At 58.8% G+C, this 115343-nt stretch carries 81 protein-coding genes and 16 pseudogenes (2 of these 97 running past the window's edge); 50 read left to right on the forward strand and 47 right to left on the reverse strand.

Going from position 1 to position 115343, the window contains the following annotated elements; genetic code table 11:
• On the reverse strand, nt 1-1295 hold the 5' portion of the coding sequence (locus tag ACSOSP_RS40755; protein ID WP_455315613.1) for an MFS transporter. It extends 58 nt beyond the left edge of the window; only the first 1295 of its 1353 coding nucleotides appear in the window; the start codon lies at nt 1293-1295; its stop codon lies off the left edge, out of view.
• A gap of 278 nt (nt 1296-1573) precedes the next feature.
• On the reverse strand, nt 1574-2005 hold the full coding sequence (locus ACSOSP_RS40760; protein WP_455315614.1) for an Lrp/AsnC family transcriptional regulator: 432 nt from the start codon (nt 2003-2005) through the stop codon (nt 1574-1576).
• A 216-nt stretch (nt 2006-2221) separates the two neighbouring features.
• Between ACSOSP_RS40760 and ACSOSP_RS40765 the strand changes: the two genes are divergently transcribed.
• From ACSOSP_RS40765 to ACSOSP_RS40775, 3 genes are all read left to right on the forward strand, one after another.
• Nucleotides 2222-3298 carry an ornithine cyclodeaminase gene (locus tag ACSOSP_RS40765; protein ID WP_455315615.1) on the forward strand — a complete coding sequence of 359 codons (1077 nt, stop codon included), beginning with the start codon at nt 2222-2224 and terminating at the stop codon, nt 3296-3298.
• Nucleotides 3299-3359: 61 nt separating this feature from the next.
• The gene (ctlX, locus tag ACSOSP_RS40770; RefSeq protein ID WP_455315616.1) at nt 3360-4298 is read left to right on the forward strand and encodes a citrulline utilization hydrolase CtlX; all 939 of its coding nucleotides are present in this window, start codon (nt 3360-3362) and stop codon (nt 4296-4298) included.
• A gap of 74 nt (nt 4299-4372) precedes the next feature.
• The gene (locus tag ACSOSP_RS40775) at nt 4373-5527 is read left to right on the forward strand and encodes a branched-chain amino acid ABC transporter substrate-binding protein (protein WP_455315617.1); all 1155 of its coding nucleotides are present in this window, start codon (nt 4373-4375) and stop codon (nt 5525-5527) included.
• A gap of 52 nt (nt 5528-5579) precedes the next feature.
• On the opposite strand, the gene ACSOSP_RS40780 is transcribed toward ACSOSP_RS40775, so the two are convergent.
• Nucleotides 5580-6269, reverse strand: a complete 690-nt coding sequence (locus ACSOSP_RS40780) for an IclR family transcriptional regulator (protein WP_455315618.1) — start codon at nt 6267-6269, stop codon at nt 5580-5582.
• A 37-nt stretch (nt 6270-6306) separates the two neighbouring features.
• Here ACSOSP_RS40780 and ACSOSP_RS40785 point away from each other — a divergent pair, with 37 nt between their 5' ends.
• Entirely contained in the window at nt 6307-6723 is a 417-nt protein-coding gene (locus tag ACSOSP_RS40785; protein WP_455315619.1) for a hypothetical protein, read from the forward strand.
• A 364-nt stretch (nt 6724-7087) separates the two neighbouring features.
• On the opposite strand, the gene ACSOSP_RS40790 is transcribed toward ACSOSP_RS40785, so the two are convergent.
• From ACSOSP_RS40790 to ACSOSP_RS40820, 7 genes are all read right to left on the reverse strand, one after another.
• Nucleotides 7088-8047, reverse strand: coding sequence for an IS5 family transposase (locus ACSOSP_RS40790; protein WP_455315620.1), 960 nt, complete (start codon nt 8045-8047; stop codon nt 7088-7090).
• Between the two features lie 89 nt (nt 8048-8136).
• Nucleotides 8137-9111 carry a LysR family transcriptional regulator gene (locus ACSOSP_RS40795; RefSeq protein WP_455315621.1) on the reverse strand — a complete coding sequence of 325 codons (975 nt, stop codon included), beginning with the start codon at nt 9109-9111 and terminating at the stop codon, nt 8137-8139.
• Between the two features lie 345 nt (nt 9112-9456).
• On the reverse strand, nt 9457-9834 hold the full coding sequence (locus ACSOSP_RS40800) for a response regulator (protein ID WP_455315622.1): 378 nt from the start codon (nt 9832-9834) through the stop codon (nt 9457-9459).
• A gap of 184 nt (nt 9835-10018) precedes the next feature.
• Nucleotides 10019-10678 carry a response regulator transcription factor gene (locus ACSOSP_RS40805; protein WP_455315623.1) on the reverse strand — a complete coding sequence of 220 codons (660 nt, stop codon included), beginning with the start codon at nt 10676-10678 and terminating at the stop codon, nt 10019-10021.
• A gap of 202 nt (nt 10679-10880) precedes the next feature.
• The gene (locus tag ACSOSP_RS40810; protein WP_455315624.1) at nt 10881-11288 is read right to left on the reverse strand and encodes a DUF3331 domain-containing protein; all 408 of its coding nucleotides are present in this window, start codon (nt 11286-11288) and stop codon (nt 10881-10883) included.
• 322 nt (nt 11289-11610) lie between these two features.
• On the reverse strand, nt 11611-11739 hold the full coding sequence (locus ACSOSP_RS40815) for a hypothetical protein (RefSeq protein ID WP_455315625.1): 129 nt from the start codon (nt 11737-11739) through the stop codon (nt 11611-11613).
• A gap of 52 nt (nt 11740-11791) precedes the next feature.
• The gene (locus ACSOSP_RS40820) at nt 11792-12223 is read right to left on the reverse strand and encodes a hypothetical protein (protein WP_455315626.1); all 432 of its coding nucleotides are present in this window, start codon (nt 12221-12223) and stop codon (nt 11792-11794) included.
• 673 nt (nt 12224-12896) lie between these two features.
• Between ACSOSP_RS40820 and ACSOSP_RS40825 the strand changes: the two genes are divergently transcribed.
• From ACSOSP_RS40825 to ACSOSP_RS40850, 6 genes and pseudogenes are all read left to right on the forward strand, one after another.
• Nucleotides 12897-13145 carry a hypothetical protein gene (locus tag ACSOSP_RS40825; RefSeq protein ID WP_455315627.1) on the forward strand — a complete coding sequence of 83 codons (249 nt, stop codon included), beginning with the start codon at nt 12897-12899 and terminating at the stop codon, nt 13143-13145.
• A 544-nt stretch (nt 13146-13689) separates the two neighbouring features.
• On the forward strand, nt 13690-14949 hold the full coding sequence (locus ACSOSP_RS40830) for an MFS transporter (protein WP_455315644.1): 1260 nt from the start codon (nt 13690-13692) through the stop codon (nt 14947-14949).
• Nucleotides 14950-15026: 77 nt separating this feature from the next.
• A complete protein-coding gene (locus ACSOSP_RS40835) occupies nt 15027-18233 on the forward strand; it encodes an efflux RND transporter permease subunit (RefSeq protein ID WP_455315628.1) in 3207 nt (1068 codons plus the stop codon).
• Entirely contained in the window at nt 18223-19401 is a 1179-nt protein-coding gene (locus tag ACSOSP_RS40840; protein WP_455315629.1) for an efflux RND transporter periplasmic adaptor subunit, read from the forward strand. The genes ACSOSP_RS40835 and ACSOSP_RS40840 overlap by 11 nt, the downstream gene beginning before the upstream one ends.
• Nucleotides 19394-20824: an efflux transporter outer membrane subunit gene (locus ACSOSP_RS40845; protein ID WP_455315630.1), complete on the forward strand. Its 1431-nt coding sequence runs from the start codon at nt 19394-19396 to the stop codon at nt 20822-20824. The genes ACSOSP_RS40840 and ACSOSP_RS40845 overlap by 8 nt, the downstream gene beginning before the upstream one ends.
• A gap of 112 nt (nt 20825-20936) precedes the next feature.
• Nucleotides 20937-21334, forward strand: a pseudogene (locus tag ACSOSP_RS40850) (porin); the annotation flags it as partial.
• A 263-nt stretch (nt 21335-21597) separates the two neighbouring features.
• On the opposite strand, the gene ACSOSP_RS40855 reads toward ACSOSP_RS40850, so the two are convergent.
• The 3 genes from ACSOSP_RS40855 to ACSOSP_RS40865 all read right to left on the reverse strand — a co-directional run bounded on the left by ACSOSP_RS40855 (nt 21598) and on the right by ACSOSP_RS40865 (nt 24963).
• Complete coding sequence (locus ACSOSP_RS40855) at nt 21598-23085, reverse strand: CoA-acylating methylmalonate-semialdehyde dehydrogenase (RefSeq protein ID WP_455315631.1); 1488 nt, start codon at nt 23083-23085, stop codon at nt 21598-21600.
• Nucleotides 23086-23755: 670 nt separating this feature from the next.
• Complete coding sequence (locus ACSOSP_RS40860; RefSeq protein ID WP_455315632.1) at nt 23756-24517, reverse strand: hypothetical protein; 762 nt, start codon at nt 24515-24517, stop codon at nt 23756-23758.
• A gap of 203 nt (nt 24518-24720) precedes the next feature.
• On the reverse strand, nt 24721-24963 hold the full coding sequence (locus tag ACSOSP_RS40865) for a hypothetical protein (protein ID WP_455315633.1): 243 nt from the start codon (nt 24961-24963) through the stop codon (nt 24721-24723).
• Between the two features lie 1190 nt (nt 24964-26153).
• Here ACSOSP_RS40865 and ACSOSP_RS40870 point away from each other — a divergent pair.
• The 6 genes from ACSOSP_RS40870 (at nt 26154) to ACSOSP_RS40895 (ending at nt 32177) form a co-directional block, all read left to right on the forward strand.
• Complete coding sequence (locus ACSOSP_RS40870) at nt 26154-26666, forward strand: carbonic anhydrase (protein WP_455315634.1); 513 nt, start codon at nt 26154-26156, stop codon at nt 26664-26666.
• Nucleotides 26667-26707: 41 nt separating this feature from the next.
• On the forward strand, nt 26708-26872 hold the full coding sequence (locus ACSOSP_RS40875; RefSeq protein WP_455315635.1) for a hypothetical protein: 165 nt from the start codon (nt 26708-26710) through the stop codon (nt 26870-26872).
• Nucleotides 26873-27137: 265 nt separating this feature from the next.
• Nucleotides 27138-28154 (forward strand): IS110 family transposase, encoded by a 1017-nt coding sequence (locus ACSOSP_RS40880; protein WP_455315636.1) that lies wholly within the window; start codon nt 27138-27140, stop codon nt 28152-28154.
• 762 nt (nt 28155-28916) lie between these two features.
• Nucleotides 28917-29492 carry a hypothetical protein gene (locus tag ACSOSP_RS40885; RefSeq protein WP_455315637.1) on the forward strand — a complete coding sequence of 192 codons (576 nt, stop codon included), beginning with the start codon at nt 28917-28919 and terminating at the stop codon, nt 29490-29492.
• On the forward strand, nt 29489-31192 hold the full coding sequence (locus ACSOSP_RS40890; RefSeq protein ID WP_455315638.1) for an NAD-dependent malic enzyme: 1704 nt from the start codon (nt 29489-29491) through the stop codon (nt 31190-31192). Before ACSOSP_RS40885 ends, ACSOSP_RS40890 begins: the two co-directional genes overlap by 4 nt.
• A gap of 40 nt (nt 31193-31232) precedes the next feature.
• Entirely contained in the window at nt 31233-32177 is a 945-nt protein-coding gene (locus ACSOSP_RS40895; protein WP_455315639.1) for an AEC family transporter, read from the forward strand.
• 337 nt (nt 32178-32514) lie between these two features.
• On the opposite strand, the gene ACSOSP_RS40900 is transcribed toward ACSOSP_RS40895, so the two are convergent.
• Complete coding sequence (locus tag ACSOSP_RS40900) at nt 32515-33690, reverse strand: porin (protein WP_455315640.1); 1176 nt, start codon at nt 33688-33690, stop codon at nt 32515-32517.
• A gap of 189 nt (nt 33691-33879) precedes the next feature.
• Here ACSOSP_RS40900 and ACSOSP_RS40905 point away from each other — a divergent pair.
• From ACSOSP_RS40905 to cydB, 5 genes and pseudogenes are all read left to right on the forward strand, one after another.
• Nucleotides 33880-34614, forward strand: a pseudogene (locus ACSOSP_RS40905) (IS6 family transposase).
• Nucleotides 34615-35261: 647 nt separating this feature from the next.
• A pseudogene (locus ACSOSP_RS40910) lies at nt 35262-37078 on the forward strand (cytochrome c biogenesis protein DipZ).
• Nucleotides 37079-37211: 133 nt separating this feature from the next.
• Nucleotides 37212-38933 carry a ubiquinone-dependent pyruvate dehydrogenase gene (poxB, locus tag ACSOSP_RS40915; RefSeq protein WP_455315641.1) on the forward strand — a complete coding sequence of 574 codons (1722 nt, stop codon included), beginning with the start codon at nt 37212-37214 and terminating at the stop codon, nt 38931-38933.
• A gap of 87 nt (nt 38934-39020) precedes the next feature.
• Nucleotides 39021-40457, forward strand: a complete 1437-nt coding sequence (locus tag ACSOSP_RS40920; RefSeq protein WP_455315642.1) for a cytochrome ubiquinol oxidase subunit I — start codon at nt 39021-39023, stop codon at nt 40455-40457.
• Nucleotides 40454-41452 carry a cytochrome d ubiquinol oxidase subunit II gene (cydB, locus tag ACSOSP_RS40925; RefSeq protein ID WP_455315440.1) on the forward strand — a complete coding sequence of 333 codons (999 nt, stop codon included), beginning with the start codon at nt 40454-40456 and terminating at the stop codon, nt 41450-41452. The genes ACSOSP_RS40920 and cydB overlap by 4 nt, the downstream gene beginning before the upstream one ends.
• A 161-nt stretch (nt 41453-41613) precedes the next feature.
• Here cydB and ACSOSP_RS40930 read toward each other — a convergent pair whose 3' ends face one another.
• Nucleotides 41614-41805, reverse strand: a complete 192-nt coding sequence (locus ACSOSP_RS40930; RefSeq protein ID WP_455315441.1) for an EAL domain-containing protein — start codon at nt 41803-41805, stop codon at nt 41614-41616.
• 42 nt (nt 41806-41847) lie between these two features.
• On the opposite strand from ACSOSP_RS40930, the pseudogene ACSOSP_RS40935 reads away from it, so the two are divergent.
• Nucleotides 41848-42582: pseudogene (locus ACSOSP_RS40935) on the forward strand (IS6 family transposase).
• A 216-nt stretch (nt 42583-42798) separates the two neighbouring features.
• Here ACSOSP_RS40935 and ACSOSP_RS40940 read toward each other — a convergent pair.
• From ACSOSP_RS40940 to ACSOSP_RS40965, 6 genes are all read right to left on the reverse strand, one after another.
• Nucleotides 42799-43824 carry an LLM class flavin-dependent oxidoreductase gene (locus ACSOSP_RS40940; RefSeq protein ID WP_455315442.1) on the reverse strand — a complete coding sequence of 342 codons (1026 nt, stop codon included), beginning with the start codon at nt 43822-43824 and terminating at the stop codon, nt 42799-42801.
• An 82-nt stretch (nt 43825-43906) separates the two neighbouring features.
• The gene (locus ACSOSP_RS40945) at nt 43907-45253 is read right to left on the reverse strand and encodes an HlyD family efflux transporter periplasmic adaptor subunit (RefSeq protein ID WP_455315443.1); all 1347 of its coding nucleotides are present in this window, start codon (nt 45251-45253) and stop codon (nt 43907-43909) included.
• A 34-nt stretch (nt 45254-45287) separates the two neighbouring features.
• Nucleotides 45288-46775 carry an efflux transporter outer membrane subunit gene (locus tag ACSOSP_RS40950; protein ID WP_455315444.1) on the reverse strand — a complete coding sequence of 496 codons (1488 nt, stop codon included), beginning with the start codon at nt 46773-46775 and terminating at the stop codon, nt 45288-45290.
• 43 nt (nt 46776-46818) lie between these two features.
• Nucleotides 46819-48381 carry a DHA2 family efflux MFS transporter permease subunit gene (locus ACSOSP_RS40955; protein WP_455315445.1) on the reverse strand — a complete coding sequence of 521 codons (1563 nt, stop codon included), beginning with the start codon at nt 48379-48381 and terminating at the stop codon, nt 46819-46821.
• 212 nt (nt 48382-48593) lie between these two features.
• Nucleotides 48594-49190, reverse strand: coding sequence for an FMN-dependent NADH-azoreductase (locus ACSOSP_RS40960; RefSeq protein ID WP_455315446.1), 597 nt, complete (start codon nt 49188-49190; stop codon nt 48594-48596).
• Nucleotides 49191-49349: 159 nt separating this feature from the next.
• Nucleotides 49350-50249 carry a LysR family transcriptional regulator gene (locus ACSOSP_RS40965; RefSeq protein ID WP_455315447.1) on the reverse strand — a complete coding sequence of 300 codons (900 nt, stop codon included), beginning with the start codon at nt 50247-50249 and terminating at the stop codon, nt 49350-49352.
• Nucleotides 50250-50988: 739 nt separating this feature from the next.
• Between ACSOSP_RS40965 and ACSOSP_RS40970 the strand changes: the two genes are divergently transcribed.
• The gene (locus tag ACSOSP_RS40970) at nt 50989-56484 is read left to right on the forward strand and encodes a trifunctional serine/threonine-protein kinase/ATP-binding protein/sensor histidine kinase (RefSeq protein ID WP_455315448.1); all 5496 of its coding nucleotides are present in this window, start codon (nt 50989-50991) and stop codon (nt 56482-56484) included.
• A gap of 125 nt (nt 56485-56609) precedes the next feature.
• On the opposite strand, the gene ACSOSP_RS40975 is transcribed toward ACSOSP_RS40970, so the two are convergent.
• On the reverse strand, nt 56610-56825 hold the full coding sequence (locus ACSOSP_RS40975; RefSeq protein WP_455315449.1) for a hypothetical protein: 216 nt from the start codon (nt 56823-56825) through the stop codon (nt 56610-56612).
• Between the two features lie 273 nt (nt 56826-57098).
• Here ACSOSP_RS40975 and ACSOSP_RS40980 point away from each other — a divergent pair, with 273 nt between their 5' ends.
• The gene (locus tag ACSOSP_RS40980; RefSeq protein ID WP_455315450.1) at nt 57099-57944 is read left to right on the forward strand and encodes an urea carboxylase-associated family protein; all 846 of its coding nucleotides are present in this window, start codon (nt 57099-57101) and stop codon (nt 57942-57944) included.
• Nucleotides 57945-58197: 253 nt separating this feature from the next.
• Here the strand turns inward: ACSOSP_RS40980 and ACSOSP_RS40985 are convergent.
• A pseudogene (locus tag ACSOSP_RS40985) lies at nt 58198-58362 on the reverse strand (FAD-dependent oxidoreductase); the annotation flags it as partial.
• A 289-nt stretch (nt 58363-58651) separates the two neighbouring features.
• Here ACSOSP_RS40985 and ACSOSP_RS40990 point away from each other — a divergent pair.
• Together ACSOSP_RS40990 and ACSOSP_RS40995 are read left to right on the forward strand one after the other, a co-directional pair.
• Nucleotides 58652-59890: a branched-chain amino acid ABC transporter substrate-binding protein gene (locus ACSOSP_RS40990; protein WP_455315451.1), complete on the forward strand. Its 1239-nt coding sequence runs from the start codon at nt 58652-58654 to the stop codon at nt 59888-59890.
• 494 nt (nt 59891-60384) lie between these two features.
• Nucleotides 60385-60999 (forward strand): annotated as a pseudogene (locus ACSOSP_RS40995) (tyrosine-type recombinase/integrase).
• 196 nt (nt 61000-61195) lie between these two features.
• On the opposite strand, the pseudogene ACSOSP_RS41000 reads toward ACSOSP_RS40995, so the two are convergent.
• Nucleotides 61196-61708 (reverse strand): annotated as a pseudogene (locus ACSOSP_RS41000) (IS3 family transposase); the annotation flags it as partial.
• Between the two features lie 236 nt (nt 61709-61944).
• Here ACSOSP_RS41000 and ACSOSP_RS41005 point away from each other — a divergent pair.
• From ACSOSP_RS41005 to ACSOSP_RS41020, 4 genes and pseudogenes are all read left to right on the forward strand, one after another.
• Complete coding sequence (locus tag ACSOSP_RS41005; RefSeq protein WP_455315452.1) at nt 61945-62166, forward strand: hypothetical protein; 222 nt, start codon at nt 61945-61947, stop codon at nt 62164-62166.
• Nucleotides 62163-63680 (forward strand): sodium:solute symporter family protein, encoded by a 1518-nt coding sequence (locus tag ACSOSP_RS41010; protein WP_455315453.1) that lies wholly within the window; start codon nt 62163-62165, stop codon nt 63678-63680. The genes ACSOSP_RS41005 and ACSOSP_RS41010 overlap by 4 nt, the downstream gene beginning before the upstream one ends.
• Before the next feature lie 278 nt (nt 63681-63958).
• Nucleotides 63959-69481, forward strand: a complete 5523-nt coding sequence (locus ACSOSP_RS41015) for an AAA family ATPase (RefSeq protein WP_455315454.1) — start codon at nt 63959-63961, stop codon at nt 69479-69481.
• A 263-nt stretch (nt 69482-69744) separates the two neighbouring features.
• A pseudogene (locus ACSOSP_RS41020) lies at nt 69745-71184 on the forward strand (IS1182 family transposase).
• Between the two features lie 467 nt (nt 71185-71651).
• Here the strand turns inward: ACSOSP_RS41020 and ACSOSP_RS41025 are convergent.
• From ACSOSP_RS41025 to istA, 4 genes are all read right to left on the reverse strand, one after another.
• Nucleotides 71652-72401, reverse strand: coding sequence for a glucose 1-dehydrogenase (locus tag ACSOSP_RS41025; protein ID WP_455315455.1), 750 nt, complete (start codon nt 72399-72401; stop codon nt 71652-71654).
• Between the two features lie 373 nt (nt 72402-72774).
• Nucleotides 72775-72993 (reverse strand): hypothetical protein, encoded by a 219-nt coding sequence (locus tag ACSOSP_RS41030; protein ID WP_455315456.1) that lies wholly within the window; start codon nt 72991-72993, stop codon nt 72775-72777.
• Nucleotides 72990-73757: an IS21-like element helper ATPase IstB gene (gene istB, locus ACSOSP_RS41035; RefSeq protein WP_455315457.1), complete on the reverse strand. Its 768-nt coding sequence runs from the start codon at nt 73755-73757 to the stop codon at nt 72990-72992. The genes ACSOSP_RS41030 and istB overlap by 4 nt, the downstream gene beginning before the upstream one ends.
• A complete protein-coding gene (istA, locus tag ACSOSP_RS41040; RefSeq protein ID WP_455315458.1) occupies nt 73744-75246 on the reverse strand; it encodes an IS21 family transposase in 1503 nt (500 codons plus the stop codon). Before istA ends, istB begins: the two co-directional genes overlap by 14 nt.
• A gap of 212 nt (nt 75247-75458) precedes the next feature.
• Here istA and ACSOSP_RS41045 point away from each other — a divergent pair, with 212 nt between their 5' ends.
• On the forward strand, nt 75459-75677 hold the full coding sequence (locus ACSOSP_RS41045) for a hypothetical protein (RefSeq protein WP_455315459.1): 219 nt from the start codon (nt 75459-75461) through the stop codon (nt 75675-75677).
• 571 nt (nt 75678-76248) lie between these two features.
• A pseudogene (locus ACSOSP_RS41050) lies at nt 76249-76436 on the forward strand (VOC family protein); the annotation flags it as partial.
• Between the two features lie 251 nt (nt 76437-76687).
• Here the strand turns inward: ACSOSP_RS41050 and ACSOSP_RS41055 are convergent.
• The 5 genes and pseudogenes from ACSOSP_RS41055 to ACSOSP_RS41075 all read right to left on the reverse strand — a co-directional run.
• Nucleotides 76688-77393 (reverse strand): annotated as a pseudogene (locus ACSOSP_RS41055) (ISKra4-like element ISBte1 family transposase); the annotation flags it as partial.
• Nucleotides 77394-77430: 37 nt separating this feature from the next.
• Nucleotides 77431-78039: pseudogene (locus tag ACSOSP_RS41060) on the reverse strand (plasmid pRiA4b ORF-3 family protein).
• Nucleotides 78040-78110: 71 nt separating this feature from the next.
• Nucleotides 78111-78419, reverse strand: coding sequence for a DUF4148 domain-containing protein (locus ACSOSP_RS41065; RefSeq protein ID WP_455315460.1), 309 nt, complete (start codon nt 78417-78419; stop codon nt 78111-78113).
• A gap of 21 nt (nt 78420-78440) precedes the next feature.
• A complete protein-coding gene (locus ACSOSP_RS41070; protein ID WP_455315461.1) occupies nt 78441-78764 on the reverse strand; it encodes a hypothetical protein in 324 nt (107 codons plus the stop codon).
• 121 nt (nt 78765-78885) lie between these two features.
• Complete coding sequence (locus ACSOSP_RS41075; RefSeq protein ID WP_455315462.1) at nt 78886-80031, reverse strand: porin; 1146 nt, start codon at nt 80029-80031, stop codon at nt 78886-78888.
• Nucleotides 80032-80763: 732 nt separating this feature from the next.
• Here ACSOSP_RS41075 and ACSOSP_RS41080 point away from each other — a divergent pair.
• The 5 genes from ACSOSP_RS41080 to ACSOSP_RS41100 all read left to right on the forward strand — a co-directional run bounded on the left by ACSOSP_RS41080 (nt 80764) and on the right by ACSOSP_RS41100 (nt 84600).
• Nucleotides 80764-81075: a DUF4148 domain-containing protein gene (locus ACSOSP_RS41080; protein ID WP_455315463.1), complete on the forward strand. Its 312-nt coding sequence runs from the start codon at nt 80764-80766 to the stop codon at nt 81073-81075.
• A 248-nt stretch (nt 81076-81323) separates the two neighbouring features.
• On the forward strand, nt 81324-81536 hold the full coding sequence (locus ACSOSP_RS41085; protein WP_455315464.1) for a DUF4148 domain-containing protein: 213 nt from the start codon (nt 81324-81326) through the stop codon (nt 81534-81536).
• A 135-nt stretch (nt 81537-81671) separates the two neighbouring features.
• A complete protein-coding gene (locus ACSOSP_RS41090) occupies nt 81672-82352 on the forward strand; it encodes a response regulator transcription factor (RefSeq protein WP_455315465.1) in 681 nt (226 codons plus the stop codon).
• Between the two features lie 57 nt (nt 82353-82409).
• Nucleotides 82410-83789, forward strand: a complete 1380-nt coding sequence (locus ACSOSP_RS41095) for an ATP-binding protein (protein WP_455315645.1) — start codon at nt 82410-82412, stop codon at nt 83787-83789.
• Nucleotides 83790-83868: 79 nt separating this feature from the next.
• Nucleotides 83869-84600, forward strand: coding sequence for a response regulator transcription factor (locus ACSOSP_RS41100; RefSeq protein WP_455315466.1), 732 nt, complete (start codon nt 83869-83871; stop codon nt 84598-84600).
• Between the two features lie 332 nt (nt 84601-84932).
• On the opposite strand, the gene ACSOSP_RS41105 is transcribed toward ACSOSP_RS41100, so the two are convergent.
• Nucleotides 84933-85190 carry a DUF4148 domain-containing protein gene (locus ACSOSP_RS41105; protein WP_455315467.1) on the reverse strand — a complete coding sequence of 86 codons (258 nt, stop codon included), beginning with the start codon at nt 85188-85190 and terminating at the stop codon, nt 84933-84935.
• A gap of 373 nt (nt 85191-85563) precedes the next feature.
• Between ACSOSP_RS41105 and ACSOSP_RS41110 the strand changes: the two genes are divergently transcribed.
• Nucleotides 85564-86742, forward strand: a complete 1179-nt coding sequence (locus ACSOSP_RS41110; protein WP_455315468.1) for a porin — start codon at nt 85564-85566, stop codon at nt 86740-86742.
• 90 nt (nt 86743-86832) lie between these two features.
• Here the strand turns inward: ACSOSP_RS41110 and ACSOSP_RS41115 are convergent, their stop codons facing one another.
• The 5 genes from ACSOSP_RS41115 to ACSOSP_RS41135 form a co-directional block, all read right to left on the reverse strand.
• Nucleotides 86833-88248 carry an efflux transporter outer membrane subunit gene (locus ACSOSP_RS41115; RefSeq protein WP_455315469.1) on the reverse strand — a complete coding sequence of 472 codons (1416 nt, stop codon included), beginning with the start codon at nt 88246-88248 and terminating at the stop codon, nt 86833-86835.
• Nucleotides 88241-89440, reverse strand: coding sequence for an efflux RND transporter periplasmic adaptor subunit (locus ACSOSP_RS41120; protein ID WP_455315470.1), 1200 nt, complete (start codon nt 89438-89440; stop codon nt 88241-88243). Before ACSOSP_RS41120 ends, ACSOSP_RS41115 begins: the two co-directional genes overlap by 8 nt.
• Nucleotides 89430-92660 (reverse strand): efflux RND transporter permease subunit, encoded by a 3231-nt coding sequence (locus ACSOSP_RS41125; RefSeq protein WP_455315471.1) that lies wholly within the window; start codon nt 92658-92660, stop codon nt 89430-89432. The genes ACSOSP_RS41120 and ACSOSP_RS41125 overlap by 11 nt, the downstream gene beginning before the upstream one ends.
• A gap of 242 nt (nt 92661-92902) precedes the next feature.
• A complete protein-coding gene (locus ACSOSP_RS41130; RefSeq protein WP_455315472.1) occupies nt 92903-93577 on the reverse strand; it encodes a response regulator transcription factor in 675 nt (224 codons plus the stop codon).
• 39 nt (nt 93578-93616) lie between these two features.
• A complete protein-coding gene (locus tag ACSOSP_RS41135; protein ID WP_455315473.1) occupies nt 93617-94540 on the reverse strand; it encodes a LysR family transcriptional regulator in 924 nt (307 codons plus the stop codon).
• A gap of 459 nt (nt 94541-94999) precedes the next feature.
• On the opposite strand from ACSOSP_RS41135, the gene ACSOSP_RS41140 reads away from it, so the two are divergent.
• On the forward strand, nt 95000-96166 hold the full coding sequence (locus tag ACSOSP_RS41140) for a porin (RefSeq protein ID WP_455315474.1): 1167 nt from the start codon (nt 95000-95002) through the stop codon (nt 96164-96166).
• Nucleotides 96167-96332: 166 nt separating this feature from the next.
• On the opposite strand, the gene ACSOSP_RS41145 is transcribed toward ACSOSP_RS41140, so the two are convergent.
• The 3 genes from ACSOSP_RS41145 to ACSOSP_RS41155 all read right to left on the reverse strand — a co-directional run bounded on the left by ACSOSP_RS41145 (nt 96333) and on the right by ACSOSP_RS41155 (nt 98505).
• A complete protein-coding gene (locus tag ACSOSP_RS41145) occupies nt 96333-96596 on the reverse strand; it encodes a DUF3331 domain-containing protein (protein ID WP_455315475.1) in 264 nt (87 codons plus the stop codon).
• 17 nt (nt 96597-96613) lie between these two features.
• On the reverse strand, nt 96614-97018 hold the full coding sequence (locus ACSOSP_RS41150; protein ID WP_455315476.1) for a hypothetical protein: 405 nt from the start codon (nt 97016-97018) through the stop codon (nt 96614-96616).
• Between the two features lie 1214 nt (nt 97019-98232).
• Nucleotides 98233-98505, reverse strand: a complete 273-nt coding sequence (locus ACSOSP_RS41155) for a hypothetical protein (RefSeq protein ID WP_455315477.1) — start codon at nt 98503-98505, stop codon at nt 98233-98235.
• A gap of 125 nt (nt 98506-98630) precedes the next feature.
• Between ACSOSP_RS41155 and stbB the strand changes: the two genes are divergently transcribed.
• From stbB to ACSOSP_RS41170, 3 genes are read left to right on the forward strand one after another with little or no spacing between them, the layout of a single operon-like run.
• A complete protein-coding gene (gene stbB / locus ACSOSP_RS41160; RefSeq protein ID WP_455315478.1) occupies nt 98631-99341 on the forward strand; it encodes a StbB family protein in 711 nt (236 codons plus the stop codon).
• Between the two features lies 1 nt (nt 99342).
• A complete protein-coding gene (locus ACSOSP_RS41165; protein WP_455315479.1) occupies nt 99343-99783 on the forward strand; it encodes a hypothetical protein in 441 nt (146 codons plus the stop codon).
• A gap of 58 nt (nt 99784-99841) precedes the next feature.
• Nucleotides 99842-100168 carry a TrbM/KikA/MpfK family conjugal transfer protein gene (locus ACSOSP_RS41170; RefSeq protein WP_455315480.1) on the forward strand — a complete coding sequence of 109 codons (327 nt, stop codon included), beginning with the start codon at nt 99842-99844 and terminating at the stop codon, nt 100166-100168.
• Between the two features lie 951 nt (nt 100169-101119).
• On the opposite strand, the pseudogene ACSOSP_RS41175 reads toward ACSOSP_RS41170, so the two are convergent.
• A pseudogene (locus ACSOSP_RS41175) lies at nt 101120-102076 on the reverse strand (GlxA family transcriptional regulator).
• Nucleotides 102077-102173: 97 nt separating this feature from the next.
• Here ACSOSP_RS41175 and ACSOSP_RS41180 point away from each other — a divergent pair.
• Both ACSOSP_RS41180 and ACSOSP_RS41185 read left to right on the forward strand, forming a co-directional pair.
• Nucleotides 102174-102890, forward strand: a complete 717-nt coding sequence (locus ACSOSP_RS41180) for a GNAT family N-acetyltransferase (protein WP_455315481.1) — start codon at nt 102174-102176, stop codon at nt 102888-102890.
• Between the two features lie 225 nt (nt 102891-103115).
• Nucleotides 103116-103820 carry an IS6 family transposase gene (locus tag ACSOSP_RS41185; protein ID WP_455315482.1) on the forward strand — a complete coding sequence of 235 codons (705 nt, stop codon included), beginning with the start codon at nt 103116-103118 and terminating at the stop codon, nt 103818-103820.
• 62 nt (nt 103821-103882) lie between these two features.
• On the opposite strand, the pseudogene ACSOSP_RS41190 reads toward ACSOSP_RS41185, so the two are convergent.
• Nucleotides 103883-104062 (reverse strand): annotated as a pseudogene (locus ACSOSP_RS41190) (IS110 family transposase); the annotation flags it as partial.
• 438 nt (nt 104063-104500) lie between these two features.
• Nucleotides 104501-105694 (reverse strand): tyrosine-type recombinase/integrase, encoded by a 1194-nt coding sequence (locus ACSOSP_RS41195; RefSeq protein ID WP_455315483.1) that lies wholly within the window; start codon nt 105692-105694, stop codon nt 104501-104503.
• Nucleotides 105695-106149: 455 nt separating this feature from the next.
• Between ACSOSP_RS41195 and ACSOSP_RS41200 the strand changes: the two genes are divergently transcribed.
• Nucleotides 106150-107184: a DNA-binding protein gene (locus ACSOSP_RS41200; RefSeq protein ID WP_455315484.1), complete on the forward strand. Its 1035-nt coding sequence runs from the start codon at nt 106150-106152 to the stop codon at nt 107182-107184.
• A 326-nt stretch (nt 107185-107510) separates the two neighbouring features.
• Entirely contained in the window at nt 107511-109496 is a 1986-nt protein-coding gene (locus ACSOSP_RS41205; RefSeq protein WP_455315485.1) for an RNA-binding domain-containing protein, read from the forward strand.
• A 158-nt stretch (nt 109497-109654) separates the two neighbouring features.
• Here ACSOSP_RS41205 and ACSOSP_RS41210 read toward each other — a convergent pair.
• Nucleotides 109655-110370 (reverse strand): annotated as a pseudogene (locus ACSOSP_RS41210) (branched-chain amino acid ABC transporter substrate-binding protein); the annotation flags it as partial.
• Between the two features lie 733 nt (nt 110371-111103).
• Here ACSOSP_RS41210 and ACSOSP_RS41215 point away from each other — a divergent pair.
• Nucleotides 111104-111235: pseudogene (locus ACSOSP_RS41215) on the forward strand (IS1096 element passenger TnpR family protein); the annotation flags it as partial.
• A gap of 104 nt (nt 111236-111339) precedes the next feature.
• Here the strand turns inward: ACSOSP_RS41215 and ACSOSP_RS41220 are convergent.
• Nucleotides 111340-111710, reverse strand: a pseudogene (locus ACSOSP_RS41220) (IS110 family transposase); the annotation flags it as partial.
• A 540-nt stretch (nt 111711-112250) separates the two neighbouring features.
• On the opposite strand from ACSOSP_RS41220, the gene ACSOSP_RS41225 reads away from it, so the two are divergent.
• From ACSOSP_RS41225 to ACSOSP_RS41235, 3 genes are all read left to right on the forward strand, one after another.
• Nucleotides 112251-112397: a hypothetical protein gene (locus ACSOSP_RS41225; protein WP_455315650.1), complete on the forward strand. Its 147-nt coding sequence runs from the start codon at nt 112251-112253 to the stop codon at nt 112395-112397.
• An 87-nt stretch (nt 112398-112484) separates the two neighbouring features.
• The gene (locus ACSOSP_RS41230; RefSeq protein WP_455315486.1) at nt 112485-113858 is read left to right on the forward strand and encodes a M14 family metallopeptidase; all 1374 of its coding nucleotides are present in this window, start codon (nt 112485-112487) and stop codon (nt 113856-113858) included.
• A 712-nt stretch (nt 113859-114570) separates the two neighbouring features.
• Nucleotides 114571-115343, forward strand: partial view of a pepsin-like aspartic protease gene (locus ACSOSP_RS41235; RefSeq protein ID WP_455315487.1) — the 5' portion only. The gene runs 652 nt beyond the window's last position; only the first 773 of its 1425 coding nucleotides appear in the window; its start codon is at nt 114571-114573; its stop codon lies off the right edge, out of view.

The following is a 115343-nucleotide window of genomic DNA, read 5'->3' on the forward strand; positions in this document are numbered from 1 at the left end:
AGCGTTTCCGCCAGTAGCAGCAATGCGCCCGCGGATACCGCCGCCGAGCCGATCATGTACCACGCGACTGACGAACCTTTCCCCGTCGCCGAGAGCAATGCTGTCGTGATGATCGGCGTCGCGGCGCTCCCGAGCAGGCCGGACAGCATGTAGCTGATCGACAGTCCCGAATAGCGGACCTTCGTGCCGAACAGTTCGGCGAGGAAGGTCGCAATCGGACCATAGTTCGCGGCAAATGCGGTCATCATCAGCAGATAGCCGATCAGCGCAAACGGAAACGCGCGCATGTCGAGCAGCCAGAACAGCGGGAACGCGAACAGCGCTTCAGCAATGATTCCGCCGATGATCACGGGCTTGCGTCCAATCACATCCGAAAGACGGCCAAAGAGCGGCAGCAGGACGATGCAGGCCGCGCACGAGATCAACGCAATGGCGAGCATTGCGTTGCGGGAAAAGCCAAGCGTCTGCGTACCGTAAGTGAGTCCGAACGCTACGATCAGGTTGAACGACGTGCCGGTCGACATGGTTGCAACACCGCCCAGCAGCACCTGCTTCCAGTTCCGGGTAAGGACTTCGGCGAGCGGCAGCTTGACTTGCGCGGAAGCTGCCTTGACCTTGCTGAACGACGGCGTCTCCGATGTATTTATCCGGATATAAAGCCCGACTGCGACCAACAGTGCGCTCGCCAGGAAGGGAATACGCCATCCCCACGAGAGCAGCGCTTCATTTGACATCACCGCGTTGCAGGTCAGGAATGCGAGGTTGGCGATCAGCGTGCCGGCCGGGACACCGATCTGCACCCACGAACCGTAGAGGCCGCGCTTGTTCTCCGGGGCGTGTTCTACGGCCATCAATACAGCTCCGCCCCATTCGCCGCCGAGCGCGAGACCTTGCACGATGCGCAGGCCTAGTAGAAGGATTGGCGCCCAGATGCCTATCGACGAATAATTGGGCAGCAATCCGATTGCGAAGGTCGCGATGCCCATCGTGACGAGCGAGACGAGCAGCATCGACTTGCGTCCGAGTCGGTCGCCGAAATGACCAAACAGCGCGGCGCCGACGATCCGCGCAAGATACGCTGATGCAAATGTGCCGAACGCGAGCAACGTTCCGATCAACGGGACAAAGCCGGGAAAGAACACCTTGTTGAAGACCAGCGCGGAGGCCGTGGCGAAGACGAACAGGTCATACCACTCGACCGTCGTGCCAATGACACTGGCGGCCGCGATTTTCTTCATGCTGGGCGACGCGGAATCGAGAGGCGCGACTTGGGTTGCGGTGCGATGTTCAGGCATTGCGGTTCTCCATAAAGACGAACGGTTCAGGGTGGGGTCGTGCGCTTTAGGCACCGCCTGACGTCTTTATCGAAAGCCAAAAAGAATAAGTAAAACGCTCTTTCCTAATGTTCTGTATAAGTTACGCGAATGATTTGAGTCCGCTACTCCAATTTGCAGATCATTCTTCTATGACTCTCCCGAGTAACGGAACGACCTTACGATGCTGCATCATCCGATGCAAACGTCACGTGTCCGGCCGAGACGAGAAAATTCCGCAGCTTGAACTTCCCTCTAAATTACATCTTGTGCGTCGACAGCAGGATGCTCGTTTCTGTGTTCGAGATGCCGTCGAGCAGCCGGATCATCCCCAGGACTCGATCGAAATTTTCCAGCGAGTCGGCGCGCAGTTCCGCGACCAGATCCCAGCGCCCGTTCGTGCTGTGAATCGTCGCGACGTTGGGATGCCCTCGGAGCGTCTTTAGCACGTCGGCCGCCCGGTTGCCTTGAACAGCGATCGACATCAAGGCGCGGATTCGATGCGCCTCGGCGGCCGGCTTCAGGCGCACGGTATATCCGACGATCACTCCATTTGTTTCAAGCCGCGTGATGCGGTTCTGAACCGTCGCGCGCGCGACCCGCAACTGCTTCGCAAGCGTCACAACGGACAAGCGCGCGTTGTCGCGCAGCAATGCAATCAACTGCCGGTCGATGTCATCGAGGCTGATCATCTTGGTTCACCGGGGAGGGTTCATATCGAAATAAGTCTCGCAACACCGACGGAAGCCGCAACCATCGGATTGTACAGAGTGTACTTTAAAGCGAGCATTATGTTCTATAGAAAGGTCAATTTGACATGTTTGCTCTCTTTTTGTTGGCTGACCGCAGAGGAATAATTTCGTCATAGCTTCGACACCGGAGCCCAGGCCAACCAAGGAGATATGGCAATGACCCGCTTTCTGGACGTACCCGCAACCTACCGACTGGTCACCGAGATTGGCGTCCCGCGCTTTCTGAGTGAACTCGCCGAGACCGTTCGAGCAGACTATCTCCGATGGTCCGACTTCGATAAATCGCCGCGCCTCGCATGCCATTCGCAGGTGGGCGTGATCGAGCTGATGCCGGTGGCCGATTCCAAGCTGTTCGCTTTCAAATATGTGAACGGCCATCCCATCAACGCCGAGCGCGGGATTCACACCGTCATGGCGTTTGGCGCGCTTGCGGAGGTCGAGACCGGCTATCCGCTCTTCCTGTCGGAACTCACGCTAACTACGGCGCTACGCACCGCAGCAACGTCCGCCGTGGTCGCGAAGGCGCTTGCGCGCCCGGACTCGCGGAGCATGGCCTTGATCGGCAACGGTGCGCAAAGCGAGTTTCAGGCGCTCGCGTTCCATACGCTGCTCGGCATCAACGAGATTCGCGTGTTCGACGTCGACGCACGCGCAACAGACAAGCTGATCGGCAATCTCGCGGGTTTCCCGGAACTGCGAGTCGTGCGCGCAAAATCGACGACCGATGCGGTGCGAGGCGCGGACATCGTGACGACCGTTACGGCTGACAAGGCGTACGCAACGATCCTCACCCCCGAGATGATCGAGCCGGGCATGCACATCAATGCGGTGGGCGGCGATTGCCCGGGCAAGACAGAACTCCATGCCGAGGTGCTCCGTCTCGCGCGCGTGATCGTCGAGTACGAACCGCAGACGCGTATTGAAGGCGACATCCAGCAATTGCCGGGCGATTTTCCGGTAGTCGAACTCTGGCGCGTACTGCGCGGCGAAGTAGCCGGCCGCGAACGCGCCGATCAGGTGACGGTATTCGATTCCGTAGGTTTTGCGCTCGAAGATTATTCAGCATTACGGTATCTGTTTGCGCTCGCTCAGGCACGCAATGCCGGCATCGAGGTTGCGCTGATCCCGCCGGTGGTTGACCCAAAGAACCTGTTCGGCGAACTGGCAGGATCTCACCCTCAAGCCGAGGCGGTCGGCACGAGTGCTTACGGCTCGTTGGTGTTTGGCCGATAAGCATGACGAATCAACTGGTAGACCGAGCCATTGCCCCCGCCACTCCCGCGACTCGACTTTCATGAGCCTAACTTCGATCCAGGCGCCTGACGCTGTCGTCATGATCCGGCCGCATTGCTTCCACCCTAACCCGGAAACTGCGGCTGACAACGCCTTTCAGCGTCGCGACGCCGAACATGACCGTGAGGAGAGGGCAGGGATTGCCGCCGCCGCGCGCGACGAAGTCACTAACGCAGCGGCGGCGCTAGAGGCAGCGGGCGTACGCACTCACGTTTTTGACGATCACGGAGAGAGTAAGACACCGGATTCGGTGTTCCCGAACAACTGGTTCTCGACCCACGCCGGCGGTCACGTTGCGCTGTACCCCATGCACTGCGCGAACCGCCGGCGCGAGCGCCGCAAGGATGTCGTCGAGATGCTCAAGGCGAATTACCGCGTGCAGGACGTGATCGACTACTCGGGGCTGGAATACGACGGCGTGTTCCTGGAAGGCACTGGCGCCATGGTGCTCGATCACGTGGCGCGAGTGGCATACACGGCGCGTTCGCGCCGCGCCGATCCGGTCGCGCTGGAGCGCTTCTGTACTCATTTCAATTTTGAGCCGATGTGCTTCGACACGTCTGACGGCGCAGGCCACGCGGTCTATCACACCAACGTCATGATGAGTGTCGCGACCGAATTTGTTCTTATTGGTCTCGACCTGATTCGAGACGACGCCCGACGCGCCGAGATTCACAGACGGCTATTGGAAAGCGGGCGTACCGTGATAGCGCTCGATCACTCGCAGATCCGCAATTTCGCGGGCAACGCGCTTGAGCTCTCGGGCACGGATGGCCGTGTACTTGCGCTGTCCGAGCGAGCTGCCGCGAGTTTGACGCGAGAGCAACGTTCGCTGATCGAGCGATCCGCGCGGCTACTTCCGTTGCCGGTGCCTACCATCGAGATGGCTGGTGGTTCGGTGCGCTGCATGCTGTCAGGGATACATCTCGCACGACGTTAGTCGTGTACCTGAGGCACCCGGTCGGAAAGAAGACCGCTATCACCAACAATGATTCAAGGACTCGAGAGAGACCTATGTCACCTAACTTAAAAAGATGTTTTGTATTCCCCATCGTTGCAGCGTTCGGCGTAACTTCATCGTCCGGTCTGCTGGCTGCGCCGACGGACGTCGTCGTCAAGATTGGTCATGCCTCCCCATTGACGGGTAGTGCCTCCCACCTCGGGAAGGACGATGAAAACGGCGCGCGCCTGGCGATTGAAGAGATCAATGCCCGTGGTCTCGTTATCGGTGGAAAAAAGATCACACTGCAACTCGATTCCGAAGACGATGCAGGCGATCCACGCCAGGCAACCCAGGTTGCACAAAAGCTTGTGGACGACAAGGTTGTCGCTGTCATTGGACATTTGAACTCCGGCACGTCCATCCCCGCCTCACGAATTTACAGCGACGCGGGCATCGTGGAGATTTCACCGTCGGCGACCAATCCGACTTATACGCAGCAAGGTTTTAGAACGACCTATCGTCTGGTCGCAACCGACGCGCAACAAGGGCCGGCACTGGCCAACTATGCATCAAAGGTGCTGAAAGCACACTCCGTCGCGGTCATCGACGACTCCACTGCATACGGACAAGGACTCGCGAATGAATTTGAAAATAAGGCAAAGAGCGCGGGCATGACCGTGGTATCACACGATGCCGCGACAGACAAGTCGATCGACTTCCGGGCAATCCTGACCAAGCTTAAGGGTGAACGTCCCGATGTCATCATGTATGGCGGGATGGATTCGACAGGCGGACCGCTCGCCAAGCAGGCCGCGCAACTGGCGATGAATGTGAAAATACTGGCCGGCGACGGTGTCTGCACGCCGAAGGTGGCAGGGCTCGCGGGCGATGCAAGCAAGAACATCATTTGTTCGATCGCCGGCATTCCGCTCGAGAAGATGGAGCAAGGCAAAGCGTTTGAGAGCCGCTATTTCGCGCGCTTTAACAAGCAAATCGAGGTCTATGCGCCATTTACCTACGACGCGGTGTATATCATCGTCGACGCGATGAAGCGCGCGGGATCAATCGAGCCTGCGAGCATTCTTGCTGCGATGCCATCCACCGCGTACGCCGGCGTGATCGGCCTGACACAATTCGATGCGCACGGTGATCTTAAGCAAAGCACGATCTCGCTTTATGAGTACGTTGACGGGAAGCAGAAGCTGCTGGATGTGTTGAAGATGTAAGTCTCGACAGTCAGGTGAGCGGAATGCAGCTGGGCACGGATCCGGCTGCAAATCACTCCCTTGGACGCAGCTTGCCGAATTGTGCCGACAAGCTGAGCGTCGCATCGACCACAATTGTCTTTAACTGGTGCCGGCGTTGTGCGTTCATTCGGGAGAGAGGCAATGAGACACTTATCGCCGCGATGGCTACCCCCTGGTCGTTGAGGATCGGTGCGGCCACGCACGCTACGTTCGGATTTGATTCACATTCCTCCCAGGCAAAACGCTGGGAAGGGGCTTCTCTCAAACGCTGGCGCAGTTCCTCGGCGTCGGTGATTGATTGTTCGGTAAGGCGTTCGAGAGGACCCAGTGCCAGGCGACGCTCGAGCTCGTCGCCTGGCAGCATGGCGAGCAAGATTTTGCCGAGTGCGGTGCAGTGTGCAGGTAGTCGCACACCCACAGTGGAAGCAAGAGACAGCGACCGTGGAGAGTCGGCTTTGGCGATGTAATGAACTTCGCGGCCGTCCAGCACGCCGACTTGGGAAGTTTCGTCGCTTTCGGCCGTGACCCGTGCTACCGTTTCATGCGCCAGGGCCTCGAAATCGAGTTCTGCACCGTACGCATTGCCGAGTGAAAGCGGCGCGGGTCCAAGTGCGACCTCTCCGGTATCAAGCCGGCGGATGGCGTCGTGTATCGACAGAGTATGAATGAGTTCGTATGTCGCACTGCGGGGCAACCCGAAGAGCCGCGCCATCTCCGCCACGCGGATGGGTGTCCGCCTCTCAGCCAGCAGTGCAAGAATGCGTAGTCCGCGGTCGAGCGCGGGAACGACTCTCATCGGTTATCCGTATTTTTGTAGATTTTCGACCACCGTCGGCCGGAGCGAATCGGGAGAAATCTCACTCACCCACCTTGCGCGGAGAGTCGAGCCAGTAGCGACTACGAAGCGTCCGCTTATCGGTTTTTCCCGTGCTCGTTTTCGGGAATCAGGTCATACGTTCTACAACGAGCGGCTTCTTATAACCCGCGATCTGCTCCCGGCACGCATTAATGATGCCTTCGTCAGCGACACTCAATCCAGTTTCGGTGACTATCAACGCAGCAACTGCCTTGCCCTATTTTTCGTGCGGGACACCGATTACCGCGACGACAGCCACACCATGAACACCGGCGATGACGCGCTCCACCTCTGCAGGATAGATATTGAATCCGCCTGAGATCACCACGTCGCGGCGCCGGTCGACTATGCGAAGACGACCGGTATGATCCACGCTGACGAGGTCGCCCGTATGCAGCCATCCGTTGTCATCAAGCGCGTGTCGCGCTGGGCCGTCGGAGTTCCAGTATCCGAACGATACGTGCGGCCCTCTAACGCAGATTTCCCCCACCCCGTTTTATTTCGGTTTTTCGAGCCGTACCTCTTCGCCATGCACGGGACGCCCTGCCGTCGAGAGCCGATGTTGCCTTTCATCGCAGGTGCATGATCTTCTGCGCTGAGGCAAGTTACCGGAATCAGTGCTTCGCTCAGGCGTTGTTGCGTAAATCGGGCGTGAAGACACAACGTCTCCTGTGATCTTAAATTCAAGCAATGCGAACGGACTGAGGGCGTGCAAGTACCGCCATTCGGTTCACGACACCGACACGGATCGCCATCTCGGTCGCTTGCGAACCGATGCGGCGCGACCACAGACGATTACCCGTAAGTATCTTAAAGCGGTACATCGTGTTCTCGACGAGCGAACGACGGTGATAGCCGCTGCGCTTCTTCCATTCGCCTCGGCCGTCTCGCACGATGTCTCCAATTGCCTCGTTGCGCCAGCTTGCGCCGGCCGTGCACTCAGGCCAAGGCTTTGCCCCTTCGCGCGGCGGAATCGAGGGCGTCGCGCCGCGCGCTGCAATCGCTGCATCGCAGCGCTTCGTATCGTACGCACCGTCACCGCCGATCGTTTCGATAGGCTCGTCTGTGGGGATCTGGTCCAGCAGCCCGGGCAATACGCTCGCGTCATCGACATCCTGATGCGTCATCAGTGCCGCGCGCACCTGACCGGTCTTCGTGTCCAGTCCCAGATGGACCTTACGCCAGGTGCGCCGCTTCGAATAGCCGTGCTTGCGCACCTTCCATTCACCTTCGCCGTAGAGCTTGACGCCCGTGCTGTCCACGACCAGATGCAGCGGTTCACCACTGGGTGTGACGGGTAGCGCCACCTTCAGATCCTGCGCGCGCCGGCTCAGTGTCGTGTAGTTCGGCACAGGGAGCTCGGCGAACGCAGGCTCCCGCAGACTTTGCGCGAAGCCCTGGGCGGCTCGCAACGTCAAGTGGTACACCCGCTTGAGCGTGAGCAGTGCCTGAATATGTGCATCCGAGTAGACGTGCGGCCTGCCGCGCACCACGAGTTCCGCTTCGCTTACCATCGTCAATGCGCTCTCATTGATCCACATAGTCACGCTGCCTCGTGCGATCAGCCCCGCGTTGTACTCCGACCAATTCCTGACGCGATAGACCCCTTTGGGCTCGCAGCTGTTGCGTTTGTCCTTGCGCATCTTCCCGCCAAATATCGAGACTCTACGCAGTTCCACAAAGAGTTAACAGAGGTGCCGCCCCGACCGTTGCGCGTAAACGTCACGCCACGTCATGACAGCATGGCGAGGTCTTCGTCTAGGTTCTTTTGTTGCGAAACCCTGATCGGATCATGGGCACCGGGTCGGGCCGGCGCCCGGAAAAACTCGGCGCAGAAGTCGACGAACGTCCTGAACCTCACCGGGAGCAGTTCCCGGTGCGAATAGAAGAGACATATTTCAATGTTGCCGTCCGATGCCGTGCATTCAGGCAGGATGTGCACGAGATGTCCCATGTCGATATCTTCGCGAACCATGGTTTCAGGTAACGTGGCAATGCCGGTCCCGGTCAGCGCCGCCGCTCGCAGCAGCACTTCATTACCATCCATCGACGAAATGGGAGACACGCTCACTCTTCGGCCAGCCTCATGCAGATCGATAAAATCCGCGCTCTTCTTCCTCGATTCGGGGTCGACCAGCAGAAAGTGATGGACGAGCTGCGAGGCGTTTTCGGGCGTACCGTATAGCTCCAGATAAGCGGGTGAAGCGACGAGAATGCCTGGCGACCTGCACAGCGTCCGGCGAATCACGGCGGATTGCTCCACAAGATGAGGCGGAAGAATCGCTATATCGAACCGGCCGTCATACAGATTCGTGACGCCATCCTGAACGGAAACAACGAGACTCACATTGGGCGCAATGGCGCGATAGCGCCGCACCAGTCGGGAGAACGTTTCGCTCACCAGCATGGGGTGCACGACAAGCCGTAGTTTTCCGCCGTTGACTTCATGCTCCTGCGAAATGCGACGGTTTGCTTCATCGAGCTCTTCAAGCAAACGGCAGCAAATCAGATAGTACGGTTGCGCCGCTTCTGTCAAAGAGACGGACCTTGTTGTCCTGAGCAAGACCCTTGTCTGGATGCATCCTTCGAGCTTGGCGATCGCTTTCGATATTGACCCGGTTGTCACATGCAAGGATTCGGCGGCCTTGCTAAAACTTTGATACCGCGCAGCCGCAACGAATGCACGCAACATGTAAAGCTGATCCATCTCGCACCTCACAGGCAAATTCACGAAGAGAGTATCTAGTTGCTCAGAACTGCAAAAGATGAAGAAGTATCAACGGCCCGTCTGCGCGTGTAGCCGAAGTTGCATGTTCGCGATGGCTCGCACGCAGCCTGAGGCGGTGCCGGAATTAGCTTAGAGTCGTTTTAATCTTCGGCCGAGGATTGAAGCGTAAGCGCGAACGCCGCGCGATTCCATCGTCCGATGTGATGTAATGCGTTGTGCAGTCGCATGTTGGTCTAATACGTTCGGATGCTCGAAGCCAAGCTGCGGCGTGACGGCCCCTTCGCCGGCCTCGCTTGGGGCTTGCGCGACGGACCTTCGGTCAGGTTACTTCCGTAGTATTTCGCCAATCCGCGCGAGCAGTCGCGCGTCATCGAGTGGCTTTGAGAAGAAACCAGCGGCTCCGCCGGCTTTGGCTTGCTCGAGAAGCTGATGCGTTGCGTAGGCGGTAATGAAAATGACAGGAATTGGTTGCTTCCATAGCTTGATCGACTCAAGCAGCGCAAAACCGTCCATGCCTGGCATCTGGATATCCGCGACAACAAGCTTCAGTTCCGAGCGGCGCGTATCACCTACAAGTTGGTTGGCGGACGCATACGCAATGACCTTCCAGTTTGCCGAACGAAGCAAACTGGATGCCGCCATCCGGACGGATTCGTCGTCTTCCACCACCCCAATAACGGGAGAAGAGCGCTTTGATCTCATCTCGAGTCCGCAAGTTAACTAAAGGATTCAGAAAGATTGGGTCCTCTAGGAAAATTACTGTCCTACGGACGAGGCGACAATAAGACCTTCGGATGATTTTAGTGACAGTTGGTATTAGCAGTATTAGCCGGGATCGATCCCGGTGCCGAAGATGGCGGCCACAGCGCGGCGAACGCGGAAACTTCTACCTAGCGCCTTGGTGGACTGGCAGCACCTGCTGCAACTTCCTGACAACATCGGGCACTGAGCGTGCATCCAGCTTGTGCATTGCCTGCGCACGATGGATCTTGACCGTCACCTCGCTAAGACACAGGCGGTCGGCGATCTGCTTGTTCAACAGTCCATCGGCAACCAGCCTGATGACTTCCCGCTCGCGCGCTGTCAGCAAGTCGTATGTTTGACGGATGCCTGCAACGATCTTTTCCTGGCGCTTCAATTCGCTGTCCCTTTTCAGGGCTGCGGCGATCGTATCGATCAGATCTTGGTCCTTGAACGGCTTTGTCATGAAATCGAAAGCACCCGCCTTCATTGCCTTGACGCACATCTCGATGTCACCGTACCCGGTCAGAAATATGACCGGAAATCGAATACTTTCTTTAAACGGATCCTGCTGCAGGGTCAGGCCGCTCGCGCCTCGCAGCCGAATGTCAAGAATGAGACAACTCGGCACGTCCGGCATCTCCGCGGCTAGAAAATCGTCGGCCGATTCGAACGCCCGCACGTGAATTCCGACAGACATGAGCAGAGAGGTTAGCGCGCCTCGAATAGATTCATCGTCGTCGACCACATAAACGAGCGAGCCCGGCAATGGTTCACTTCCCACCCCAACGCTGTCGTGTTTCATCGCGCCATCTTCGAAGAGTTCGTCACGGTAAGCCAACGCCAATACTCTTCATATAGTAAGCAATGCTGGCGCTTATCGCTACCTATTGGGCAAGGTCTTTCCGACTATCATTGCGCCTCAAGGTACACTTTCATCTAGTGGCGTGACCGGTGATAAACCAACGACGCCGTTTCTGCCGACGAATCGAGCGGCCACCGATGCATCAGACCGGCTTCGCCGCGTCTATTGCTGACGCAAGAATCATGGCCCTGGCGTTCATCGGTGCATCCCTCGAGTGACGCGGATGAAAAATTCGATCGCCCCGTTTTATCTGCGCCCCGCTCATTGCGCAAACACCGGAAACCTTTGCGTTCGCGACCATCCATATCTGGGCGCCGTAGGAACAGCTCGTCGAATCTCGCCAGGCAATCGTGACAGTCAAGGAGCTTGTCCGCTCAAGGAGACTGACCACCCGATGCAGTGAAGGCCCGGTACTGAGCGCGCTGTCGTGGCCAAAGGATGCGCGGCATTTTTCCCTGAACGACACCTTATTGCCGATATCTGGGAGTTGCGATCCGCATGACAGAAGTCGTATCGTCTGGGTCCATGGATTGAGTTGGCCAGCAAGCATTGTTCAAGCTCCTTCCGAAAGGTGACGTTTCGCTTTCGCGGCGAAAGCTCCAAGGCCGACGGGAACACCTTGAGTGCGCAGAGCGGCTGCCCCGTCGCTTGTGCGATTCGAGGCCGGCTTTCGCTGTATTGCACTAAGCTAGTCAATCCCGCCATTCGTTAATAGTCGTCCGAGCGGATACGCGATTCATTTCATCGTCCGCTCTCGTCATACCTTGGGATAGGCGAGTCCTGAAGACTCGATTTGCATGTAGCAGGCGAGATGGCATCGATGACATCGTGCGTCCCTTCCAGTCACGCACTTGGGCGTACGCACCGACGATTTACAGCAGGCAAACATGACTTAGATCCACTGTCCGGCGATATACGTTCTTGTTGAGCCACGGGATGAAGGTGTACTCGTCATAGGCATTACTGCCGACAAAAATCCAGTTATGCAATACGTGAGACATATCCACCTCCTCAAACAAGCGCATCGACGCAACCGGATTTGTACCGAGGACACTACCGCGGGCGCGACTGTTTTTCTCGCGCCGATGCGACGCCGAATGCCATCACGCACGCGGCCTTGCTGAAGCATTCGACGGTCGAGAACATTGCCATCGCGAAGGACTGGTTGAATTCCATCGGTAGTGCGGGTGCGATGGCCAACACGCTCGCACCGCAGATAAAGGCAAATGTTTCGCGAGCGAAGCGTGCTTTGGCAACGGCAGCGAAGCCTGTGCCGACCACCACGAGCTTCGACAAGAGCAAGGCAAGCACCACTGTGTGCCCGTCGGACACTCCAAGCTCTACCGGCGCTTCAATCAATGACCACGCACAGACCACAACTATGACTGTTTTGAACATCCGCTCGGAGAGTGCATTCACTGTGTCCGCGTCGGTCTGAATCCAGCACGGTTCTGATAGGGGTGCGTCGCCGTGCACATCGGTCACCGAATCTGCCGTTTCCCTTGCATTCACGACTCGCCCTCCTGATCGGCTGCGCGCGAGAAGGCCGCGCTCGCCATGAGATCAAGGTAGACGTTCCAGCCGCTGAAAACCATTGTACGAACGGGTGGCATTGCCTCTGCAAAAGCGTGTGGAACTCATACGCCCGTGTATACAATTAGATCGAAGGTCGGTCTCGAGGATGTCGATGCTAGTGGACCGCTCGCGTCATGCAGCCGGGGACGCATCTGGATGCGCTGCATCTGCCATACCTTGGTATGGGTCTCCCAACCGAAGAGCGGCTGCGCGGCATCTCATGGATGTATGGTCTGCCGACACTATTCGAAGTAGGCTTCTTTACGGATGCTCAAACTATTTTTTCGGTGAGGGCCGCAACCGTCTCAACCGAGCAAGGACATCCATTTCGAGAGTGCCCCCGGAGATGCCCCTTCAGGCGTTCGTCTCAACGAACGGAGACCGACAATGAAGATTTTGATAGTTTTGACTTCGCACAACGTGCTTGGAGACACCGGCAAACCGATCTACCTGAATAGCGGATAACCCATGCAGTTGCATCTCAAACTGGCGCCTGGTATAGCAATTTTCTTGCTGTTTCGCCCTGATTCCACTCAGGGAAAAATCTTCTAGTTTTTATCGGCGGAAAGATTTCGAGGAGAAAATGAAGGGTGACCAGGACGTGGCCTTTTGCGACCGGAATTGCAATGTGATCGCACCGTTTGTCGCGGCACCCGGCAACGGTAATAAATCGCCGGTGCTGCATGAAGCGCTACCGCTGGTTACGTGCATCGCCCGCGAGATTGGCATGAACCTGCAAGGTACCGGCCTTTCGAGGTCCAACGAGAATATTTTAATCAGCGCATGTCTGTTCTACGTCAGGCGCATCCGGGTATTGACGAGGATACGTTGATCGATCTAACAAGCCGGTGGGTCGCGCCACCAGAGGTGGGCGGGCAGACGGTCTTGCCAATCAGGCCTATACGCATCACCTTATGGCTGACGCATGGTTGACTGAACGGAACAATTGAGTTGCCACGGGTCACGATGATTTCGTGTCGAATCTCGTCCAGAATGGGATCCATCCCCGATCATGACCGAAACGTCTGGGACGCGGTTGGTTGATGTCGCATCGGGGGACGCTTGAGCGTGCGGATTTGACGTTCGCAAGCCGGTCCGCGGAAGCGGTTCTCGAAGAATTCACCGCCTGTTTTGTACTTCGCTTTCTGGCGTTGGATGCTCTGTAACCGGACAAGCGGTCCGGCAAGAATTTTGCAAGTCTGGCGAAGAAGTGCGCCACTGTTGCCCTTGTGTCGAGGGTATCGCAGTTACATGTTTTGGAATCCTGATCATAGTTTATTTTCGTTCTTCACCTGAAATGTGCAACTGAATGCGCGATTGCTACATGTCGATGCAAATACCAAAGAGATCGAAACAAGGAGAATCCCGTGAGCGGAATGGCCAGTCCACCCGTTAGTTCACCTGCGCCTGCGGTAGCCTCGCGCGGCAAGATCGTCATGATGGCGGTCATCGCCGGCGCGGTGATCACCAACATCTATTGCACCCAGCCGATTCTGCCGTTGATCAAAGCGGGCTTTGGGGTCGACCTGACCACCGTCGATCTTGTCGCCGCCGCGGCGCTGCTCGGCTTCTCGACCGGGCTTGCATTGCTCCTACCGCTAGGCGACCGCTTCGACCGGCGCAAGCTCGTGCTCGGTCAGATCGCATTCGCCTGCGTTTTCGCCATCGCGGCGGCGATCTCGCCCCGCATCTGGGCGTTGATCGCGGCCTCCTTTGGTCTTGGCATCGTCAGTTGCGTGCCACAGCAACTCGTGCCCTTCGCAGCCGTCATGTCGCCGCCGCACCAGCGAGGGCGCTCGGTCGGCACGGTCGTCAGTGGGATTATGGTCGGAATCCTAATCGGCCGCACCATCGCCGGCGTAGTCGGCGCGGCTTATGGCTGGCGCGCGGTCTACGGTATGGAAGCGGCGTTCATGGTGCCTGTCTGGATCGCTGCCGCTACGCTCCTGCCGCAGGGTGTGCCCTCCACGGATCTTCCCTACGGCCGGCTGCTCGCTTCGCTCTGGCCACTGGCGCGGGACCATCGTCCGATTCGTGAGTCGATGATTATCCAGGCGCTGTTGTGGGCCTGTTTCAACGCCTTCTGGGTCAATCTGGCGGCGCTCCTTGCCAGCGGACCCTGGCAACTTGGCAGCGCGTGGGCAGGCGGATTCGGCATCATCGGCGCGGCCGGCGCGTTTGCGGCTTCACTCGGCGGCCATATCTCCGACCGGCGCGGAGCCCGCCATGTCGTTGGGCTTAGTATCGGCACCGTGACGCTTGCTTACCTGCTTCTCGCCGGCGCGAACTCGTCGATGACTTTGCTGGTAATCGGCGTCATCGTGCTCGATATCGGCGTGCAGGCCGGGTTGGTATCCAACCAGACTCGCGCCTTCGCAGTCGATCATAAAGCGCAGGGCCGCATCAACAGCCTTTACATGACTGCCACCTTCTTCGGCGGCGCCGTCGGTGCGACGGTCAGCGGCTGGCTGATGAGCCGCTTTGGCTGGACGGGCATCGTCGTCTTTGGTGTCGCGCTCGGGCTGGCCGCCGCTGCCATCCACTGGGTCGCTGCTCCTGGCAGCACAGGGGGCTCGCATACTCCGCATCCCGACGCGCCGATCAAGGCGGGTAGGATCTCGTCGAACCCAGATTGAGGTAAGCCATAAAAAATCCGGTGGCCGGAGGGTGCCGTAGGTTGGTTTGCTGCCGGCTTTGACATAGTGGGATTCCCATGCTCGGCATCGTGCGCATTGCGCTGCAACGGCCTTATACATTCGTTGTACTGGCGATCTTTATTTTTATCGTCGGCTGTCTGTCTGCGCTTCGTGCGCCCACGGATATCTTTCCCGCGATCAACATCCCGGTTGTCAGTGTCGTGTGGCAGTACACGGGACTTTCACCCGACCAGATGGAGGGGCGCATCATGGCGCCGTTCCAGCGGGTGTTGACCACGACGGTCAACAGCGTCGAACACATAGAAGGCACCTCTCTTAACGGCTACGGTGTCGTCAAGATTTTCTTCCAGCCGGGCACCGACATCGCGACGGCCAATGCGCAGGTCACCTCGATCTCGCAGGAAATCCTGAAACAGTTGCCGCCTGGGGAGACGCCGCCGTTCGTCCTCAATTACAACGCCTCGACGGTTCCTGTAATCCAACTCGCCCTGTCTGGAAAGGGCCTTACCGAGCAAAATCTGGCGGATTTGGGCCTGAATCAGCTACGGCCGATGTTGACCTCGGTAGCCGGCGCCGCCATCCCGTTTCCATTCGGCGGTAAGACCCGGCAGGTTCAGATCAACGTCAAACCGTCTGAACTTCAGGCTCGGGGACTGTCTGCCGAGGACGTTCAGAGCGCCCTGGCGGCACAGAATCTCATCACACCGGTAGGTACCGAAAAGATCGGCAAGACCGAGTACACGCTACAGTTGAATGACGCACCGTCGACGATCGCCGAGATTAGCGACATGCCCGTCAAATCGGCCAATGGAACCACCGTTTATATGCGCGACGTCGCCGATGTGATCGACGGTGCTCCTCCTCAACCGAACATTGTTCACGTGGAAGGGAAACGTTCGGTATTGCTAACCGTGTTCAAGAATGGCTCGGCATCCACCTTGTCCATCATCGCCGGAATCAGGCAAAAGGCGGCCGATGCAAAAGCCTCTTTGCCAGATAACCTTCAGATCGATCCGATCGGTGACCAGTCGCTATTCGTTCGCTCGGCCATTACGGGCGTCGCCCGCGAGGGCGTGATTGCGGCGCTGCTGACGAGCGCCATGATCCTGCTGTTCCTTGGCAGCTGGCGCTCGACCGTCATCATCGCGACGTCCATTCCACTCGCCATTCTTGGGTCGATTTCGCTGCTGTCCGCCCTGGGAGAGACGCTGAACATAATGACGCTCGGCGGACTCGCGCTCGCGGTGGGGATTCTCGTCGACGATGCCACCGTGACCATTGAGAACATCAACTGGCACCTGGAGCAGGGCAAGGCGGTCGAGCCTGCCATTCTCGATGGCGCCGCACAGATCGTCACGCCCGCGTTCGTTTCGTTGCTTTGCATCTGCATCGTTTTTGTGCCGATGTTTTTCCTGGGTGGCGTGGCAGGATTCCTGTTCGTACCAATGGCGGAAGCGGTGATCTTTGCGATGATCTCGTCGTTCATCTTGTCGCGCACGCTCGTGCCCACGATGGCCAAATACCTGCTGAAGCCCCATGACGTGCAGGGCGATGCAGAAGACCACGAACAAGAGCCGCGCGTTTCTTCCAACCCGCTGGTGCGGTTTCAGCGCGGATTCGAGCGGGGTTTCGAGCGCGTTCGTTCGAACTACAGCGGGATACTCGAGCTGCTGTTGACCCATCGTCGTGTCTTTGTCATCGGGTTCTTCGGCTTCGTTGCGCTTTCGTTCGCGCTGGTGCCGTTTCTCGGGCGCAACTTTTTCCCGGATGTCGACGCCGGCCAGATTCTGTTGCACGTGCGGGCGCCGGTCGGCACGCGTATCGAGGCCACGGCTGAGATCTTCGCGGAAGTGGAAAACCGCGTGCGCGCGACGATTCCGCGAGCCGAGCTTGGCACCGTCGTTGACAACATGGGGCTTTCAACCAGCTCCATTAATACCGCCTACAACAACACGGGAACGATTGGCCCGCAAGACGGGGATATTCAGATCGCGCTGAAGGAAGGGCATCACCCCACGGCTGGATACGTTCGCAAGTTACGCGAGGAGTTGCCGCGCGAGTTTCCAGGCGTCACGTTCTCGTTCCCGCCTGCGGATATCGTCGGCCAGATCCTGAACTTCGGCTCGCCCGCACCCATTGACCTGCAGATTCGCGGTAAGAATCTGCCGGCCGATTTTGCCTACGCGAACTTGATGCTGCGTCAGATCCGGCATATTCCCGGCGTTGTCGACGCTCGCATCGAGCAATCGCAGGCCAATCCGCAGTTCAATATTGACGTCGACCGGACCCATGCGCAGCTTCAGGGCATCACCGAACGCGATGTCACCAACAGCCTCGTCGTGCACCTGGCGGGATCGGGTCAGATCGCGCCGACCTACTGGCTCAACCCGGCAAATGGCGTTGAATATCCGATTGTCGTGCAGACGCCGCAATACGGTCTTGATTCGCTGCCGTCCCTGATGAATCTGCCCGTCACCGGCGGCTCAGCGGCAAACGCTGGACAGGTCCTCGCCGGCGTGGCGACCGTCCACCGCACCGCCAGCAACGAGGTCGTCAGCGACTACAACGTCCAGCCCATGGTGGAGATCTTCGCCGCGACCCAGGGGCGCGATCTCGGTGCGGTTGCCGCAGGCATCCACGACATCGTTGCCGGCAATGCCAAGGGTTTGCCGAAGAGCGCGAAGGTCGTCCTGCTCGGTCAGGTCCAGACCATGAACAGCGCCTTCGGCGACCTGCTGTTCGGACTGCTCGGCGCGGTCGTGTTGATTTACCTGCTTATCGTTATCAATTTCCAGTCGTGGACCGATCCGCTGGTGATTGTCACCGCCTTGCCCGGCGCGCTGGCCGGCATCGTGTGGACGCTATTCGCAACGCACACCACATTGTCGGTACCCGCCCTGACGGGCGCCATCATGTGCATGGGCGTGGCCACGGCCAATGCCATTCTGGTGGTGAGTTTTTGCCGCGAACGTCTGGCCGAACACGGCGACGCGTTCAAGGCAGCGCTCGAGGCCGGCGCTACACGGTTTCGTCCCGTCCTGATGACGGCGTTGTCAATGATCATTGGCATGGCGCCGATGGCGCTCGCACTCGGCGAGGGCGGCGAGCAGAACGCGCCGCTGGGCCGCGCGGTCATTGGCGGACTGCTGTTCGCGACAACCGCCACGCTGTTCCTCGTGCCGGCCGTCTTTTGCATGTTCCATCCGCGTCGGGGTGGCACGTCGAACGCACCGATTTCCGGAGATTCGATCCATGTCGTATGAACCCACACCGCGTGCGGCGCTGCCGCAACGCCAGCTTTCGGTTGCAGCGATTGTCGGTGGTGTGCTCGCCATCATCATCGTCGTTGGCGGCATCGCACTTCGACTGAAAGACGAGCATCAGCTCAAAGACTGGACGGAAACTCAGGCCATACCGTCGGTGAATGTCGTTGTGCCAGCCAAGGAGGCACCAGGGGGCTTGCTGGCCCTGCCTGGCCGGTTGGAGGCCTTCGAGAGCGCTCCCATCTATGCGCGTGTCAGCGGGTACCTGAAATCGTGGCGTGTCGATATCGGCAGCCAGGTGAAGGCAGGCGAAGAGCTTGCCGTGATCGATACGCCTGAACTCGACCAGCAGTTGAACCAGGCGAAGGCCGACCTTGCAAGCGCGAAAGCCGATGCCGCACTGGCCAAGACGACTGCCGATCGCTGGCAGGGACTTCTGGACTCTGATTCCGTGTCCCGTCAGGAGGTCGACGACCGCACACAAAACTATGTCGCCAAGCAGGCCCGCGTGGCGGCGGCTCAGGCAAACGTCGACAGGCTGGTTGCAACCAAGAGTTTCGCCAAAATCGTCGCACCATTCAACGGCGTGATCACCGCGCGCGACACAGACGTCGGCGCATTGATCAATGCCGGCGGCGGTACCGGGCCGCAACTCTTTTCGGTATCGAGCGTGGATAAGCTGCGTCTCTACGTGCATGTGCCGCAACAAGATGCACCGGTGATGAAATCCGGTGGGACCGGGACCTTCACCGTCCCGGAGTATCCCGGCAAGAGCTTTACGGCTACGGTTGTAGGTCTGGCCGACTCCGTCAACGCGGCATCGGGAACGACGCTCGTCCAGTTGCTGGTCGACAATCCCGGTCATCTCCTGCTGCCGGGCGGCTTCGTGAACCTGCACTTCGCCCTGCCGGCACGTGCCGGTGCGTTGCGCGTGCCGGCCAGCGCGTTGATCTTCGACAACAAAGGGCTCCGGCTAGCGACCGTCGATGGTCGCGACACGATCCGGTTTAAATCGGTTGCGATCCTGCAGGACCTGGGGAACGCGGTAGATATCGGTTCGGGACTGGCCGACAGTGACCGTGTGATCGACGCGCCGCCCGATGGTCTTGTCGAGGGTGACCATGTTCAGGTGATCAGCCCCGGGGCCAAGGTTGCAAAGCATGGCTAAGTATCGGTATTGGACATTGGCCCCGATCGCGAGTGCTGTAGCACTTGCCGCGTGCTCACTCGCGCCGCACTACGAGGTGCCGGACGTGCTCGTCGCGGCGCAGTACCAGTCTCAGGGGCCCTGGACCGCGGCCAGCCCCGGAGATCAGCTTGACCGTGCGGGATGGTGGAAGCTCTATCAGGAGCCCGGACTCGATGACCTCGAGCAACGCCTGATCGCGAATAACCCCGATCTGCGCGCCGCGTATTTTCACTATGTGCAGGCCGAGGCGTATATCAAGCAGGTCAGCTCTCAACTGTATCCTCAGGTATCCACCGCGGGCAATCTCCAGCGTGAGCGCGAATCGGACACGAGGCCGTTGCGCAATGCCACTGGGCCGACTGACTACAACTCGGCCACGCTCGGCGTTGAGGTTGACTACGAAGTCGACCTTTGGGGACGCGTGCGCGATTCCGTTGCTGCGAGCAAGGACGAGGGCCTGGCGTCAAAAGCTGATCTGGCGTCGACGCAGTTGAGCCTCGAAATCGAGCTGGCACGCAGCTACATCGACCTGCGCGGCCTTGATCAGCAAATTCAGCTGATCAAGGGTACTGACGAGGCATATCAGAAGGTGCTCGATCTGACTCGCAGGCGGCATGGCGGTGGAGTTGTGTCTGGCCTCGATGTGGCGCGTGCAACCAACCAGTTGTCGTCGGCTGAGTCCGAGCTCACGCAGGTCCGGGCCAAGCGGGCATTGCTGGAACATGCGATTGCTGTCCTTGTCGGCGCGTCGCCATCGGACCTTCGGATTGAGCCGAGTACCCGTCCAGTTCAATTGCCTGCCATCCCGGTTGGTGTGCCATCAGCATTGCTGCAAAGGCGGCCGGATGTCGCTGCAGCTGAACGCCGCGTAGCAGAGGCAAATGCACGGATTGGCGTTGCACGGGCCGCGTACTTCCCATCACTGACGCTCAGTGCGGCCGGCGGCGTGCAGAGCTCGGTGTTGGGAGATCTGCTCAGCGCCCCCAGTTCCTTCTGGACGATCGGGCCAACGCTTGCGGTGTACCTCTTCGACGGTGGTAAGCGGCAGGCACAGGTGGAGTCCGCGGAGGCCGCAATGTCGGAGGCAGGCGACCGCTACCGAAGCGTGGTGCTGGCGTCATTCAGGCAGGTGGAAGACGACCTCTCGTTGCTCGACGACCTGGGAACCGCGACGGATCAGCAGCAAGATGCCGCAAGCGCAGCTGACACGTCAGTCAACCTATCGCTCGCACTCTATCGGCGCGGTGCCGTCAGCTATCTAGACGTGGTCGAGTCGCAATCCGCTGCGCTCGAATCGGAACGCAGTGTCATCCAGCTTCGAACGCAGCAGTTGGACGCGAATGTAGACCTCATTCGCGCGCTCGGTGGTGGCTGGACCAAGGATGACCTGTCAGGCGGTTGAAATACGGGGTCGAGTGCTCCTTGGTAACGGAAGTCATATCTTGCCGCTGCCGTAAGTCGAGGTCGGCAGGCGGGCGGATTCAACGAGGCGCTTGACGAGCAGGTTGTAGGTACATTTCTATTCGGCCTCGCGCGAGTACTTCGTGGGCGCGAACATACCCGTGCAGAAGTTCAAGATCCAAGCCGCGTACACGCACTACGCGGCGCCCGATTCACCCTCGGGCGTGGCCGACAGCGCCGACTACTACTGGTACGCATAACTGGGTCGTGACGGCGGCGGGCTTCTACGTCCGCGTGGGCGACGGAGGCGACGTCTCGCACGATCCGGGTAGCCACGCGATGCTCTATGCGCGAGGGACCACGTACAACCTGAGCGCGCACGTTTCTGTACGGCACCGTCGCGTACGTGAACAACAGCAAGGCCGGCACGTTCTCGGTGTTCGCGACGCCGCGCGATTCGAGTTCACCGACGAGTCCGATGGCGGGCGAATCGCAGACCGTTCTCATGTGACTGTTTTTTCCTCATTTCCGGCATGCCCGGGCGCGATCGGCCGACTCGATGCCGCGCCGGCGTGCCTGCGCTGCCGGCATCGCGTGACAGGGGCTCAAGCGATTGGCGCACGTAGCCCTCCGTGACCGCACCGACTGTCATTTAATCAAACTCGCCTTCCGGAATCGTTCGATTATCCATGCCGTGTACGTCATCGGATGAAAGAGAAGCGTCGCAACGCTCGGCTCGGCTTACTTGGCCATGGGCATCGCGAATTCCGCACTTTAGGCGATGCTGTCGGGCCAGCGCTGCATGACGCTCTTGTAGTGCGTGTAAAACCGCACGGCTTCCTGGCCGTACGCGTGATGATCGCCGAACAGCGATCGCTTCCAGCCCCCGAACGAGTGCCACGCCGCCGGCACCGGACTCGGTATGTTGATGCCCACCATGCCCACGTGAATCTGCCGGGTGAACGTGCGTGCCGAGCGGCCGTCGGATGTGAAAAGCGTTACGCAGTTCCCCAGTTCGTGCGCGTTGACGAGCGCTATCGCGCTCGCTAAATCAGGCACGCGGACAACTGACAAAACCGGCCCGAAAATCTCTTCCAGATAGATAGTCATATCAGGCTTCACGTCATCAAAAAGCGAGCCGGCGAGAAAGAAGCCCTCTTCGTGCCCCGGGAACGATTGGCCGCGACCATCGACGACGAGCCTGGCGCCTGCCGCAACGCCCGCATCGATATAACCCAACACCTTCATGCGATGCGCGGCGGAGATGAGCGGCCCCATGTCCAGATCGGGCTCCATGCCGCCGCCGATCCTGAGCGAGCGCACGCGCGGCGCGAGACGCTCGACCAGCTCATCGGCAACGTCCCCTACGGCCACCGCGACCGAGGTCGCCATGCAGCGCTCGCCGGCTGAGCCATACGACGAGTTGATCAGCGCATCGACGGCTTGATCGAGATTGGCGTCGGGCAAAACGACCAGATGGTTTTTCGCACTGCCCAATGCCTGCACGCGCTTGCCGCGCTTCGCGGTTTCGCTGTAGATGTATTCAGCCACTGGCGTCGAGGCGACGACAGACATCGCGACCACATCGGGGTGCTCGATCAGCGCATCGACGACGGCCTTGCTGCCATGCACGACGTTGAACACACCTTTGGGAAAGCCGGCCTCGATGAACAGCTCGGCGAGTCGAATGGATGCCGACGGCGTGCGCTCCGACGGCTTGAGAATGAACGTGTTGCCGCACGCGGCCGCCATCACGAACATCCAGCACGGCACCACCATCGGGAAATTGAAGGGCGTGACGCCCGCCGCCACGCCAAGCGGCTGACGCAGATTCCACGCGTCGATGTCGCTGGCGGCCTGATCAGTGAATTCGGTCTTGAGCAGGTTCGGAATGCCGCACGCGAATTCAACGATTTCGATACCGCGCAGCACCTCGCCCTTCGCGTCCGAAAACAGCTTGCCGTGATCGCGCGTAATCAGCTCGGCGAGTTCATCGGTATGCGCGTCGAGCAGTTCCTTGAACTTGAACATTAGACGGGCGCGCGTCAGCGGCGCGGTTTCGCTCCAGGCCCCGAACGCGGCTTTAGCCGCAGCGACGGCGGCGGCAACTTCAGCCGTACTTGCTACCGGAACGCGCGCCGTCACCCGGCCTAGCGCCGGATCGTATACGTCGGCGAACTTCCCGCTCGCGCCAGCGGCGCGTTGACCGTCAATGAAATGACTCAGCTCGCGCACGCGCGCGCCTTGATCTGCTTCGCTCATATGTCCTCCGATGGGGGGATGCGGGCTTTGCCGCGGCGCTGTTTGCGAGTGCCCTCGCCACGCCTCCTCTTGAAGCCTACCCTCGGCACCGCTTGCTGTCGAACGCGACATCACCGGCCTCGTATTGATCCCCCTGTCGGCTACCTAAGCGAATTTCAGTGTCGAATCAGAGAAATCTGTCCGCGGATCAAGGCGCACCGCGTCACCGCATGCCTAAGAAGCTGATGCGGAATCACCCCTAAGGGCTGTTTACTTTTCCTGCTCGGTGTTAACTTCCTGTCTTGTTTTGCCCGACAGGAAACAATGGCTGAAGGGCACATCGACGACGAACTGTGGTCACTCATCGAACCGTTGTTGCCGGCCCATGCACCGCGCGTTTCGCCGATTTCCGGGTCAACCACCGTCCGTTGTGTTCGCTCGCGAAGAAGCCATTCGGGCGCGGCCTGAAACTTGGTGGTTACGACTCCGCCGCAGACCGCACCTCACCTGTTCAAACTTCGTCCAAAGGCCGACGCTCTCTAGTTTCCACCTCCGAGTCTAGCGCTGCCGCCGCAGCCCGCGTGCGGCGAGGCTGCCCCGTCATTGGCGACGCACAGTGAACGCTTGCAGCGCTCAAATTCGATTTGTTTCCGAGGGCAGCCATTGATATTAAAGTCGAGGTTCGACAACTTCAAAGCAGTCCGTGCCATGCCTGTGCCTCCTTTGCGGAAAAAGGCATGCCTACGAAAATGCCCGATGTCGGAAAATCGCTCCGATTTGTGCCAATCCATGCCCTCTCGATGAGGTCGGACAGGGACAATACCCGCTTAATCGTTTCTGACGGATCGAGGTTTGACGATTTCCGCCAATCACCGAAAGCAGCTTCGACCTGAAGAAGCTTGTTCCAACAGGAAAAGGAACAGCGTGTCTCAAAGTACCGCCGCAGTTGCTCGCGCTCAGTTTCGGTTCCGGCACCCCCTTGGGCGACCACGGACAAAAATAACGGGAGAAAAAGATCAAACGGATCAGTTTTTCTTGACCTATCAAGCTCTCTGCGTATTTTTTTGAACGTGTTCGTATCGCTGTCGCGGTAAAAATTCTTTCCGGGTAAGCCGAGGTCGACGTATTGCTCAAACATTTTGTGATGCTGCAGTTCGTTGTCCAATACTTCTAAGTGCGACTTAAGCATCAGACCGTACTTGGGCTTTGAGACAAAAAGAGAAATCTGACGGTAGCCCGCGAGTTTAAGCTTCGCATGCAATAGCTCATGTGCCAAGGCTGAGCCTGGAGTTCCGGTAGGTGACATTCCGATGCGGGTCTGTCCGTTCTGCGTTATTGATGTCCAGCCGTTAATGTCGTTGCTTTCAGTGAAAGTTATCGGGGTTATCGCGGAAACCTCATCGTAGAGGTCTTTGACCGCCGGGATCTTTAATGCAACGTCTTGTAGGTCCATCGTAGTTGATCCTGAGTCTTATCGGAAGCGGTTCGCGGTGCGAGTAGATAAGACAGATCTCTACCCTGCAGTCGAAAGTTGTGCGCAGCGGCAAGATATGCGTCAGGTGCCCGGCGTCGATTTCCTCATGCACCATGGTTTTAGGCAATGCGGCGATGCCAGCCCCATGAGGGCCGCCGGCCTAAGCAAGATTTCGTTCCCGGTCATTGACCACATGGAGACACGCTCACTCGTGTTGCGCTCTCAAGCAGATCGCCAACGTCCACGCCTTTCTTCCGCGAATCCGTGTCCAGCAGCAGAAAGTGTTGGGCCAGCTCCGCGGCGGCCTTGGGAATACCGTGCTGCTCCCGATAGCCGGGCGCTGCGACGAAGATGCGCAGTGACTTCGACAACGTCTGGCATATCACGGAAGACTGCTCGACAAGAAGCGGCGGGAGAATTGTCATGTCGAATCAGCCGTCATGCAGGTTTGCGAACCGCTCTTCAACCGAAAACGATCAAACGGAGACACTATCAAAAATTTCTCACTATCGCTAGTCGTTCGATCGGATGTGCGATGCAACCCATCGTTTAGCCCCGTCATACTTTGGAATAGTCCCAACATGGCGGTCTCATGAGGCGACACCCGGTCAAGCACGCTTGACCGTCTGGTCCTGGTGGTTACAGATCGATCCGCCTAATAATTTTCATTTAGCATTGCTAACGGTAGACTTCGACATCGACAAGAACAGTAGAGTATTCGGCGATTGACGGTCTTGACTATCGAGCCCGTACGTATCAGCTTAGGGCTGACGCATTGCTGACTGAACAGAACAACTGAGTTGCCACGGGCCACGATGATATCGCGTCGAAACTCGTCCAGAATGGAATGCATTCCGACCGCTGCCGAAACCTCTGGGACCAAGTTGGTTGATGCGCCGTCTTGAGACGCTTGAGTGTGCTGATGCGAACCTGGCCCTGCTCAATTTCAGGTTCGTAAACCGGCCCACGAAGGCGGTTCCCGAAGAATAGGCCGCCTATTTTGTACCGCATTTCTGGAGTCGAGTTTTAATCGGGCAAGCCGTCCCACCAAACATTTGCAAGTCCGACTACGTTGTGTGCGGCTGTTGCCCTCGTATCGATTGTGCAATAGCACGCCATCATTATGGAAGACTAGGTGGAAGACGACCTCTCGTTGCTCGGCGATCTGGGTACGGCAACGACTTAGCAGCAAGACGCGGCAAGCGCAGCTGACGCGTCAGTCAACCTATCACTCGCACTCTGTCGGCGCGGTGCGGTCAGCTATCTGGACGTGGTCGAGTCGCAATCCGCTGCGCTCGAATCGGAACTTAGCGTAATCGGGCTTCGAACGCAGCACTTGGACGCGAATGCAGACCTCATTTGGCCGCTCGGTGGTGGCTGAACCAGGGGTGATCTGGAGCCGACCGAAGCGCCGGCGCGAGTTGATATTTTTTTGAATGGAATACTAATTTGAAAAATTGAGAGCTATTTTGATCAGGTAGGGGGCACGGTTACCGATAGCCGAGAGCCAAACTCTCGGCCTCCTTCCGTGCCGTGTGTTCGACGAGTGCCTATAAACCGCGCTTTCATGCAATCGAAAACATCGATCGTGAAGCGCACAGACGGAGAATCCAAAATGAGTCTGATCGATCACGCAATCATTGCAAGTCAAGCAAGCGCAAAGCACCACGATCCATCGCTGGCGGATAAGCCGGCTCCGAAGGTTGCTATCATCACGTGCATGGACCCTCGTATGAATCGACTACTAGAACGTTTCGATATCAAACCCGCCGATGCGGACCTTATTCGGAATGTTGGAACAGTCGTTACCGATGATGTTGTGCGGTCGCTCATGTTTTCGATTCACGTTCTGGGCGTGAAGGAAGTCATGATTGTCGGGCACACGGGATGTGGGAGTGAGATGTTTACGGACGAGTCGTTCGAGAAGCATCTTCACGAACGCACTGGAGTGTTGGCAGTGGATCCCGCAAAGTTCCACTTCTATACCGACGTAAATGAAGCAACGAGGAAGCAGATGTTGAAGCTCCGGTCGCATCCGTGGGTGCCGTCAGAAATCGTAATCCGCGGCTTCGTTCTAAGTCTCGCGACAGGAGAACTGAAAGAAGTTGTCACGGAGGGGGGATTATAGGTCAAGTATCCGATAGCCTGCCAACCTGACGTGAGGGGCGAATGAGCTTGCCGACTCTGAATACCTTACTACCTACCGAAGCCGCCACGCTGATCGACAGGCTCATTCAAACGAGCGAGCTTTCCTCGCAATCCGAAGGCCTGTATGCGGAAAGCACGTCGCTTGGCTCGCCGTGGCCCACGCGGTCGGAGTGGGCCAACAGGTAGCTTGCCGACAGGAAATAGCGCGCTCAAAGTAAAAACCCCGGTTTCGAGTCATCTACCAAAGCGGCACACACTCATTGCACGCCGCGGTGATATAAAAGAGAGAGAGGGGTGCGCGCTTGGAACGTGTACTGCGTAACAAATGGTCCGCCGATTCGACGGATAAGCGCCAAAAGCTGTTGGTTTACTGAGATGGACCCGGCGCCCCTTCGGGGAAGCGCAATGCTACTGAATGTCGTCTTCACCAGACCACATCGGGAGGTTCATCATGGAAATCGAAATTCTCGGCATTGATCTAGCCAAGCACGTTTTTCAACTGCACGGAGCGGATCGTAGCGGACGTGCGGTGCATCGCTCCAAAGTCGCACGTGGAGCTTTGATCGAGACGGTTCACAAGCTTCTTCCTCGAATCGTCTCTATGGAGGCTTGCGGCTCTGCTCATCACTGGGCGCGTCGTTTCATGGCATTGGGCATTGAGGTGCGTTTAATCAGTCCGCAATATGTTTCGCCGTTCGTGAAGACGAACAAGAACGACGGCAACGACGCTGAGGCAATCGTTGAAGCCGCAGGTCGGCCGACGATGCGCTTTGTCAGCATTAAGTCGGTCGAGCAAGAAGATATCCAGGCCGTCCATCGGATGCGTGCCATTTTGGTGCGCCAGCGGACTGCCGTGATCAATCAGGTCAGGGGCCTGCTCGCAGAGCGAGGTCTGATCATTGCGCGTACTCCGCAAGCTTTCAAGCACGCCATCCATGAGGTGTTGAGCAATGAGGGTTCGGAATTGACGGCCTTCTGCCAAGCGCTCCTCGCTGAGATGTTGCAACATCTTCATACACTAGAATCACGAATTCACTGGCTTGAGGTATCAATTAAGAACTTCGTAAAATCATCGGAGCTGTGTCGCAAGATCACTGCTGTCGAGGGCGTTGGTCCCCTTACTGCAACTGCGATCGTGGGTGCAGTCGGTGACGCTAAACAATTTTCTAACGGACGCCACTTGGCTGCTTGGTTAGGATTGGTGCCACGTCAGTATTCATCTGGGAAGGCACGATTACAGGGCATCAGCAAGCGAGGCGACTCCTATTTACGAACGCTATTGATTCACGGCGCGAGAACCGTTTTGCAATACGCTGCGAGTAAAACTGACAAGCGTAGTCGCTGGCTGCAGCAACGAATCGCTCGACGTGGCCACAATTGTGCGGCGGTGGCTCTAGCCAACAAGAATGCACGTGTTATCCAAGTCTTATTGAGCGGGAATGCAGCGTATAGACCGGCTGCCTTCTGAACGCGAGATAGTGAAGCTGTTGTTTGGCCCAGCGCAGGTTTGCGTAGCTCCTAAATGTGATGACGAAATTGGTTGAACCAGCATCCTGAACCCTGCTTTCAGTGCCGGCTGATTAATTTCAAGCCGTTGGTTTGCTCAGGACAGGATGTGCGGATCTCATCGAGGCTGCGGGCGTGCTTCGGCAAATGCCCACAAGCAAGCCGGATACATGCATGCAGACCGTTTCCAATCACAGCATAGAGCTTGCAAAGCGCGTCGGGTCCATACATGCACTGAATCCTGACCTCGGGTCCCAGAAGAGAAATCTAGGATTATCGGCGCGCGGAGCCCCCCCGATCATGGATAAACAGCCTTGCCCGCACAGAAAGGATCGAAGCGCGACTCGATGGTTCAGTAGGCAACGTGGACTGAGAAAAGAAGTGTCCGACGTCTGCGTTTCCGTTGAATGCTTGCACGTGGACCACTGGCCGCCGATGAGCGATCAACCGCATCATGGTGCGGGCTCGCTGTCCGCAAAGTCTCCACCATTGAATCAACTGATTTGTTGCGGGTACAACTAATGTGCAGGCGTAGACGATATGGCGCGTCAGATTAGCCTGCTTCGCTTGAGAACCGGGCATCTGCGACCGGCGCGCATGATCTTTTCCTTCGATTCAAGTGTGTTTTTCTGCGCGGGGTACTAGGATTCGCCGTGAAAGCTCCTAGATTAAAGCCATGTGTTGATCGGCAACAGACCCCTCTCAATGGAATCGGAGGTTTCAAATGGGTGATTCACCGGCGGAAAGCCTGTCAACCTCGGCAACGGTCGGCGACGATGACGACACGTCGCTCGTAAGCGAGATCGTGGACACCTTCTACAAGATCTACGGAGCCCATCCGGGCTTCCGCGTCAACCACGCCAAAGGCGTGGTTGTGAAAGGCAGCTTTCTCGCGACGCCTACGGCGTCTGCATTGAGGCGCGCGCCGCTCATTGACGGCAGCAGTGTTCCCATCACCGTGCGTTTTTCCAACGACGGCGGCATTCCGACTATCTCGGACGGCGCTCCCGCCAATCCCAAAGGCATGGCCATCAAGTTCCATAGGCCTGACGGATCTGAGGTCGTCATGGTGATTCTGGCGCTGAAGGCTGCCGCCCGGCCTCATCGAACTGCGCACCAAAGGTCCGGACGCACACACGCAACACAAGGGGGCGGCTCGCGCGGGATGATCGCGGGCAGTGAGTACCCAGCAATCGGAATGGATTTTTGCAAACGGGCTATCGACCGTCATGACCTCATGACGCGGACATTAACGTTTAGCTTTGAGTTGAACCATGCCCCTGTTGGAGTTTTTCCATGACAGATGTGTCCTCCACCGACTCAGCGAAAGCTTTCCTTGAGACTTCGCTTTCCGGTTATGAATTGCTTGCCGACCCGTTGCTGAACAAGGGAACCGCGTTCACTGAGTCGGAGCGCGACGCGTTCGATCTGCATGGGCTTTTGCCGCCCAACATCGGCACACTTGAGGAACAGGTGTCGCGCCGCCTCCAGGCGCTACGCAGTTTTGAGACGGATGTCGAGCGCTACGCCTTTCTGCGCGATCTCCAGGATACCAACGAGACGTTGTATTTCGCCTTGCTCACTCAGAACCTCGAAGAACTGCTGCCCATCGTCTATACACCAACAGTCGGCGCCGGCTGCCAGCAGTTCAGCCGCCTGTTCCGCAAGCCACGTGGTCTGTTTCTAAGCCTGCCACACAAGAAGCGGATCGAGTCGATCCTCGCGCACCCGCGCTTCGACAACGTCCAGGCCATCGTTGTGACGGACGGCGAGCGCATCCTCGGCCTCGGCGATCAGGGTGCGGGCGGCATGGGTATCCCGATCGGCAAACTGGCGCTCTACACGGGATGTGGCGGCCTGCATCCCGCGACGACGCTGCCGATCATGCTCGATGTCGGCACCGACAACCCAGATTGCCTGAGCGATCCGCTCTATATCGGCTGGCGTCACGAGCGCGTTCGCGGCGAGGAATACGACGACTTTGTCGAAGCCTTTGTGACAGCCGTCGTGAAGCGTTGGCCGCACGTGTTGCTGCAGTGGGAGGATTTCGCCAAGAACAACGCGACGCGCATGCTCGAACGTTATCGCGACCGTCTATGTACCTTTAATGACGACGTACAGGGCACGGCAGCAGTGGCGACGGGTACGCTCCTGTCGGCAATCAACGTGACGGGCGTGCCGCTCACGGAGCAGCGCATTGTCGTGATGGGCGCGGGCTCGGCCGGCTGTGGAATTGCGGGTCTCATCCGCAAGGCGATGACCGATGCCGGGCTGCCGGATAGCGAATCGGGCAAACGCTTTTTCATGGTGGATCGCGATGGGCTGCTGGTGGACGGGATGGATGGCATCGCGTCGTTTCAGCAACCGTTCCTGCAGGATAAAGCGGCCATCGCCAACTGGACGCTCGATCATCCGGACAGGGTCGCGTTGCTGGACGTCGTACGCAATGCAAAGCCAACGGTGTTGATCGGCGTGTCGGGCCAAGCCGGTGCCTTCTCGGAACCGGTGGTTCGTGCGATGGCGCAGTTTAATCCGCGCCCGGTGATTTTTCCACTCTCGAATCCCACCTCGCGCGCTGAAGCCAAACCCACCGATCTGGAAGCCTGGAGTGAGGGCAGGGCGGTCATTGGCACCGGCAGTCCGTTTCCGCCCCTCGAGCTCAATGGCGCGAAATTCAAGGTCGATCAGACCAATAACTCCTACATCTTCCCAGGTGTGGGTCTCGGCGCGATCGCAGTCAAAGCGTCACGTGTGACCGACCAGATGTTCATGGCGGCCGCGAAAGCGCTCGCTGCGGCGTCGCCGGCGCGCAGCGATGCCAGGAAGAATCTGCTGCCGCCGGTCACGTCGTTGCGCGACGTATCGGTCACGGTCGCGCTTGCGGTGGCGCTGCAAGCGCACAAAGAAGGTCTGACCCAGGGTGTGAATACCGACCAGATAGAAGGCCTGATTCGCCGCACGGTCTGGACGCCACACTACGTGCCCTATCAGCCGATTTAACGCAGAGCCAAACAGCGGGTCAAACGAAGGGAATATTGCTTTGCTCGACACTATCCTCAATGGGCTGCTACCGGTCGCGTTTGTCATCGTGCTCGGCTGGTCCTCGGGCCGCCTGGGCCTCCTGAAACACGACGATGCCGGCGTGCTGGCGACGCTGGTGATCCGTTTTGCGCTGCCGTTTGCGCTGTTTGAAGGCGCGGTCAAGACCTCGCCGAACAAACTGGAGAACGTGGGTTTCGCACTGTGTCTGACGCTGGGCTTGATGGGCACCTATCTGATCGCGCTCGGGGTCGGCCGTTTCGTGTTCAGGCATGACCTGCGAACGGCGACCATGCAGGCGCTGGTGTGTGCTTTCCCCGACATGGCGTATTTCGGCGCACCCATTCTCACTGCGCTGTTTGGACCGGAAGGGTTCCTGGCGGTGCTCGTCGGCAATCTCATCACCAGCATCTTCATGTTGCCGCTGACCATTGTCCTCACGCATCTTGGCGACAAGGACGAAACCGGAAATGGGCGCCCGGACATTTCGCGGATTTTCGGCCAGAGCATTGCGCGCGCGGTCATCAATCCAATTGTCTGGCTGCCGGTCTCCGGCATGATCCTCAGCTTTAGCCATGTCACGTTGCCTGGACCCGTGCTGACCTCGGTCGACCTGATCGCGAAGGCCGCCGGTGGCACGTCGTTGTTCGCGCTCGGACTCATGCTCTACGGCGAGCGCTTCATGATCAACCCGAACGTGTTGACAAATCTGGCCATCAAGAATTTCCTGCAGCCAGCTCTAATGGTACTCGGTGCCGTGTTGTTCGGTGTGGTGGGGGCACCCGCACACCAGGCGGTGATTACCGGTGCCGTGCCAACTGCAACCGCCGCCGCCATGTTCGCCCTTAAGAACAGGACATACACGGCCGATGCTACAGCGACCATCCTCACTAGTACGATTCTCGGCGTAATAACTGAAGGGTTACTTATCGCTTACTTCTTCTGACGACAGACGTCTATGCTGGGTGGCAAGTTGAACGAAACGTGAGTGCCTTTAAAGGTCGAAGCAGCGCTGTCCTTCCCGAAAACGCATAGCGTGCGATTGAACGACGCCAGGGCCACTCCGGTTACGCTGGCCGCCGTTCGTAATGGTGATGCAAGCCGCCGACATCCGGGAACTCGACGACTCGCAACGGCGACGAATTGATCGACATGACGCAGCTTGCGCATGGCTCCGAAATGACCCAATATTTATCGGGATGCGAATTATCAGGATGCGCTGGCAGAATTAACACACGGCATCGGCGTCTCAATCGACGCCACAAGCAAAGCTACCTGTGTTCCTAAAAGCTATGTCTCAGTCCGACGCGCAACACAAGTTGCGCATTCGCTCCCGTGCCAGAGTTCCCGATGAAGGTGGGATTAGAGCCGATCTCGGCCTGAACCGGTATCTCGCGTCCGTCTACCTGATTGCTGCCTGCTGCTTTCTGATAAATAGCGAGCAGATAAACATCTGTCCGCTTCGAGAGGGTGTAGTCGACGAAACTATTTATCTGATGCCACCACCCATGAAATTGGCCCGACAATTCGGAGAAGGTATAGCCAACTCCGCTACTCACGGCTCGCGTGAATGAATACTTTCCTCCCACTTCGTAGTTGTTGAACAGGGATTGGCCGCCCACGATCGGGACAAGTTGGGTGTGAGTCCAGTTTCCCCAGAACATGCTTTTGCCCACAACATAGCTGCTGCCAACGCCGAAAGTGGCCAAAGTGCGCTGTATTCCCATGCTGATGTTGGCGATGTTCGATGAAAACGCCGGCATTGCGCTTCCCGGAAAGCGAATGTTGGTATAAGCAACACCAAGAGAAAGAACGTGAGACGCGTAGTTGACCCCCGCGCTATAGGTTCTCGACGATCCCGGCGTCATGGTTGTGCTGGAAGCCGACATCGGCGCCCCCGAAAACTCGCGGGACTGGTTCGAAAAACCGTATAAAGCGCCGAATGTCAGGCCGCCAAAATTCGCGCTGGCGAATTTGATCGCGTTGTTGATGCGACTCGCGACGAGTTGATCCTGGTCGTTGATGTGATACGCGTAGTTGCCAGCAGGGCTATGAAAGGCAATCGTGTAGTTATGTATATAGTCCTGAGAAAGGGAATATTGGCGCCCCAGAGTCAGCGAGCCTAGCCTGCTCTCCTGAATCCCGACCCATGCCTGTCGCCCGAACAACGCGCCGCCTTGCAAGATCGATCCGTTTCCCAGACTGAACCCGTTCTCAAGCGTAAAGATGGCTTTCAGACCGCCGCCGATATTCTCGGTCCCTCGAATGCCCCATCGGTTGCCAGTCACGCCGTCGGAGTATCGAATCAGGGAGTCGTGGCCGCTCTCGGTGGCGACATGGTTGGCGTAGGTCAGGCCTGTATCGATCAATCCGTACAGGTTCAAGCTGCTTTGCGCATCGGCGACCGAACTCGCGATGCCTACGACTGCCGCAAACGCTCTCAAAAGACTCGATTTCATCGGATCCCCGGACGGTCAGTTGAAACTTCCCCACTTGTGGTCGCGCAAATTCCCCAACCATGTTCAGCAGAACTAAGGGTTTTATTTAGCTGATTTTCGTTTTTTGCACAAGCGCTTCAGCGGCTTCCTTGAGGCGATAGCTGCGGCCGGCACTGTCAGGTTGTTGAGTCGGTCACGTAAGATGGCGCGATGAAGAAATCGAAATCACTGTATCACGGTCATCGTTTTCCGGCTGAAGTCATCAGTTGCGCTGTGCGCTGGTATTTCCGCTTTCAGTTGAGCTTGCGCGACATCGAGGAACGGCTCTTCGAGCGTGGGGTGATCGTGACCTACGAGACGATCCGATGCTGGTGTGACAAGTTCGGCAAGGGCTTTGCTCACCGGGCGAAAGCAGCGCGACGGAAGCCCGGTAGCACATGGCCCCTCCACGAGATGTTCGTCACCCTACTTGGCGAACCTTACCTGCTTTGGCGTGCGGTGGACGAGCATGGCGTCGAACTCGACATTCCGGTGCAAAAGCGGCGCGATAAGGCGGCCGCCAAACGTTTCTTCAAGCGTGTGCTGCACTCGAACCCGGTGCCGCGCAAGATCGTCACCGATCGGTTGCGCAGCTATCCGGCGCCAAAAGCCGAGATTCCCGAACTGGCGAATGTGAAGCACGTGTTTGTCAAAGCTGCAGCCCGACTAAACAACCGGGCCGAGAACAGCCATCAACCGACACGCGAACGCGAGCGTCGCATGCGCGGCTTTCGCCACCCGAAACGCACACAGAAATTTCTCTCGTGCTTCGGGCTGATTCGGCAATATTTCGCACTCAAGTGACATCTGCTGCGCGCTTCACTCTATCGCAAACAGCTTGCAGCGCGGTTCGTTACATGGCATGAATTCGCCGAACTCGCCCAGAATCCCTCGACCGCTTTCTGATAGTCGTCACACCTGCCGACGTACCGACTCACTCTCGGCAACTTGACAATGCCATCGAACATTACCTCTGGCTCGTTTTGAGAAAACCATAGTCTGACTTTTGCGCCGCGGCGGTGCTTTCAAGCGGGCGTCCGTCTCGTTTGTCGAAAACGATTGCCAGACCCGTGTACAAACCGATGTCTGCGCCCCAACGAGCGTATAGGGGTTTCTTACTTACCTATGGCACCCGGTATAGCGCCCGGTATGGCGCCCGAATCGACACGCGCTTGGCCTATGCTCGGCGCACCGTATCTCTCGCATGACTCCCGCCGTTCGTACCGCATCCACGACCTAAGCGGCGCATACGCATGCATGAACCGCCTACGCCTAAGATGGGGCATCAGCACCAGTTCGTATTATTTCAATTTTATGCGCGGACACGTATCTTGGTCTCATGGCAGCTACGCTACGCAGTGCTGATGAGGAATTTGCATCGCATCGATTCGCTCGACTCGGTATAGACGAGGATACATCCCTCGTCTTTTTCATATCACTCGCGACCGTGTGTCCCATCAAGCGAATTTTGGTGTCTAGCGTAAAGCCTTGTGGTGATTTACGCGGGTTTTTTCGCCTGAACCTCATTTAGATCCATAACCGCCGTGAATTCCATGTTGCTCATTGTGCTGGCCTATCTTGGCGGTGTTCTCACCATTCTCAGTCCGTGCATCTTGCCGGTGCTGCCGTTCTTTTTTTCGCGTGCTGGTGAACCCTTCGCTCGCAGTGTGTTGCCAATGCTCACCGGCATGGCGTTGACATTTGCTGCTGTGGCGAGCCTTGCGGCGGTCGGCGGGAGTTGGATCACGCAAGCGAACCAGGTCGGTCGCTGGCTTGTCCTCGCATTACTCGCGTTGTTTGGCCTGATGCTACTGCTACCTCGCCTTGCGGCCGAGTTGATGCAGCCGCTGATGAGCGTAGGCAACCAGCTTGCCGAGTCCGCGGCTCCCGGCGGCAAGCCGGCCAGCCCGAAATCGTCATTTCTGATCGGGATCGCGACAGGCTTGTTGTGGTCGCCGTGCGCCGGGCCGATTCTTGGTCTGATGTTGACCACTGCGGCGCTACGCGGCGCGAGCTTGAGCACGACGTTGCTGCGGGTGGCCTACGCAGCGGGCACGGCGACCTCGCTGGCGATCGCACTGCCGGTCGGCGGGCAGGTCTTCACGTTGATGAAGCGGTGGCTCGGCGAGGGTGAATGGATTCGCCGGGGGATCGGTGCGGCAATGCTGCTCGGCGTGCTTGCGATCTCGTTGGGGTGCGACACCGGCGTGGCGCGCGTATCGACCTTCGCTACAAGCGGCATCGAACAGGAGTTGGTCGACCAGTTAACGCCTGCAAAGAATTCGACCGGCGCAGTCTTGCCCGTCAGTCGGTTCGGCAACGCAATGACCAAGGTTGCGGCGAACCCCATGGCGAGTGCGACGAACCATGACGCTGCCGTGGAGAGCGCGCCGCTACCGGTCGAGGGCATCTTGCCGCGGCTAAGCGGCGCCGTCCGGTGGCTGAATTCGCCGCCGCTTACGGTCCAGGAGTTGCGAGGTAAGGTTGTGGTGATCAATGTCTGGACCTACTCGTGCATTAACTGCCTGCGCTCTCTCCCCTACCTGAAAAAATGGTCGCAAAAATACAAGGACCAGGGGCTCGTGGTAATCGGCGTGCATGCGCCCGAGTTTGCGTTCGAGCGCAATATCGCGAACGTGAAAGAGGCGACGCGTGAGCTTGGCGTCGATTATCCGGTCGCATCGATAACAACTTTGCAATCTGGCGGGGTCTTAACAACGAGTACTGACCCGCGCAGTATTTTGTCGACTCTCGCGGGCAGATCCGCCACCACAATTTCGGTGAAGGCAACTATGCGAAATCGGAAATGGTCATCCAGCTATTGCTGACAGAAGCAGGCGACGTAGATGCAGCAAAGACCGCTCTGGGCCTGACGAACACCGCGACACCTAACGTAGAGGTGGCCGCTGACAGCGGCGATGTGCAGTCCCCGGAAACCTACATCGGTTACGCACAGGCGGACAATTTCGCGTCGCCGGGAGGCGAGCTTCGGGACGAACCGGGCACGTACGTTGCACCCACACGGCCGGCCATCAATGAGTGGGGGCTGGCGGGTATATGGGACGTCGAGAAAGACCGTGGCACGCTTGCAGCGGCTTCCGGGCACATTGTCTACCGCTTTCATACGCGCGACCTGCATCTGGTCTTGGGCCCGGGCGCGGACGGAAAACCTGTCCGGTTTCGCGTAAGCATTGACGGCGCCGCCCCCGGTAACGCGCATGGGACGGATGTCGCGGCTGACGGCAGCGGCACCGTAACCGAGCACCGCTTGTATCAGCTGTTACGGCAAACGCACGGGGTTGCGGATCACACCTTCTCGATAGCGTTTCTCGACCCGGGCTTTGAAGCGTATGCCTTCACATTCGGTTGAGGCCTGCAGTTCCTGCTGGCGCTTGCGTTCGAAGTGCCGGCGCGGGGTAGTGCACCGTTCGACTTGTTGAGGTCCCGGGGGGGCCAAAGTCGGACTTAACCATATTGCGAATTTCTTCTTTCGGGAGCGAATCATGGGCAAACAGACTATTGCTGAGTATCTGGCAAAAACGCTCGAGGCCGCCGGCGTCGAGAGAATCTGGGGTGTGACAGGCGACAGCTTGAATGGACTGGCGTTCAGCCTGGACCAGATTGGCTCGATCCGCTGGATGCACACTCGCCACGAGGAGAGCGCCGCGTTTGCCGCTGGGGCCGATGCGGCATCGACAGGTCGGCTTGCCGTGTGCGCGGGCAGTTGCGGTCCGGGCAACCTTCATCTGATCAATGGACTGTTCGACTGCCATCGCAATCATCAACCGGTGCTCGCGATTGCGGCGCATATTCCGTCAACCGAAATCGGGCTCGGCTACTTCCAGGAGACACATCCTCAGGAGCTTTTCCAGGAATGCAGCCATTTTGCAGAACTCGTGACAAACCCAGAGCAGTTTCCGCGTGTGCTCGCGCGCGCGATGCGCACGGCTATTGAGGAGCGCGGCGTCGCCGTCATCGTGTTGCCGGGAGACGTCGCGTTGCAGGAGTGCCTCGAGGCATTCGGAAGCTGGACCGAGACGGCCCCACCGTCAATCGTCCCCGCGGACGCTGACCTTGACCGGCTGGCAGACCTGCTTAACCGATCAAGAGACGTCACGTTGTTGTGTGGAAGCGGCACCGCCGGCGCGCACGATGAAGTTGTCGCGTTAGCCGATATGCTCGGAGCGCCGGTGGTCCACGCTCTGCGCGGCAAGCCGTTCGTTGAATGGGACAACCCCTTCGATGTCGGCATGACCGGCCTGGTCGGTTTCAGCTCGGGCTATCACGCAATGGAATCTTGCGAGACGCTGCTGATGCTCGGCACGGACTTTCCGTATCGTCCGTTCTACCCGAGCAACGCGAAGATCGTGCAGATCGACTGGAAGGGCTCACAGCTAGGCCACCGGGCGCCACTTACGCTCGGGCTGGTGGGCACAGTCAAGGATACGATCAGGGCCGTCCTGCCGCGCTTGCAGCGCAAGGGCGACCGAAATTTCCTGGACCATGCCCGCAAGCATTACGTGTCGGCGAGAAAAGACCTGGACGACCTCGCCGTCGCGGCAGGACCGGGCAGTCCGATTCATCCGCAATACCTGACCAGGCTGGTCGACGAAGCGGCCAGCGAAGATGCAATTTTCACGGCCGATGTCGGGACGCCGACGCTCTGGGCGGCGCGCTACCTGACCATGAACGGCAAGCGTCAGTTGCATGGCTCGTTCAATCATGGTTCCATGGCTAACGCGATGCCTCAGGCGCTTGGCGCGCAAGGCGCCAACCCGGACCGGCAGGTCATTTCCCTATCCGGCGACGGCGGGTTATCCATGCTGCTTGGCGACCTTCTGACGGCACGGCAACTCGACCTGCCAATCAAAGTTGTCGTGTTTAACAATAGCCTGCTTGGGTTCGTTTCCATGGAACTGAAGGCGGCTGGCTACCTCGACACTAACGTCGATCTGAGCAAGACGGATTTCGCGGCGATCGCGAAGGGCGCCGGGATTTTCAGCATCAGGGTAGAGGAGTCGGAAGACGTTGCCGAAGCGTTGAAAACGGCCTTCGCCCACCCGGGGCCGGCGCTTGTCGACGTGGTGACGTCAAAGCATGAACTCGCCATGCCGCCCAAGATCGAGCTTGCGCAGGCGAAGGGCTTCAGCTTGTACATGCTGCGCGCCATCCTGAACGGGCGAGGCGATGAGATCGTCGAACTTGCCAGAACCAACCTGCGCTAGTGGGTGGCGGAGACGTCTGCGGCGCGAGATTATCGCGCCGCAGACACTTAGTAAGTAAGGCAGACTTCACATGGAGTACTTACCGCTATGAATCCGAGCGCATTCGATCTTTCGCGCGTACAGTTTGCTTTCACCATATCGTTCCACATTATTTTCCCGGCGCTGAGCATCGGTCTCGCGAGCTTTCTTGCCGTTCTGGAAGCAGCGTGGATCCGGACCGGAAAGCGGTACTACCAAGACCTCTGCATCTATTGGTCGAAAATCTTCGCGGTCGGATTCGCCATGGGAGTCGTGTCCGGAGTTGTCATGGCATACCAGTTTGGAACGAACTGGTCTGGTTTTGCGAAGTTCGCTGGACCGGTGATGGGACCCCTTCTAGCCTACGAAGTCATGACGGCCTTTTTCCTGGAGGCGGGTTTCCTGGGCGTCATGCTCTTCGGTTGGGACAAGGTGGGGCGCGGAGCCCATTTCGGCGCCACGCTGATGGTAGCGATCGGAACGCTGATCTCGACGTTCTGGATTCTCGCATCTAACAGCTGGATGCAGACACCGCACGGCATCAGGATCGAGAATGGCCATGTTGTTCCGGTCGACTGGTTCAAGATCATCTTCAATCCGTCATTCCCATACCGCCTTGCCCATATGACGATTGGATCGTTCATCGTCGGGGCCCTCGTGGTCGCCGCAACCGGTGCATGGCATCTTCTCAAGGGCCGACGCGATCCTGCTGTCAAGACCATGTTCTCGATGGCTCTCTGGCTATTGCTTGTGCTCGCGCCGGTACAGGCCATCATAGGGGACCAGCACGGCTTGAACACCCGAAAATATCAGCCGGCCAAGATTGCGGCCATAGAGGGGCTGTGGGAAACGGAGAAAGGCGGAACCGCGTTAAACCTGATCGGCTTTCCCGACATGAACGCAGAGGTCACCCGCTATGCAGTGCAGGTTCCTCATCTCGGCAGCCTGATCCTGACGCATAGCTGGACCGGCGAGATCCGCGGCCTCAAGGACTTTCCGAAGGAAGACCGGCCCAGTTCATCGATCATTTTCTGGACCTTCCGCCTGATGGCGGGACTTGGCGTGTTGATCATCCTGATGGCGCTTGCCGGCATGTTGCTGCGTCGACGGGGCCGAATTTTCGAGAGCAGGTGGTACCAGCGCTTCGTGCTGCTGATGGGTCCCATGGGCTTTGTGTCCCTGATTGCGGGGTGGATCACGACCGAGGTCGGAAGGCAACCATGGGCGGTCTATGGCGTGTTGCGAACCGCCGACGCGGTCTCGCCCGTCACCTCGCAAAGTGTCGGGGTTTCGCTGATGGCTTTCATCATTGTTTACTGTCTCGTATTCGGAACGGGCATCTACTACATATTGCGGCTCATCCGGGAAGGGCCCGTCGCGCCCGACGCACCACGAAGCCCGGTTGTGCGGCCGGTGATGGACATGGACCGCACGGGCCGCAGGCCGTTGGCCGCTGCCGGGCGGCAAAGTGCAGGTGAACGTAAGTTCGAAGGGAGTGCGAAATGACCGTGACGTTTGCGTGGGCTGCGATAATCGCCTTTGGTCTTTTCATGTACGTGTTGCTAGATGGATTCGATCTGGGAATCGGCCTGATCTTCCCGTTCTTTCCAGATGACGAGGAACGTGACACGATGATGCATTCCATTGCGCCGGTGTGGGACGGTAACGAAACCTGGCTCGTGCTGGGAGGCGCGGCACTGTATGCGGCCTTCCCGCTGGTGTATTCAATCGCGCTATCGGCACTTTATCTGCCGATAATCTTTATGCTGGTCTGTCTCATTTTCCGTGGCGTTTCCTTCGAGATCCGCGGCAAGGCGGATCGCACAAAGAACCTCTGGAACCTTGCTTTCATTGCTGGCTCCGCAGGCGCATCTTTTTTCCAGGGGGTGATCCTTGGCACCTACCTGCACGGTATCCCGGTCACCAACAATACTTTTGCCGGCGATGGATTCTTCTGGTTCGAGCCTTTCAGCATGTTTTGCGGCCTGGGCTTGATGGCTACGTACGCGTTGTTGGGTGCGTGCTGGCTCGTCATCAAGACTGAAGGCGACCTGCAGCGCCGACTGCATCTCCTCATCCGGCCTCTGATGATCGTACTACTGATCTTCATGATCGCCGTATCCGTCTGGACACCGTTGTCGGACCCGCAGATCGCCAAACGATGGTTCGACTCGGGCCTGTTATCGCGCCTGCTGTCGGTGCCATTCCTTGTCGCAATCGTTGCCTGGTTCATGTTTTCTGCCGTTCGCGCGCGTCGGCATATCGTGCCATTCATCCTCGCGCTTGCTCTCGTTTTGTTAGGCTACACTGGCTTGCTCGTCAGTATCTGGCCTTACGCGATTCCCTATTCGCTAAGCTTGGCTGACGCGGCAGCGCCACGGTCAAGCCAGATCTTCACGCTGGTAGGCGCTGTCGTGATTCTGCCGATCATCATCGCGTATACAACGGCCGGATATTGGATCTTCAGAGGGAAGGTCGTTCGCGGTGCGCAATATCACTAGGAGTGTGCGATGCAAAGTCATGTTGCAAGGCCGCGCGCTACGAAACGTGGGCGCATAGTCTGGTTCATCGCGCTGTGGAGTCTTGGAGTGGGTGGCGCTTTTCTCCTGGCAGTACCTTTCGAAGTGTTGATGCGCCTGGCTATGCGCTGAGTTCCATTTCGTTAGCGGCGCAGCAGTTTGCCCGTTTTTTGTCTCGATGCCAGGTGTTTCGCCTCGACAGGCTGCTGATAGAAATAGCCCTGACCAAAAGGCACCCCTGCCTCGCGCAGTGCCTCATGCTGGGACTCTGTTTCCACGCCCTCGGCGATCACCTGCATACCAAAATGCCTGGCGACGGACACGATACCTTTCATCGGCATCGTCAGGTTGTTGAGTCGGTCACGTAAGATGGCGCGATGAAGAAATCGAAATCACTGTATCACGGTCATCGTTTTCCGGCTGAAGTCATCAGTTGCGCTGTGCGCTGGTATTTCCGCTTTCAGTTGAGCTTGCGCGACATCGAGGAACGGCTCTTCGAGCGTGGGGTGATCGTGACCTACGAGACGATCCGATGCTGGTGTGACAAGTTCGGCAAGGGCTTTGCTCACCGGGCGAAAGCAGCGCGACGGAAGCCCGGTAGCACATGGCCCCTCCACGAGATGTTCGTCACCCTACTTGGCGAACCTTACCTGCTTTGGCGTGCGGTGGACGAGCATGGCGTCGAACTCGACATTCCGGTGCAAAAGCGGCGCGATAAGGCGGCCGCCAAACGTTTCTTCAAGCGTGTGCTGCACTCGAACCCGGTGCCGCGCAAGATCGTCACCGATCGGTTGCGCAGCTATCCGGCGCCAAAAGCCGAGATTCCCGAACTGGCGAATGTGAAGCACGTGTTTGTCAAAGCTGCAGCCCGACTAAACAACCGGGCCGAGAACAGCCATCAACCGACACGCGAACGCGAGCGTCGCATGCGCGGCTTTCGCCACCCGAAACGCACACAGAAATTTCTCTCGTGCTTTGGGCTGATTCGGCAATATTTCGCACTCAAGTGACATCTGCTGCGCGCTTCACTCTATCGCAAACAGCTTGCAGCGCGGTTCGTTACATGGCATGAATTCGCCGAACTCGCCCAGAATCCCTCGACCGCTTTCTGATAGTCGTCACACCTGCCGACGTACCGACTCACTCTCGGCAACTTGACAATGCCTCCGTCAGACAGAATGGTCGTAATCAGCCGCATACCGTGCGTAGGTGACGACGAGTAGTTCCATCGAATTGGAAACTTCGTATCCGTCGGCGGAACCCGTTGCGGCCATTTCCAACCGTTAGCGGCGCTCGGCTTCATCGTGCGCCCAGTCGTTCTGCGATGCTTATAGCTTGCGAACAGCGGGAATCACTTTCTCTGCGAGCAGTTCTATCATCCCGGCGACTTTTTTAAACGGCATGCCGCCGATATCGATCTGCGCGACGAGCCTGTCCATCCCGGTCAACTCATGCAGTAGCGAAATCTTGTCGATGATTTCGGCCGGACTTCCCACAAACGGGCCGCTGGTTTTAGTAATGGATCGATTGAAATCCTCGCGCGGGATTCTGGGTCCAGGGGACTTTGCTGGGGTTGAGTCCTGCCAGTATTGACTATAGTGAGGATAAAAGTCGTCGCGAGCCGCCTGTGACGACTCGGCAATGTGAAGATGTCCATTGATCGCGACGCGCAACGTGTCGGCGTGCCCAGCCTCCTGGCCGACGGTACGATAGAGTGCGGCAAGCTGGGCCGCTCTGGTATAAGGTCCACCCAGCACGGCCAGGGCCATGGGCAAGCCGAGGCGGGCGGCACGGATCGCGCTGTCAGGAGAGCCGCCTACTCCGATCCACAGCGGAATCGTGGGTTGCAGCGCGCGCGGCGCAATCTCTGCGTCGTTCAAGGGTGTCCGGAAGCGACCGTTCCAGGTCACGCGCCCAGACCTGTTTAGCAGATTGAACAGCGCCAGCTTTTCGTCGAACAATGCCTCGTAATCGTGAAGGTCGTAACCGAACAGAGGGAACGGTTCGGTGAAAACGCCGCGCCCTGCGATGATTTCAGCGCGGCCGCTGGAGACCAGATCGAGTGTCGCGAATTCTTCATAGACACGCACTGGATCGGCCGTGCTGAGCACCGTGACGGCGCTGGTCAGACGCATGGTGTTCGTCGAAGCGGCGATCACAGCCAGAACGACACTCGGCACCGATACGGCGAAGTCGAGCCGGTGATGTTCCCCAACCCCAAAGATGTCCACACCGGCTTGCTCCGCGAGTTTCGCCGCGGCAATCGTCTCTTTGATCCGGGTATGTGCGTCGACCCTTTGACCGTTGGCACCAAGGGACGACAGGTCTGAAAGTGTGTAAAGTCCAATCTGCATTTTGAGTCCTTGAAAATTCAATATCCTGCGGCTCGGTGCCCTATACAAGTTGTTGCCCTGGTCACCGGGTGTCGGGCGAGGCTCAAGAAGACCGCAGCACGCCCGCTCGATTCGCCGTCGCCACCTTCGTCGCGGCCGGCTTTGCAGTCTTCACCTGTGCCGTTTTCGCCGTTGCCGCAGGTGCTGCCAGTTCGTTCTGCCCAATGATCGTCGCGATCTCCGCGTCGGCCTGTTTGCCGTACTGCGCAAACACATCGGTGTGATAGACCGTGTTCACCGCGGCAGCTAGCTGCGTGCCGGAGTCGTTGCGCGTCTCGGCGTCGGCCACCATCGACAGCCCAATGCGCAGCGGATGCGCCTCCAGCTCCTTCGGGTCGAGCGCAATACGCACTGGCAGGCGCTGCACGATCTTGATCCAGTTGCCGGTTGCGTTCTGCGCCGGCAGCGTCGCGAAGGCGCTACCGGTGCCCGCCGAAAAGCCGATCACGCGTCCGTGGTACTTGATGTTTGAACCGTACACATCTGCCGTCATCGTGACCGGTTGACCGATGCGCATCCGGCGCAACTGCACTTCCTTGAAGTTCGCATCGACCCAGACACCGTCGAGCGGCACGATCGACATCAGGGGCGTGCCTGGCGAGACGCGCTCGCCAACCTGCACCGAGCGCTGCGCGACGTAGCCCGTCACCGGCGCGGGCAGCGTGTTGCGTGCGTAGCTGAGGTACGCGTCGCGCACCTTCGCGGCGGCGGCCTGCACGTCCGGATGCTGTTCAACTGACGTGCGGTCGGTCAGCGCATGGTTCGATTGCGCCTGCTGGCGAGCGGCGTCGAGCGCTGCCTGGGCGGAGGCCACCGCGTCGCGCGCGTGCGCGACGTCTTCCGCCGACACCGCGCCGGTGCCGGAAACTGCGACACGGCGCTTCAGATCATCCTGCGCTCGCGCCAGGTCCGATTCGCGCTGCGCGACGTAGGCCGCGTAGTAGCTGTTGTTCACGTAGAGCGTGCTCACCTGGCGCACGGCCTGGCCGAGGGCCGCCTCGGCATTCAGGAGCGCGATCTTCGAATCGGCCGGGTCCAGCGTGACGACCGGGTCGCCTGCTTTCACGATCTGCGTGTCGTCCGAGTTGACCGCGTTGACCGTACCGGTCACTTGCGGCGTGAGCTCCACGAGGTTGCCGTTGACGTACGCATCGTCCGTTGACTCGTGATATTGCCCATGCGTGAAGTAGTACCCGCCGTACACGGCGCCCGCGACTACCACGCCGATGCCCAGCAGCGCGAGCCACAGCTTGCGCTTGCCTGAGGCCGCGGGTTGCGTCGCGTTCGGCGGCGTTCGGGCGGGGCGATCCTGGGTACCTTTGTTGTTCGATCGTGCCGCGTCAGCACTTGTGCTGTCAGTCGTGCGGTCAGCCTTGATGGTATCGCTCATGTCAATTCACCAGAGAGTTTGCAAACGTGCCGGTTCAGCGCGAGGCGACGGCGGGGTTGGAAGGTGTTGTTTCGGATGCCGAATCAATGTAGCCACCGCCGAGCGCCGATGCGAGCGCGATCTGCTGGTCGCGCCGGTCCATCAGCAGGTTGGCGACGGCCTGATCGGCCTGCAGGGTGTTCATGTCGGCGTTCAGCACGGTCAGCTGGTTCGTCAGGCCGCCCTTGTACTGCGTGATGGCCAGATCGTCGGCTTCGCGCGCATTTTGTTGCGCCGTTTGCGCATCGCCCAGCTGTACTTCGCTTGAGCGGATCTGCGCAAGCTGCGTCGCCACGTTGCTCAGGGCGCTCAACAGCGTCTGGTTGTAAGTCGCGACGGCGTCGTCGAAATCGGCGTAACGGCCCCTCAATTGCGCACGCAGCTCACCCGCATCGAAAATCGGCAGATGGACTGCCGGACCCACGCTGGCCGTGCGGCTCGCCGCCGTCAGGAAGCGGCCGAAGCCAAACGCGTCCAGTCCGATCGCGGCGCTCAGGTTGATGTCCGGGTAGAACTCGGCCTTCGCTTCCTTCACCTCGTGCGTAATCGCATCGACGCGCCAGCGGGCCGCGACGATGTCCGGGCGGCGACTCACGAGGTCGGCAGGCAGGTTGTCCGGGAGACGCACTTCGTCGCCCGCGCCAAGCGCAGGCCGCGCAATCGTGAGCCCACGGTCCGGGCCCTCGCCCATGAGCGCGGCCAACTGGTACCGCGTCGTCAGGATGCTGCCGTCGAGCGCGGCGAGCGTCGAGCGGGCGGTCGCGAGATTCGCCTGCGAAGTCTTGCGCTCGACGGCGGTATCGAGCCCCGCCGCGATGCGCCCAGCCGCGATACGGTCGATCTGTTCGCGGCGCCCGACTTCCTCCTGGGCAATATCGTGCAGCACGTAAAGCCGTGCAAGCTGGTTAAAGGTGCGGGCCAATGAAGTCGTGAGCGTGAGCTTGACGACTTCCGCATCGGCCTCGCTTGCCTGCACCTGGGAAACGGCAGTCTTGAGTGCTTCCCGATTCTTGCCCCACAGATCCAGATCGTATGAGGCGCTCAACAGTCCGCTGTTCTGGGTTTGCCAGCTACCCGCGTAGGGCGGCGGCACGTCGAAGGTGCCGCTCAACTGCTGGCGCGTCAGGGAGTAACTGGCGTCGACCTTCGGCAGCGTGCTGGCCTTCGCGGTGTCGGCATAGGCCTGCGCTCCAGCGATGCGGGCGCGCGCCTGCGCAATCGTGGGGCTGCCCTTAAGCGCTTCCTCAAGCAGGGTCTTCAGCTGCGCGTCGCCGAACTGGTCGGCCCAGTTGTGCGCGGGCCAGTGACCGTCTTCGGCCGGCAGGCTTTGCGCGGTCTGGAACTGTTGCGGCTCGGCCATCTTCTGGTCGCCGTGGATGCCCGTATAGTTGACGCATGCCGAGAGCACCGCCACCAGGATCGCCGACAGTCCCACTTTCAACACGCGGGTACTGCCAGCGGATTTTGTAATCTGTGCTTTCATTGTCTGACCAATCAGATTAATCGTTAAAAAAGAGCGGCGCTGCTCAATGGCCGCCCGCACCCGCTGCGGCCTTCGCGCCAGCCTTGCTGGGCTTAGTGATCCAGATGAGCGGAATGATCGCGATAAAGGTCACCGCCGACAGCAGGAACACATCGTTCACGCCGAGCATTGCCGCCTGCGCGCTTAATTGCGCTTCGAAAAGGTTCTGCGCTTTGAAGACACTCGCGTGCAGCGTCGTCTGAATCCCGGCAAGCGCGTGCACATAGGCCGGGTTATTCACGCTGGTCAGCTCGGCGAGTTGTGCATGGTGCTTGATCGTCCGGTCGTTCCAGATGGTGCTCATGATCGAGGTGCCCGCCGCGCCGGTGAACACGCGCGCGAAGCTCGACAGGCCTGCGGCAGCCGGGATCTTCTCCGGCGGCAGTCCCGACAGAATGATGGCTGTGAGCGGCGTGAAGAAGAGCGCCATCGGGATGCCCTGCAGCAACGTTGGCAGAACGAGCGAGGAGGGGTCGACGTCCGTCGTGTACCACGAGCGCATCAGGAACACGCCTGCAAAGCAGAGGAAGGCGAGCGTCGCCAGTATTCGTGTGTCCGATTTCGGCATGATCTTGCCCATCACCGGCGCAAGGAAGATGGCGAGGATACCGAGCGGCGCAATGATCAACCCCGCATCGACGGCCGGGTAGCCGAGACTTTCCTGAATCCACGTGGGCAGAATCACGAGGTTGGAAAAGTAGAGCGCGTACCCGATCGAAATCGCCACAGTGCCGCCGAGGAAATTGCGTCCCTTGAACAGACGCAGGTCGACAATCGGCTTGGCCTCGGTCAGCTCCCAGATCACGAAGAACAGGAACGTGATGAGCGCGACGATAGCGAGCGCCCAGATCACCGGCGAATTGAACCAGTCGAGGTCCTTGCCCTTGTCGAGCATGATCTGCAGCGCGCCCACCCAGACGATCAGCGAGAGCAGGCCAATCTTGTCGACCGGCAGCTTGCGCGACGGCGTTTCGAGCTTGCGGTAGAGCGCCCAGATCACTGCGGCGGCAAACAGGCCAACCGGTACGTTGACGTAGAAGATCCACGACCAGCTGTAGCTGTCGGTAATCCAGCCGCCGAGAGCGGGTCCAGCGACAGGCCCGACCGTTGCGGTCATCGCCCACAGCGACAGCGCGCTCGCGCTCTTATTCTTCGGAAACGTGCTGAGGAGGAGCGCTTGCGAGAGCGGTATCATCGGCCCCGCTACTGCGCCTTGTATGACGCGGGCCACGAGCAGAGAGGGTAAATTCGGCGCAAGGCCGCACACCGCAGAAGCCACTACGAACAGTAAAATCGAAGTCACGAAAAGCTTCACCTGTCCGACCCGCTGCGTGAGCCAGCCGGTCAGTGGAATCGCTACCGCGTTGGCCGCGGCGAACAGGGTGATGACCCACGTGCCTTCATCCACTGACACACCCAGGTCACCGGACATCGTCGGAATCGCGACGTTGGCGACCGACGAGTCCAGCACGTTCATAAAGGTGGCGAGGGCCACGGCGAAGGCGCCCAGTGCGAATTGCCATCCAGTCAATGGCGCGGGAGCGCTCGCTTGTTGCGGCGGGTTCATGTTGAGTCCTTTAAGGGGCCTGACGGCCAGCTTTTCTCGAGCCGTTGTTTTTATCTGATTTGTCAGATATTTGGTTAAAAATGGCGCATTCATAAGCACCACGGAAAAGCGTTCGGTCGCGCTGTTCTGACCCGCAACGCGCATGCTTACCACGCACGCATTGCCGCGATCAGCGGTAGCGATCCGCAGGGCGAACCGCTACCGCTTCATCTTTACGCGGCAGCGATCGCTTCGCGTGCGCCAGCGAGCGAAGCGCTTGCGACGTCCGGGCCCATGGCCAGACCTTCAGCGTAGATGAACGTTGCATCAGTCATGCCTAGGAAGTCGAGGAAGCTCTTCAGATACGGCGTGTGGCTGTCGTCCGGGGTGCCGACATACTTGCCACCGCGTGCCGTCACCACGAAGACCTTCTTGCCCGTGATGAAGCCTTCTGAACCGTTGGCCGTGTATTGGAACGAAATGCCGGCACGTGCGATAAAGTCGAAGTACGTCTTCAGTTGCGACGAGATGCCGAAGTTGTACATCGGCGCGCCGAGCACAATGATGTCGGCCGCCTGCAGTTCGGCGATTAGCGCCTCGCTGCGAGCAGAAATAGCGGCTTGTTCCGGGGTCCGCTGGTCAGCCGGCGTGAAAAACGCGCCGAGGATCGCATCGTCGAGGTGCGGCAACGGCGCAGCTTGCAGATTACGGACGACGACATGAGCGCCCGGATTTGATTGTTGCAGCTTCTCGGTCAGCTCATTGAGGAGCAGGGTCGATTGAGCCCCTTGCGAGCGAGCCGCGGAGTTGATTTGCAGGATCGTGGTCATGACAGGTCTGATATCCGGTTAGTGGCAGTTGACTATAGGAGTGAACAGTACCCATCTTCGGCGTGTTGCGGTAGAACCGTGTCAGGCGAATCTGTGTCGCTGAACTGGCAACACCACCGGGGGTTAGGTCTTCAACCCAGTCGATACAGCCACACTGCGTCAGTCATGATCCGGAGCCTGGGGAGAGCTGTGAGCGCCGAAATGTCGTATCAGCATATCGATGAGCACGCGCACCTTGCGGGGTGGATGCGCGCCGGGAGGGCGGACAACGTAAATGCCGGCCTCTGGAACGGGGAATCGGCTCATGATCGGAACGAGCGAGCCAGAGGCCACATGATTGTCCGTCAGAAAATCGGGAAGCGACGTAATACCTAGTCCAGCGACTGCAGCAGCGACAAGAGCCTCGCCACTGCTAGCCGTGAACCGCCCGCGCGGATTGACGGTAATGACCTTGCCGTCGCCAATGAACCTCCATGTCTCTGCGTTTTGGGAGAGCGCTTCATGATTCATGATCTCGTCTGGAGTTCGCGGTTCCCCGTGTGTTCGAATATATGTTGGGCTGGCCACCAGCTTGCCGAATATGGGACCGATACGGCGTGCGATCAGATTGGAATCCGCGAGATGGCCTATGCGGATGGCTGCGTCGAATCCCTCGTTTACAACGTCGACGAAATGATCGCTGTAGGAGGTTTGAAGTTGCAGAAGTGGATGTTGTTTCGCTAAGTGGGCAAGTAACGGCGCGAGGTGGGTTGCGCCGAACGATACGGGTGCCGCAATCCGGAGGCGTCCGCGCAGTTCGCCAGCCGGAAGGATTGTTTCTCGCGCCAGGTCCAATTCGGCGCAGATCCGCGCTGCGTATTCACGAAAGGTAGCACCGGCTTCCGTCAGCGTTGCCCCTCGGGTGGTACGCGACACAAGTTGCACGCTCAACTCGCTTTCCAGCCGCGCGAGTCTGCGACTGACGACTGATTTCGAGAGGCCCAGTCGCCTTGCTGCGGGCGTAAGACCGCCTGCGTCGGCCACCTCAACGAATGTTTCCAGATCTTCAATGTCAAGCATTCTCGTTCTCGTGTTTTGCTTAGAAGGCCCTGCGTGACTGGCGTCGATCGCCCCTCTGCGATGAAGGCGCCGCGGTCATCCGAGTCGCCCACGATGGCGAACGGCTTATCGCACAGTGCGCAGTTGGATGTAGTGGTCATTCTATTTATGACGCTTCCTGTGAAAAGATCGAGCGCGGCCGGTAAACAGTATCACGGGCCAGCATGATCCCTACTCTTGTCGGGCGGAAACGCGGTCTTCTCGGGGGCGTGAAACGGTATCCGCCTTCTCGGTGAAGGCACAGCGCTGGCTGGTACTGAGCGGCGGTCATACAGGGCGCCGTGCTGGCAAAAGAGATCGCTTCCCTCCTGTGAAGTCGCCTCTCCTAAGTGGCCGTTGTTGAGAACGCCGATTGTCCGAACGGGTCGACCTGGGCCACTCACAATCGGGCTCAGTTCGGCCAATGAAGGGACATTCACGCCAACGGTGAAGAGGGGATTCGAGCGGCCGCACCACAACTCGAAACGGCCGTTCGTCCATGTTGCTTCAGGTCAGCCGAAACCAGAGGGCGAGCATCATCCACCGATGGCAAATCAGTGTGCGACAATCATCAGGTCTCGCCATGCGGAGAACGGCCCTCACAGCACGGGCGCTTCTCCTGATCTGACAAGAGGATTGCCCACGATTGCGGAGTTCTAGGAGCCCGTTTCTCTCACCGGGAAAGGAGCGGCCTTTCGTAGTGACAACTTGAGTGTTCTCTATGGCAGAGGATTCCGAGTACATGTTGGAGCCGCTTCGCGAGGACGCGGACTTCACCCTTTACCGCGGCAGACAGGTCGGCAACCAGATGCCAATTCTGGCTCTGGCGCTCGCGGCTGATCAGCCGTCACCCCAGAGCCTCCGGCGGCTCGAACACGAATGGTCGCTCGCGGCCGACCTCGATACGGCATGGACGGCCCAACCGCTCGCGCTGACTCGTTACCAGTGCCGCGCGGTCCTCATTCTCAAGGACCCAGGCGGTAAACCGCTGGATCGGGTAATCGAGCAGCACAGGGCACACCCGCTGGATCTGACTCGCTTCCTGCGCACCGCCATCGGTCTGGCGGCCGCACTGGGCCAGGTGCACCGGCAAGGTCTCATCCATAAAGACGTCAAGCCTTCCAACGCACTGGTCGACGACACCGGTCACGTGTGGCTCACCGGCTTCGGCATCGCGTCGCGGCTTCCCCGCGAGCGCTTGCCACTCGTGCCGCCCGAAATCATTTCCGGAACACTGGCCTACATGTGCCCTGAACAGACCGGGCGCGTGAACCGCTCGGTCGACTCTCGCAGTGATCTCTACTCTCTGGGCGTCACGCTTTACGAATTGCTGACTGGCAGCCTCCCATTCACCGGTTCGGATGCGATGGAATGGGTGCACTGCCATATTGCAAGACAGCCACTGCCTCCCGGAGAGCGGACGCCAGATGTTCCGCTTCCGGTTTCGTCCATCATCATGAAGTTGCTCGCCAAAACCGCCGAGGAGCGATACCAGACGGCAATGGGCCTGGAGCGGGATCTACAGCGAGGTTTGAACGAATGGGAAACTCATGGCCACATCGACGACTTCCCGCTGGGCGAGCGCGACACCCCGGACCGGCTGCAGATTCCCGAGAAACTATACGGACGGGAATCCGAAATCAACACGCTGCTCGCGTCCTTCGATCGAGTCGTAATGGGGGGCTGCCCGGAACTCGTTCTGGTTTCCGGCTATTCGGGTGTGGGCAAGTCTTCAGTTGTCAACGAGCTCCATAAACCGCTCGTGCCGCCACGGGGGTTTTTTGCATCAGGCAAATTCGATCAGTACAAGCGCGACATACCGTATGCGACCCTCGCACAGGCCTTCCACAGCCTCATCCGTCCGATCCTGGCGAAGAACGAAGAAGAGGTCGGCCGTTGGCGCGACACAATCCGTGAGGCGCTTGGTCCGAATGGCCAGCTTATGCTGGATCTCGTGCCCGAGTTGAAGTTCATCATCGGCGAGCAGCAACCGGTCCCCGAACTTCCGCCGCAGGATGCGCAAAGTCGCTTCCAGACGGTATTGCGCCAATTTGTCAGCGTGTTCACGCGGGAGCATCCCCTCGCGCTCTTCCTCGACGATCTGCAATGGCTGGACCCGGCTACGTTAGACCTGATGGAAGATCTGCTCACGCATCCGGACGTGAAACATCTGATGTTGATTGGTGCGTATCGCGATAACGAAGTGGGCCCGACACATCCGCTGATGCGCAAGCTACAAGCAATACGCCGCACCGGCGCGACAGTGCATGACATCGTACTGGCGCCCCTGACCTGTCACGACCTGGAAGAGGCACTCGTAGATTCTCTTCATTGCGGGCGGGGGCGGGCCGGCGCGTTAGCGGAATTAATCAGAGAGAAGACCACCGGTAACCCATTTTTCGCGATTCAATTTACTTATGCTCTCTTCGAAGAGGGATTACTCGCCTTTGATCACACCGAAGGCCAGTGGCATTGGAACCTTAATCGTATTCACGCCAAGGGTTACACCGACAACGTCGTGGACCTGATGGTGGGGAAGTTGAATCGCCTGCCCATCGAGACGCAGAAGGCACTGCAGCAGCTTGCCTGTCTCGGCAACAGTGCCGACTTCGCGATGCTACGCATGGTGTACGAGGACTCGACCACGGAGATACACGAACAGCTTTGGGAGGCAGTCCGAACCGGCCTCATCATCCGATCCGAAGACGCTTACAGGTTTCTCCACGACCGTGTGCAGGAAGCAGCGTACTCGCTGATTCCTCAGGAACTGAGGGCAGAGACGCATCTGCGCATCGGCATGGTCATGGCAGCGCGCACCGCTCCGGACAAACTTGAGGAAGGGATCTTCGAGATCGTCAATCAACTCAACCGTGGCGCTCCTCTGATCACGACCATCGCGGAGCGTGAACGCGTTGCAGAATTGAATCTGATCGCGGGAAGACGCGCAAAGATGTCTACCGCGTATGCGTCGGCACTCAAGTACCTCCACGCCGGACGCGCATTGCTGACGGACGAGAGCTGGAATCACAACTACGAGCTGGTCTTCGCCATCGAGTATTTGCTGGCCGAATGCGAATTACTGACCGGAGGCATGGTCGATGCGGAAAATCGTCTTTCCATGCTGGCTCAACGGGCGAAGAGTGCTCACGATGTCGCGCAGGTTGCACGTTTGCGCGTGACGCTCTACGACCTTCTGAATCGCTGTGACCGCGGCGTGGAGATATTCATCGAATACCAGAGAGGTCTCGGCAAGGATTGGTCGCCACATCCCGCCTATGCGGAAGTATTGCGAGAATACGATCGAATCTGGTGCTCGCTGGAATGCCGGAAAATCGAGGAACTGATTGACTTGCCGTTGATCACCGATCCGGATGTGCTCGATGTTCTGGATGTTTTCACTGAGATTGTGATGCCGGCGCAGTTTACCGATGAAAACCTTTTCGCCCTCGTGCTTTGCCGAATGGTCAACCTGAGCCTCGAGCATGGTAATAGCAACGCATCGTGCTTCGCGTACGTATCGTTCGGCATGATCGCTGGGCCGCATTTCGGGAATTATGAGGCCGGATTCCAGTTTGGCCAGCTGGGCTGCGATCTGGGGGAGAAGCGCGGATTGGATCGCCACCGGGCGCGCACCTATTTGCGTTTTAGGCACGGTGTCATGCCATGGAGACAACACGTCAGGACAGGACAAGAGCTCGTGCGGCGTGCATTGGACACCGCGAACAGGATCGGCGACCTCACTTGGGTCGCCTATGGCCATCACAATCGGATCACTAATCTTCTTGCTGCGGGAGATCGTTTAGCCGAGGTGCAGCGTGAAGCCGAGATGGGCCTCGAGTTCGCAGAAAAAGTGCGGTTTGGCCGCGTGATCTATCAGATCGCCACGCAGCTTGCGCTGGTCCGAACACTCCGGGGCCTGACAACGGAATTCGGTTCATTCGATGACGGTCACTTTGACGAGCTTCAGTTCGAGCGTCAGTTGTCACAGAATCCTATCTTGGCACTGGTGGAATGCCGGTACTGGATCAGGAAGTTACAGGCGCGTTTCTTTGCGGGACAGTGGGCTGCTGCAATCCAGGCCTCGTTGAATGCCGAACCGCTGCTGTGGACATCGCGCTGCTTCTTTGAAGTGGCGGAGCATCACTTTTACGGCGCGCTGGCTCGGGCTGCGGCCATTGATTCTGCAACTGGGGACTCGCGACAGGAGCATCAGGAGGCTCTGTCCAGGCATCACAGGCAGCTTGCAATATGGGCGGAGAATTGCCCGGAGAATTTCGAAAATCGCGCCGCTCTGGTGAGCGCGGAAATTGCTCGGGTCCAGGGGCGCGACCTCGACTCCATGCGCCTCTACGAAACGGCGATCCGCTCGGCACACGCAAACGGTTTTGTGAATAATGAAGCGGTAGCGAATGAACTGGCGGCGCGTTTCTATGCAGCACGTGGATTCGACAAGACTGCCAGAGCTTACCTGCGCGATGCCCGGCACTGCTATCTGAACTGGGGAGCCGATGGCAAGGTAAGGCAGCTTGATCAGTTATATCCGCAGATCAAGGACGAACAGCCGGCTGCGGGCTCATCGAGCACGATTATGGCGGCGACGGAGCTTCTGGATCTGGCCACGGTGATCAAGGTCTCGCAGGCACTGTCGAGCGAGATTGTCCTGCCGATGCTGATTGAGAAACTGTTACGACTCGCGGTAGAGAATGCCGGGGCCGGGCGAGGTCTGCTCATCCTCCTGCGCGGTGGTGCTCAGGGCGGCGAACCGCGGATCGAAGCGGAGGCGAGCAGTGGACCGGGCCGGATCGAGGTTGCATTTCGGCAGGAAGCCATCACGCCGTCTGACGTGCCGCAATCCGTGCTGCACTGCGTGATTAGGACGCGGGAGCGCGTGCTTCTGGATGATGCTTCGGCCGACAACGTATACTCCAAGGACGAATATGTGCAGAGGAAGCGCTCACGGTCCGTACTGTGCCTGCCGATCGTCAAGCAGTCGAAGCTTGTCGGCGCACTTTATCTGGAGAACAACCTGGCGCCGTGCGTCTTCACATCGGACCGGGTTGCCCTACTGCAGTTGCTGGCTTCGCAAGCAGCTATTTCACTGGAGAATGCGCACCTCTATTCGGATCTGCAACTCCAGGCCGGACTGTTGCAGCGACTTCCTGTATCCGCTTGGACGCTCAAGCCTGATGGGACGCCGGACTTCGTGAATCAGGTCTGGCTCGACTACTCCGGTCAGACCCTGGATTTCGTCCGGTCGCATCCGGAGGCCTGGATGACCGCAGTCCACACCGAGGATCGAGAAGCGACATCGAGGGCCTTTTGGGGAGGGGTGCGCTCGGGACAAGGATTCGCAATAGAAACCCGCTCCCGGCGCGCTCAGGACGGAAGCTATCGCTGGCATCTCCAACAAGCCGTGGTCTTGCGTGATGCTGAAGGAAAGGTTCTGAAATTCATTGGTACCACCACCGACATCGACGAGCAGAGACGTGCCGAAGACGCGCTACGTCAAGCGCAAGCCGATCTCGCGCGCATTAACCGGGCGACCACCATGGGAGAGTTGACGGCATCCCTGGCACACGAGATCAATCAACCGATTGCCGCTGCTATCGCGTACGCAAACGCCTGCGTGCGATGGCTTGACCGTGACAAGCCGAATCTCGATGAAGCGCGGGCGGCCGCCACCAGCATGGTGAGCGACGGACAACGCGCTGCCCAGATTATCGGCAGGATCCGCACGCAATTCGAGAAGGGCGCCCTGAATCAGGAGGTCTTTGGTGCAAACGAGATTATTCGGGAAACCGTTGGTCTCCTGCGCGGCGAGGTAGTGCGATACAACATATCGGTGCGCACGGAACTGGCGGCCGATCTGCCCCAGGTCGTGGCGGACCGCGTGCAATTGCAACAGGTCGTGATGAATCTGATCGTCAACAGCATCGAAGCCATGAAGGACGTTGATGGCACACGTGAGATGGTCATCAGATCGCAGCGGGCTGAGCACGGGCTGATCCTCGTGTCTGTCGGTGATACCGGCATGGGCGTTCCGCCGCAGCTCGCGGAACAGATTTTCGATCCGTTCTTTACAACCAAGTCCCACGGCACTGGCATGGGGCTGCGCATCAGCCGAACAATCGTCGAGTCGCATGGCGGGAGCTTGTGGGTCGAGGGTGCGCCTGAGGGAGGCGCAACTTTCCAGTTCACTCTGCCCGCTGCGGTTTAGGGCCGTAGATGACTCTGCAATTATCAGACAGCTTTTGGGTACGCGCGTTTGCTTTCACCTACAAGCGGCAATCTGCCGTTGAACTCCAGATTTAGTGCTGGTTCGCCGTGACTTCGATAGCGCCGCTACCATCCCGTTGCCTGCCTCGTCCATGCGTGGAAATGCTGCGCGGGAGCCTGCACCTTTGACGCGCAGATCGACGCGATATCCGGCACCTCGCCCGCTACAGTCAAGGTGCAGTCGTTGACACTAATATGGATGGGACGATCGTGCAGATTCAGGTGCGATTCGTGTTCAAAAGCCGCCAGCACCTGTTTCAAGACCGCATCACCGCCTTGCATGATCTGCCTCCAGGAAAACTCCGATGGCGCAGTTCATTCCATGGACCGCCTCGTGGGGCTGGCGCCGCTATGTGCGTGCCGCTCCTTTCAGTCAATTATAGGCAATGGACCGCAGCGTCCTTTCAGACAGTTTGCGGCGCGCGGAAACAGCCGACAGGCTTTTACACCACGCGCCGCTGAACTAGGATCAAGGGAATCCGTAACGAAACGGCGGCGAAACCGCGGCATGCCTGCTCGCGACCTGTCGGCCCGCCATATGCAGGAGCCTGCGCCATGCTGAACTACCCCGCCGCCTACCAATCGACTCAGGGTTCCGCACTGGAGGTCGACAAAGCGTTCTATCAGCGCATCGCCGCGGACCCGACGAGCCGCACGCTGGTCGATGCGATTGTCGTACCTATCCGCTCCGGGCACGCCTGGATCGTGCCGGCCGGCCATGTGTTCCGGATCGTCACGATCCAAGGTCCGCAGGTGGCTGACCTGAATCTGTGGAACCGGCACAACCCGCGCGAACGCATGTGGGCCTCACGCACACGTCAGCTGCAGCAGGCGCACGTGAGCACGTTCGACCGTCTGTGGTCGACGCTGCCGTTTCTGCGTCCGATGGTGACGATCACCGACGACAGCCTCGCCGGTTACGGCGTCGACGAGCATGGCGGCCGGGTTCACGATTTGCTCGGTACGCGCTGCGATCCCTACGTGAACCGTATGCTCAGTGGCGAGGATTTTCATTTTCACTGCCACTCCAACCTCACCCGCGCGATTGCTCCGTACGGACTGACCGAATACGATGTACACGACGTGCTAAACGTGTTCCAGTGCGCGGGCCTCAATCCCGAAGACAAATACTTCGCGAAAGCATGCCCGGCAAAGAAGGGCGACTACCTCGAATTTTTCGCGGAAATCGATCTGCTATGCGCGCTGTCGACCTGTCCGGGCGGCGATCTCTCCTTACCGATGTGGGGGCCGGATGCGCGCGATCCGCTGGAGGTATGCCGGCCGCTTGGCATCGAGATCTACCGGCTCGCGCCGCAGATGCTGGACGGCTGGACGCCGCCAGCGGTCGCGGCATATAAAGGGCAGCATGGGATGATGCTGCAGCCGCCGCAATGGAAGTGAGATTCGCGCGCGGTGGCTTCGCGCAGGCGCATCGGTTACCCAGGCATGGAGCCTAGGGGCGTCACAACGCCATGGTTCGCTTGCGGCGCAAACAAGCGCCCACGATGAGGCTCGCAGTCTTCCACACCCGCTAGCCGCAACGCGTGACACGCCATCGCGAAGTTGCTGGAGATGACCGGCTTGCCGATGCTCGCTTCTAGCTCCGAAACGATTTCCGCACGCCTCGATGTAGCCGCGCATGCAGTCGTTGATGGAACGTACCTAAATGACCCGGTGCGACCAGACCGGCATTGGCAAAACTGGTCTCGAGCGCGACGCCCGGCTGACGCTCGATCACCGTCACCTCGCGGCCCTCTTTCGCGAGCTAATACGCAGCCGTGGCGCCCGCGATTCCACCTCCTGGCACAACGCTTCTCATGCGTTACTCTGGTCCCACGCACAGCACCTACGCCTGTCCCACGCAGTTGCATCGCGATCCAATAGAAAGCCGCTCATCCCTCGAACAATTCGAAGTTGCCGGCGTTTTTTGTACGGTGTTCTATAGGCGCATACCCTATACGGCCCAAACGTGCCGCGAGACCTATCATGAGAAAAACGCTTTCACGGTGCCCCCGCCGTGCACCCGATCGCCAAGCCGTTGATCTACCAGATTACAACTTGCATGCGATGTCCATTTCCTAACGCCTTCTGATGTCAGCCGTTGCGCCGTGTGGCTCATCGCTCCGATCTCTTTCACAATATGGAGTCACAACATGATTGCTCGGAAGAATGGCGCGCCGCGCACCGCGCGCGCCTTGCGGCAAACGACAATCGCGGCCCTGGCCGTTCTGGCCGTGCTCGCTGGCATCGTCCCCGGTTCGGCGCAAAGCCAGACCATCAAAATCGGCGTACCTGTGCCGCTATCGGGTAGCAGTGCTAACGCCGGTGCAGACATCGTCAACGGCGCCAAGCTTGCCGCCGCCCGCATCAATGCGGCTGGCGGCGTGCTCGGCAAGCAGATCGAACTGGTGCCGGAGGACGACGCCTGCGACGCGCAGATCGCCGTGCAAGCGGCACAGAAGCTCGTCGATGCGGGGGTCGTTGCGGTAGCTGGCGGCTACTGCTCGAGCGCGGCGCTACCGGAATTGTCGACCTTTCACCGCGCGGGCATTCCGTATGTGCTGGATGCGTCGTCGAATCCCAAGCTGACCGAGATGGGCTACAACGACGTGTTCCGTGCGATTGGCCGTGACGACGAGCAAGGTCCGTTCGCCGCCGATTTCATCAAGAATTCGCTCCATGCGAAGCGGGCAGCGGTGATCCACGACAACACGACCTATGCCAAGGGTCTCGCCGACAACACCGTGGAAGCCCTGAAAAAGGACGGCGTCGACGTTGTCTATGCCGATGCGATCACACCCGGTCAGATGGACTACTCACCAATCCTGACCCACGTCGCCTCGCTGAATCCAGACGTGATCTACTACACCGGTTACTTCTCCGAGGCTGGTCTGATCGTGAAGGAGGCGCGCCAACTGGGCCTGAAGATGACCTTGATGGGCGGCGACGGCACCAACGACCCCACCCTGATGAAGACCGCCGGTCCGGCGGCCGACGGCTTGATTATCACCACGGAACCACTCGCGCAGTTCCTGAGCGGCGCGCACAGATTCGTCGACGACTATACGAAGGCCTACGGGCAAGGGCCGGGAGCGTATTCGGTCTACGAATACGACGCTGTCGGCGTCACGGCAAAAGCGATCGCCGACGGTAAGTCAGCGACGCCCGCCGCAATCACCGCAGCCCTGCACAAGATCACGAACTATCTGGGGGCAACCGGGACGATCGGCTTTAACCCGAAGGGTGACCGCATCGAGGTGGGGTATATCACTATCATCGTGAAGGGCGACAGCTTCGCGCCCTACCAGAAGCAAGATGCAGGCGGACACTGGATGGCGATGAAATAGGCCGGATAGGGCCCCGCGCGCCGCCATGAGCAACTTCACCGTTGGCCGCCGGTTTGACTTATCTCATTGTTCTGTCGCTTCCCGCCAGTGACGGAAGAATTGAATTCAAGGTCGCAGGAGCGTGCTTTAAAGGTGTCTCCGGTCCCGCCATTCTCTGGCTACTGTGCTTTCTAGCCAATAGTCGTTGCCTTGAAACTGCTCTGGTAATTAATGTGATCCATGACGAGGTCATGCTGGATCAATCGCCGTCGGGCGCAAGGACCAAGCTGACGCGATTGGACAGTAAAGCGCGCCGCAAGCGAGGACCTCTAGTAACCGAAGCATCGAATGACTCAGAACTCCAATTGGGTGCCGGTCACGATACAAACGAACGGCCGCTTTGCCCTGGAAAGCTGCCTCCGACGTAACGTCGAGACGAGCGGCTGGAAAGGGTCGAAGAGCGACCGCTCCACCGAGCACACACTCGATCTCCCTTCACTGGAGCGGAGATTGACATGGATACACTTAATTCCTCTGACGTTCGTCGAGTGCCGTGGAACAAAGGGAGGCTGACTGGGCAGAAGCCTCCGTTGAAGCTCCGTGAGATCTGGGCGATCCGAACGAGACTTCAGATGTTATCCAACGTTCGCGAGTTGGCGCTTTTCAACTCAAGCTTCGGGCGTGCGATCTGACGCGGCTGCGGGTACAGGACGTCTGCATGGGAAGCCACGTGATCTCGCGAGCGATGTTCATGCAGCAAAAAACGCGACGACCAGTGCAGTTCGAAATTTACGGAGCAAACTCGGCAGAGCGTGGAAGCATGGATATCGTCGCGAGGACTGAAGCCCGCCGACTATCTGTTTCCAAGTCGGTGGCATGCGTCAGCGCACGTGTCGACACGCCAGTACGCTCGCATCGTTCATCGTTGGGTCGCTTCGATTGGACTGGATGACGCGGCGTACGGCACCCACACGATGCGCCGCACGAAGGCATCGTTGATCTATCGGCGCACCAAGAATCTGCGCGCAGTTCAGTTACGTTTAGGCCATACGAAACTGGAAAGTACAGTGCATTACCTCGGGATTGAGGTAGATGACGCGCTCGAGATGGCCGAGCAAACCGAAGTCTGATAGGTCATGGCCGGCCTGCGGGCGCTTGCCGGCCATGAAGGGACATTCACGCCAACGGTGAAGAGGGGGTTCGAGCGGCCGCACCACAACTCGAAACGGCCATTCGCCGAGGTTGCTTCAGGTCAGCCGAAACCAGAGGGCGACCATCACCTACCGATGGCGACATTGGCAAATCGGTATGCCACAATCATCAGATCATGGATGCCCGAACCTCTCGACCGAGTAGCTTATTTTTCCAGTTGTATAACGTCGGCCTGCTCATGCCCCTCCTTTGAGCAACCACTTGCGCACTTTCCTCTCGAGTGCACAGTTCGATGACTGCCGCCTGCTTCAACCCTGGAGGCTGAGATACGGCACCAGCTCTGCTGACAACGCGTTGCCTGGTTTCAGCGTGCAGTTCATCAAGCCAGGCTGCGAGCGTCCCGCGGCCCGGATATCCCAATGCCTTCAGGGTGGCAGCAAGACAGTGACCATGGCTCAGATAGTGCTCGACGGCCACCTTGTTCTGTTCGGCCGACTACTTCGGCCTCGAGCGCATATAGCCGGCCGGCAGATCATGACATTGTTTGTATTCGCGATTTGTATTCTCGATGCGAGCTTTTGAGAGCATTCTTTGTCGGGTAACCCAACTGACGAATGGTAGCTGCGATGCGCTTTCCTAGCTTATGTAGAGCTGAACCGCTCGAATGCGGTCTTCGTACGAGTACATGGGCTACCTCCAGGTAGTCAAAGTTTTCGTCCGCGCCTCCGGCGGCTCAGTTTTCGGTGGAAGTCAACACTCCCCCATCAGGAGGCGGTCATAGACGCGGCGGCAAAACAGGTCATCGATATTCCATCCGAAGCCGATGTTCCACCGTAAAGGGAAACTCGCCCTGATGTCTTAGGAAAGCCAGCGATGATGCCGTTGCCAGCACGTCGTGCTGGCGTTGTGTGAAGGAGAGAGATATGAGACTCGTGAAGAGTCCGGAAAGGTATGGCAGACGCAGGTGGGCTATAGCTCTTTTGATCGTTAATTTGGGCATCATGCTGTTGCCGCCGGTCTATCTAACTATGGTGCGAGGCAACCTCGGCCTAGGTTTTCTTTATTTTGGTGGGGCCGCCGCCATCCTGATTGCCAGCATGTTTTTTCTGTACAGCCTCGAAAAGACACCAGGGAGTTCGACGTGAACAACTTTCTTCTCGGCTACGGTACGATCGCGGTCTTTTTTGGGCTTGTCGTGTTGATCCTCGAGAGATCCAATCGACGTGAGAGAACTTTCACGGAATATGCAGTTGCCGGCCGCTCATTCGGTGCCTGGTTTCAAACTATGTCGTTTTTGAATACTTGGCTGCCAGGCACCACATTTATTGCTTTCGCAGGTCTGACGGCACAAAGCGGCCTCATCGGTTTTTACTCGATTTTTTACTCTTTGCTCGCGATGCTTTTCATGTTCTTCATGGCGGAGCGCATGCATGAATGGGGACGAAAGTTTGATCTGAGGACGCAGGCGGACTTCGTGGGGATCCGATACAACTCCTCCGCAGTTCGAGTTATTGCCGCAGTCATTGGCATTATTTCGATGCTTCCGTGGCTTGTTCTCGGAATGCAGTCTGTGGGAGCGGTGTTTGAATCATTGTCCTTTGGTCATGTGAGTACAACCGCTGCCGTCTTTATTGGAGTCGCCGTCTTGGCTATCCGGCAAGTTTGGACTGTCAGGATGGGAATGCGGGGTATCGTCATCAGTGACATGGTCCAAGGTATTACCGCTTACGGACTTGGCTTCTTGATCTCGGTGGGAATGATCGGGTGGCTGCTGACTCATGGGCACGGATTCGACAAGCTCCCGAAGGAGTTTGCTACGCTGCCTGGACAGGGAAGCACCGCGGGGCCGCTGTATTTCATGTCGATTGTACTGACCGGTGCACTAGGCGCGTGGTGCTGGCCGGATATTTTTGTCCGACTGTTTACTGCGGACGGAACGACAACAATCAAGAAGTCTGCGCTGCAATCTGCGCCGCTCCTGGCGGCATTTTCTGCGGCACTCTTCATGATGTCCATGCTGGCCCATTCGCTTCCGGCGGTAGCTGCGTCACCTGACAAAGTCTGGTTCACTGTTACCGCGCTCGGCGGTCCCTTGCTGCTTGCATTCGCTGGTGTGTTAGTGCTGGCGGCGACCATGGGAAACATTAACGCGATTACAGCTGCTGTCGGCACCCAGATCGCGCAGGATATTATCCCCGATCGTGCATTGTCGGACGCAAGCCGGACCAAGCTGGCTAAAGTTTCGATCATTGTTGTGACGCTGCTTGGGGTGGCGGGTGCCATAGGAACGATGCATACAACTTCGGGGCTTGTCACGTGGGCGATAACTTCCTATCAAGGTGTCGTACAACTCGCACCGTCTCTGTATCTCGGAATATTCTGGCGTCGTGGTAATGCCACCGGTGCGGTAGTAGGCATGATCGTTGGATTTGCGATGGCAGCGGGGCTTCAGATTGCTTATCCGCTGTCGGTGCCCTGGTTAGGCGGTCTGACATCAGGGGTGGTGGGTATCCTCGTGAACACGGCTCTGTATGTTTTACTGGCTTTGATGGCTCCGGCCGACGATCGTGAGCAAGCACGCGTGAACAACCTTTTCCGCCGTTCTGGAATTGAGCTTTCTGCGGCCGTTAGCAACGATCCGCGAGAACCCGCCATGTAATTGCCCCACATTCACGCCAACGGTGAAGAGGGGGGGCGAGCGGCCGCACCAAAACTCGAAACGGCCTCGCCGATGTTGCTTCAGGTCAGCCGAAACCAAAGGGCGACGATCACCCACCGATGGCGACATTGGCAAATCGGTATGCCACAATCATCGGGTCTCGCCATGGGGAGAACGGCTATCGCAGCATGGGCGCTTCCCCCAATCTGACAATAGCATTACCCACGATAGCATTTAGCAGCCCGTTTCTTTCACCGAGAAAGGAGCAGCCTTTCGTCGTGACAACACGAGCGTTCTCTATGACAGAGGATTCTGGGTACATGTTAGAGCCGCTTCGCGAGGAGGCGGACTTCACCCTTTACCGCGGGAGGGAACTCGGCAAACAGACGCCGGTCCTGGCGCTGGCGGTTGCCGCTGAAGGGCCGTCGCCCCAGAGCCTGCGGCGGCTCGAACACGAATGGTCGCTGGAATCCAAACTCGATGCGGCATGGGCGGCTCAGCCTGTGGCGCTGACCCGTCACCTGAGGCGAGCGGTTCTCATTCTCAAGGACCCTGGCGGTGAACCCCTGGATCGGTTCATTGAGCAGCGCAAGGATCACCCGCTCGATCTTCCACACTTCCTGCGTATTGCCATTGGTCTGACGTCAGCGCTTAGTCAGGCTCACCAGCAGGGCCTCATTCATAAGGACGTCAAGCCGGCAAACGCACTGGTCGACCACGCCGGCCACGTGTGGCTCACCGGCTTTGGCATTGCTTCCCGACTCCCGCACGAGCGCCAGGAGCCCGAGGCCCCGGAATACATCGCAGGCTCGCTGCCCTACATGGCGCCCGAACAGACCGGACGGATGAACCGTTCTATCGATTCGCGCAGTGACCTCTATTCGCTCGGCGTCACGCTTTATCAGATGCTGACGGGTTCGCTGCCCTTCACGGCGGTCGATCCGATGGATTGGGTCCACTGCCATATTGCCAGAAAACCGGTGCCGCCCGGCGAGCGGGCAGCAGACGTTCCCCCCGTCATCTCTGCCATCGTCGTGAAGCTGCTCGCCAAGACGGCCGAGGACCGGTACCAGACCGCCGCAGGTCTCGAACGCGACCTGCGGCGCTGCCTCGCAGATTGGGAGCGCGGGTCGCTCGCCGACTTCCCGCTGGCTGAAGATGACACGCCGGACCGGTTCTTGATTCCGGAAAAGCTCTATGGCCGAGACCGCGAGGTCGAGGCGTTGCTTGCGTCCTTCGATCGCATGATCAAAATCGGGGCGCCCGAGCTGGTGCTCGTCTCCGGATACTCCGGCGTCGGCAAATCCTCGGTCGTGAATGAACTCCACAAGGTGCTCGTCCCACCGCGCGGCCTCTTCGCCTCCGGCAAGTTCGATCAGCGCAAGCGCGACATCCCTTACGCCACGGTGGCGCAAGCCTTCCAAAGTCTCGTCCGGCAGGTTTTGGGCAAGAGCGAAACTGAACTCCACATCTGGCGGGAAGCGCTTCGCGAGGCGCTGGGTCCGAACGGGCCGCTGATCGTCAGCCTTATCCCCGAACTCGAACTCGTTATTGGCGCGCAGCCACCGGTCCTCGAGCTTCCACCGCAGGATGCGCAGCGCCGTTTCCAAACTGTATTACTGCGGTTCATCGCCGTCTTTGCGCGGCCTGAGCACCCGCTGGCATTGTTCCTCGACGATCTGCAATGGCTCGATGCCGCGACGCTTGATCTGCTCGAAGATATTCTCGCGCAACGGGATATCAGGCATTTGCTGCTGATCGGCGCCTACCGGGATAACGAGATCGATGCCACGCACCCGCTCATGCGCAAGCTCGATGCGATCCGCCAAGCGGGCGCAACAGTACATGACATCGTATTGGCGCCTTTGACCTACGACGATCTTGGACAATTGATCTCGGACTCCTTACGCTGCGAGGCTACGCGCGCGAACCCACTTGTTCAACTGGTGCAAGAGAAGACCGGCGGCAATCCGTTCTTTGCAACCCAGTTTCTCCATGCGCTCGCGGATGAATCGCTGCTGGCCTTTGATCACACTGATGCTCGCTGGTCCTGGGACCTAGGTCGCATCTACGCGAAACGCTACACCGATAATGTCGTCGATCTCATGGTCGCCAAGCTCAATCGCTTGCCGGCCGCAACACTGGCAGCACTTCGCCAACTCGCTTGCGTCGGCTTCCGTGCCGATTTCGCGCTGCTGGCAACGGTCTGCCAGACCTCTCCCGGAGAGCTTCACGACAGTCTTTGGGAAGCCGTTCGAGCCGGCCTGGTGTTCCGGTCGGAGACTTCCTATGCCTTCCAGCACGATCGCATCCAGGAGGCTGCCTATTCGCTGATCCCCGAGGCCGCGCGCGCGGAAATTCACCTCCAGATCGGCAGATCGCTGTTGGCGGACACGCCGCCCGACAAGCGCGAAGAGATCGTCTTCGAGATCGTCAGCCAGTTCAATCGAAGCGCCACGCTGATTACCGCGCAAGAGGAACGCACGCAGGTGGCGTGGCTGAATCTGATGGCCGGCAAGCGCGCCCGGAACGCCACCGCCTATTCCTCCGCGCTGACGTATTTTGCGGAAGGCCGCGCTTTGCTGGCGGATGATTGTTGGGCGCAGCAATACCCGCTGGTTTTCGAGCTCGAGTTACACCGCGCCGAAGCCGAGTTTCTGACGGGCGAGATGCCAAGCGCCGAAGAGCGGCTGTCGATACTGGCCCGCCGGGCGACAAATCGGGTCGATCAAGCCGCCGTCGCCTGTATGCACATGGATCTTTACAACGTTCTCTCCCGGTTGGACCGAGCGGTGGCCGTGTGCCTCGACTACCTCCAGGGGGTTGGCGTCGACTGGTCTGCCCAGCCAACGGATGAGGACGTACAGCAGGAGTACGAGCGCGTATGGCGCCGATTGGGCACCCGTCAGATCGAAGATCTGATCGATTTGCCCCTGCTGAACGACGCTGATACGCGCGCTACTTTGGACGTGCTGACCAAGGCAATGGTGTCCTCGCAGTCAACCGACAGCAACCTGTTCCGACTGATGGTCGCACGCATGGTGAATCTTAGTTTGAACCACGGCAATAGCGACGCGTCATCCTGCGCCTATGTCTGGTTTGGTTGGGTCTTCTCGTCCGACTTTGCGGACTACCCGACGGCGCTGCGCTTTGGTCAGCTCGGCATCGATCTCGTAAACAAGCGAGGGCTGGACGCCTTCAAGGTTCGTGTTTACCTGCCCTTCGCGATCTGGATCAGCCCGCGCCAGCAGAGCGTTCGATCTTGCCGCGCGCTCATCCTGCAGACTTCTGACGAAGCGAATAGCACCGGCGATCTTGCCTATACGGGATATTGTCACGTTAATTTAATCATAAACTCTTGCTTTTCCGGCACCCCTTTAGGTGATTTAGATCGAGAGGTGATGGTCGGAATAGAGTTCGCGCAAAAAACCAATTCTGTCTTGATCGCAGCCATCGTCCTCAGTTTTCTCTTTCTTGTTCGGACGCTCAGGGGCCTACCGAATGATTTCGTAAATTTAGGCGATAAGCAGTTCGACGAGGACGCGCTGGTGCGGTGTCTCGAGGCAGAGCCAAATCTGTTGCTTGCTGCAGGCTCATACTGGATCAGAAGATTGGAGACGTGCGTTTTCGCGGGGGATTATGCCGAAGCGGTCGCAGCTGCGCTCAAGGCAAAGGGCTGGCTGGACTTGCTCTCGCTAGCGGCGACATTTATCGACTTGGCCGAATACCATTTCTATGCCGCGATGGCGCGAGCTGGCGCTATTGACGCTGGCGCGGCCAGCCCTAGTGAAGGGCACTCGGACCTGGAAGCACTGACGGCCCACCACCAGCAACTCCAGACTTGGGCCGAGCACTGCCCGGAGAATGTCGGGGACCGCGCTGCGCTGGTGGGCGCCGAGATTGCGCGTCTGGAAGGCCGCGACCTAGACGCCGAGCGCCTCTATCAACAGGCTATCCGCTCGGCCCGCAAAAATGGCTTCATCCACAATGAGGCGCTGGCTTGCGAGACCGCCGCTCGCTTCTATGCGGTCCGTGGCTTCGAGGACATCGCCGAGATGTATCTGTTGCGCGCCCGCGAAGGCTATCGGCGCTGGGGCGCGGATGGCGTGGTACGGCAACTGGAGGCTCGATATCCGCAACTGGCCACGGCCGAGCCGCGCGGCACGGCGAAAGAGGTGATCGATCAGCAGCTCGACGTTGCAGCCGTCGTCAAGGCGTCACAAGCTCTGTCGAGCGAAATGCTGCTGCCCCATTTGATCGAGCGGCTCATGACCATCGCGTTGCAGAATGCGGGGGCCGAGCGGGGGTTGTTGATCCTGATTCGGGACGGCGAGCCGAGAATCGAAGCGGAGGCTGCCACCGGCCAGGGCAAGATCGAGGTTGCGGCTCGCCACGCAGCGATTACGCCGTCCGATCTGCCTCAATCCGTGCTGCATTACGCCATCCGGACGCGGGAGCGCGTACTCCTCGATGATGCCTCGGCCGATCATGTGTATTTAGAGGACGAGTATGTGCGGCAGAGTCGCTCTAAATCTGTCCTCTGTCTGCCAATCGTCAAGCAAGCGAAATTGGTCGGCGCACTCTATCTTGAGAACAACCTGGTACCGTTCGCCTTCACGCCCGACCGCGTTGCGGTGCTGCAGTTACTGGCCTCGCAAGCCGCTATTTCACTGGAGAATGCGCACCTCTATGCGGATCTGCAGCTCCAGGCCGGACTGCTGCAGCGACTTCCTGTGTCCGCCTGGACGCTCAAGCCTGATGGAACACCGGACTTCGTGAATCAGGTTTGGCTTGACTACTCCGGTCAGACTCTCGATTTCGTCCGGTCGCATCCCGAGGCCTGGATGACCGCGGTCCACCCCGACGATCGCGAAGCGGCAACGACGGCCTTTTGGGACGGGGTGCGCTCGGGACAAGGATTCACAATGGAAACCCGCTCGCTGCGCGCTCAGGACGGAAGCTATCGCCGGCATCTCCAGCAAGCTGTGGTCTTGCGTGATGCTGAAGGAAAGGTTCTGAAATTCATTGGTACCACCACCGACATCGACGAGCAGAAGCGTGCCGAAGACGCGCTACGTCAAGCGCAAGCCGATCTCGCACGCATTAACCGGACGACCACCATGGGGGAGTTGACGGCTTCCCTGGCACACGAGATCAATCAACCGATTACCGCTGCTATCACTTACGCAAATGCCTGCCTGCGATGGCTTGATCGCGACGAGCCGGATCTCTGCGAGGCGCGCTCGGCAGTCACCAATATTGTGAGAGACGGACAACGCGCTGCCCAGATCATCGCCAGGATCCGCACACAATTCGAAAAGGGCGCCCTGAATCAGGAGGTCGTCGAGGTCAGCGAGATTGTGCGGGAAACCGTGGGCCTCCTGCGCGGCGAGGCAGCGCGATACGACATATCGGTCCGCACGGAACTGGCAGCCGGTCTCCCCCAGATTGTCGGAGACCGCGTGCAATTGCAGCAGGTCGCGATGAACCTGATCGTCAACAGCATCGAGGCGATGAAGGATGTTAATGGAATCCGGGAGATGGTCATCAGGTCGCAGCGGGCCGAAAACGGGCAGATTCTTGTGTCTGTCAGTGATAGCGGCATGGGCGTTCCACCGCAACTCACGGAACAGATTTTCGATCCGTTCTTTACAACCAAGTCCCACGGCACCGGCATGGGGCTTCGCATCAGCCGTTCAATCGTCGAGTCGCATGGTGGGCGTTTATGGGTCACCGGCGCGCTTGGGCGGGGCGCGGTCTTTCAGTTCACCCTGCCTGTTGCGGTTGCCGACCGTAATTAATTAACGTGCCCGGTGCAGTTGATATTCAGATCGGGTACGGGCTCGCGTCGGGGTGAAGAGTCGCTCATTTCACGGCTCAACGTAGCCTGGAAATGGTGGCTGACAAAACGACGACCACTGCAGGCTCCGCCCGAGTGTCTGGTACTTGCTTGTCAGCCGTCATTCGGCACACGCAATACCGGGAGACGGCTATGGGTCCAGGTTGTGTGAAAACGCGCGCTGATCGGCTAAACTGAAGTAACGCATTTATGTCGGGCCGGCACATGAAGCGATTCGTTGAAGGCGAAGACCGTAAGCAAGCTATCTTGCTGCCCGAGTATCTTGAGGACTATGTGTCCGACGACAATCCAGTGCGCGTGGTCGACGTCTTTGTCGATGAGCTTGATCTTCATGATCTCGGCTTTGAGGGAACCGCTCCGGCGACGACGGGACGCCCCTCATATCATCCATCTGTACTGCTCAAGATTTACGTCTACGGCTACCTGAACCGCATTCAGTCGAGTCGGCGTCTGGAGCGTGAGACTCAACGCAACATTGAACTCATGTGGCTGACAGGCCGCCTTCCACCGGATTTCAAGACCATTGCCGACTTTCGCCGTGACAACGGCAAAGCGATCCGCAATGTATGCCGGCAATTCATCGTGTTGTGCCGTAACCTAGACCTGTTCTCACAGTCGATTGTGGCCATTGACGGCAGCAAGTTCAAAGCCGTCAACAATCGTGATCGCAACTTCACGAGTGGTAAGGTCCGGGCACGCATGCAGCAGATTGATGAGAGCATCGCGCGTTACCTTGCGGCGATCGAGACAGCGGACCGGACGCAATCCGATGTCGCCGAGGCGAAGACGAGCCGCATCAGCGACAAGATCAAGAAGCTCCGGCAGCAGATGCAGGACCTCAAGGCAATGGAGCAGCGGCTGCGCGAATCACCAGATGGACAGGTCTCGCTGACTGATCCGGACGCGCGTTCCATGGCCACCAGCGGTCGGGGAACAGGGATGGTTGGCTACAACGTTCAGACAGCCGTTGATGCCACGTCGCATCTGATCGTGGCACACGAGGTCACCAATGTTGGCAATGATTGTAACCAACTGACGAACATGGCCGGACAGGAGCGAGCGGCTACCGGCATCGAAAATCTGACCGTTGTTGCTGACCGAGGTTACTTCAAGGGCGAGGAAATCCTGCAATGCGATGAGGCGGGTATTACGGCCTTCGTTCCCAAACCACTGACGTCGGGCAGTAAAGCAGATGGGTACTTCGGCAAGCAGGACTTTGTCTACGTTGCCGAAGATGATGAGTAGCGTTGCCCAGCGCAACAGCGGCTCACTTGGCGTTTCACAAACATCGAGCACGGTATGGCGCTGCATTGCTACTCGAGTTCGGCTTGTGCTACCTGCTCAATCAGAAAGCAATGCACATCCGGGAAGCAGGCCCGCCGGATAAAGCGCTGGGAGCACGAGGGCGTAGTCGAAGCAATGCAGCAGCGACTCCACCAGAAGCCGGAAATGATGCGCATACGCCGTCAGACCGTGGAGCATCCGTTTGGTACGCTCAAGTTCTGGATGGGCGCGACGCACTTCCTGATGAAGACACGCGAGCATGTCAGCACCGAGATGAGTTTGCATGTGCTCGCATACAACCTCAAGCGCGTCATGGCGATCTTAGGCACTGCGGCGTTAATGCAAAAGATGAGGGCCTGAGGAGGGCCTTACATCAAACCGGCTGCGCCGCGGCGAACCGGAGAGCTTCTGGGCTTGTCGACGAATCTTCGCATTCTGACCGGCCTGAAGGTCCTCCAACCATGCAGCGGGCTAAAACAGCTGCCAATGGCCGTGATCGAAGGCGCGAAGTCGTCGAACCACATCGGTTCGTGTTTTTACACAGCCTGGGTCGAAATGTGCCTGCCGAACCATCCAGCTTAGCCTGCCCATCTTTTGCAACGCGACAGAGAACGTTCGACTCCAACAATTTGTCGAGCAGATTGACCTCTTCCTCCGAGTCGTAGATGACTTGCCGAAGGTGTACGAGCCCGCCGTAATCAAGCCCAAATGCGTCGCCGCCAAGCCAAGTTCTAGTTTTCTTGTGCGGCGACAAACCAATAGAGTAAGCGCAAACGCAAAAAGGCGGCATCTGCCTCAAGCCAATGCCGCCAACCTGCGGCTTACTCTTAGACTTGCGCCATGCCACCATCGACGGTTAGTTCGATGCCCGAGATATAGCTGCTATCGTCGGATGCAAGGAACAAAGCCGGCTTGGCGATTTCTTCCGAGAGACCAATGCGACCTAGCGGCACCTGCGAAGTAATGCCCGACTTGAAGCCTTCGATTTGCTCGTCGGTGAGGCCAGTCTTCCCGAAGATCGGTGTATCGATAGGACCCGGGCTGATCGCATTCACACGAATCTTGCGTGCCTTGAGATCCGTCGTCAACGTACGTGCCAACGAACGTACCGCAGCTTTAGTGGCCGAATAAACGCTGAACGCTTCCATGCCCTTGGACGATGCAATCGATGCGTTCAAAATGATCGATCCGCCGTCCGGCACCAACGGAAGAAGCTTCTGCACCGTGAAGTAAGCACCCTTCACGTTGACGTTGAAGGTTTCATCGAATTGCGCTTCCGTAACCTGATCGATCGGTGCGAGCGAGCCCAAACCAGCGTTCGCGAAAATGACATCCACGCGGCCGTATTTCGCTTTCACATGGTCGTGAAGTTTGTCCAGATCCGACAGCTTGGATACATCGCCCAGCACGCCTTCTGCGTTTGCGCCGATGCTTTCTACCGCTTTATCCAGTTCCTTCTGGCGGCGTCCCGTGATGATGACCCTGGCGCCTTCTTTAGCGAAGAGCTGCGCAGTCGCCAAGCCCATGCCGCTGTTTCCGCCCGTGATTACGGCGATCTTTCCCGATAGCTTCGTCATGTCACTCCTTATGCTTCAGTTTGTTGACTGGAGCAGGCCCGTTATCAAGCTCTGTTCAGTCGCTAAGAATTAGCTGTTCCCGTAACCGTTGACATCGGTTGCGCGGTGTTGGACTGACTATAGGCACGGTGCATCGCGGGAAATAGCAGGTGGCGACGAATACACTCATCGGCTCAAACGAACAATCAAAATGCTATCGATATGAAGCCAAGGACTAAGCGCGTAATCCGTTTGCTACGGTTCCACGTACTTATGCCGGCGCGATGTTGTTAGCGGCGGTGCAAATCCGACACTAAACGGCGGCGTCAGGTTGAGTAAAGCGACAACGCCCAGGGGCGCTTATCGCTGACTCGTGGTTGTTGCCTGCTCGTGCTCAGAATGGATCGTCGACGCCGGTCGGGTGAGCGTTCACGGGAGGCGCGCGTTGTTCGCGCTGTAGCTCGTGCAATGCGAGCTGGTAGTGCGTGCAGATCCGCTCGCGTAGATCGTCGATGAGTTCGACGACGGCGAGCGCTTGCTCGGCGGACCAGTTGTCTGGGATCAGGAAGTCGAGCCCGCAGGCGATCCCCGAAGGCGAGTGATGGCGCGTCATGATGTCTTCTTCTCGGCCTTTGCCACACTACGTTTTTTCGTGCGTTGCTCAGCGCGTTCACGTGCCTCCTTCACACGATAGGACTCGCCCTCGATCACCACGACTTCTGCACGATGCACGAGTCGGTCAACGAGGGAGACGACGCAAGCCGCATTTGGAAACACCTCATGCCATTCTGCGAACGGTCGATTTGTTGTAACCACCGTTGATGCAACGCCGTACCTCCGGCTGACGAGTTCAAACAGCAGATCGGCGTGGCGGTTCGAGTACGAGAGGTAACCGACCTCATCGATCACGAGCACGTCGGGTGAGGCATAGCGGTTCAGCCGGCGGCGCAACGCCGAGTCGCTATCGAGCGCGGCCAGTTCACCGAGCATCTGGCCAGCGGTGGTGAACAAAGCAGTGTGGCCACGTGCGATTGCCTGATAGGCGAGATTGAGCGCCAGTGTGGATTTACCGACGCCGTTCGGGCCGATCAGCACGACGTTGGCGGTGTCCTTGACGAACTCAAGTGACATCAATTCTTCGACGGCGGCACGATCGCACCGCTTGGGCCAGGCCCAATCAAAGTCGCACAGCGGTTTGAAGCTGCCTAGATGCGCATCACGGATACGCCGCTCCAGAGAACGGCGACCGCGCTCGTCCTCTTCCCACTGCAGCAGAGGTGCAACCCACTGCTCGGACACCACGTCGGGCCAATGCGCCAGCAGTCCATACAGGCGCAAGGCGTGTGCGCGGGTTTGTAGTACATCAGGCGTGTTCATCAGTGTCTCCCGTGATCTGGTCATAAATGTCGAGCCGATGGGGCGTCACGAGCGTGTCTTTCTTGCGCACGTGTTCGGGCAACGGGACTGCGACGGGTGGAGGCGCTTGCCGCGCCCCGCGCCGGCGCTCCAGCGCCAGACGTACCGGATTCGGATGAGGCGCCGCGCCACTGGCCAGGGTCTCCTCGATGGCCGCCTGCAGTTCGGCGGCGCCATAGCGATCGAGCAAGCGCAGCAGATGAGATGTGATGTTGCCCAGATTGCCGCCGCGTTCAGCGGCGCGCAGCATGAGGGCCTGACTGGCCGGCGCAGCCCGGCTCAGGTGGTCCAGGCCACGATGGTGACGCGCTTCGCGTTTGCGCTCGACGAGGCCGTCGATGTGCGCTGCAATTTCGATCTGTGCACCACGATCGTAACTGCGCTCATGGGTGGCGAGCAGATCGGCGCCGTCGAGAATGCGGACCTGCCGCGGATTGGCCCGTACCGTGAGCGCGCGCCGCACGTACGTATGCGGGATTGTGTAGTCGTTCAGATCGAAGCGAACATACGGCGTCTTGTTGACCTGCACAGCCAGTTGCAGTTCGCACGGGTACGGATTCTCCGGCAACGGCAGCAGGCTGGGCTGTTCGCGGGCGAAGGCCTCACGCACGGTGATGGCGGGTTCTTCCCGGCACGGTCGATCGGCCGCAGGTCCGGCGCACCAGAGTGCAGCCTGGGCATTGAGGTCGTCGAGGTCAACGAATTTGCGCGCGGCAAAGAAGCTCTCGCGTACAAATCGGATAGCCCTCTCGACGCGACCCTTCTCATTTCCTCTGTATACGGCCACAGGACGAGGCTCGTAGCGATGATGCGCGGCGAACGCGAGCAGCGTCGGGTTGAAGCGGATCGCGTCACCCTGGCGTTCGAGCACTGCACTTTTAAGGTTGTCGTACAGGATGACCCTTGGGACGCCGGACCATGCCGCGAAGGCGCCGGCGTGACCGGCGAGGAAGCTGTCCATGCGCGCATCGAGGAAGAAGTGCAGATAGATCTGTCGCGACCACGACAGCACCATCACGAAGGCCATCAGGGGCCGGCGCGCACGTCCGATCTGCAGATGGCCGAAGCTCCCCCAGTCGCATTGAGCTTGCTCCCCAGGCAAGGTGCGAAGCCGAAGGTATGCCTCGGCCACCGGGCGCGGACGATGAAGCGAAACCAGGTGTCTGAAGTGGTGTTGACCGCCGTGGTAGCCGCGCTCATAGACCATCGCGTACAGGCGGCTGGCTGTGAGCGACGGAAACTTCTTCAGCGTCTCGAGGATGAACGGCAGGTACGCATCGATCTGCGAAGGCCGCTGAACGGCGCCGATCCGGGGCAGTCCGGCCTGAGCCAGTACGCGCTGGACGGTGCCGCGGTGCACGTGCAACTGGCGCGCGATGGTGCCACAGCGCCACTTCTCGACGTGGTAGTAGCGCAGGATCTGTGCTTCAAGTTCGGTTCCAATGGTCATGGGTCATGTCCTGTGAAATGCGTAGGAATGCAAACATCACGGAAGACCCGACGGCGAAGTGGCCCAAGGCGTACGAAGCCCGAACAGACGCATTGGCAGAAATGGCAATGCTCAGGCACAGGTGCGGCGGTGATGGATACCGGTGATGTGGCCGCCGACGTCGTCGAAGTCGGTGCCAGTAGAGCATCGGCGGCAGGCGAGGCGGAACCGTGATGCGTCACTTTATTCTGGCGGCTGCGATAGCGGCGCATCCGTTCGGCGTGTGCAAAGCGGCCATGACGGCTGCGCTGGTAGCGTCGGCCGGCCTCTCGCATGCTGGAATGGCGCGAAAGCTCGGCGCAGTCGCTATTGCAATAGATTTGGCCGCGGTCGCAACGGCGGCAAACAATGACCTGTGCCCGACAGCGCACGCACACGAACAGTCGGCCTGACGCCGGCATCGAGAATCCCTGTCAATGCCGATGCAATATCGACAGGGCTGACCAAGCGTGCAATACTTGGCGCGCACTCGTGCCCCGTCGTACGCGTGTTGGGTTCGACACCGGAATGAACCTGGCAGTTTGGGCCGGTGTCGGACCTGTTTGTTCGGCGGTAGGTAAAACTTCTTCTACCGCATCCCGCCCTTTGCGTCACCCCCGTCAGAAGCGAGCAGCACCGGGTGCGTCTGCACTCGCCCTTCGGGCTCCTTCCGACGCACCCGATACCTGCCCATCGGCACCTCCGCCAGTCGTCGAAAAACCCGTTCTGAAGAACAAGTCATTTAGCGTTTCTGATTGACGCCGCCATCTGGTGTCGCTTTCCGACCGCCATTCACAGATGTACACGCTGCGACCGCGATCACGGTTTGATGATCACTTGGCGCAAAGCAAAGGCTCGATGCGCGCGCAGCCGTATCATGTAATCCAACGGTAACGTGCTCATGCCGCAGGTTCGCGGCTTTCTAGGAAAGAGTCGGAAATGAAAAAGCTCATCAGCGATGTCTCCTGTGGTAAGGCAATTTAGCCGCTTCCACTGCTGCCGTACCTACGCGTCATGTTTACTGTGGAGGACATCGACGATACGCTCGCCCGTCTCGGAAAACGCGGCGCGGAACTCGTCGGCAAAGTGGCCCAGTACGAAAACACGTATCGGCTCTGCTACAGCCGGGGGGCTCCGAAGGAATCCACATCGGGCTCGCTCAAGACAGATGAGCGGACGTTTGATCACCACGATCTGAGTCAATCGTGCAGTCCGAAAAGATCGCTATTGGCGTTCGCCCGTATGCCGTGACTTATATTCGACCAAATTGTCGGGCGGTCGTCCGCCGTATCGAAGGAGTGATGGCACGCGTTCCAATCCGCTGCGATGCTGCGCATACCGTTTTATTCAAGAATTGTCGCCATCTGCCGTAATTAGGAAAATTAGCATCAAATTGGCTTACGGAGGTAGCGTTGAAGAGGTGGATGAACTCCTCCAACCTGGCCAGGAGCCTGGCCTCCTCGGGACTGCCATCCGTGGCGAGTTCCCAACCCAGGCTTTCAAGCCGCCGCAGTGCCGGATAGGGGCAGCCGTGCCAGAGGTGCCACTTTGCACTGTGCAGCCCATCAATCACCACTTCGGCGCATGGCCGTTCGTCGCGGTCCGGGAGCCCCTTGATCATCTGTTCGAGATTTTGTACCCGCATGGCGACGTGAAACCAGTCGAGTACACAATCGCCAAAGTCGAGCTGGGCGCGGCGCACGGTGTCGCCCCCATCGGACAGGAAAGTCACCGGCTGATCCGCGGCGACACCTTCCTGCGCGAGAAACGCCAGCATACGATCGACGGGCGCGTGCTCGAGTGTATGAACGTACGCGAAGCTTTGTCCGCTACAACCGCGGGCTGTCGATCGATAGCCGACCAAAGACGGAGCGGTAGACCAGACGATGGTGGCCTTTGACGGTCAGACGGGAACCGCACTTCGGACACACGCTCATTCGAGCAATTGCCTCAGCGGCCTTGGCATCGATCATCGAACGCTGCAGCCGGCCCAGCAGCGCCTTTGCCTCTTCAAGATGCAAGCCGAGGGAGCCGACATCGAAGCCTTCCCGTTCGAAGTGGGCTATCTCCGTGACGCTTGCCCGCTCTTCGACTTCCGTCCGAACCACAATCTGCACGCTGATCTGCATCGCAGCCTCCCGCTCAACCGTCCCCTGGGCGATCAGCTTACCGCGCAAGCGTCTGCAGCCGCTCATTCGCCGCACACCGGTCGAAACACCTATCCAGCCAGATCAGCCATTCATCGACCTCAACGCGCAGATCGTTCACCTCGATCTGGCTTCCCCGTAAAGTCTCGATCCACTCGAGAAACTCGTGCTCACTATGAACTTCCAGAGCGTTCATATATCTCTCGGGACCTCCGGCGTCTTCTGGCGGGCAACGCCCGGCGCCCGCGACACAGCGTGGTAGTGGCGTTGACCGGTGGTTGCACGTTCGCCGCTCGACGCGCACGTCATGTAACCACAACGAGGTGAGCTCGTACAGATAGGTGAAGCGCTCATGTTCGTGCAGGCCAAACGCAGCCAAGGACAGGGTGTCTGGGCCGTCGAAGAACTGTAACGCACCGTCCCGATGTCCACCGTAATGCCATCCGCGGATGACGAAGCGGTGCAGGTGTTCGTCGTGCCAGCCCATGGCGATTCACATCACGTGATGCAGCTGCGCAATCGTGATCTGCTCAGGAATTAGGAGTCGCCGCCAGACCGGCGGGCTAACGCCCCGCAGACTGATTCGCAACTGGAGAACGGAAATGGCTTCTGAAGAGTCGGAGTCCATCGACTCACTATAAACACCTCCTTCGGTTATTTTTTTGGGGCCGATGCAAGCCCCTGCTTTGGCGCGGTCTCCTAGTACTGCCCGGCGCTGGCCGCGTTTGCAACTTTTTGCGCCGTACAATCCCGCTGATATTCAGCACCGAGCCGCCTTTCGGCATGGTCTATATCACCTGGATAAGGAGCGTTGGGTGAGCTTGCATCGTAACCGGCGGCTTCGAGTTCGTAGAGTTCGTTCATCACCTGCTTGTGTGTAGCGGGCGCCCGGGAGTGGATAAACGGGTAGTCATTGCACTGCTGTGCTGTAAGCGTTGGTGCCGCTAAAGCGACCGTGCTTGCAATGAAGAGCGGAGAAAGAATAAGCAGTTTAAGCGTCGCTTTCATAGAACCTCCTTAAGGTCATATCTAACGCACGTCGACCGGCACGCTCGTATGAACTTGTCCGCATGCGGTTAATGACAGGATGAGGAGGGTCGCATGACGCCAAGCCGGCGAGATCATGAAGAATTTGTCATTTTTCGGGGGGCTCGTCCGCGATCCTTTTGACGCACTGTAAGCGCAGCTCACCCGCATCGATAGGAGCCGGAAACACACTGCAAACGCGTCGGCTAGCTCTGTGAGCTCGTCGTCCAGATGCGCGGCAAACTCGGCCCGGACGACGGCATCCTCGTCGAGCAGTTCGCGTTTGACGGCTTCAGGGTCGGACAGGTCAATTGTCGGTGGCGCCATGGGGGGCCTCCTTTGCGACTTGACATCTATTGAGTGACACCACCAAAAGCCGGGACGCATGGAGCCTTCGTCCGCAGCGTTTCCCCTATCGCGTCGCTAACACCTCAACGTGACAGCGCCATCAGAACCGGTGTGTCATCGCCAATCGGGCCATCATCTGATTGCCGGTTGAAGAGATCCCCGATGAACCCGGGATATCGGCATTGTCGAATTGCGTTCCCGTGTTGCCATTCACGTGTTGATATGCCCCTTGAATATAGACCGACGTACGCGTGCTGAGGTCATAGTCAAGCATCAACGAGAATTGATTGTACTTAGGCATCGAGCGGCCGGTCGTAGCTGAAATTTGAGCGAAGGTATAAGTGTAGGCAGCCGCCATCCAGAAATCAGGCTTGAAGAAATACTGGCCATTGATTTCGAAGTTATCGAACTTCCACGAGTTCTGCGTACCCGCCACCGGCTGGTCCGTAAAGTAGGCATTGCCAATCGGGTTGTAGACATCCACATGCGAATACGCGAACGCCAGCATCGCCTTGTTCGAGAACGTATACGACACGCCCGCGTCAATGTTCTGCTGCGAGTCAGCCGTAAAGACCGTTGTATCGTTTGACACGGCACCCGAAGCATTGGCTCCGCCGCTATTGGTCTTCATGTACGCGAGAGCCGCAGCAAAGCCCCCCATCTTGTAGCTACCCGCGGCACTGTACATGCGGTTCGTCGCGAACCCGCCCGCCTGGTTGCTGAAGCCGTACATGGCTTCTCCAGTAAAGCCGCTATAGGTCGGTGATACATACTTGACTGAGTTCTGGATACGATAATCCCAGTCCGAGTTATCGTTGTCGAATGGATGCGCCGCCAGATCGCCAATAGTGTTGCCGGCAGCAGTGAACCCGCTCCACATGTCGATAGTGGGATCGTACTGACGGCCCATGGTGAACGTACCATACTGAGCTGACGATAAGCCAACGTAAGCTTGACGTCCAAACTCAAGACCGCCTTGACCCAGTTGCCCGTTGTTCGTATTGAAGCCATTCTCCAAAAGGAAGATTCCCTTCAGTCCATTGCCTAGGTCCTCACTTCCTTTCAAGCCCCAGCGGCTGCCCACGGTGTCGCCACTGACCATTTCGTAGCCGCGATTGCCCTGACCATTACTCGTAAAGTCAAACCCTTCGTCGATCAGACCATAGAGTGTGACGCTGCTTTGCGCATGCGCGGCGGTGCTCAGGAAAATTGCCGGAATCGCAGCGGCTAGAAAGGTTTTCTTCATGATTTTCCATTCCCTATGAATATAGATTCAAATGCGTGTGTGTCGCTTGATGTCGGTTCCTGCCGCGCGAACTCGCCGACGAAATCAAGACTTCATGAAAGCGCCCACGAAGGTTAATGAGCCGTTATTCATAGCTGGGGCGACCAACTGAAAGTCAGACTTTCAGGCGCCGGAAGAATGCCCGCTAAAGAGCGTTGCGGCTTGCTGGCGAAGCAACGGTGTAGCGCGTGAAGCATCGGGCAGGGAGGCACGAGAACGATGCGTGTCGTGAATCCGATACAGCCGGCTTCCAAACAATTTGAATTGATGTATTGGACCCTTGCTCGAGCGCTTCGGAGGCCGCATACGCACCGAAAAAAGGGCCGCGTGAAAGCGCTGCCTTCGCAAACAGGCAGGGCAGTGTGACGTGTGAAACGGGGTTTGTAAGCGAAACGAGCCTTTACGCAAGCGACGTGTCAGCTCCACGCCATCATTCGCAAGCCCTGCGCTTCTGAACAAAGTGCTCTATAACGTGCACTCATGCCGGTTCGTTCGGCGGACGACGTTGATGTACGGCCCGGCCTTGCGTCGGAGCCTCTGCGCTTGTCTTGGTGAACCTTAAATTACTCTTCATGTTACAGCGGATTTTCCGTTGCAATCAGTTCGCTATCCTGAATCTCGTCACCCGCCGCTAAATAAAACCAGCCAGGCGCAGGCGACCACCCAAGCCCGATATCTTTACGGAGAACACCCATGAAACGCCTTTCCGCTGCATTGATTACGTTTTCACTCGCCCTCACCAGCGCATCCGCGTTGGCCGCCCCAAGTCTCACGCAGGCCGAGTGTCACGACTACCCATTCACGCCGCTCAAGCATACCGTCACGCATAAACAACTGATGCAGGAGTTGAGCGAGCTGGAGGCGGTAGGGTATCAACCGACTTCCGACGACAACGAATATCCGAACGATCTGCAAGACGCCGAAGCCAAGCTGCATCAGGAGTTCCGTCACGACTGCATGCCAGCGCAGGTCGCGGGCGATCCGGCCAGTCCCTCCGCGAACTAAGTCCTGAGCGTTGCTTCACAGCCGTGGCCGTGAACGAAGCAAGGCCGCAATTCGACAGCCCGTGCTAAGCAATGGTTCACGAAAGTTTCGATGTTGGCTTAGAGGCTTTGCACTACGCACTTTTCAATAAATATCTTTTCATGAAGTGGATGACGGACTGTTAAGGGTCCCCGCGTAGTCTCAACACCATCGCAACGCGATTGGCGGACTGCGACGCTTAATTCACGAGGTTCCCCAGGAGTAGCGATATGAAAAAACTCTTTTTCGCAGCCAGCCTTCTCTCGTGCGCAGTGTGTTCTTCGGCATTTGTCCAGTTACCGGCGAAGGCCGCTCAAGAGCAATCGTGGAAACCGCCGGTCTCGACGCTCACCCGCGCGCAGGTTGAGCGCTCGCTCGTTCATGCTGAGAAAGACGGTCAGCTTAATTACCTCGATTCGGTGGTTTATCGCGGCGGCCACTAAACTTCAGGCAGCTTTCTGATGCCTGTCCGTCAATTCCGTTCGCCGATCTCATCGAGTCGGTTGTGGCATCATTTACCCTCTGGTAGTGCAGACGGCAGCCGGTTTTTCGCTGGTGCCGACTTGGGATTGGGAACAATGACGACACGAGTGCTCACGGTAGAGGACGATCCGCTAGCAGCGAATGAGATCGTGGCAGAGCTTGAAAAATGCGGGTTCGAGGTGGACTGGGTAGACAACGGGCCCGATGGTCTCGCCCGTGCGATGAGCGGCGAGTATGACGTGATCATGCTCGACCGCATGCTCCCGGGACTCGACGGCCTGACTATCCTCACCACTTTGCGAACGGTTGGCATACAGGCGCCGGTGTTGATGTTAAGCGCGCTTGGCGACGTAGATGAGCGTATTCGCGGCCTGCGTGCGGGCGGTGACGATTACCTGACCAAGCCGTTTAATTCAGACGAACTCACAGCACGTCTCGAAGTACTGCTGCGACGCCGGCGCGAAACTCCGGCACGCAATGCAACAACGCTGAACGCGGGACCGCTCCTTATCGATCTGATCTCGCGCAAGGTGACACGCGACGGCATTGAAGTACCGCTACTGCCAACCGAGTATCGCATCCTGGAGTTCATGATGCGGCATGCTGGTCAAACCATCACGCGTACCATGCTATTCGAAGCGGTGTGGGGTTATCACTTCGATCCCGGCACCAATCTGATCGACGTTCACATGGGGCGCTTGCGCAAGAAGATCGACGCCCCCGGTACCAAAGCAACTATTCAGACCGTGCGTGGTTCGGGCTATATCCTGACGTGATCTATTTCCTATAAGCACACCTTGGCTGACTCAACGAATCGAACGCATCCTGTAGAAATGGGGCGCCGCTGGCATAACACGACCTTCCGATGGCTTTCGGTCTACGCCGTCATCTTCGCGCTGTCGGTCATGGTGCTGATCGGGTTCATCGGCTGGTCCGCAACTACGCGCATGGAGTTCGATGCGGACTCCGTGTTGCATTGGCAGATCTTCTACTTCGGGTCCATAGAGGACCAGGCGCTTCCGGCGACCATCTACCGGCGCACGGAAGGCGAGCACCTGAATACCAATTACTTCGGGCTGTTTGCCGCCGACGGCACCCATCTCGCCGGCGATATCCGCGTGTTGCCTGCGGACCTGCCGCTGGATCGTCAAGGTCATACGCTCAACGACAGCCTGATTGTCGCCAACCAGGCGAAGTCGCCCGTCGTCCGGGCCATGGGCATGCGTCGGCACAACGGCGAACAGATCGTGGTGGCCCGTGATCTCACGCACGTGCTGGCTGTTCGCGAGACGATGATCAACGCGTTGGTTGGCGGGGGTTTGTTCTGCTTGCTGGTGAGCATAGCCAGCGGCTTGTTGCTCAACCTGCGGCAGATGCGGCGTGTGCGAGATATTCGCCAGGTAACCTTGCGGATCGCGCAGGGAGACCTGAAGCGGCGTTTGCCGATCGGTGGGCGAGACGAACTGGATATGCTCGCGCATCTGGTGAATCACATGCTCGCGGAAATCGAACGGCTGATGACGGAGGTCAAGAGCGCATGCGACGGAATAGCCCATGACTTGCGAACCCCGGCCGCGCATATCCGTACCTTGCTTGCCAATGTGGCCGAACGCATGCACGTGATCCAGGATGATGGCGTCGCGCAAATGCTCGACCGTGCGCGAGTCGAAGCCGATATGCTGCTTGACCGCTTCGGTGCGATGCTCCGCATTTCGGAGATCGGCGCCTTGAAGCGGCGTGGCGGGTTCTCGTCCGTGGATCTCACTACGCTGGTCCATGAATTGAGTGACCTGTATGAACCGCTCGCCGAGGACCGGGGAATTAGCTGGGCGGTGACGGTCGAACAGGTTCCCGCGGTGCATGGAGATCGGGCGTTGTTATTCGAAGCATTCAGCAACTTACTCGACAACGCGATCAAGTTCGCGCCCGACAACGGCGCCGTGCGTATTGAACTGACGGATCATCAGCAGGGCGCGCTGCTGGTCATTTCGGACAACGGTCCGGGTATTCCGGAGCGCGAGCGGGAAGCGGTGTTGCAGCGCTTCTATAGAGCCGATCAGACGCGTCATCTGGCAGGCTCGGGACTCGGGCTCAGCATTGTGTCGGCCGTGATGCGGTTGCACGATTTCGCGCTTCGTGTGGGCGCCAATGGTACCGGTCCCACCTCCGGTACGACGATGACGGTTGAATGCTGGCCCCACGCGCTCGAGTGATGCGCGTGCTGATTGTCGGGTTTCCTGATGGCCGTCCTGATTAACCGATCCACTGATCAACCGAGTAAGAGCCACCCCTATGCGAGTTCTGCTCATTTCCTCCGTCTGCACCGAAGGCGCTTATCTGCACAAGGCTTTACGTGAAAGCGCGCACAGCCTGCAAATGACCGACGATCTGCGTGACGGGCTCCATCTCGCGTCGCACGACACCTTCGACGCGGTGTTGATCGTCGCCGTCGATACTGAATCCATTTGCAACGTGGCAACGTTGTTGTCCGAATTCGCGTGTTTGCCCGGTTCGCCCGCGATCATGGTCGTCCTTGGACGCGCGACGCCTGTCGAGCGAGCGCGCATGCTGCGCGCGGGTGCGGACGCGTGCTTCGTGCACCCGTTTTCGTTTATCGAAATGCAGGAACGCATGCTGGCGTTGTATCGATCGTCGCTGCAGGGCTTGGGCGACCCTGCGCTCGACCTTTCGCTGAGGCTGGATCCGCTTACGCGGGAGCTGGTGGAGGGAGACAAGCGCTTCCCCCTGACCAAGCGCGAGTTTCTGTTGGTTGAGTCGCTGCTGCGTCAGCCCGATGCCCCCGTCGCGCGCGACCATTTGATTCGGTATGCGTGGCCTGACAAGGACGTCGTGGACCCGTCGAGCGTGAATCTGGTTGTCTCGCGGCTGCGCCGCAAGATTGAGTTGCATGCCTTCGGCGCGCGTCTCGAAACCGTCAGCCGCTTTGGTTATCAGATCAGCACGACGCAGTTGCCGCCTGTTCCCGCGTTTTCCGTCTCCCGATCGAACGTTGGAAATGCGTAAGCGCGATGCTCCCGTGCAGGGAGCTCGCGCTTACGTTACGTACGCATCGGGCTAGATCAGGAACCGAAGAAGGGCTGGCAGTAATCCACCGGACCCACGCAAGCGTTGGAATCGGTTGACGCGCCTTGCATCGAGGCGCAACCGGCTAGCGAAAGGCCCAACGCCAGCGCGCACAGCGGCAATCGCAAGGCAGAGAGTATGCGTCTTGACCGGCTCATGGCATCACCTTGGCAAACGTGCCTGTGGACTCGAATCGATGGTTTGAAGGTTCGCATTGTGGCGAATAAGGATGTGCGCCGCCATCACGGCAAGCGGCACTCGACGCACCATGCTTAGTGATGCCAGTACAACGTGCGGTTCAGGTAATCGAGTTGGCCATCCTGCTCAGACTTCACGAGGTCCTGATAAACCTCCGCGCGTGTTCTAGGCTCAATGGTTTGTCCATCCGGGGGTACCCATTGCCCTGCTTGTGCAACGGTGACGGGGGCAGGCGCCTGAGCGGGTGCCTGAGCCGGCGCCGAGCTCTGGGCAAAGGCTGAGCCCGTAGCGGCAAGGCCGGCAAAAGCGAGGGCGATCATCATGGTCTTCATGGTGCTTTCCTAAAAGTCCGTTTAAGGAGTGACCGGGCTTCGATGCAGATGGGTGATCGTTGTCCGGTGAATACAGATTAACGAGTCGGCCCTGTCGGGAAAGACGCTCAATCGTGAAGAGTTGTTCATGTAGAGCAGTTCATGAAACGTGAAAATAAGCCGAACAAACAACATCGGATAGCTAAGTTAAATATCTGACGTCTGCTTTATAAATTATTCTTCATGAAGTAGCGCAATTTCGACACGTCCACGTCATGCCCGCCGCTTAAATTTTCCCCGGTCCGCATGGCGAGTCGGGCGGCTGCACTTCGCCATCCTGTCTCCGCCATGCCGGGGAGCGGAACAGCAGCCGCATCATCCTGGAATTGCACACATGAACAAAGCGTTGATCGCCTCCTTGAGCCTGATCGCGGCCGCGGTCTCTCAAGCCGCGAACGCACAAAGCAGCGTTACCCTGTACGGCACACTTGATACGGGTATCGACTATATTTCCAACCAGAAAGCCGCAACGGGCGGCAATGCGGCGTGGGGCCTGCAAAGCGGCAACGTGAGTACGGATCGATGGGGCCTGAAAGGCACGGAGGATCTCGGCGATGGTCTGGCGGCCGTGTTCGACCTTGAGAACGGTTTCAACATCGACAGCGGCAAGTTCTCGAACGGCGGCGACGAGTTCGGCCGTCAGGCATGGGTCGGTATCTCGAGTTCCGCCTATGGAACCGTTACGCTCGGGCGCCAGTACGACTCCATGGTGGACTTCGTGGCGCCGTTGTCGGCAACCGGTTCGGGCTTCGGCGGCAACATAGCCGATCACCCGTTCGACAACGACAACCTGAACAACGACTTCCGCATGAATAATGCGGTGAAGTTTCGCAGCGTGAACTATGGCGGCCTCGTGTTCGGCGGTGCGTACGCGTTCAGCAATTCATCGAATGGCTTCAGCAATAACAACGCCTATACGGCGGGTGCGTCGTATAACAACGGTCCTTTGAGCTTGGCTGCAGCGTACTTCCAGGCTAACAATCCGGGCGGTGTCACACCGCCCGTCAATACGGGTGGCGCGCTCTCGAGCGGCGACGGCGACGCAACCCTGGTCGGCGGCCGCCAGCGCATCATGGGCGCTGGAGCGCGTTACGTTATAGGCGCAGCGACCATTGGCGCCGTGTTCACGCGTACGACACTCGACGACCCGAGCGAGATCTCGCAGGGCGGTGCTTACACGGCGCTTTCCGGCAACAAGCTCACGTTCAACAACTACGAGCTGAACGCGCGCTACGCGCTGACGCCGGCATTGACCCTGGCCGGTTCGTACACGTTCACTGACGGCAAGTTCGACACAGCCACGTCGAGCCTCTCGCCGAAGTGGAACGCGTTCATGCTGCAAGCCGACTACGCGCTGAGCCGCCGTACCGACGTCTACCTCGAAGGCGTCTACCAGCATGCGACCGGCGCAACAGGCGTGAATGCACTGGGCAATGCGTCGATCTACAACCTGGCCGCTTCGTCGAACGGCAAGCAGGCGGTGGTGGCCGCAGGCGTTCGCCTGCGCTTCTGATCCTGCCCTTGCAGGGCGGGATGTAAATACGCCACCGGGGCCATGAAATGCACCCCGGCGGCGTTTTCACTTTCGCGGCCGAAACAAGCGTCAGGCGGCCTTCCCGGTCCATCCACCACCGAGAGCCAGGATCAACGACACCGAAGCCGTTAGCCGCCGCGTACGCAGGTCCAGCGACGAAATTTGCGCGGTCAGTTCGGTCGTCTGGGCCGTCACCACGTCCAGATAGCTCACCACGCCGTCCCGATACTGCGACGTCGCCAGCGCGAGCGTCTGCTGCGCGGCGCTCAACGCCTGATCCTCGTTGACCGACTCATCGCCGAGATGATGCAGCAGCGCCAGGCCGTCCTCGACCTGCTGGAACGCCACGAGCACCGTCTGCCGGTACTTTGCGCCGTTCTCGGCGAGTTCAGCCCGCGAGTTCGCCACGGCCGCGCTGCGCTTGCCGCCGTCGAAGATCGTGAAGAGCAACTGCGGTCCCACTGACCATATTTCGTTGGGCGCCGCGAGCCAGGGCGAGAAGGTATCGCTTTGATACCCGCCATCCAGGCCGAGTGAAATGTCGGGGTAGAACGCGGCCTTCGCCACGCCGATATTTGCGTTCGCCGCTGCCACGCGCCGCTCCGCCGCCGCAACATCGGGCCTGCGTTGCAAGAATGTTGAAGGCATCCCGAGGGGCACGTGGGGCAGATAGTTGAACGCAACGTCCGGCGGCAATGAGAACGACGAAGCCGGCGTTCCGGTGAGCGTCGCGATTGCATGTTCGAGCAGCGCGCGGCTCGCCTGTGTATCGTCGGCGGCGGCACGGGCGGAAGCGAGTTGGGTCTGCGCCCGCGACACATCCATGCCGGAGGCCAGGCCACCGTTGTGACGGCTGACGGTCAGCTTCAGCGCGCGCTTGTATGTGTCGATGGTGTCGTTGAGCAGCTTGGCGCGCTGATCGAGGCCACGCAATTCGAAATAGGTCGACGCGAGGCTTGCCTGAAGGCTCAGACGCAGCGACTCGAGATCGTCGGCACTAGCTTCTTCTTGTGAGCGGCCGGCGCTGACCTGATTGCGTACCTTGCCCCACAAATCAAGGTCATAACCTATACCAACATCGGCTGTCGCCGAGTTGTAAGTCGACGGCTGATCCGTACCGCGCAAGGGCCGGTTATCCGACTGCCGTTGCCGCGAAACATCGGCTTCGGCGCCGATCGTGGGAAAAAGCCCCGAACGCGCTTCCTGAAGATAAGCGCTGGCTTCGTCATGCCGGGCAACCGCTGCTGCCACATTCGGATTGGCCGTGGCGATCTTCGCTTCAAGGCCGCTCAATACCGGATCACGATACATGGTCCACCAGTTATCACGCGGGATGCGGTCAGCGGGTTTGGCCGGTTGCCACGGACCGGCTTCCTTGAAGGTGGTGGGGATCGCTATGACGGGCACCTTGTAGGTGGGCGCGAACGAACACGCGTTCAGCGCGAAAGCGCAGGCTGCCGCTACCAGGAGACGGCGCTTAACCATGCTCGTGCTCCGGCTGACCGGTCGCCGCGGTGGCCACGGCCGTCGCGGCGCTGCGCACGAGTTCGCCTTCAGCAAGCGAGTCGGGCGGATTGTCGATGATCCGGTCGCTCGCCGACAATCCCGATGCGATCAGCACATGGCTGCCGAGGTCGGTGGCGATCTTCACGTCTTTCAAATGCACGTGGTGGTGTGGATCGATGACCGCAACCTGCATGTTGTCGGTGCGAAAGATCAGCGTGCTCGCCGGCACGAGCAACGCGCTGCCGCTGTTGGGCAGCGCGAAGTGCACCTGCGTGTATTCCCCCGGCAGCAGCAAGCCCGATGAATTGTCCACCGACAACTGCACCAGCAACGTGCCGGATGCGGGCGTGATGGTATCGTCCGTGTCGACGAGTTTTGCGTCGAAGGTCATGCCGGGGCGCTCCGGCACCGTCAGCTTGGCGGTGAGTCCCTGCTTGATCGCTGCAGCGTCGCTTTGCGGCACGTTCACATAGAGACGGAGGCGGCGCGCGTCGGACACAGCGAACAACTCGGGCCCGGTGCCGCCGCCCGCGTTGATCAACGCGCCGATATCGGTTTTGCGCGCGGTGACAATTCCGTCGAAAGGCGCCGTGATGCGCTTGAACGATTCAAGCGCTTCAAGGCGCGCAACGTTGGCGCGGCTGGCATCGACAGTGGCCTGCTTCGCAATCAGGTCACTGGTCTTTTCATCGGCGTCCTGTTGCGAGACCGAGTCCTGCTTCAGCATCTGCGTCCAGCGTCGTGCGGTGGTCGCCGCGAGGTTTTCGTTCGCCACCGTATTGGCGAGATCCGCACGTGCCTGCTGCAGTTGCTGATCGAGATCAGGCGTATCGATCAGGCCGAGCAACTGGCCCGACTTCACGTGCGTGCCGATGTCGGCATACCACGTTTGCAGGTAGCCCGACACGCGGGCATAGATGGGCGCATTGACGAAGGCGGCGAGCTGCCCCGGCAGTTCCAGCGACTGTTCGGCCGCAGGCAACTGGGGCGTGACGGTCGCCACTGTCGGCACCGCTTGCGCGTCGGTCCAGGTCGTCAGCTCACGCTCGGCGCGCGAGCGGCTGATGACGCCGTTGGTCACGACCCCCGCGGCAATCAACGGGATGATCACGCTGACCAGCTTCAGATGACGCAGGCGCTTAGGGGAATTGATTTCAATTTCAGTGGACATGCGATTCTCCCGATCCGGAAAGTTTGTGATCCTCTTGAGCCTTGTCGTTGCGATGCACGAGGCTGAACACGACAGGTACGAATAGCAGCGTGGCGATAGTGGCGCACAGCAGGCCGCCGATTACCGCACGGCCGAGCGGGGCGTTCTGTTCGCCGCCGTCGCCGAGACCCAGCGCCATCGGCAACATGCCGATGATCATGGCGAGTGCTGTCATCAGCACCGGGCGGAATCGCGTGAACCCTGCTTCCATTGCGGCGACCAGTGCGTTGCCGGTAATGGCGAGCCGTTCGCGGGCGAAAGTGACGACCAAAATGGAGTTCGCCGTGGCCACTCCCATGCAGAGGATTGCGCCCGTCAGCGCAGGGACGGATAGCGGCGTGTGCGTAATGAACAGCATCCACACGATGCCCGCGAGCGCTGCCGGCAAGGCGGTCACGATCACGAACGCGTCGCTCCACGAATGGAAGTTCACCACGATCAGCAAGTAGATCAGCACGATTGCTGCGATCAGCCCGAGGCCCAGCCCCATGAACGCGCTGTTCATGGTCTGAACCTGACCGCGCACTGTCACTTGCGAGCCCTTGGGCACGTCCTTGGCGCTCTGGTGCACGATCGTGTTGATCTGTGCGGCAACGGCGCCAAGATCGCGGCCCTGCGTGGTTGCATAGATATCGAACAGGGGTTCGATGTTGTAGTGCGAGACGACTGCGTTGCCCACGCCGCGCTTGATCGTCGCAATGCCCCCGAGAATCTGCGCTTCGCCGGTCTTGCCGGTGACCATCAGGTTGCCGAGATCATTGAGCGAGGTCATGCGATATTGCGGTGTTTGCGCGACGACCGCGTACGACACGCCGTTGCGCGGGTTGAGCCAATAGGTCGGGGCAACCTGGCTCGTGCCGGAGAGATTGGCCACTACCGAGTTGGTCACGTCGCCCTCGGTGATGCCCAGTTCGTTGGCGCGGGTGCGGTCAACCGAAACAGAAAATTGCGGGTAGGTCGTCGCCTGTTGAATACGTGTGTCCGCAATCCCTGGAATCAGTTGTACCTTGCGCAACAGTTGCCGCGCATACGCATAGTTGCCTGCCTGATTCGGACCGGCGACCTGGACATCGATCGGGGCAGGCGAACCGAAATTAAGAATTTGCGAAATGATGTCGGCGGGCAGGAACGAGAAGGTCACGCCCGGATAAGCACGCGGCAACAGCCTGCGCAATTTCTTGACGTACCCGGCCGTTGGCGCGTGGTCCTCGCCGAGCGAGATGAGGATGTCTCCGTCCGACGGCCCAATCGTGCCGCTGTTGTTGTAGGTCAGGTTGATGCCGCTATTCGGCAAGCCGATGTTGTCGATGACGGCACGCAACTGGTTCGGTGGAATGGTGCGGCGAACGGTGTTCTCTACATGGTCAAAAAGGTCCGCGGTTTGCTCGATCCGCAAGCCGACCGGACCCCGCACATGCAACGCGATTTCACCCGAGTCGATGTTCGGAAAGAAGTTGCGTCCAAGATAGGGCGACAACAAAAAGGAGGCCGCAACCACCGCCAGGAAGCCGATGATGAAGCGCTTGCGGCTGCTGAGCGCCATCCCTAGCAGAATTCGGTAGATGCCGCGAAAGCGCCCGAACAGATGTTCAAAACCGCGCTGGAATCGAACCAGCGGATTTTTCGAAGGTGCGTGATGCATCATGCCGTGCGGGTCCATGCTAGCGGCAAGCTCCCCTGACGCGTGACCGCCTGACGCGTGCGGCCGCAGCAGGTATTGCGCCATCATCGGCACGAAAGTTCGTGAAAGCACGAACGAGGCGATCATTGCGAAGATCACGGCCTCGGCCATGGGCACGAACAGGAAACGTGCAATGCCGTCGAGCAGCAGCATGGGCACGAACACAATGCAGATGCAAAGCAGCGAGATGAGAGCCGGCGTCACGATCTGCGCGGCGCCGTCCAGGATGGCGCCCCTGACGGACTTGCCCTGTTCCAGATGCCAGTTGATGTTTTCAATGGTGACGGTCGCATCGTCGACGAGAATACCCACCGCAAGCGCGAGTCCTCCGAGCGTCATGACGTTGAGCGTCTCGCCCATCGCCGAAAGCGCTGCGATGGCGGCCAGCACGGCAAGCGGGATGGACGACGCAATGATCAGCGTGGAGCGCCAGCTTCCCAGGAACAACAGGATCATGAGCGAGGTCAGGGCAGCGGCAATAACGCCTTCGCGCGCCACGCCGCTTACTGCGCCCTTCACGAATACAGACTGGTCACCCAGGGTCACGAGCTTGAGGCCGGGTGGCAACGTCTCACGAATTAGCGGCAGCTTTGCCTTCACGCCCGCGATGATGTCGAGCGTGGAGGCCGAACCGTTTTTCAGAATACTCATCAGCACGGCGCGGTGGCCGTCGAGACGCACGATATTGCTCTGCGGCGGATTGCCGTCGCGAACGTGCGCTACATCGCGGATATAAATGGTTGCGCCATTGATCGTCTTGACGGGCAAGTTGTTTAGTTCGTCGAGTGCAAGCGGGCTGTTGTTCAGCTTGATGTTGTATTCGAAGTCACCGATCTTCTCGGTCCCCGCCGGCACGATCTGGTTCTGTTCCGCCAATGCGTTCGCTACCTCCGTAGCGGACAGCCGATCCGCCTGCAACGCGTGGGGATCCAGGTCGATCTGCACTTCGCGCGTCTTGCCGCCATACGGTGTCGGGATCGCCACGCCAGGCACGCTCACCAACGCCGGACGAATGAAGTTGGTCGCGTAGTCGGCAAGCTCCTGCTCGTCGATCGTGTTGCTCGTGAGCGCGATCTGCAGGACCGGAACCGTCGATGCGTTGTAGTTCAGGATCTGAGGCGGGGTAATGCCCGGCGGCATCTGCTTGAGCACCGTCTGCGAGACCGACGTGACTTGAGCAGTCGCCGTCCGGATGTCGACAGTCGGCTGGAAGAATATCTTGACGATGCCGTAACCGCGGAACGACTGCGACTCAATATGCTGGACATCGTTGACAGTCGTACCTAGCGTACGTTCGTAGTACGTGACAATCCGGCCGGACATGTCATCAGGTTGAAGCCCTGCATAGTTCCAGATGACGCTGATGACGGGAATGCTGATATCGGGAAAGATGTCCGTCGGCGTACGGAGCGCGGCGAGCGGACCGATCAACACGATCAGCATCGCCAGCACGATGAACGTATAGGGCCGAGTCAAAGCTAATCGGACAATTTTCAACATTGAGAACGGCTCCGTTCAGGGTGCGAGGTTAGCGCTGACTGAGTGACTTGATGAATTAAGGACATTGGACCAATTACGTGGTGACAGCGCTGGTGTCAGTCATTCTGGAAGGATCGGGTTAACACCCACGCACGGGAAAAATGAAACTAGTTTTAGTTTCGGGAAGGGCGCATGCATGACGAAACTCGAGCGCAGCCACAAGGTGTCCCGCACCTTGTGGCTGCGCTCGATGTTTGGGAAAATCAGTCCAGCAAATAGCCGGAGCCGCGAATCGTGCGAATCGCCGGGCGGCCGCTCGCGTCATCCACTTTCTTTCTCAGACGCCCCACGTGGACGTCAATGAGGTTGGTGCCCGGATCGAAACGGCAACCCCACACGCCTTCGAAGATCATCGTTCGTGTGAGCACCTGGCCCACATGACGCATCATGAATTCGAGCACGCGAAACTCGGTCGGCTGCAGGTCGAGCACGCGGCCATGAAGCGTGGCGCGGCGGCGCACAAGATTGAGCTCGAGACCATCCACGCGCAAGACCGTTTCGTCGGATGCGGGTCCGGCCTTGCGTCGAAGCAAGGCTTCCACGCGGGCGCGCATTTCATCGTGAGAGAAGGGCTTGGTGAGATAGTCGTCACCACCAGCTCGCAGTCCACGCACGCGCTCATCAACGTGGCTCATTGAACTGACGATCAGGACAGGCGTGTCGATGCCGACGCCTCGCATGGTCGTCACAATGGTGAGGCCATCCAGGTCCGGCAACATGCGATCAAGCGTGACAATGTCATAACCGCCGCCAATGGCTTTCGCAATACCATCGCGGCCGGTGCGGGCAACCTGGACCGTATACCCGGGTGCGGACAATGCGCGAGACACTTCCTGCGCCATCAGTTCGTCGTCTTCTATGGCAAGTACTTTCGGCATTAAAACGCGCTCCAGAGTCGGGGATGCACGGAACGCACGTCAGGCCGCAGCACGAAGCCCTACCGCGTTATCAGGGGCACGGTACTGGCTCACCGAGAAGTCGATGAAATGCCGGACCTTCGCTGAAAGATAGTTGCGGCCCGTGTAGAGAATGGACACCTGACGCACGCCACCCGTAATCTGGAACTGGCCAAGGATGGGAAGCAAGAAGCCCTTCGCCAGATCGTCCTTTACCAGCGGTGCCGGCAGCAATGCGATCCCCATGTCCGCCAGCGCTGCGGAACGAACCGTTGCACTGCTGGTTGCATGCAGCGCGTTGCCGCTCGCCACGCGATACACGCCGTTCTGATCCGAGAATTCCCAATTGCGAGCGGAGCCGTCCGAGATCGACAGCAGGTGATGATGCGCGAGCGCGGCAGGATTAACGGGCGTGCCGTTCTGGGAGAGATAACCGGGCGAGGCGACTGTCACCTCCTTGAACGCGGTCAGATGACGGCAGACCAGTGACGAGTTGGGCAGGTTGCGATCAGCAGAAAAACCAACATCGAAACCGCCTTCTATCAGCTCTATGGGCGAATCATAAGTCGTCACGTCAAAGCCAATGCGCGGATAGGCTGTCCGATACGCAGCAAGCAGGTTGCTCAAGCCGCATGCGGCGTACGTAGTCGACGCCGCTACGCGCAATGTGCCGCTGAGGTCCCGGGTCGAGCGTACGAGACTCTCTTCAATCGTATCGAGTTGCTGGATGATCGTGCGGCAACCATCCACGTAGGCCTGTCCTGCTTCGGTCAACGAGAGCCGACGGGTGGAGCGGTTCAGTAAGCGCATGTTCAAGTGCGCTTCCAGCATGCTGATGCTACGGGTGACTGCGGCGGCCGACATGCCAAGTTGCCTGGCGGCCAGGCTGAAGCTGGTGAGATCGACCACGCGGGTGAACACGCGCATTGCTTGTAGCTGATTCATGACGGGCAGCCTGTATCGATTTGACTGCACGCATGATCTGCTCCGCGACGTAACAAGGGCACGCCTGCTTCATTAAGTCTTTTTTAACTTTGTCGGCTGTTCTTAAGGCAACCATAAATCAATGGCGTGGCGGATTCGATACATGCAAACCCTCGATGAAGGACAAGCCGCAAAACCACGATGTCGCTTAAACCAAGCGCACGTCTGCGTTCGCGGTGGTTGCGCGGACCTCGCTTGCGAAAACTGAAAGTCTGTCATTCACTTCGACCACGCTGCTTCGCTCCACTCGCTCCGTAGACTTCGATGCTCTGAGGTCAAGGCCGCACTCAACGCTGCATGTCCTCCAGCTCGAAGCATTGTCCGCTCGGCTTGAGCGCTTCGCTTTAGCGCAATGCCCAAGTTACGCTGCGTTGCAAGCTGCCTCCTGACCCGGAACCCGTTATCTATGTGGAGTTCAAGATGAAGAAAGTTCTGTTGGCTGCAACTATTTCCAGCCTGTTCGCAGTAGCCGCGCACGCACAAAGCAGCGTCACGCTGTATGGCGTGATCGATGCCGGCGTGGTGTACGCGAACAACGCGCACACGCCGGGGCCGGCTACGTCGGGTCAATCGTGGGGTGTGGGTAGCGGCAACGTCAGTGATACGTTGTGGGGCTTGAAGGGCAGCGAGGACCTGGGTAGCGGCATGCACGCCATCTTCAAGCTGGAAGACGGCTTCAACGTGAACAACGGCGCATTCGCGCAGTCGAATGAGATCTTCGGACGTCAGGCATATGTGGGTTTGCAATCGAACCGGTACGGTACGGTGACGCTCGGCAAGCAATACGATTCCACGGTTGATTATCTGGCGCCGCTGTCGGAAGCCGGGCAAGGCCTGGGCAACAACCTGGCCGCCCACCCGTTCGATAACGACAACCTGGACAATAGCTTCAGCATCAGCAACTCGGTGAAGTTTGCGAGCATAGACTACGCCGGTTTCAAGTTCGGCGGCTTGTACGGCTTTTCGAACAAGGCGGGCGCGTTCTCGGACAATCGCGTTTATAGCGCAGGCGCGTCTTACTCCAATGGCCCGTTGAGCATCGCCGCGTCGTATTTGCAGATCAACAATCCTGGCCAGGGCGATAACGCGAATGGTGCGGTTTCGGGAGCGAATAACACATCAACCTTCGTCGCTGCTCGACAACGCACGTTCGGTGGTGGTGTGAACTACGCTTTCGGCCCGGCTACGGTTGGGTTCGTGTACACCCACACCAAGCTTGACGGCCTTGATGCGATCAACATGAACGACGGTTATACGGCCTTGTCGGGCAACAGCCTGCGTCTGGACAACTACGAAGTGAATACGCGTTATGCGTTGACACCGGCCATGAGTCTTGAAGGCGCCTATACGTTCACGAACGGCTCGTTCAACACGGCGGCCGGCGATGCGAAGCCGAAGTATCATCAGTTCTCGTTGCTTGCCGACTATGACCTGAGCAAACGCACGGACGTGTATGCGGAAGGCGTGTTTCAACATGCGTCGGGCGGCGACGGTACGGTGCTGGGCGACGCAGCCATCAACGGCCTGAGCCCGTCTACGACGGACAAGCAAGTGGCTGTTACGGTTGGCATGCGTCACCGGTTCTAAGTCGCTGGGTTTGAGTTGCAAGGTGTGAGTTGCAAGGTGTGAGTTGATCAATGATCGACGCCGCGTGGTTTCATGCGGCGTCTATTTTTTTGCGTCTGAATGGTATGCGTGGCGGATAAAAAACCTTAAGGCGAGCGGACAAGGAAATCGGCTCGCCTTAAGGTTCTTAGCGGTTTGTTGTATCGACGTTTAAAGATTCGCGATCGTCCAGCAATGCAGCTAGCGATGCTTCGGCAATGCGGCATTCCCAATTCAGCGGACGTGATGAACCAGCGGGCCTGAAGGACGCGAACGAAAGGGCGCATTGCCCCGGACCTTCTGCGCGCGCCCGTATCCATTTCTGCTCGGGATAACGGCAGCGCGCTGTTTTGCGCCACATCACCATCAACGTGTTGGCAGTGGGGCGGCTCAGCACACGCACGACAAACATGGCGACAGCACTCATGATCAACTCGGTATCTGGCTCACTTCAAACGATTGTGGCACCGGCTTGACGATAGCGTCCTGCAGGCGCTCCAGGCTGGATTGAGGAATCGCGAATCCGGCCCAGCCGAGCCCGGTATGACGCAACAACAAAACGACCCCGTCGAACAGCGGATTCTTGTCCAGGTACCAGCACGGATCAATTTCGATCACATAGTTGTGCGTGCGCGACGGTTCGTGCGGCAAGGCCGGCGAGAGCCCCGAACGGATGTGGCTGAGACGTTCGATCAACAAGTCGATGTCTTCGACATCCAGGATTGCCGCGTTCGATCCAATATCGAAGCGTACTGCCTGACGTCCCGAATCGTGGACCGCCTCGACTAGTAGTGTTTGGTACATCGCGAAACTCCCCATGTGGAATCGGTCCATTCATTATGTGATTCCGGGAGTCGTGAAGTCTGAAACAATGCTATCGAAGCATGAAGTTTTTTTTAGATTTGACTGGATCCGTGCACGCTCGGGAATGCCTGCAGGTCGCATGCCGGGCACGGAATGCATAAGTGCTTCGACGTTGTCCGGTTGTTCAGTTTGTCGGACAAGATGGCGCGACGAGGAGATCGAAACCAATCTATCGCGGTCACCGTTTCCTGAGTGGTGTCATCAGCTGTCCTGTTCGATGATATTCTGCTTTCAGTCGAGCCTGCGCAGTATCGAAGATCTGCTTGTCGCATGCGGCGCTGAGATAGCATTCTGGTGCAAAAATGGCAGCGCCAAAGGCGCTGCCCAACGCTCCCAGAACGTTTAAATGTTGAGCTTGTACACCGCCCGCCCGAAGTCGGCCATCCAGCTGCGACCTCGTCCGCAACCGCCCCGCGCACCCGTTGTATTTGTCGCCGTAGAGCGTGTGGAGCTTGCCGTGGTTTTCTTAATGCGGGGATGCGCGAAATACCTGAAGTCGACACCCTCTCCGTGAAATGCAGCATCGTCAACTGGCTCGTTGCATCGTCGTCGTACAAACTGTAGGGAGCAGGCCATCGACGTTCTTGGCCGACTATTGTCTCAACGCCGCGTTCCGAGGAGAATCACGGCGGGCGTTCGATCGCGCAGGGGCGGTTAACGCGCTGAAGCATGCAATTTACGCCCAACGTGTGTCCCCCGCCCAAGCCAATCGCATCGACGAGATACGGTCTGGAGCCGACGCGTCGAGCTTGCGGTTCAGCATTGTGATTGCGATGGAACACGGTGCAGATGCGGGCGGTCTTGGATTGCTAGGCCAATCGGAGGCGGGTCGCTTTGGCAGAACGCATCGGCTGCATTGATCGAACGCGGGTGAAAGGCATCAATCTGAGGGGTCTTTCGCTTGCGGAATGAGCGTTATGCCGCAGAAATCCTACCGTCATAACGTGCAGCGAAAACAAGCGCCGTCGGGTGAGATCGTCCACCTATTGATGCACCAAACACGCATCTTGTTGTGAACAGAAACTTCAACCTAATCGATGTATGAATCCCCACCCAGACCGTTGCGGGCTCTGCGTACTGTCACTTATTGCACTATATACGAGTGGACCCCAAAACAGTCTCTTGGTGCGCTTTGCCGCGCGTCGAAAAGCTTGTAATACGAGAGCTACAGAAGCATCCTGTCCCTACGCACCGTAGCTAAATTCCGGGGAAGCCACCAAGGCACCTTCGACGCCGTGTGCCTCAATCGCGTTCGCGACAACGCCGCTTTCAATCACCGAATACAGGAACGACTTGACGAAATCCGCGCCTGCTGCGCGTCCTTTTGGCGTGCCCATTGCTTGCTCAATGACCATAAATCGGCCGGCTAGCATCCGAAGGCCAGGCACCCTTCGCGCATCGGCCTGTAATTGTTGCCTAACGCCAGCAGCCACCTCATGACCTTCAACGAGCATCATGTCGACGACGGTTGGGCATGATGAGGCAGGGCATGGCGCGCCGACGCTCGAACTCGAACCCTAACGCAATGCGCGCCCGCGACAGCGTCGCAGCCGCCCTGATTGATCAACAGGAGAGACACACCATGAAAATCGCGGTCATCAATTTCTCGAGCAACGTAGGCAAGAGCACCGTTGCGCGTCAACTTCTAGCCCCGCGCCTTGAAGACGCCGAATTGATTGCCATCGAGTCGATTAATTCCGACGGCATGGAGACGGCCGCGCTGCGCGGCAACCAGTTCGACGAACTACAGGACCAGTTGATGACGCTCAGGAACGCCGTGGTCGACATCGGTGCGTCGAACGCTGAAGACTTCGTCAACCTGATGCAGAACTACGACGGGTCCCACGAGGACTTCGACCTGTTCGTCGTTCCGACAGTGCCAGCAATGAAGCAGCAGGTCGACACGATTGCAACGCTGCGTTCGCTGTCGGAAGACATTGGTGTTCCGGCGGCCCGACTCCGTGTCGTGTTCAATATGGTCGACCCGAGGCGAGACCTCGAGAAACTCTTCGCGAAGGTGTTCGAAGCTCATGAAGACGACCGGGGCTTCATGTTGTGTACGGACGCGGTGATCTATGAAAATCCGATCTTCGAGAAAATCAAGGGATTCGACAGATCCATTATCGAGTTGCGCAACGACCCCACGGACTACGTTGCGACGAATGCTGATGCCATCGAGCAGGGGGAACCGGAAGAAAAGAAGGTTTGGATCAGGCAGATGGTCGCGCTGAAACGCCTTGCGAACCGTGTGACGACAGAACTCGATGCCGTGTTCAAGGTCCTGGTGCACTGAGATGGGCGCTCCGGACGATTCGATTCGCGAGGAACTAATCGGTGCGGTACTCGGCGAGCTGTCGCTATTGCGCCGCGACGTCGGCGAACTGCGCACGGCGCTGCAGCAAGCGGGCGATCAGTTCAAGGACAATAGCGACCTCGCGATGCTCCGGCTAGCTGCGCGCACTGACCAGTTTCTGACTGACTTTCGGGATAGCACTGCCGGCATGCTCGACAAGGCCCTGCAGATCAGCGAGGCGCGTGAGCAACTGCTGGGCGAGATTGCCATCCGCAATTACGACGACGCCCATGACCGCAGCTTGGACGAGATCAGGCAGATCCTGCGAGAACCACTCGCACGCGCGTCGCTGACCCGTCGGGAGATAGCCCTGTGGGGTGTCGGTACGGCGTTGCTGTCGGCAGCACTCGCCGTCATCGCAGTCGTGGTGCTGGTGCACTGAGACGAACATCGCCACTGCGTGTGGGACAACCCGTGGCATACACATCGACGCATGAATCGTGAAAGCATATCTTGCGATGACGACAACAGCAGCGGTCATCGCCGCTGCATCGATTGCACCGGCCACGGCGCACGCGGATGACAATCCGTCAGCATGTGGCGCAATACTGTGTCTCGCCGGCCTGATCGACGGTGGCAGTGCTGGCGGGGACTGCAAAAACTATATGACGGGTTACTTTTCCATCGTGAGATTTCACCACGGCCATTTCGATGAGACAGGTATGTCGAACGCCCGTAGCGATTTTACGAACCAATGTCAGAGCGTCGGATCAGAAACAAGGAAAGGCGTCAACGACAGGTATGGAAACGTTCAATCCGGCCCGTGACGCGCGGTCGCTCTCTTAGGTTCTGACGAACATCTTCACCCCCGGAAGTCAGGATCTTTTCGGCGCCAGCTCGATGTTGGCGCTCTTTTCCATCTACGGCTACACAGCATGAAAATAATGCTGACCAATCTGCTCAGCCGCATGCAGTGCGGGTGTGCCTACTCGGCAGGCCCGTTAATTTCTCCGTCCGCGGGCGAAACGGCGTAACTGCTCAATAACTCAAGGCGTTGCGCCGCAGTTCGATAGTTACGCTTCGATCGCATGTTGCTCGCGGGCAGTTCAGTGTTATAGAGCGCAGGAGGGCCAGGATTCCGGATTTGTGTCGGGTCGTGCAGTGATCTTCTTTCATGTCCACATTGCGCACGTGGTGATTCTGGTTTCCCACCGACCAGGGATGGCCATCTGGCAGGTAGCAGCGCTCATGACGGCGGTGCTGACCCACCACGCCGCCGCCGCTTCACTTCTGCAATCCCAGCCGCAAGTGCGGTAGCCCGAACGATTCGATCTGCGCCTGCGAGGCCGGAATCTCATTCGATTTTTCTGCCACGTAGACTTGTCCCAGCACGATCAGGCCCTGCTGTGGTCGGCAGGTTCTCGGGGCCAGAGCCGACGTTCGCGTGTCGACACTGATATGCCCGCTCACTGCAGTACAGCGGTCGCTCGACAGCTGCAACGGCGAACGGCCCGCTGATAACATCAACGAACAGGCACTTGCGACCCACTTCCGCTGTCCGACCCGGCGCCATATCAACCTCAGCTTCCGAGGCTAGAAAAGCCGCTCATACTGTTGCCATCGATCGATGGACTACATCGCATGCGCCGCCATTCATACGCACGAAGCGGTACAAGACCACCGACCACGAAATTGTTAGTCGTCGATTCACGACTGACGCCAAGAAAGTTCCTGGATCGTGTCGCCCACTTCTCCATATAGATTTGGATTCTTATCTGTCAGGTTGATCGGAGTTCGCGCACCCCTCGACCAAGTCTCCGACGAAGCAGCGTTCGCAGCGTTGTGCCGTCTGCGTAGCCTACTTCTGCGGCGATTGAATCCACATCCATCGTGCTCGTTTCGATGCCTGGCACGCTCGACCCGCCGATCCTGAAAATAGGACAAGGGGGATTGGCCGAGCACAGCTTCGGCACGCCTTTGTAGCGTCCTCGGAGTCGTTGCGAGATCATGGGCGGCCTCCTGCAGCGAGAACCCGCTGGCCAGGTTCGCGCGTGTCCATCGCTCGAATCGTTCAATGAGCGGATCGCTATGCGCGAGGTGATCGGGAATGATATAGGGCGCCTGAGATACCCGCCCGTCGACCAACATGTACCGCGCCACAAGCGAGGCCAATTCCGGGCTCGCTTGCCGGATCAGCCAGAGGACGAGATCGAGATTCCCCATCGCCGCGCCAGCGGTCACGAACGGTCCCGAAGGGACGAGCATGCGGTCCTTGTCGAGGCGAACCTTGGGGTAGCGGCTTCGGAATAGTGGGCTGAGCCACCATGTTGTCGTCGCCTCCTGCCCGTCGAGCAGCCCCGATTCGCAAGGATGAATGTGCCGATGCAAGCGGCGGCGATGCGCGCGCCTTGTCCTTGCCAATGACGCAACTGCGTGCAGGCATCCCGTACCGCCGGGCGCTCGAGACATTTCACCAAAACGTCAGGCGTTCCGGCACTGATCGCAGGCACCACGATCCAATCGGGCAGTGGCATGGTGCGAGCCTTTTTCGCGGCGACGCTCATGCCAAGCCCCGTCTTGATCCGCGTTCGCAGACCGACCAACTCGACGTCGAAAGGCGACGGCTCGCCGGGACGTGTAACCGCGGACAGCGCATTCGCCATTCTGAGGGCATCGAGCACCACGCACATGCCCGTATCGAACGCGCCATCGAGAGGAAATACGCGGATATGCATGGCGTAAATGACTCGAAAAATGTCATTTACGATACTACTTTCCCGGGAGGTTTAAGTCTATTCTGCGCAATAGAAAACTTTAAAGCAGGAGCGGTCAATGTTTGTAGCGGCGGCAAGGAAAGATATAAACGGCGTGCACCCACTTGACCAGGTCGTATGGAACGCGCTCATCAGTAAGCAGAGTCGCTTTGCACTCGGGGATGACCAGGCACTGCGGTTTCCGACGGCCATCGCGCGCTTTGGTGCCATGGCCGATACCGGTCCGGCATCCTTCGAAGCCTTGCGTGGGCTGATCGAGGCGCAGGGTCCGATCGCTTTGGTCACGCCGGGCGAGGTCCTGCCACCGGCCGGGTTCTCCGTGATCAGGCATACAACGCTGCTTCAAATGATCTGGCAAGGCAAGGTCGACCCAACAAGTACATGGGAGCACGTCAGGCTCGCCGAGAGCGATGTGCCAGAGATGCTCACTCTGACCACCGCAACGCAGCCCGGCCCCTTTGGTCCGCGCACCATCGAACTCGGCGACTATCTTGGCGTGCGCAGGCAGGGCAGACTGGCCGCAATGGCAGGCGAGCGCATGAGGCTCGACGGATATACTGAAATCAGTGCTGTCTGTGTGGACGCCGCGTTTCGGGGGCAGGGTCACGCGGCTGGCCTGATGAAGCTGCTGATCGCAACCATCCTCGCGCGCTCCGAGACACCCTTCCTGCACGTTTTCACATCGAACCACCCTGCCATAGCACTGTACCGGACATTGGGCTTTGTCGAACGGCGTGAAATGCATCTCACGGTGCTCGGAGAAACGAAAGCATAGCCGGACGGCAGCTGCGGAGGGTGGCATTCCACCGACATTGCGACCACCGAAAACCAGGATCGACGTCAGGTGTCTCCTGCGAAACGGCCACTCAAATCCGAAGGAAAACGAAGGAAGATGGCCGATGGCTGTCTCATGCTCGGCGTGCGAGAGCAGTTTCGATCGGTTCTGTCGCAGTAAGCCGATCTGCTATGGTGGTCGGTCCTGAGACGAGCGATGTAACGAATGATCAAGACCCCGAACGCCACTGTGAGCAAGGCGCTAAAACGGCTGCATTACCCGCTGGATATAATGCTGACATGCGTACGTTGGTACGTCGCCTATCCGTTGAGTTTGCGTCATCTGGAAGAAATGATGTCCGAGCGCGCAGTCTCGGTCGATCATTCGACGGTGCACCGGTGGGCTATCAAGCTGCTGCCTGCGCTCGGTAAGGCATTCGGTCCGCGCAAGAATAATGTCGGTCGAAGTTGGCGAATGGATGAGACCTACATCAAGGTCAAGGGCGAATGGAAGTACCTGTACCGAGCCGTCGATAAGACCGGTGACACGGTTGACTTCCTGTTCCGCGCCAAGCGGGACAAGGCTGCGGCCCGGCGCTATTTTGAAAAAGCTATCGCTGGAAACGGCGTACCGGAGACGGTGACGATCGACAAGAGCGGGGCGAATCTCGCAGGGCTAAATGCGATCAATGCTGATCGCGAAGTGCCGATCAAAATTCGACAATCGAAGTATCTGAACAACGTTGTGGAACAGGACCATCGAGCGATCAAACGCATCGTACGACCAATGCTAGGATTCAAGAGCTTTCGTTGCGCCCGCATCATTTTAGGCGGCATCGAACTCATGCACATGATAGCGAAGGGACAGATCAAAAATGACGACGGACGGCATCGTTCCGTCGCCGAGCAATTCTACAATCTTGCAAAATAAGCATCCCTATCGGTTCGGTTCCGACCTTCCCTGATTTCCTTACCGCGACAGAACCGAGACGCTCTGATTTGATTGATTTGTCCGGTCCGTTCTCGGATCAAGCGGTCGCGGGCGCGATGAAGGGCCTGAAGATCGAGTTCCTCGGCCGACTTCACGCGAGAGAATCTCATGTGGCCTCGAACAGCAGCCTCGGCGATGGCCTCAGCGTCGTTGAAGTCGTTCTTTTTTGACTTGCGAAACGGCGCAGTCAAACTGCGCCGGAACAAGCCTCACTTCGTGACCAAGCGCCTGCATCTTTGTTGCCAAAAATTGCGTCCCACCGCACGGCTCCATCGCAATCAAGCAACGCTCCTGTTGTGCGACATATTCCAAAAGAGCCTCGCGCCGTAATTTGCGACGATCGGTCTGCTGCCCCCTCGAATTCATCACGGCCACATGGAACCAGTTCTTGCCGGCGTCGATGCCGATAACTTGGGAGTTGGCGAAGTTAATGGTGGCGACCTCTCATTCGGAATTCGGGCTTCCAGTATCCGCCCGAAGAAAAGTAGGTGGACCATCCCAGTAAGTCCGTTTCTTGAATGGCACCCCGACTTGAAGCATTCCGTGCGCTCAGCATCGGCTGATCGATACCTACCAGTCGCGGACCTGCTTATGCCGAGCTTCGATTGCTAGTCATCTTGCTACCAGTTGAGTCTCAGTCCCGCCTCTGTTGCACGGTGCCGATCATCGTCGTCTGCATGCAGGTACTGGCTGGTCGTTGAGATCGATTCATGCCCCAGGTTGTCACGCACGTATCGGAGGTCAACTTGCCCATCCATCATGTGCGAGCCCGCTGTGTGCCGCAGCCAATGGGCCGACGCTTGACGCAACCGTTCTGTTGCGCGCTCATGCGCTTCCCCCGTTGACTGTAGATGGTCGATCGCGTTGTCGAACACCTGTTTAATGATTAGGTGCAGACCACCGCGGGTCAGCGGCCGGTGTGTCCCACCGATCGGCAACAGCAGAGGCGTCGGTTCACCACCATAGGGGAGGGCAGCGAGATTGTAGTGTCGGCGATAGCGCGCAAGCTCCGCCATGAGTTCGGTTGTCGCTGGAATCAAGCGCTCCTTGTCACCCTTGCCGATAATCGCCAGCCACCATCGGTCCTGGCCGTCGCGGTCGCGGCGCCTAAAAAAACCGCCCATCGGATTGCTCACGACTTCCGAGATACGCAGACCCATCAGATACAAGAGCGAGATCAGCCAGCGCACGCGTGCGTAGTGCTCCTGCTCCCGTGCGGTGTCACGGGGCATCGCGTCGATTGAGGTTTTGACGGCCTGCCAGAGATGGTCCTCGAGGAAGCGCGTCACCCGTGGCTTGGCCTTGCGTGCGCGTTGACGCGACAGAGACAGTGGATTTCCGGCCAAGTAGCCCGCGTTGACCAGCCAAGCGAAGAGCGTATTCAGAATCACAAACGCCTGTCGCTCGCTCGCGGGGGAGAGTGGGCCCGCGAACGGCCGCCAGGATGGGTCCGCACGGGCCACCTTGCGACCAGTCATGACCCAGCGTTGCGCCGGTTGCGGGTCCGACAGAAACCGCCGATAGACGAGTAGGTCTTCGTGTGTGAGCGAGGAGAGCGGCTTGCGGAGTTCGGTGATTGACCATAGCAGCAGGCGTTCGGACTCCTTGCGATAGGTGTCGAAAGTCGCCTTGGTCTCGACGAAGCGCGCGAGCCACGCCTTGATGGCGTCGACATCGTTCTGTGCGGCGATCTGGGATCGGGCGCCAAGCGCGCGATTCGTACCGAGGCCACCGTCGAGCTCGGGCGGCAGAGATAACTGCTCAAGCGGCATCAGGGTGCCGTCGGACACGCGAAGGGGCTCAGGAAGCGGCATGGTGGGGTGAGACGTTGGTTTAAGTAATTTTGTTCCCGTCAGGTAGTGGCAAGTTGGCGGCAACGTCAATCATTGGGAACAAAATTGCTTTAAAAAGTTTCAACCAAAATTGTTCCTTCGGCCGACACCTTAAGCAATTTTGTAGGGTTGCCGGCGTCGGGGATCATCCTTGCCTGGTTAGTGCCCATCACTGTTCCGGCGGTGCTAACCCGCGGTCAAGCCCAACACCGCTGCCGGGTGCATCAGCACGACGATTTCGGCAAAGGGGCTGGGAACAAAATGACTTTAAGAATGGATACAAATTTGCTTCAACCAACGAGAGGCGCGCTCACTTCACACAATTCATCATTTTACTCGACATTATAGTCATAATGTCTAAATTAAGTGTTTAATCTATAGATAATTAACGTTATACGTTATATTATTAACTTATCTATTCTCTGGAAAAGCTCGCCGTGGATGCCTCACTCGCCTTGGAGGCGCAGCTACATGCGGAAATTGAGCAACTGCGCGCGCAGTTTCCGCGCACGCAGGAGCTGTACCGCGAGGTCTGCGTGCTATTGTTTTTCCGGCACGGCATTGCGCCGACCGCCAACCGGCTCTATCAACTGGTGAAGAAGGGCAGCATGAACGCGCCGGCCGAGGCGCTGGCGCGCTTTTGGGCGACCCTGCGTGAAAAGAGCCGGGTGCGCATCGAACATCCCGACCTGCCGGTGGAACTGCAGTCCGCGACGGGCGAGCTGGCGGCCGCGCTCTGGACGCGGGCGGTCGATATGGCGCAAGACCAGCTGGCCACCGCGCAGCTCGAGGCACAACGCTCGGTCGCCGATGCGCAGGCTCAGCAGACTCGGGCCGAGGCCGAACGCGATCAACTGCGTCAGGAACTGACAGGCAGTGCGACCGCGCTGGACGCAGCGCACACCCGCATCACAGAACTGGACCAGGCGCTGGCGATCTCCGTCGCCGCGGGGTCGACGCTGCAGGAGCAGGTGCGACTGGCGCAACAGGGCGAGCAGAAGTTGCAGCGCGCGCTCGAAACCGCCCGACATAGTTTTGGTTCCGAATTGGACAAGCAGCGTGCCGACGGCGCGCAGGCGCTCGAGCGGCTCAAAGCCGCCGAAACCCGGGCGCTACTGGAAATCGACCGCGAGCGGCAAGCAGCCGCGCGCGTGCAGAAGGAGCTGGACGCGGCTGCCCGTAAAGTGGAGCAGGCCAACATCCGGCATCGAGACGACGTGCAGAAGTTTCAGGGCCAACTCGGAGATCTGCGTCAGCAGGTCGGTGTACTGGAGGGTAATCTGGAGGCGCTCCGCACCGCCAACACGCGTTATATCGACGAAGCGGCGCAGGCGCGTGAGCAGCGAGACCAAATGGCGTTGTCACTGACGAATGCCGGGGCAAAGCGGCAGGCCCGGGCAGTGAAGCCGGCAACAGGCGCACGCCAAGGCAGTGCACCGGGACGCAAATCTTCGCGCGCGCCAAAATCGTGATTGCATCGTTTTCGAGGATCGGCTGGAGTTCTGACCGTCCGGCACAGTTGATCAATATCCATGACCATGTCGTGCAGTTGTCAGGTTGAAGGATTATAACGCTGACGCGATGCCCGTTGGTCGCGTCGTCCGCCTGCGACCGCGATCATCGGCGTGCACCGGCTTCGGTGGATCTGGCGCAGCGACGGATTGACCCCCGACGGGGCAATGGGCCACTCAACCCGGGCGGGTTGCTCACACTGGCGGCAGGGTGGGAGTCTGCATGGCGGCAACGCCCGCGCACGGTGCCGTTAGAATGATGGGCACACCGATAACTTCATGCGACCGTGACCGACTACACGTACGAAGACCTGCTGGCCTTGGGCGAAAGCCTTGACATTGAATTCAAGAAGGCTACCGGCCGGGACGGGCGCGGGGAAATTCCCAAAGAACTGTGGCCGACATACAGCGCGATGGCCAACACCGAAGGTGGCGAGATTTTCCTCGGCGTAGAGGAACTGCCTACCGGTGAAATCAGGCTGCATGACTTGATGAACGCTGCCGCCATGCGACAGGACGTGTTCAATCTGGCAAACAACCGGCAGAAAATCAGTGCCAATCTGCTGCGGGATGATGATGTGCAGGTCGTACGCGTCAACGATTGCTCGCTGCTGAAGGTCAGGATCCCGCGCGCTTCGCGCCGACAACGTCCGATCTACGTCGGTGAGAACCCGCTACGGGGCACGTATGAAAGGCGCAACGAAGGCGACTATCTGCTGGGCGAGGACAAGGTCCGGCAACTGCTGGCCGAGCAAAGCGACATGCCACGTGACGCAATGGTGCTGTCGCACTATGGCATCGACGATCTCGACTTGGAGTCCGTGACCGCATACCGGCAGATCTTTGCTAGCCGCGCGCCAACCCACCCGTTCATTGCGCAGTCCATGCCGGAGTTCCTCCGCTCCATCCAGGCCTGGAAGAAGGAACGGGAGTCTGGCCAGGAAGGCTTAACCGTCGCGGGCCTGCTCATGTTCGGCAAACTGAACTCCATCCTCGATGCGGTGCCGACTTACATCGTCGATTACCAAGAACGCCCGGAAGCACGCACTGAGGCGCGCTGGATTGACCGTCTCACCACGGACGGTTCGTGGTCCGGTAACCTCTTTGATTTTTACCGTCGAGTGCTTGCGAAACTGATTACGGACCTGAAGGCTCCCTTCCAGCTCAAAGGGATGGTCAGGCAGGGCGTGACGCCGGTACACGAAGCGCTGCAGGAAGCCCTGGTGAACGCGATCGTGCACTCCGACTTCTCCGGACGTGTGTCGATCCTTGTCGTGAAGCGTCCCGACATGTATGGCTTCCGGAATCCTGGCCTGATGCGGGTGCCGATTGAACAGGCAATCCGCGGTGGCGACAGCGACTGCCGCAACCGACTGATCCAGAAGATGTTTCAGTTTGTGGGCGCGGGTGACCAGGCCGGGTCAGGCGTTCCGCGTATCTTTGGCGTGTGGAAGGATCAGTCATGGCGTTCGCCGGTGGTTCACGAGAAACGCGACCCCGAGCAGACTCTCTTCGAGTTGCGCATGGCAAGCCTCCTGCCGGCGGAGGTGGTGGCCGAACTGGAGCAGGAACACGGCAGCATGTTCGAACAGCTGACGGCCCTGGAAAAACTGATTGTCGTGACGGCCGCAGTCGAGGGCTATGTCGATCACAAACGTGTGCGGGAAATCACCGACGAGCACCCGGCCGACATCACGAAGACACTCAGCAGGCTGTCGCGCGAAGGACTGATCGGGCAGTCCGGTCACGGGCGCGGGACGATCTATTTCAGTCGGGATCTGGCTTCTCTGGCCCATGAAGTGGACCGGCTGGCCGGGGCATTCGAACCGATCGGCGATGGGATCCGGCGTCTGCCGCCCACAGTAACGTCAGGTGGGGAAGGATCCAAACCTCTGGACCTGAGGTCTGGAGGTTTGGCCGGGAGCTCCAGAGGTTTGCGGGAAAGGTTGGGAGACTTGCCGCCGGAGGCCGAGATAATCGCAGGAGCTCGTAAACTGCTTGCGCAGCGCTTTCCGGACGGCGTGCCCCGGAAAATGAAGCCCGAGGCCGTTCGACACTTGATCCTGGAGCTGTGCGCAACGCAGGCACTAAGCGTCAAGGAACTGGCAACCCTGCTTGACCGTGCCCCCGATTTCATCCGGGCCCAGCACATTCGTCCGCTGGTCACGCTGGGGGTGTTGGCTCCCCAGTTTGCCGATCGACCGAACCACCCGAATCAGCGATATCAGACGAGATTCGGCGGCGACATTCCAAAATCCCAAGAACTTGCCTAGCCGAGCGTGAACACTTCTGCACGGTCGCATCCTGCAACGCGTTACTGACCCGGGCATTACCCACCGTCCGCAAAAAGGCCTCTTCCGACGCCATCGGGGTGCCGCCAAGATTCGGATTTTACGTACGCCGGAGGCCTAGAAAGCCAGTCCCATAAGGCTCGCATTTGCTTGGCCATCGGCGCGCCTTGGGACGCATACCCGCCGAAGAAGATGACATCGGGATTCTTGGACTTGATGCTCGTAAGAATCCCAAGGAAGTCAGTTGCCGACGAATTCGTGAATTGCTGGTCGACGATTTCTATTCCGTTTGCCTTCGCCTCTTTCACGAACTGCTCGGCCACACCTTGCCCATATGCTGTGCGGTCATCGATAACCGCGGCGGTCTTTGCCTTCAGCGTCTTGGCTGCAAATCGGCCCATCGTTCCGCCCAGTTGCTCATCGCTCGCTCCGATACGGAAGATGGACTTGAAGCCTTGCTTCGTCGGAGCTGGATGGAGGCAACCGGCAGAATAGGTACGCCGGCAGCGTTATACACGCGCGATGTCGGAATGGCCACGCCGGAGTTGTACGGGCCGAGCACAGCAAAAACGCCGCTGTCAACAAGCTTCTGGGCGGTTTGAACGCCGATTTTCGGGTCTGCCTGGTCGTCTTCGGAGTCCAGTTTGAACGTCACTTTTTGCCCGGCAACCGTGACACCGCTCTTGTTCAGTTCGTCGATGGCAAGGCGAGCGCCATTCTCGTTGTCCTTCCCGTTCGGCGCTTGCGGCCCTGTGAGCGGGGCCGAGTACCCGATGGTTACGACTGTTTGTGCGTTAGCGGATGCGTTGAAACCGGCGGCTGTTAGGACAGCCATTGTTATAGCGAGTCGGCGCATGAAGTCTCCAAGGATTGGACCAGTGATCGGCCAGACTAGTCGCGCTGGGGATCGCGCTGGGCGCATTGCTTTGCGCTTCGATCGTACATGCGCCTGGCGCATCGTCGGATTGGGCTGCCTGGGTGCAGGCCATCGGCTCGATCGCGGCAATCATCGGTGCGTTTGCGTTTGCGAACCAGCAGGCAATCGACGCCACAAAACAGACGCACGAGGCAATGGCTTCGCGAACGAGACATTTGCGGCTCGTTCTCAAGAAGATTTTCGCCGCGACAATGGAACAGATCGAAAACATCAGGGAGATGTGCAGCATGGAGCCGGAGAGGTTCGCACTATCCAACCGGCATCCGGTCCATACGTTACCCGAGCTCGCATGAACGCGTTGTTGGGTCGCGCAGCGGCAGCGCAACCGGGGGGGGGCGTTGGGCGAGAAACGGAGGTGCCAGATGAGCGGGCGGCATGACTGGTTCGGGTTGGTGCACTTGTCTCGCTCATCGCGCACGAGCCAAGGTGGAGGGCGTGCCCGGTGGTGAATCGGGCCCGGCGGGACTGGCCTCGCGCTTGCCAGCTTGTGGCGGTGCTTGATGTCGTCGTAGCCAAGCAAGAGATACTCCACGACGATTAGCATGGCGATATAAATATGAAACATTTGCGACTCCTTTTAGGAGACCGCGCCAAAGCTGGGGCGACATCGGGGCGCAGCGAATATGGCCGATAGGAAGTTTGCAGTCGGTCAATGGACTCCGACCCACCTTCGGTCCTCCAGTTGCGAATCAGTCTGTGCGGCGTCAGCGCGCCGGTCTGGCGACGACTCCTGATTCCCGAGCAGGTCACGATTGCGCAACTGCATCGTGTGATGCCACTCGCCATGGGCTGGAACGACGAACACTTGCACCAGTTCATCATCGGTGGACATCGTGACGGCGTGTTCCAGTTCTTCGACGGCCCGGACACTCTGTCGTTGGCCGCGTTTCGATGTAAGACCGAGAGTGTCTGTTGCGATTCCGTTCTCGGCGTCACGAACCGCATTGTTGGTCGTGACGCGACTTCGCAGATGGCTTCGGCATCGACAAAGTCATTCTTGTTTGACTTGACGAATCGCCGGACGAACTGCGGCGAGATCAGCTTGACCATATGCTCGAATGTGGCCAGTGTGCGAGCCATATGATGTGAGCCGGCGCAGGCCTCCATGACGACGGTAGAGACATGGAACGTTGCGAAGAATTCGATCAGTTTCCTGCAGCTCAGCTTTTTGCGAAATAGGGTTCGGCCTTTTCTATCCTGACCGTGCAAGTAAAACTACGCTTGCCCAGATCGATACCAACCAGCGTCGTGTCGTCCATTATGGTCTCCGGTTCAGGGTGAACGCTGCCAGCGTAACTCGCTCGGTGAGGCGCGGCGGACTATCCCATCAGTTGTGTCTTTCGGCCCAGTTCGGTTGCTCGCCCGTGTGAGGTTGTTGGGTTCAGGTGTTGTGATTCACAGGTTTGGTTTTCTGCCAGGCGAGACAAAATACTGCTTGAAAAGACGTTCGAATTCGCGCAATCCCTCGTCCGTGAGGATCACCGACTCAATGGGTTTTGGCGTTCCGGCCTTATCTGGCCGCGCGAAGCCGGAATTCTTGCGATGCAGCATCGATAGACACAACTTTGCCTTTGTGAGCGGAAATGGTTCGCGCAAACTGATCTATGGTGCTTCGGGCTCAAACGATGCATGGTACGAAACGCTTACGCTTAACGTTTCCGTCGCAGAAACGTGTTCATCCCTTCGTGCACCAAACCGCATAGTAGGCTCTGCTCTATCTGTCGTTCTCTGAAAATTCACTATCTTTAATAATTCAGGACAGTCCTTTCACTTTCCCGGAACCGATACTGGTAGCGACGATGCCAAAAGACAATGCACCGCAGATCGGGCTCGCGCTTCAAGGCGGCGCGCATGCAGCGCTTACGTGGGGTGTGCTCGATCGTCTGCTCGATGAGGTCGAGCAGGGAGGCTCGTCAGCACTTTCAGGAGATAAGCGCGAAAGATAAAGCGGTGCGCCGTATTGCAATTGAAATAATCGACTCGCTCGCCGTTCTGGATACGAAGGTCCGGCCATGTGCCAAAGGAGAATCGACATGTCTCTATATCACGCTCGCGTCACAGGAAAAGATTTCGCTGCATTGGCAGATCTCGTAACGAAGTACAAGATCACGGTCGCACGCCACACGATCGAAAAGGTTGCGGACGGCTACAGTGTCGACGCGCACATAACCGATGAGCAGACCACGGCGCTTACGGCGGCGGGCTATAAGGTCCAGCAGTTGGAGGACGCGGACGCACAAGGTAAGGTGCGGCAGTCGGAGGTGCGCGCACGGACGGCGGCGCCGCACACGGCCAATGCATTGTCGGTGGCGGCGGCCGCGGCGTATCTCGATGTCGAACAGGTGGAAGCCGCGCTCGCTGCCGAGAGCGCCGCGCCCAACGACAGCTTCACGCAACTGATCAAGCTGCCTCATCCGACTTGGGAAAAGCGCATCTGTCACGCGCTGAAGATCGCAAAAGGCAGCGGCGTGCAGCGTCCCGGCATCTATTTTCTGGGCGGCGTGCATGCACGCGAATGGGGAAGCCCAGACATCTTGATTCATTTCGTGCAACTGCTTACGAATGCGTATCGAACAAACACGCCGGTCACGATCGGCACCCGCACATTCGACGCGGCGGATATCAAGAACGTTATCGAAACTAAAGACCTTTTTGTGTTTCCACAAGCCAATCCTGATGGACGACATTACAGCATGACTGCGGAGTCGATGTGGCGCAAGAACCGGCGGCCCGCGCCTGCGGGGCATACGGAGCCGCAATGTTGCGGCGTGGATATCAATCGCAACTACAATTTCTTGTGGAATTTCCCGCAATACTTCGATCCGGAGTGTCCCATTCAGAATTCCACTGATCCTTGCGACTACCAGGTTTATATTGGACCGTCGGCCGAGTCGGAGCCGGAGACGAAAAACGCTGTGTGGATGTTCGATACGTTTCCGCACATCCAGTATTTCGTCGATCTGCACAGCTTTTCGGAAGACATCCTGTACAACTGGGGTGATGACGAGGACCAGAGCAGTCATCCCGACATGAACTTCCAGAACCCCGCGTACGATGGCAAACGCGGTATCGCGAACGACCAAGCGTATCGCGAGTATATCGAAGCGGAGGACAAGAAAATCGCGGTCGGACTTGCCAATGAAATGCGCGACGCGATCAAGGCGTCGCGCGGACGCGTGTACAAGACCGAGCAGTCGATGAGCCTCTATCCGACGGCGGGCACGTCCGACGACTACGCGTACAGCCGCCACATCATCGATGCAAAGAAGGCGAAAGTGTTCTCTTATACGATCGAGTGGGGGAGCAAGCACAATTCGACGCCGTTTCATCCTGTGTATACGGAGATGAAGCAGATCATCGATGAGGTCACCTCCGGGCTGCTGGCGTTTTGTATTGCGGCGAAGTGAGAGTGCTGGTTCAAAGCTCTTCGAGCAGCACGACGCGGTGGCGCGTGCCTTTGAGCCGGTATACCCGGCCTCCTGATACGCGCGGTAGTGGTACTCACGCGCGCGCCAGGTCGAGCGATCGAAAGTTGATTATCACCGTCGCTTCGGGTGGGTCGCCTTCCAGCACGTGATGCGCTCCAGAGGCGCAGAATGAGCGCGGGAAAAAGCTGGGGAGGCTCCCACTGAGAGCCACGTGGAGTATTCGAATGAAACGGACTTCCCCGTCCCGAGGCTGCGGCGGAAGCCGCGATTCGGCATCAAAGTGCCATGATGGAGTGTCGAGCCTTCATCAACGCCAGCAGGAGGGGAAGTAGGAGGAGAAGTCCATGTCCATAGTCACTGTCGGAATCGATCTTGCCTCGGATGTGTTGCCATCCATGGTGTGGATGAAACCGGCAAGGCCGTACTGGTCAGGGCGAAGGAGGCCATAATCACCAGTTTTATCCAGAGACCATAGCGGAATGGTCGGCAGACAGATTCGAGTCGCCACTCGCCTTTTTAAAGGGCAAAAACGAACGAGTCTTTGCCTTCACCGGAATCCGGATGACGGTATGGGGTTCGGGCTATGCACTTTGCGTAGCCCGTCAGCGGCGAAGGATCGCGCGATTGGTTGATCGGGCTTGTAGATCGCCCGGCATCTCGAATCAAAACACTTTCGACTGAGGAGCAAGATATGGAAACTACCGCAATTTCGGCACCTGCAATCTCCGATCTGGCGAATGGAGCCATCGACATCGCCGAGACTCACAAGGCCCGAGTCATCGCCAAGGCCAAGGCGAGACGCATCGCCCGCGGCGACGCCGAAGCCCACCGGCTGCGCGGCATCGCCCGCCTGCAGGCGGCCACAAAAGGAGCTCCCACGAAGATTCTGCGCCTGGAGATTACCAACGTGTTGAGCGGCAACGACTACTCGGCCCGGCTCGCGATAGGCAGCAAGGGTGCGGTGGCCAACGTCATCCTCGACACCGGCAGTAGTACGCTGGCGGTCGAACCTTCGGTCTACAGCGGTGTTGGCGACAAGGATCTCAAGCCCACCACGCTGCTTCAGTTGATCACTTACGGCACCGGTGGCTGGGCCGGGCCAATGGTCGACACCACGCTCGCTTTTGGGGCGGACGCCGCCCAGGTGGTGCTGCCCAACTGTCCCATCGCCATCACTACAGTGCAAGAAAGCGGCAACTTCCAAGGGGTGACCGGTATCATGGGGCTGGCCTACAACGGCCTGAACAGTGCCTTCGACTTTAGTGCCTACCTGGCCACCCAGGGCAAGGAATCGACGTTCCCGTGGCCGTTTGGCAAGGTCTGGAGCAACTTCCTCGCCGGCTTTCGCGGGCTGATGCAACGGGCCCGAGCGAGCGGCGTTGAAGTAAAACCCTATTTCGACCAGTTGGAGGAGAGCGGCGTGGTGGCGAACAAGTTCGCCTTCTACACCCTGCGTTCCTGGGT

The organism is Caballeronia sp. KNU42, from assembly GCF_053760385.1.

Coding starts and splice junctions, on each gene's coding strand:
- ACSOSP_RS40760 (WP_455315614.1), bottom strand. CDS start 2,005: ATGATCAGCCTCGATGACATCGACCGGCAGTTGATTGCATTGCTGCGC.
- ACSOSP_RS40765 (WP_455315615.1), top strand. CDS start 2,222: ATGACCCGCTTTCTGGACGTACCCGCAACCTACCGACTGGTCACCGAG.
- ctlX (WP_455315616.1), top strand. CDS start 3,360: ATGAGCCTAACTTCGATCCAGGCGCCTGACGCTGTCGTCATGATCCGG.
- ACSOSP_RS40775 (WP_455315617.1), top strand. CDS start 4,373: ATGTCACCTAACTTAAAAAGATGTTTTGTATTCCCCATCGTTGCAGCG.
- ACSOSP_RS40785 (WP_455315619.1), top strand. CDS start 6,307: ATGCGTAGTCCGCGGTCGAGCGCGGGAACGACTCTCATCGGTTATCCG.
- ACSOSP_RS40790 (WP_455315620.1), bottom strand. CDS start 8,047: ATGCGCAAGGACAAACGCAACAGCTGCGAGCCCAAAGGGGTCTATCGC.
- ACSOSP_RS40795 (WP_455315621.1), bottom strand. CDS start 9,111: ATGGATCAGCTTTACATGTTGCGTGCATTCGTTGCGGCTGCGCGGTAT.
- ACSOSP_RS40800 (WP_455315622.1), bottom strand. CDS start 9,834: ATGAGATCAAAGCGCTCTTCTCCCGTTATTGGGGTGGTGGAAGACGAC.
- ACSOSP_RS40805 (WP_455315623.1), bottom strand. CDS start 10,678: ATGAAACACGACAGCGTTGGGGTGGGAAGTGAACCATTGCCGGGCTCG.
- ACSOSP_RS40810 (WP_455315624.1), bottom strand. CDS start 11,288: ATGCTTGCTGGCCAACTCAATCCATGGACCCAGACGATACGACTTCTG.
- ACSOSP_RS40815 (WP_455315625.1), bottom strand. CDS start 11,739: ATGTCTCACGTATTGCATAACTGGATTTTTGTCGGCAGTAATGCCTAT.
- ACSOSP_RS40825 (WP_455315627.1), top strand. CDS start 12,897: ATGAAGGGTGACCAGGACGTGGCCTTTTGCGACCGGAATTGCAATGTG.
- ACSOSP_RS40830 (WP_455315644.1), top strand. CDS start 13,690: ATGGCCAGTCCACCCGTTAGTTCACCTGCGCCTGCGGTAGCCTCGCGC.
- ACSOSP_RS40835 (WP_455315628.1), top strand. CDS start 15,027: ATGCTCGGCATCGTGCGCATTGCGCTGCAACGGCCTTATACATTCGTT.
- ACSOSP_RS40840 (WP_455315629.1), top strand. CDS start 18,223: ATGTCGTATGAACCCACACCGCGTGCGGCGCTGCCGCAACGCCAGCTT.
- ACSOSP_RS40845 (WP_455315630.1), top strand. CDS start 19,394: ATGGCTAAGTATCGGTATTGGACATTGGCCCCGATCGCGAGTGCTGTA.
- ACSOSP_RS40855 (WP_455315631.1), bottom strand. CDS start 23,085: ATGAGCGAAGCAGATCAAGGCGCGCGCGTGCGCGAGCTGAGTCATTTC.
- ACSOSP_RS40860 (WP_455315632.1), bottom strand. CDS start 24,517: ATGGACCTACAAGACGTTGCATTAAAGATCCCGGCGGTCAAAGACCTC.
- ACSOSP_RS40865 (WP_455315633.1), bottom strand. CDS start 24,963: ATGACAATTCTCCCGCCGCTTCTTGTCGAGCAGTCTTCCGTGATATGC.
- ACSOSP_RS40870 (WP_455315634.1), top strand. CDS start 26,154: ATGAGTCTGATCGATCACGCAATCATTGCAAGTCAAGCAAGCGCAAAG.
- ACSOSP_RS40875 (WP_455315635.1), top strand. CDS start 26,708: ATGAGCTTGCCGACTCTGAATACCTTACTACCTACCGAAGCCGCCACG.
- ACSOSP_RS40880 (WP_455315636.1), top strand. CDS start 27,138: ATGGAAATCGAAATTCTCGGCATTGATCTAGCCAAGCACGTTTTTCAA.
- ACSOSP_RS40885 (WP_455315637.1), top strand. CDS start 28,917: ATGGGTGATTCACCGGCGGAAAGCCTGTCAACCTCGGCAACGGTCGGC.
- ACSOSP_RS40890 (WP_455315638.1), top strand. CDS start 29,489: ATGACAGATGTGTCCTCCACCGACTCAGCGAAAGCTTTCCTTGAGACT.
- ACSOSP_RS40900 (WP_455315640.1), bottom strand. CDS start 33,690: ATGAAATCGAGTCTTTTGAGAGCGTTTGCGGCAGTCGTAGGCATCGCG.
- poxB (WP_455315641.1), top strand. CDS start 37,212: ATGGGCAAACAGACTATTGCTGAGTATCTGGCAAAAACGCTCGAGGCC.
- ACSOSP_RS40920 (WP_455315642.1), top strand. CDS start 39,021: ATGAATCCGAGCGCATTCGATCTTTCGCGCGTACAGTTTGCTTTCACC.
- cydB (WP_455315440.1), top strand. CDS start 40,454: ATGACCGTGACGTTTGCGTGGGCTGCGATAATCGCCTTTGGTCTTTTC.
- ACSOSP_RS40930 (WP_455315441.1), bottom strand. CDS start 41,805: ATGAAAGGTATCGTGTCCGTCGCCAGGCATTTTGGTATGCAGGTGATC.
- ACSOSP_RS40940 (WP_455315442.1), bottom strand. CDS start 43,824: ATGCAGATTGGACTTTACACACTTTCAGACCTGTCGTCCCTTGGTGCC.
- ACSOSP_RS40945 (WP_455315443.1), bottom strand. CDS start 45,253: ATGAGCGATACCATCAAGGCTGACCGCACGACTGACAGCACAAGTGCT.
- ACSOSP_RS40950 (WP_455315444.1), bottom strand. CDS start 46,775: ATGAAAGCACAGATTACAAAATCCGCTGGCAGTACCCGCGTGTTGAAA.
- ACSOSP_RS40955 (WP_455315445.1), bottom strand. CDS start 48,381: ATGAACCCGCCGCAACAAGCGAGCGCTCCCGCGCCATTGACTGGATGG.
- ACSOSP_RS40960 (WP_455315446.1), bottom strand. CDS start 49,190: ATGACCACGATCCTGCAAATCAACTCCGCGGCTCGCTCGCAAGGGGCT.
- ACSOSP_RS40965 (WP_455315447.1), bottom strand. CDS start 50,249: ATGCTTGACATTGAAGATCTGGAAACATTCGTTGAGGTGGCCGACGCA.
- ACSOSP_RS40970 (WP_455315448.1), top strand. CDS start 50,989: ATGGCAGAGGATTCCGAGTACATGTTGGAGCCGCTTCGCGAGGACGCG.
- ACSOSP_RS40975 (WP_455315449.1), bottom strand. CDS start 56,825: ATGCAAGGCGGTGATGCGGTCTTGAAACAGGTGCTGGCGGCTTTTGAA.
- ACSOSP_RS40980 (WP_455315450.1), top strand. CDS start 57,099: ATGCTGAACTACCCCGCCGCCTACCAATCGACTCAGGGTTCCGCACTG.
- ACSOSP_RS41005 (WP_455315452.1), top strand. CDS start 61,945: ATGAGACTCGTGAAGAGTCCGGAAAGGTATGGCAGACGCAGGTGGGCT.
- ACSOSP_RS41025 (WP_455315455.1), bottom strand. CDS start 72,401: ATGACGAAGCTATCGGGAAAGATCGCCGTAATCACGGGCGGAAACAGC.
- ACSOSP_RS41030 (WP_455315456.1), bottom strand. CDS start 72,993: ATGACGCGCCATCACTCGCCTTCGGGGATCGCCTGCGGGCTCGACTTC.
- istB (WP_455315457.1), bottom strand. CDS start 73,757: ATGAACACGCCTGATGTACTACAAACCCGCGCACACGCCTTGCGCCTG.
- istA (WP_455315458.1), bottom strand. CDS start 75,246: ATGACCATTGGAACCGAACTTGAAGCACAGATCCTGCGCTACTACCAC.
- ACSOSP_RS41045 (WP_455315459.1), top strand. CDS start 75,459: ATGCGTCACTTTATTCTGGCGGCTGCGATAGCGGCGCATCCGTTCGGC.
- ACSOSP_RS41065 (WP_455315460.1), bottom strand. CDS start 78,419: ATGAAAGCGACGCTTAAACTGCTTATTCTTTCTCCGCTCTTCATTGCA.
- ACSOSP_RS41070 (WP_455315461.1), bottom strand. CDS start 78,764: ATGGCGCCACCGACAATTGACCTGTCCGACCCTGAAGCCGTCAAACGC.
- ACSOSP_RS41075 (WP_455315462.1), bottom strand. CDS start 80,031: ATGAAGAAAACCTTTCTAGCCGCTGCGATTCCGGCAATTTTCCTGAGC.
- ACSOSP_RS41080 (WP_455315463.1), top strand. CDS start 80,764: ATGAAACGCCTTTCCGCTGCATTGATTACGTTTTCACTCGCCCTCACC.
- ACSOSP_RS41085 (WP_455315464.1), top strand. CDS start 81,324: ATGAAAAAACTCTTTTTCGCAGCCAGCCTTCTCTCGTGCGCAGTGTGT.
- ACSOSP_RS41090 (WP_455315465.1), top strand. CDS start 81,672: ATGACGACACGAGTGCTCACGGTAGAGGACGATCCGCTAGCAGCGAAT.
- ACSOSP_RS41095 (WP_455315645.1), top strand. CDS start 82,410: ATGGGGCGCCGCTGGCATAACACGACCTTCCGATGGCTTTCGGTCTAC.
- ACSOSP_RS41100 (WP_455315466.1), top strand. CDS start 83,869: ATGCGAGTTCTGCTCATTTCCTCCGTCTGCACCGAAGGCGCTTATCTG.
- ACSOSP_RS41105 (WP_455315467.1), bottom strand. CDS start 85,190: ATGAAGACCATGATGATCGCCCTCGCTTTTGCCGGCCTTGCCGCTACG.
- ACSOSP_RS41110 (WP_455315468.1), top strand. CDS start 85,564: ATGAACAAAGCGTTGATCGCCTCCTTGAGCCTGATCGCGGCCGCGGTC.
- ACSOSP_RS41115 (WP_455315469.1), bottom strand. CDS start 88,248: ATGGTTAAGCGCCGTCTCCTGGTAGCGGCAGCCTGCGCTTTCGCGCTG.
- ACSOSP_RS41120 (WP_455315470.1), bottom strand. CDS start 89,440: ATGTCCACTGAAATTGAAATCAATTCCCCTAAGCGCCTGCGTCATCTG.
- ACSOSP_RS41125 (WP_455315471.1), bottom strand. CDS start 92,660: ATGTTGAAAATTGTCCGATTAGCTTTGACTCGGCCCTATACGTTCATC.
- ACSOSP_RS41130 (WP_455315472.1), bottom strand. CDS start 93,577: ATGCCGAAAGTACTTGCCATAGAAGACGACGAACTGATGGCGCAGGAA.
- ACSOSP_RS41135 (WP_455315473.1), bottom strand. CDS start 94,540: ATGAATCAGCTACAAGCAATGCGCGTGTTCACCCGCGTGGTCGATCTC.
- ACSOSP_RS41140 (WP_455315474.1), top strand. CDS start 95,000: ATGAAGAAAGTTCTGTTGGCTGCAACTATTTCCAGCCTGTTCGCAGTA.
- ACSOSP_RS41145 (WP_455315475.1), bottom strand. CDS start 96,596: ATGTTTGTCGTGCGTGTGCTGAGCCGCCCCACTGCCAACACGTTGATG.
- ACSOSP_RS41150 (WP_455315476.1), bottom strand. CDS start 97,018: ATGGACCGATTCCACATGGGGAGTTTCGCGATGTACCAAACACTACTA.
- ACSOSP_RS41155 (WP_455315477.1), bottom strand. CDS start 98,505: ATGATGCTCGTTGAAGGTCATGAGGTGGCTGCTGGCGTTAGGCAACAA.
- stbB (WP_455315478.1), top strand. CDS start 98,631: ATGAAAATCGCGGTCATCAATTTCTCGAGCAACGTAGGCAAGAGCACC.
- ACSOSP_RS41165 (WP_455315479.1), top strand. CDS start 99,343: ATGGGCGCTCCGGACGATTCGATTCGCGAGGAACTAATCGGTGCGGTA.
- ACSOSP_RS41180 (WP_455315481.1), top strand. CDS start 102,174: ATGTTTGTAGCGGCGGCAAGGAAAGATATAAACGGCGTGCACCCACTT.
- ACSOSP_RS41185 (WP_455315482.1), top strand. CDS start 103,116: ATGATCAAGACCCCGAACGCCACTGTGAGCAAGGCGCTAAAACGGCTG.
- ACSOSP_RS41195 (WP_455315483.1), bottom strand. CDS start 105,694: ATGCCGCTTCCTGAGCCCCTTCGCGTGTCCGACGGCACCCTGATGCCG.
- ACSOSP_RS41225 (WP_455315650.1), top strand. CDS start 112,251: ATGCCAAAAGACAATGCACCGCAGATCGGGCTCGCGCTTCAAGGCGGC.
- ACSOSP_RS41230 (WP_455315486.1), top strand. CDS start 112,485: ATGTCTCTATATCACGCTCGCGTCACAGGAAAAGATTTCGCTGCATTG.